Genomic DNA, 92,666 nt, shown 5'->3' with positions numbered 1-92,666 from the left:
GACAATTAGTGCTTTCGTTTTTTCTCTCTTCTCTCAACCAGACAAGTTAGTTGTCGCGACTGGTCAAGTTAATTGTCGTCTAATACTTGGCGATTTGTCCCAAAATAGCCTGCCGTGTTGACCGAATTACTGCTCTCGTTGACCAGTTATAGTGATTCAGAAATCGGCTTAATGCACTGGCTGATTTTACCTCTGTATGTTCTAGATTGGGATGTCCTTGTGCTTCAAGAAATAGTCCTAGTATTGCATTCAGACTTGCTTTCTGATACACACTTGGCATTAAACACAGTAGGCTATACACTAGTCCTTGGGCGTACTTAACGATGCTTTCCATAATCGTTATTTGAATTTATTACTACGCCCTTTTTTTCACACTTTTGCTCTCTTTTCAACCCCTTTCCAGAATGGTGCAAGATCTGAGAAAAAGTAAAGCCAAGGACAACAAAGTATATTCTGAAGTTCTTATAGTAACTGACTTTATAGCTCTTGAAGATGTCTGATGTTAGCTTAATGATTTCTTCATGACTTATTGCCCAAAATATTGACCAATTTTTAAGTATGCTAGATACTACTATTCCTTAAAACTTTAAAAAGAACGCAAAGATATTCATGGGTAACTCAAAACGGGCGCTGATCACAGGCATCACAGGACAGGATGGCTCCTATCTATCAGAGCTATTACTAGCTAAAGGCTATGAGGTGCATGGGATTATTCGCCGTTCTTCTACTATCAATACAGGCCGCATCGATCATCTATATCAAGATCCTCATTTGCCTGAAACAAAGTTGTTTCTGCATTATGGAGATCTCACTGATGGTACGACTTTGGGACGTATCTTAGAGGATGTTCAACCCCATGAAGTGTATAACCTTGGTGCACAGTCCCATGTGCGGGTTAGCTTTGATTCACCTGAATATACCGTTGATGCAGTTGGTATGGGTACTTTGAGGCTACTAGAAGCAATCCGTGACTATCAGCAGCGCAATGGTCATGAGATTCGTTTTTATCAAGCTGGTTCTTCGGAGATGTATGGTTTAGTTCAGGCTGTGCCCCAAAATGAGTCAACGCCTTTTTATCCCCGTAGTCCCTATGCTTGTGCGAAGGTCTATGCCCATTGGCAAACTATCAATTATCGCGAGTCCTATGGGTTGTTTGCTTGCAATGGTATTTTGTTTAACCATGAGTCCCCACGGCGCGGAGAAACGTTTGTTACAAGAAAAATCACTAGAGCGATCGCTAACATAGTGGCTGGCAAGCAAAAAAAACTTTATCTTGGCAATCTTGATTCCAAACGTGACTGGGGCTATGCTAAGGACTATGTAGAAGCAATGTGGTTGATGTTGCAGCAGGAGCAGCCCGATGACTATGTGATTTCTACTGGCGAAACTCATTCAGTAAGAGAATTTCTGGAAGAATCCTTTGCTTATGTCAATCTCAAATGGGACGACTATGTTGAGATTGATCAACGCTATTTTCGTCCTGCCGAAGTTGATTTATTGTTAGGAGACTGCTCGAAGGCAAAGCAAAAATTAGGATGGCAGCCTCAAGTCTCTTTTCGCGGATTAGTAAAGCTAATGGTAGACACAGATCTAGAAATGTTAGGTTTAAGAAGACCCAACACATAATGCCTATTGCCGCGCAGTGATTCAATGAAGCTGATTGCAATCCTATTATTTCATAAAATTGGTCTAGAAAAATGACGTTAGTTTCCTATTCCCAAAACCACGAAGATATATTACTGTGGAGAGCTCTTAAGAACATTGAGAATGGATTCTATATAGATGTAGGAGCTAGTGATCCTCAAGAAGATTCGGTTACTTATTTATTTTATAAGCAAGGCTGGAATGGTATTAATATTGAACCATCTCTCCAATCCTATGAAAGATTGTGTAAAGAACGTGATCGAGACATCAATTTGTGTTGTGCTGCAGGTAGCTACGAAGGACAAATAACCTTCTATGAAGTTCCTACTCGCGGTTGGTCTACATCCAATCCAGAAACAGGCCAATACTATTTCAACAATAAAAATGCTGTTTTGAGAGAAGTAGAAGTTCTTCGTCTTGACACTATAATTAAAAACTGCAATGCCAACACAATACACTTTCTAAAAATTGATGTTGAAGGCGCTGAATTAGATGTCTTGAGAGGTTTAGACTTAAAACAGTTCCGACCTTGGATACTAATGGTTGAGTCCCTGTCTCCAATAAGTCATAAGCCATCTTATGAACTTTGGGAAGCTAACATTACGGAGAAACAATATAAGTTCACCTATTCTGATGGTCTTAATCGCTTTTACTTAGCTAACGAGTACTATGAGAAGCTAAAAGATTGTTTTGCTTATCCACCCAATGTTTTAGATGGTTTTTTACCTAGCTCCACCGTCCATTGGCTTGTCGAAGCCCAGAATTTACAAGCCCAAAGCCAGAATTTACAGGTCCAGATAAAAGATTTAGAATCTCGTCTTCATCATTTTGAAGCTCAAGCCAATCATTTTGAAGCTCAAGCCAATCATTTTGAAGTTCAAGCCAATCATTTTGAAGCTCAAGCCAAAATTTTAAGTCAGAGCCGTTCATGGAAAATGACTACTCCTCTAAGAAAGATTGGCAAAATTGCAAGAGCGTTAAAAAAGCAATTGCGTATGTTGCGGGATCGGTGCAAGAATCCACGCAATATGGCAAGATCGGTCTATCGAAAGCTTATAAAGCCCAGTCTTAATTTTTATAGTGAATATTTCACGAAAAGCCGCAAACGCAAGTTAGTATATGCCCCCCAAAGTCATGACAGCTCATATACTAACTCGCATAAGTCCAGTCTCATACACCTACCTTTACCCACTGGCAAAAGGATCATATATTTATTTGTTGATCATACTATTCAATGCTCAACAAATACTGGGGTACAGAGAGTCACTAGGGCATTAGCAACTTCTTTGTCTCTTTGTGGTGAGCGTGTACGCTATATCAAATGGGATAGTCAAAATAATCAAGCCCTGCTAATCAACTTGAGCGAGCGTAAGCATCTTGCTAATTGGAATGGACCTGCTCTAACAGAAGAAGACTTACAAATTTATTTGTCTTCTAATCAGACCCCAGTACATATTGATCAAAAATTAGATGGTGAAAATCATTGGTTAATCGTCCCAGAAGTTACGCACATTACATTTCAAGAATATCCAGTTACTCTTGACTTACTGATGTGGGCAAGACGAACGCATCTTAAAATCGGTTTCATATTTTATGATGCTATCCCACTGCAAAGACCAGAGTTTGTAAATATGGCTGTTAAGCATATGAATTATATGCAACAGCTTCTCCTAGCAGATGTAGTTTGGCCAATCTCTCAATCAGCAGGACGAGACTTACTTGCATATTGGAAACATCAAGAGTCTGCTGATATCATAACCATGCCAGAGGTGATACCAGTACTTCTTTCTGGCGAGTCTATACTCTGCGATCGCGTCAAAATACTTACAGCAAATCAGTCTTTAATTCTCTCTGTTGGAACAATAGAACCTAGGAAAAAGCAAGTCTCTCTTATTCAGTGCTTTGATTTATATTGTAAAAATCATCCAGATACCGAGTGGCGTTTAATTTTAGTTGGGAATTTGCATCCCGAAGTCGCAAGTATTGTTAATTCTTATTTGCAGTCAAATGTAAAGATATCCCATCTTGGTCATGTTTCAGACGAAAAGCTTGATGAACTTTATAGGAATTGTGCTTTCACAGTCTTCCCGTCAGTTAGCGAAGGGTTTGGTCTGCCAATTTTAGAGAGCCTTTGGTATGGTAAGCCATGCCTTTGTGCGAATTTTGGCTCTATGGCTGAAGTTGCAGAAGATGGAGGCTGCTTCACGGTAGACACTCACAATCAAACTTCTTTGCGACAAGCTTTGACAAGACTGATAGAAGATACAAGCCTTAGACAAGAATTAGCAAATCAAGCTATTAGTCGCCCTATTCGCTCTTGGAATGAGTATACATCTAAAATAATTGACAAAATCAATAAGTCTGTTGATCCATGCCAATCTCTTGGAGCAATATACTACTGGATTGACAGCACAATAAAATTCTCAAAAAATACTGGTATCCAGAGGGTCTCTCGCCAACTTAGTCGTGGATTGATGGAAGTAGGGTTTAAATTGATTCCAGTTCAATGGGACTCATCAAATAATCAACTATCAAGTGTTAGTTCAGAAGATTTACTTTTCTTCAGTCAATGGAATGGGCCATCAGTGGATATGTGGACTGACTGGCATGACCCCAGCGATCTAGAGATATCTGGAAATTGGTTTTTTATGGCAGAATTGCCACTGAATCGTTCAACCTTTGAAAGGCAAATATTACTCAGTTATGCACATTCAGTTAATCTAACCTGTGCAGCGGTGTTTTATGATGCAATCCCATGGGTTATGAGAGATATTTACCCTGCCCATTTTGCTCAAGCACATTATGAATATATGCTTGAATTGAATGAATACGATCTGGTTTTCCCAATCTCTTATTATAGTCAAGACGATCTACTTAATTTCTTGGGTGAGTACTTAGTAAAGCCTCAAAGCTTAGGCGATAAGATTACAGCAATTTCTTTGCCTGGTGAATTTACAGAAAGTGAGCGATATTACCACACAGCTTCTAAACAAAAGAATGATAAAGTAACAATTCTTTGCGTTGGGACAGTGGAACCTCGTAAGAACCACGAGAAGTTACTACAGGCTTTCGTCTTAGCATCTAGTCGAGCGAAGATTCAACTGGAGCTTATGATTGTAGGGGGCAGTCATAGTATAGAACCTCAGTTGGCAGATAGAGTTCGCAAATTCATTGCTAACCACAGCAACATTAAATGGGAAGAAAATGCTGATGATTCTCTCTTGCGAGACTTGCATTTGTCTTGCGAATTCACTGTATATCCTTCAATCAGAGAGGGCTTCGGGCTGCCTATTTTAGAGAGCCTTTGGTATGCTAAACCTTGTATTTGTGCTAACTTTGGTTCTATGGCTGAAGTGGCAGATGGCGGAGGATGCTTGACGGTAGATGTGAGAAGTGTTGAAGACTTAGCTATGGCTATTCAAAGTCTAGCTGAGAACAAGCAACTCTATGATTCACTTGTCGAAGAATCCATAAATAGACCCTTTAAATCGTGGAAGGATTATGCCCATGAAGTTGCTATTCGACTTGCACAGAAAAGTTCTAAAGCAAAGCCTGTAGAAAATTTGTTGTCTCAAGAATCACCTGAATCTTTTTGTGAACGTATTCAGTTAATGAATTTGCCAGAACGTCCATTGCTGTCTGTCTGCATCAGCACATATAATCGTGCAGAATGGTTAGCAACGAGCTTAAAAAATTGGCAAAGACTCTATCCTAATGCTATGCCAGAGATAGAATTACTTGTTTGTGATAATGCATCAACGGATCACACTTCAAAGGTCGTTCAGCCATACCTCGATCGCTCCGATTTCTCATATTATCGAAACAAGCATAACGTCGGAATGCTGGGCAATCTTCGTCAGACCACTCATTATGCAAAGGGTAAATATATATGGATATTGGGTGATGATGATTTATTGATGCCAAATGCGATCGAAACTATTTTGGATAAACTTCATGCCCATCCAAAAGTTCCATTAGTGTATCTAAACTACTCTTTTACAAGGATTGAGGATGCAAGGACTATCAGCGATTTTGACAAATTTTTCCAAGAAGCTACCCCTATTGTTAATGCTGAGCCTGATTTGTTTGGAGCCATTAAAACGATCTGTGCTCGTAATGAAAACTTTTTTACGGCAATCTATACACTTGTGTTACGTCGTGACCATGCAATTAAAGCATATTCTCAAGACACCAGTGGTAGACCATTTTCAACTATGCTTACTTGTATCCCCACTACATACTATGTACTAAACAATATGATGGATGAGTTAGGGGTGTGGATTGGTACTCCGCAAGTTGTGGTAAACATGAATGTATCTTGGATGAAATATGCTTCAATCTGGATTTTAGAGAGAATTCCAGAGGTTTATGAAGAGGCAGAACGGCGAGGTGTAAACCCTGAAGAAATAGATCGTTGGAGGTGTCATACCTTACCTGGTGTAATCCATTATTTTGCGGAGATTTTTAAAGAAGAACAACTTGATAATTCTGAATGTTTTGATCCTAAACGCTTAATACGAAGATTTAAGCATCTTCCAGCTTTTCAAGATAAATTACCAAAATTAAGCAAGATATATTCTCTTGCTTATGAAAATAGACATCCAAGGGCAGCCTATCCTTTATGCCAAGTTTTCCCAATGTCTATTGTGAATTAGTAAATGTGTTCATTTTTAATAGTGAACTAGATTGTCCCACTCTCATTTATAATTATTTTGTAAGTTTGAAAAATTAACTGATATTGCATTTTTATCAACTAGGTACTATGAGTTCTTATAACAAAATTTCTAAATGCAGAATAAGTGGCAGTGAAAACTTAGTTTCTGTCCTTAACTTAGGATATCAATCGCTAACTGGAGTATTCCCAAAAAATGCTGATGAAGCAGTTACAAAAGGACCATTGGAACTAGTTTGGTGTTCGGATAGTGGATTATTGCAACTTCGACATTCCTACGAACCTTCTGAAATGTATGGAGATAACTATGGTTATCGTTCGGGGCTTAACCAATCGATGATAAATCATCTTACAGACAAGGTAGCCTATCTTGAACGTCTTATCACACTTAACAAGGGTGATGTTATTGTCGATATTGGTAGCAATGACGCAACTACTCTCAAAGCATATAAGACGGAAGGAGTTACTAAAATAGGAATTGATCCCACAGGAAATAAATTCTTAGAATACTATCCATCTGATATATGTCTAGTTCCAGATTTCTTTTCTAGTCAAAACTACCATGCCGTAGAGTCAAAGAAGGCAAGGATTATAACCTCTATAGCTATGTTTTATGACTTGGAGGCTCCGATTGAATTTGCAAAACAAATTGAGTCTATCCTTGCTGATGATGGCATTTGGCATTTTGAGCAAAGTTATATGCCGTCTATGCTGCGTACTAATTCTTATGACACAATTTGCCATGAGCATCTGGAATATTACTCACTTCAAGTAGTGAAGACTGTTTTGGAGAAGTCGGGTCTTAGATTGGTTGATGTATTTATGAACTCCATAAATGGAGGAAGCTTTGCAGTTACTGCAACAAAAGCAGATAATCTTTCTATTAAGTCCAACCAACCCGTGATTGATTGGCTGTTGGGACAAGAGAATCGGATGGGGTTGAATACTCCAAGACCCTATCGAGATTTTGAAGAGAGAGTTTTTCGTCATCGTGAAGATTTGACACGCTTAATCCGTGATCTTAATGCTGATGGTAAAAAAATATTAGGTTACGGCGCTTCGACTAAAGGAAATGTTGTCCTTCAGTTTTGTGGTATCACTCCTGACGATATTCCAGCTATTGCGGAAGTTAATCCAGAAAAATTTGGTAGAGTTACCCCTGGTACTCATATTCCAATTATTTCTGAAGCAGAAGCACGCGCTATGCAGCCAGATTACTTTCTGGTTTTACCTTGGCATTTCAAAGATGGTATATTACGTCGCGAAAAAGATTATCTAGCAAGTGGTGGGAAGTTTATATTTCCTTTCCCAGAAATCGAGATTGTCTAAAAATAGTTTGTTTTTACTTGATCGATGTTTAGCTGGAATTTCGTCTCAATCCACTAACATTTTCTTGTAGATCCTCTAACAGTAACGCTATGTTTCCATGCTTAGGAAGTAAATCAAATGCAAGACATCAAAAATTTTAAGTATGATCCCACACAAAGGATGGAAATTATACGTTCAATATACTTGGGATTGCTAGAGCGGGAGCCTGATGATTCAGGCTTGTTTCACTGGTTAAAATCTTGGATAGATGGGGATAGTCTAAGTCATATTGCTAAGTGCATAGTAAATAGTAATGAATATAAATCTCTTAAGAGTATATCAGGCAAGTCTAAAGAGGGTGATATAGTCCAAAAATCAGAAATCATTAGGGGCTTATATCTAGGGATACTGAAGCGAGAGCCTGATGCTGATGGGTTATCTCAGTGGATGGACACTTGGACAAGTTGGGATGACTTGGAATACATAAGTGTATGTATACTAAGCAGCGATGAGTATAAGTGTCTTAGTAAATCCTTCTACAGTAGAGCTAATACGAAGACAGAAGATAACAGCGTTTATCAAAAGTTTCCACTGATATATAAACCTGAAAATATGCCTTTTCTATCTCAAAGAGGGCAGGCACGACCACTTATGCTGATGATAGAAACTATAAACATATGTAATAATGATTGCATAATCTGTCCTTATTCAGCACAGAGCCGACAGAAAAGTACAATGCCCATGCATTTATTTGAAAAAGTCGTTGATGACTACATAGAAATGGGGGGAGGAGCTATATCGTTGACTCCATTGGTTGGAGAAGTCTTACTAGATAAATTACTATTGCAGAGAATAGATTTTGTAAAATCAAAAAAGGCAATAACATCTTTATCAGTGACAACAAATGCTTTGATGGCAAAAAACTATACAGATTACGATTTAGAAATATTGATTCGATCATTTGATCAAATCAATATTTCAATATATGGTCTTGATAGAGAAGAATATAAACTAATGACTAGGAGAGATATGTATGATCAAGTTATCGATAGTATAGAGAGGATTTTGAAGTTTTCTCAAAACAATATCTCTTTTGGATTTCGACACCTTAAGAACAGGTCTAAGGAAGATGTTCAACAATGGATTGACAATCTAGTTTCAAATACAGGAAAGAATGTAACAATACATTCAAGCACTAGCACATACTCTAACTGGAGTTATTTCGATACGTCCATATCTCTACCTTTTGATGCTTCTTGGTCTAAAGTCAATGTAAATAAGTCTCAATGTTTAATACCTATCCTATCTTGTCAAGTTATGTCTAACGGTGATGTTTCATTCTGCGCCTGTGCAAATTTTAACGCAACTGGTGAATTGATGATCGGTAATATTATGGAAAATAGTCTAACAGAAATGTACAATAGTGAAAAAGTGCGAAAACTCTGGGATTGGGAAACTTATGGAATACCAAGTTTCTGTCAAATGTGTTCTTTTCATACTTCAGTTGATTCTGTGGGAACAGTTCCTTGGATTTTTAGAGATCCAGTAAGATATATTGGAGGTTGAACAGTCTTGCAATATAGATAGAGTTTGAAATTGAATATTGCAATGTGATTGTTTCGATGATATTAACTTTTAGCGCTGGTGATTCAGGTTTGAAACACTCAGATAGCAATCAACTAGTAGTTAGCTCAAATTTAATTTCTGATGTTTGAGTAACCATTGGTTTATACCTAAATCACCAACACTGAAAATTATAATCTCGATAGGGTATTTTCAATATAATCATTTAAATAATCGTGTCAAAAAAAGCGCTTATAACTGGAATTACTGGACAAGATGGTTCATATCTTGCGGAACTGTTAATTAAAAAAAACTATCATGTTTACGGTTTAGTTCGGCGCTCTAGTACCAGCAATCTTGTTCGTTTAAATCATGTCGCTGACGATATTCATATTATTTCTGGCGATTTGTTGGATCAGTCATCGCTCATGGATGCGATCGCCCAATCAGAGCCAGATGAAATTTATAACCTTGCCTCTCAGAGCTATGTCCCACTTTCTTGGACACAGCCATCATTGACCGCAGAATATACTGCGATCGGGGTATCGCGTATCCTTGAGTCAATTCGCCGCATCAAGCCTGATGCAAAGTTTTATCAAGCATCTAGCAGCGAGGTTTTTGGTCAACCATCCGAATCTCCTCAAACCGAAGAAACTGCATTTCGTCCACGTAACCCCTATGGGACTGCCAAAGCTTATGCTCATTGGTTAACCAGCAATTATCGTCAATACTATAATCTTTATGCTTGTTGCGGTATCACCTATACCCATGAGTCTCCCCGTCGTGGCGCTGAGTTTGTTTTTCGGAAGATTACTCGTGGGGCAGCCATGATTAAGCTTGGATTGGTTAAAGAGTTAAAATTAGGTAATTTAGATGCTCGCCGCGACTGGTGCTACGCCAAAGATGCCGTCGAAGCAATGTGGTTGATCATGCAGCAAGAAAAGGCAGATGATTATATTATTGGGAGTGGGGAAACACATTCGGTTAGGGAATTAGTGGATCATGCCTTTAAATATGTAGGACTTAACTACCAAGACTATGTATCGGTGGATAGTGCTTTCTATAGACCTGATGAGAATGTACAGCTAGTAGGTAGTATTGACAAGATTAAAAATAAGGCTGGTTGGACTCCAAAATACACTTTTGAAAATTTAGTTGAAGTCATGGTTGAGCATGATCTTAAAGATTTGACTGAGAATGAGTTGTAATTTTACTAATGCTTAAAATTACGGTTGATGTTACCCCCATTGATGCTAAGCCTAGTGGTGTTGGCTTGTACGTTTTTAATCTTATTGATGCCTTATCTCGATTAGAAAGTTCAGAATCATTTGAATTAGGTCTAGCTTATCAGCCAAGATTAAAGAACTGGCTAAAAGGAAATCTTGATTTTCCAGATAATCTTATGCATTATAAGAAGCTCTATCAAATACCAGTATCCGTTCGAGCTGCGAACCTCTTTATAGATTATTTACCTAGATTGTTTTCTAGCTATATTGAATCTATTTTAGGCGATACTAATATATTTCATGGTACTAATTACACAGTATATCCCTATCAAAATATTAAAAAGATTATTAGTATCTATGACTTGAGCTTTATTAAGTATCCAGAATATGTTGATTCTGTAGTACAACAATATGCAAAAAGACTGACTAAATGTTTAAAATGGACAGATGCTGTAATTACGATTTCAGAAAGTTCAAAGCAGGACATAATTAATTATTTAAACTTGCCTGCTGAGAAGATTTTTGTTACTCCATTGGCTAGTCGCTACAATACTGAATTTCTAAATAGGCTAAATTTAGATCAGGAAAATCAAAATTGCAATTTTGATTTCTCTAAGCCTTATCTATTGTTTGTAAGTACGATCGAGCCAAGAAAGAATATACAATCGATTATTAAAGCTTTTAATTGGCTAAAACAAAATCACAAAATTGATCATCAATTAGTATTAATTGGTAGAAAGGGCTGGAAGTATGAACCAGTTTTTGAAGCAATACAAAGCTCACCTTGGAAGAAGGAGATCCACCACCTTGACTATTTGTCAGATGAATTAGTTGCGCTATTTTACTCAAGGGCTGATGTCTTTGTTTATCCATCTCATTATGAAGGATTCGGTTTGCCTGTGCTTGAGGCAATGACTTTGGGTGCGCCTGTGGTTGCTGCTAACACCTCATCAATACCAGAAGTTGCTGGAGGTGCAGCAATATTGATTGATCCTAATGAGTTTATGCAAATTGCTGAAGCAATACTAACAGTTATCAGCGATCGCTATTTACGGCAAGATCTGATTAGCAAAGGTAAAGCAAGAGCAAATTTATTTTCATGGGAAAAAACAGCAAAAGAAACGTTAAAAGCTTATAGAAGCATTATCTAATGAGTGATCTACAGAGTCTCCACAAACACAAGTTAATAGTTAACTTGTCGAATCTTTTATTTAAATCAACAGGTATAAGTAACTATACTAAAAGTCTTTTTCCTTGCTTAAAAGATCTTAACCCTACGCTACTATGTTCTGAGAGTTGTCCCGAATTTCATAGTTATTTAATTCCTAATAACTTAACTTCTGCACAAGGGACAAAAGGACATTTTAGGCGCTTGATTTGGACGCAATTTCAATTACCGAGAATTTATAACCTGCTACAATCGCAGCTTTTATTTTCACCAATTACGGAAGCTCCATTGTATTCTCAATGTCGTAGTGTGGTAATGGTCCATGATTTTATTCCACTGAGGTTCCCGAAACGGTTTTCTCCCCTTACTCCTTACCATCGATACTATGTTCCTCAAGTTCTAAATCAAGCAGAGCATATTATTTGTAACTCTCAGTCTACTGCTCGAGATATCGTTAAGTTTTGCAATATTCCATCTAATAAGATTACACCGATTCTTTTAGCTTATGATTCTAAGCATTTTCGACCAGTAATGGAAGAGACATCACATTCTGAATCGCTAAATCCATACTTCCTATATATAGGTAGACATGACCCTTATAAAAATATTAGTCGTCTAATTTCCTCCTTCGCAAATTTATCATCAAATCAGGAGTACCAACTTTGGTTAGTGGGGCCATCAGATCAGCGCTACACACCAGCTTTAAAAAAACAAGTACAAGAGTTAGGTATTGTCGATCGCGTTAAATTTCTGGATTATGTTCCTTATGATGATTTGCCCAAAATTATTAGGGGTGCGATCGCCTTAGTATTTCCATCGCTATGGGAAGGATTTGGTTTGCCCGTACTCGAAGCAATGGCTTGTGGGACACCAGTGATTACCTCTAACCTGTCGTCTTTGCCTGAAGTTGCAGGAGATGCAGCGATTTTAATCGATCCTTATAAGGTGGAAGAAATTACGGATGCGATGCAGGCGATCGCTAATGATTCGGGATTGAGATCTCATCTCTCACAGCTTGGACTAGCCAGAGCTAAGCTATTTAGCTGGGAGAAAACTGGACAAGCGACTGTAGAAGTTTTAAAGAGATTTATGTAATATCTTCAGAAGAGTATTTCTAAACTGTTACCTCGGGGATATCGAAGATATTGCTAGGTATAACACTAGTCAACATATCGCCCCGATCGCAGCGATCGCGAAACTCACAATATTTACAATCAGGGCTATCAATCACTAATTTTGGATAGTCTTGAGCTTGAGAGATCGCCTGCAAGATTTGCTGTAATTTTTTTTCAGTTTGATCGTGTTCTACTTGTGAGTAATCAATAATCACTGATTCGGCGGTATTCGCAAACCAATAGGTCATTGATAATTGCTCAGGTACATAGCTAGTAGTTTTGGCTAATAAATATAAATAGAGGCGGGTTTGCCAATTGGTTTTTAATTTTTCAGATGCGATCGCAACTTGATGGGTTTTCCAATCAAGTATTTGCGCTTGATGATCGCCCAAAATCAAAAAGTCGTAAATTGCAGTTAAGACAAAACACGCTTGACCATGATCGCTATTCTCACTATGATGCAGCGATATTTCGATTGGCATTTCTAATGTACGTCGATGTTCACAGAGGCGATCACCATCAATCATTGCTGGTGGCTGATGCTCAAAGGCAGCTAGCCACGATTGCAACTTCGGATCACTACTTGCTAGTGACGATACATCCAGCCCTAGCTCCTTTTGTTGCATCAGCAAGTGAAAATTTGATCCTAACAGCAAATTTTTTTTGCGCTGCAAATCAGCTTCGGGCAAACTCAACTCCTCTAAAAAACTATATTGATATCTACGCCGACAAATTTCCCAAATATTGAGATGTCCTTGCGAAATTGAAGTAATTGCCGAAATAGCTGTCATTGCAGATTTGCGTTCTTGTAGTACCATATCGTCAAACGATCGCCATCATCCATGAATACACCCAGATGACCGCACCTGTCATTCCTAACTCTAATTCTTCGATGCGCCGATTTCTAAAAATCGTCAACCTGCGTCCAGACGAAGCTGAACGCACGTTTTTGATGTTTTTATTTTACGGTGCAACATCGATTGGAGCGGTATGGCTTGAGTATTCTAGCTCTACCCTATTTCTCGAAGCCTATACAGCCGAAAAACTGACTTGGGTATATATTGCTACTGCCTTTGTCGTAACTGCTTTTGGGGTTTTTTACTCTTGGTTGCAAAAGCTATTTCCTTTGCGTTGGGTGATGTTGGGAATTTCTTGCTTGCTTGCATTACCATTGCCCTTTGCCTGGATGGGGTTGATGCAAAAAGGCTCGTTTACATATATGGCGGCTGTATTTGGGATTCGCCTATGGGTTGAGGGCATTTATGTACTCAGCAATATTAACAATGATATTGCGGCAAACCAGTTATTTAATATTCGGGAAATTAAGCGCGCTTTTCCCTTGATTAGTACAGGAATTATTGTTGCCGAAATAGTAGGTGGTTTTTCCTATCCATTTTTGGTGGCTTGGGGTGGCGGGGCAGCGAATATGACCCTAGCCACTTGTTTGATGCTAGCGATCGGTTCTTGTGTACTGTTTTTTCTGAGTACCCGTTATAAACAAGCTTTTCCTAATTCTGTCTATAACAGTGAAGAAGATCGCGAAGTTTCTACCCGTACTCTCAAAGGCAATATTCGCAAGTATGTCTGGCTTTTGTTTGGCTTCTTTATTGCTGCCCAAGTTTTATTTTTCATGATTGAGTTTCAGTATCAGTCCCAACTGGAAATTCATCTTAAAACTGAAGAGGCGATCGGCAGCTTTCTGGGGATTTTTGGTGGGATTATGGGAGTCTTTAAGCTCGCTCTCCAGCTTTTTGGCTCTAGTCGCATTATTGAACGAATTGGTGTGTTTTTTGCGGTACTAATGCCCCCGATAGGCATCATCATTACAGGCACGATCGCTGGGTTTGCGCCTTTTGGGGTGTTAACAGGTTTCGTTGTTCTGAAATTCTTTGATGAACTATTTCGGTTTACAATTGTAGCGGCGACCGCGCCTACACTCTTTCAGGCTGTACCTGATTCGCTTCGTAGCCAGATTCAATCCTTTGTCAGAGGCATCGCCGATCCATTGGCAACAGGTGGTGCGGGGGTTTTAATTTGGGTTGTCAGTGAAATTTTTAGGCGCAATAATATCAGTACGGATATTTCCGCTCATTGGTTTGCAGGAGTCATTGTCCTTGTTGCTATTGTCTGGGTAGTAGTTATTTGGTTGTTGCGAAGGGGCTATTTAGAACTTTTGATCCAGAGTGTTGAGCGTGGGCAGCTGAGCCTGTCAACTGTTGATACTCGCGAAGTGCGTCGGGCGGTATCAGAGTCAATGACCAGAGCTGAAACTCAGACGGAACAAGCGGTTTGTATTGACCTATTGACGCAAATTGTGCCGCTATCTGTGGGTGAAACCCTTGCGCCTATGTTGTCGCAGATGACACCAGATTTGCAAGCGCAAAGCATTCAGGCAATGCTAGAAAATCCTGAACCTAGATATTTGACTTATATTCGCGAGGTGATGCAATCACCTAATGCATCACCTCAGGTACAAGCTTTATGCTTACGCTACGTGTTGCTGGCTGATGAAAAAAATCGTGATATTGACGGATTACGGAAATATCTGGGGCCAGAACAAAATCCAATTATTCGTGGTACTGCCGTCGCTCTGATGATGAGGCTAGGGGCTTCGTCACAGGTTGCTGAAGCAACCAATACTTTGCGGCATATGATCACCAGTTCATCACAGCCTGAGCGAGTGCTTGGCTGTCGGGCTTTGGCAGAAGCGGCTTTTATGCAGTCTTTGCGTTTTTATGTACCACAATTATTGCAAGATCCATCGATTGAAGTGCGATGTGCATTACTAAGAGCGATCGCAGCTACTCGTGCTAGTGAATATTTCCCATCGATTATTCGCGGTCTGCATTATAAAGCAACGCGCAAAGCCTCCTATGAAGCTCTGGTAGCTCTTGGAGATGATGCAATTCCATCTTTGTTAGAGCTATCCTGTAGCGATCGCAGTCCTGATAATGTGCGGATGCAGGCTTGGGATATTTTGGGGGAAATAGGCTCTCAGGCATCTATTTCGGTACTTGCCAATAATTTAGCTAAATCTTGGGGTAAGCATCGACGACAAATCTTACGCACCCTAATTAGGATTCCTCAAGAGCATGGTATTGAAGCGGTTCTGGAACTGATAGGGCGTAGTGGTATTGAAAAAATGGTGATTCAAGAGCTAGGAGTGATGACGGAGGTTTGGGCGGGAGTAGTAGATATGTCTATTGATGAAAGCTCAAGCACAGAAGCTGGCTTATTGCTTGATTCTTTACGGAATGAAGCTATCAATAGCTTAGAGCGAATTTTTCTAATGATGAAATTGCTTTATTCAGCATCAGCCATTCAGGCGGCGGCTTTTAATATTCTGTCTGACTCCAAGAGCAGCCTTGCTCGTGGCATGGAAATTTTGGACAATACTGTTGACTTGAGTGTTAAACAAATTATTTTGTCTGTGGTTGATAATCGCTCGATCGCTGACAAATTAAGTATCCTCTCTAACCTTCATACTTATGAGCCTCTGTCACCATCTAGCCGCTTACAACAACTTGTAGATATACGCTATTGCTTATCAGATTGGACTTTAGCTTGCTGTTTTCATGTGGGACGCACAGAACATTGGAGACTGCCTGCGGATGCGATGTTGAAATGTCTAGAACATCCCACAGGTTTTGTCAGGGAGGCAGTGATTGCTTATTTGCAAGTCGCTTCACCGCGATCGCTGATCAAGGTTTTGCCACATTTGCTAAACGATCGAGATTCTTTGGTGCTTGCTCAAGCGAGGGCAATTTCCCATTACTTTCAAAATAATGGGAAAAACACCCTAAATCTAAGTGATAATTTGCATGACAGTCAAGATTTAGATACTGAAATAAGAGCCAGAATGAGCGGCAAACCAAATAGGGATGGGGAATCTTAGGCGATGTTAACCAGTATTGATCGATTACTATTGGTGCGCGGAGTTCCGATTTTCAAGGAATTGCGTGATGACTTTTTGGTTCGCCTTGCTTCGATCATGAACGAGGTTTCCTATCCACCTGGCAAAATAATTTTTTTAGAAGGTCAGGAAGGGCGATCCCTATATATTGTTGTTGCAGGTCAGGTGCGGGTGCATTCAAAGGGTCAGGAACTAGCCCTGTTAGAGAAAGGTAGTTGCTTTGGAGAAATGTCACTTTTTGACGCGGAACCGCGATCGGCTTCGGTGACAGCGATTTCTGGTTGTGATTGTCTGGTGCTAACGCAGCAACAACTATATGAAGCGATCGATGAGACTCCCGATATTGCTGTCAATATTATTCGTCTGCTATCTCGCCGCATCCGTAGCCAAAACATAAAACTCAATGAGTTAAAAGCTGCTACTACGACATTACCAGCTAAAAATTAGTGGTGTCGGGGATTTGTCCCACACCACTAATTTTTGATGTAGCTATAGCCCGTCAAGTCAAGACATATGCCCATGTAAGCTTTGATTAGGACATAAAACCCAAATTAATAAAGGTGGAGCTTCGCTCCGCCTTTATTAATTTGAGTTTTGAGTGGCGCAGCCATTTTGTGTTTTTAAAACCCTTACAGGGTTTGGTTTTTAATTCACAAAAGTGTTGTCACACTTTTGTGAATTGGTATTACATTGCGATAAAAAACAAGAGAGAACTCATCTCTCTTGTTTTTTATCGGGGGGCTCTTAGCTATCCATAGGGGCGTGGATATGCTTTTAACATTGGTGAAGCGCGATATACTGGGAAAATTTGGACTGCTTGACCTCCGCGTTTAATGGGAATATCCGCAATTTTTTCTAAGGATTGAAAGTAACCTTTGTACTTTTCGAGAGGTTTGGGAAATCTCTCATCCTTCATAAATTGTTCTGAAGTGATGTACAAAGAACTCTTGCCAACGAAATCTTCAGCTTTACTCCAATAGGCAAATCCACGCAGATCTTCATCAAAACAAGTAATTTTTTTACCCAATGGCTGGATCGCCATCGCTACTTGTCCCGCTACAAAGAAATTATTGCTAAATACAAAATCCGATTTTTGTAATTCTGCATTCAACATTGGCGAATCAATAAAGGCTTGACGCAACTGCTCAATATCAATCATTTGTGTGGAAGGATCATCCTTTGCTTCCCAAAAGCCACCCGCGATCGCAGCATCTCCACCTTTTTGAGCGATCCCTAGATGTACATGGAGCAAGCCAACGAGCATAAGTGGTAAAATCACCATGCCCGATCCCCAGAGCCAATTGCGAATAAATTTTGGGCGTTTTAACTGCACCTGCGCTGCCCTTTCGCCTAATAAAAGTGTTGCACCAAAAAATCCTGGCATATGCCAAGAGGGCAGAATTTGAATGAATCCACCCATAAAGGTGAACCCAAAGAAAATGGGCATCGATACGCAAAGAATTAGTAATTGCTTGTTGCGAAGACGATCTTCGACGATCGCTAATTCATAATTCTGCTCAGGGTTATTTTCATCCCTCTTACCTTGCCTTGCGGCAGCTTTAACTAATCCCCCCACAGTGCGAAAACTTGTCCACCATAAAGGAATCCCAAACGTGGGAAACAAATAGCCGAGCGCTAGAAGAATCGTTACCAACAAACGCTCTAGGTTATAGCCTTGTGACGGCACAGCTCGCGCACTCTGAAAGCGAAATGAGGCAAATTCATGCTGAGCATTCCACAGCAGCACAGGAGAAATGGAGATCGCAAATAGTGCGATCGCTGCCAATGTCCAGACTGAAAATAGGGCGCTTCGATGACGACTACTTAGCAAGCAAAATAGTACCAGTCCTCCACCTAAGAGCAAGCCATGATACTTGCCTAAAAATGCTAAACCAACGCATAAACCGATTATGGCAAGGCGATAGGTCGGTTGATATTTGTCAGTCTGATCGGATGGAAAAAATTCTTCAGCAGCAACCCATAAACAAGCCGCCCAGAAAAACATCAAGGCATTATCAGGCAGAGTGAGAATCCCAAAGGCAATCTGAAAAATAGGAATTGTCGTCAGAATCGCCAGAGTTAAAGTCGCTGTGCGATCGCCAAAAAGCTTTTTACTAGCTAGATAAGAGAATATTAATGTCCCTGTATAAAGTAAAACGCCACCAAGCCTGATTGTAAAAGGTGTAACTGCACCAGTCAGCCAGATCCCAATCCCTGCTGTAAAGGCAACCAGTGGGGGGTGATCGAAATAACTTAAGTTGAGATTTTGGGTGTAGAGGTAGTAGTAAGCTTCGTCAAAGCCGATGTTGAGATAAATAGCGCATACAGCCCTAAACAGGAAACCCCACAATAATATGGCGATCGCCCACTTATGAATTTTCACTCTAAATTCCTTTGTTTAATGTACAAATAGTTTTTGAAAGCCTTACTTTGCAGTGCTTTTAAAATCTATTTGGTTTAGACCATCAATATTATCGCAGCGCCAATCCCTTCTATTCAAAACCCAAAAAGCAAAAGAGGTATTAACGTCACCTGTGCTTTTTGGGTTTTATGTATTAAGCATCTTTACCGTTGCTATAATTCAGCTTGATTACGTGAAACTTAGACGGAGTAGATCAAGATGCCGAGAGAACCTAAAAAGCCAAACGAATATGTCGTGCATTTAAAACTAGAAGGTGGGCAGGAAGTCACAACGAAATTTACAACTATCGAAGAAGTCAAAACTTGGTACGCATCGCAATTTAAGGCAAAAGCAGGTGAGGATGATCTGATGCCTATTCCTGTAAGAGCCGAACTAAATGAAATTTTGCTAGTCCGTCCTAAGCGCGTTATAGCTATTCATGTTGAGCCAATTTACTCCTCTAGTGTCGATATGTTTGCATAAAATTAAGAAGGGGCGCATCCGCCTCTCTTAATTTTATGAGACCAAACTGCAATGCCCTCTTCGATACGTTTACATCAAGTTTCTGGGCGATCGCGTTTAGGTCTGGCGCTATCGCTAATAACAGTTTTGCTATGGGGATTTTTGGCGATCGCTCTCAAGATCGTCCTCCAACAGCTAGATCCCTTTACAGTTACTTGGTTTCGCTTTACTGTTTCAGGGGTTTTCTTAGGAGGATACCTAGCGCTACGTCAACAACTACCGACATTGCAACAATTGCAGAAAATTTCCTTGCCATTGTTTTTAGTTGCCGTTGGAGGACTGTCGCTCAACTATATTTTATTTTTAATCGGTGTTGGCAAAACCTCAGCCAATAATGCTCAAGTAATTACCCAAATCGCCCCTGTGATGATGGGACTGGCTTCATTGGTCATATTTAAAGAAAAATACACCTATCGGCAATGGGGTGGCGTAGCAATTCTCGTTTGTGGACTGTTGCTGTTTTCCCATGACCAAGTGCGATCGCTAGTTACCAGTTTTGACACATATATGTGGGGCAATACGCTGCTAGTCCTAGGGGCGATTGTTTGGGCATTTTATGGACTCGCCCAAAAGCAACTATTACTCAATCTACCTTCGACTTCCGTATTGTTATGCTTATATCTCAGCGCGGCAACTCTATTTGCACCAATGGCTCATCCGACTAGACTCTTCACTCTATCTGGATTACCCTTGGTTGCCCTCATCTTTTGCGCTTTTAATACTTTGATTGCTTATGGAGCATTTGCGGCGGCTCTTGAACATTGGGAAGCCTCACGGGTTAGTGCAGTGATTACTCTTGCGCCTCTCGTTACTTTAGCTGCCTCGGCGATCTTGCCAAGTTTTGCGCCTCAGTTTTTAACGCCATCGCCTCTAAGTTTGTTGGGCTATAGTGGCGCGATCGCGGTAGTGATTGGCTCCATGATCATTTCTTTGGGTGCAAATGCTAAAAATTAAAGAGACGCTTTGCGTCTCTTTAATTTACTCCTTGATTTTGAAAGAGTTGATGAAGCGATCAACATCAGTATTTGAGTATTTGGTTGCAGGGGCTAATACGAACATTTGATAGAAACGACGATTGTCATTCAGGCAAATGCGACCCTTGAATAATGCATCAATAGCCTGTATTTTTCCTGTAGCTTCAAAATCTCGGCATGAAGCTTTCCCAAGCTTGGACTCCTTCGATGATGTGACCTTACCCTTCAAACCACCTACAATACCTTTCATGGCTTCATTCAATCGTGGCTCAATCTCGGCATCGGGAAATTTTTCTGGGAAGTCAGCATAACTAGCAAAATAGGCAGAGTCATTAAACTCAGAAATCGCCACATTCATCTTGACTGTAGCAACATCGGTTTTCTTCTCCTCAGATTTCTCTTCTGGCTTGTTGGGCATTGATACCGTAAATTTCCCAGCCTCAGAACTATATTCATACCAAGAGCTTGCATTTGTTGCTATTGGTTTGGCGGGACTTGCGGGTTCACTACTTGGTGTAGATGGTGTGCAAGCGCTTACAGTCAGCAAAACTAAGCCAACAGCAAAAGAGGCTGATCTTTTCATACTTAAACCAATGTTTAACTTTGTAATACTGATGAAAGCATATGCTGACTGATTGCACAACACTGCGATTGTAAGCAATGTAAGCTTTGCTTAGGACATAAAACCCAAATTAATCAAGGCGGAGCAAAGCTCCGCCTTGATTAATTTGGGTTTTGATTTGTCCTAGCTATCTCTTACATTGCTATAGCTATAGAAATTTCAAAAGCTATAGCTACTCACTTCCCAGCCAATAATTGTTATTGCGGGGCTTTGCCCCGCAATAACAATTATTGGCTTTTTAACGTCTATTTTTTTGCTAGGAAGGGAGTATAAAAAAACTTTTTAAAAAGCTTGCGCGATCGCGGCACTTATACGCTATAGTTATTAACGCTGAAGTAATTGACACAGCGAAATAGCTACATTCCTCAGTAGCTCAGTGGTAGAGCAATCGGCTGTTAACCGATCGGTCGCAGGTTCGAATCCCGCCTGGGGAGTTATTCAAAAAAAGAAGGTATGCATTGCATACCTTCTTTTTTTATGAAATCGCGCTAAAATTGTGCAACAAGCATTGTATATTTATGCCGCAGTCACAAGAAATCTTCAAAGAGCGCTATCAATTGCAAAGTCAGTTAGGGCTTAACTCTGGACGGCAAACTTGGCTTGCTAAGGATTTAGAAACAAATGGGGAATTTGTTGTCGTCAAATTACTCACTTTTGGCGGTGACGTGCAGTGGGAAGACTTAAAGCTATTCGAGCGTGAAGCACAAGTCCTGAAGCAGTTGAATCATCCCCGTATTCCTAAATATCGCGATTATTTTACGATTGATGACCGATCTCTTTGGTTTGGACTAGTCCAAGAACATATCCAAGGAGCTTCACTCAAGGAATTATTGGTGCGAGGGCAAAAATTTACCGAACTACAGGTAGAAAATATTGTCATTGATACTTTAGAGATTTTGATTTATTTACATGGATTGAATCCTCCTGTACTGCATCGCGATATCAAGCCAAGTAATTTGATCTGGAGCGATCGCCAAGAAATTTATCTGGTTGATTTTGGCGCAGTCCAAGATAAAGCATCTGCCGAGGGCAAGACTTTTACGGTGGTCGGGACATATGGCTATGCGCCGATGGAGCAATATGGAGGTAGATCAGTACCTGCTTCTGACCTATATGGTTTGGGGGCAACTGCCATCCATTTACTTACAGGTATTTCGCCTGCGGAGTTACCCCAAGATGATGATTTGAATATTCAATTTCGCGATCGCTCTGGCGCTAGTGATCAACTTTTAGATTGGGTGCAAAAAATGACAGCTCCATCCGTCAAGCGGCGGTTTGCCTCAGCAAGAGAAGCGCTCGATGCTTTGTATCAAGATCAAGATCCAGCTACTAAACCAAAAGCTAGTAGCCGTCAAATTAAAATTCCTCAACCATTTAATAGCAGAGTTGAAATTTGGCGATTTCCCACAAAATTAGTAGTCACCATTCCCAGTTCTCAATTTGGTGGGAAATTTGTTTCGGTGTTACTGGGGTTATCGGCATTATTTGGAATGCTTCCATTGGCATTTTTTACAGCACAAGCAAATATTGTGACAGCGATCATGATATTTGCAATTGTGATTTATATTGCTGGTTTTCAAGTTCTTAAAAGCTTCACAACAATATTTTTCTCAGTCGATCTCTCCGAGCGTACTTGCAGACTTAGTAAAAAAGCTTTTGGATGGGAACATTATGTTAAAAAGTTTGGCATATATCAGCTTGAGTACATTTATACAAGCATGTCAAATAGAACTAAAGGTTCAGTAGCTATTCAAATCCAAAATAACAGGTTTATGCTTGGCGATAATAAACTAACTGAGTTAGAAACTGCTTGGCTCGCACAAGAAATTCAAGACTGGTTGCAAAATCATCAGTCAACTGATACCTAAAAAAGCAAGTGGCGGCGCTTTGCGCCGCCACTTGCTTTGCCATGAAAAAAAAGCCCAAAGAATGTGAGGCGGCGCTTTGCGCCGCCTCACATTCTTTGGGCTTTAAGAATAGCGACAGCTATATCTAAGTTGTTGATTGAATCCATTGAGTTGCCTTTTCACTATCTAAAGGATGCGAAATAAAGTAGCCTTGTACTTCAATACTACTGCCGCCTAACATTTCAAAATAATCTAACTCTTGAGATGTTTCCACGCCCTCAATGACAATTCCTATGCCAAGATTGTTAGCTAATCGCAAAATTGACTGCACAATTCTTTGACTTTTAATGTCAGTAGCGACTCTATTAGTGAAACTGCGATCAATTTTTAAAACATCAATTGGTAAAGTTTGCAGATAACTAAAAGAAGAATAACCAGTACCAAAATCATCGATATAAACTTGTATGCCAATTTCTCGAAGTTGCTCCAGCTTTTGCGAAGAAATTTCGATATTATCCATCAACATCGTTTCCGTGATTTCCAGCTTAATTAAACTAGGTGAAACTTGATATTCTGAAATTATTGTTTGAATTCTCTCAACAAATTCTGGCTGGATAACTTGGATTGTAGAAACATTAATTGCTAGGGTGATGTGGGGAATGTTAGGGAATTCCTGTTGCCATTGATGTAGCTGTCTACAAGCTGTTTCTAAAACCCAATAACCGATCTGGACAATCTCTCCAGTTTCTTCCGCGATCGCTAAAAACTCTATGGGAGAAATCAGACCCTGTAATGGATGCATCCAACGCAGTAGAACTTCAAATCCTGATAAATCATGTTGATGTAATGAAACTATAGGCTGATAGACCAAATAAAATTCCTGCCGTGCGATCGCTTGACGTAGGTCAGCTTCTAGTTGCCAGCGAACTTTTGCACCTTGATTCATGCTGGTTGTAAATAATGCTTGTTTACCTCTGCCAAGACTACGAGAATAATGCATCGCTATATGGGCATCTCGCAAAATTTCGTTTGCATAAACATATTCAAGATCGCTAATAGCTATGCCTATACTGACAGAGGTAAGAATTTGGCGATCATTAATCAGAAATGGCTCCCCAATACTTTCTAAAATATGACCAGCTAATTGTGTGAGATAAGTCTCTCTCTCATTATTTTCTGTACCAATATTTTCAACTAAGAGCACAAATTCATCACTATCAATTCTTGCCATAGTTATATTAGTATTGCGGAATATAGCTAAGCGCTTACTAATTTCCTGCAATAGCTGATTACCAATTGTAGTTCCATAATTATCATTAATTGATTTAAAACGATCACAATCGATAAATAAGACCGCAAAGTTACCTTCAGAATTAGCTTGTAATTTTGTAAATGCTAGATCTAGAGACTCCATAAATGATTCTCGATTGGGCAGGTCTGTCAATGAGTCATGGATCTGGTTATACTGCAATCTGGCAATAACTTGGTCTCGTTCGATTCTTATGTCGTCAGACTTAACTAGTAATTGCATTTGATGAATTGCAATTGCCAATTGAATTCCCATCTTTTCCAGAAGTTCAATTTCCCAATTTCGCCATTCGTATGGAATATTATATTGATGTAATATTAATAGCCCCCATAATTTTTTGCCGTTAGGAATTGCAACAGCGATCGCTGAATGTATTCCTAATGAAATCAGTGAGTCTAAAAGTAGAGGCTCAACTTCATTATCGGTAACATCATTAATGACTTGACTGATTGATGTTTGAAATTTTTCTAACCATTGTAGATCAGTATAAATCAATGGTACTGCGTGACCTAGAAGCGAGTATTTTGAATCATTAACAACCTCGTATTGAATTGTTTGTATATTTTGCTCTGTCAATTGACAAACAATTACTTGGTCACTTTGCAATAGCTGATGTACTTCTAAAGCGACATTACCTAGTAACTCATCAATATTAATTGATTGTCTAAGACGAGCAAAAATTAATGCTATTAAAGTATAGGCTTCATCCTCATTGTCAAACTCTATACTTGGATGAGATAGATTAAGTCTTTTAATTCTTTGTTTGAGAATATTGACTTCTCTTTCTAAATTATCAAAGCAACTATCTAATGTTTCCCCAAAAGATTTAATGCTTTTCAAATCATCTTGTTGTTGTTTAGTTAATGATTCTGCTTCGCTAATGCGATTTGCACATTCCAGCAAAGCTGATAATGTTTCAACAAAAAGCTTTCTCATAATTATTTTATAGTTTTTTGTCGGATAATCTATAAAATTAAACCATATCTATCTTAATAATTTACTAAAGAATAAAAGCGCATACCATATATAAACATCTATAACAATGCAAATTTTGCTTAGAACATAAAAGACCAACAGGGATGGCTACATTTTGAACTGCCATGCCTATTGGTCTTTTAATTTGTGTCAACTAATTCGAGCATTGCTATAGACTAAAAGGATCGAGGTTTGATCCTCCAGCCTTTGATATTCTGTTTAGAAAGATGACTGGCACATAAAATTCCCATGCTAAATTTTAGAGTGTAGAGCGAGCGAAGCATGGCAACCACGAGGGGGTTGGCCCTACCCCAAAATTTATACCAAAGCACAAAGTGGCGCAGCCACTTTGTGTTTTTAAAACCCTTACAGGGTTTGCTTTTTAATTCACAGAAGTGTTGTCACACTTTTGTGAATTGGTATTAAAGGTTCTCGAAGGGGCAGTGGGATGGTGCGTGCCAGCCCTAAACCTATGCCATTTCAGGAATTCCTTCCACATAACATCAGTTAAAAATCAAATCTTTAACACAAAACTAAAATCATAGTTCAGTGCCGCACAATTTTTGCCAATGCTTCCAAATAATCACCATTGCCATGGTATCAAGGCGGCAATATTGATAGAGCAATTCTTTCCATTGCGATCGCATTGCTTGATTGTTAAGCCCCAAATCGCGATTTTCGCCAAACATCAAGTCTTGATAGGCAAGCATCGCGCCAGCACCCTCATTCACAACTTGAATGCGATCGCCTATTTGCAATTGTGGGAGTACATTATAGGGATTGAGAATTTCGCCATCAACTTCTCGATAGTATTCCTGAAAATAAGGGATTTCATGCAGATAGGGATTCGTTTTCCAGATCGCAGGCAACACACATTTTAGAGAAGTGCGCCCCTTCATTAAGGGATGGAAGTAATGCTTAAGGGTGAGAGCATTCATATCGATTAAATTGGATTTGCCCTTAGTTCCTAGTTTGGCTGTATTTGCTAGCCATGTTTGCAACTGAGGATTATGATATCCATAGGTTTGCATTTGATAGTAGATATCCCGCAACACACTATTCTCATGGGTTGCCCATGTCAAGATAGTACTGCGATCGCCAAGAACTTCCATCAAAGACTCAGCAAACTGGAAATTTGGAAAAGTATTTTCTAAATCAAGCCATTCAGTTTGAACTGGGGGCGCATCTGGCTCTGCGATCGTATGACAACTCCATTGAAAAGCTACCTGTTCATAGGGTTGCATCCCTGCACGATAGGGAATTACCATACGTGAGGTTTCAAAATCAATAAAATGAATTGGATATTCAACCTGTTTGATAATTGTTGGGAGTTGCTCTGAAATCCATTCTTTATTCTTTTGGGTATATTCAATCTGAATCAATTGACGATAGCTATAAGTATAATCATCGAGTGCTTCTAAGGGAACGTCAAACATACTTACATTCCCTTGCAAAATCAACTCGTTGACTAGAGGAGCTTCATGGCTGCCAATTCTTCCCATTTGATAGAGTTCTAAGACGTGATGTTCTACATCGGCAAGATCTCCCCAACATTGCTTAAACCCATCGCGCTCATCGCGATCGCTAGCACGATATTCACAGCTTTTGCAGCCCTTACTAATCGGCGCAAAGATGTCAGGAGATTGCTCTATCAAGTAGCCTAGATATTTTTGGGCGGAAGTGAGTGTTGGCTCGATTAATTCAGCAACTTCAGTTTCGATACTGACCTTGGTGAGAAACTGATCTTTCTCTATTTCCTGAACATCTCCAGTAAAATCAACATTAATTCCGTTAAATTTAGAAAAGGAATTGCGATGGGTAGATAGTCGCTGAATCTGAAAATAGGATGCAAGATTGTCAATTGATGTAGTTTTTGCGCGATCGGGGACGAGCAAGTAAGGGGCAATCTCAACTCTGCGATCTGGTAGATGATTGGCTAGCATTTCTTGTAAAATCCCAACTTGATAGGCGACATCTTCAATGATGTATTTCCATTCACCGCCAACTTTACCAGTACGTTTATTGCGAAAGAGGGAGAGATTACGATATTTGACTAGGTCTTCATGGGCATTACTGTCAAATCCCTTAGACCTAATTTCAATAATCTCAATGAGATCGCCCTGTTTTACAAGAATATCCGCACGAGCAAGCTTATGATTGTGGTAGAGAACAGGCTCAAAGAGAATTACATTCTCTTGTTGTAAATAGGCGAACGTTTCTTGGGCAGCATTGACTATGCTTTCCTCAGATTTAAGATTTGCAGAAATATAAATCCCTTCAGGATAAAGTAAGTGGGCAATCTTACTAACAATAAAATTCCCATCAGCTAATATTCTGGTATACCCATCAACGCGATCGACAGTTGGATAGCCCAACTTCTTGTAATAAAGTTTGGTTGTGCAACTGCGGGCAGTCTTAAGATCGGATTTCGTTAGATAAATAGGATGGGACATACTGCCAAAAAAACTTCGCAGTATAAATTTAGCACGAACGACTGTCCATAAAACCCAAAAGAGGGTTGCACCGCAACCCTCTTTTGGGTTTTATGCGTCACGAAATCGTGATTTTAGGACTGTTGTACCAATTGTAAGTTGGACTATCAGGATCGTCATCCACACCCAACTTACTCTCAGCACCATCAATTCGCATCCGCACCAAATACTCACCCGCCTTGATATTTGCAATTGGAATCTCGATTGTGGAACTAGTATAAGGTAGAGGCGGACGATCAAACAGATAGATGGAAGGACTATCAGCCGTCCATTCATTCAAAGCTAAAACTACTTTCTGCTTCTCCCGCACTAACACATCTAACTGCACCACCACTACAGCGGAGCGAAAGTCTTCCTCGATCGCTTCTAGTTGAGTTACAGTCACATTAATAATCGTCGGACATAGGACAAATGGCATCACATTCGAGGCGATCTCATTGGTGATCAACGGCGAAGTACTATTAATGCGATGGATGACTTGTAAACTCTGTACACCAGCTTGGATTTGTGGTAAACCCATATCCGCAAGAGAAAAAGTAATTTCGCGATCTTGCACCGACGTTGGCGTAATGACTAAATCCCCAACATGGACTTCTACGGTCTTGCTCAGGAGAGATCGCCCACGAATGCTCATCACACTACCGATCACAATCGGCTCAAATCGACTGCCCTGCGCCACAACTTGCTCAATATAGGGCGAAGATGGAAACGGAACCAGTCCTGCGGGTGAAGCATCGCGAATCGGCAAGGCTCTTTGGAAGTTTTCTCGACCTTCGACAATTACTAGACAAGCTCGATAAGCGATCGATAACACATAGGGAGCTTGATAAAATACTGACCAAGCTTTAGATAAATCTTCAAGCGAAATATCTATTGGCACAATATTGATCTGTTGAATCTGATCAGCTAGATCGGAATCTAACAGAAATGGAAATGTCGAATCATTGCAAGTCGAACGAATCATTTCAGGAGTAAGAATTCGTTTGTCTGCAAGAGTGCTTACTACGCTTCCCAATATCCTTTGTGGCTGTAGTTCTGCATCATTGCCATAACAACTCATCATGTAACAAAGATCGACAGCCACTTGACGATTGAGTGGATTTCCCTTTGTGCGATTGGGCGTAGAGTCGTAGTTGGCTAGCGCAGGATTGCTGGTTACTTGATATAAGAAAATATTTACCCCCACCTCAGGCGCACCAGTGGAAATTCCCCCTGGAGGCAACGTGGTAGCTCGCGCACCCTCAATATCCTGTTGAATGACTGACTGCAAGACCCGTTGTAATGTAGCCGTTACCGTCGCGATCGCTAAATAATTACTCATCTCCACTCACCAAACCTAATTTCAATGCTCTGACGATCGCCTGTGTGCGACTAGCGACACCTAACTTCTCAAATACACTAGTGAGATGCGCTTTGACGGTAGCGGTCGTCACATGTAGATAGCGGGAAATATCTTCGTTTGATGCCCCCTTAATTAGCCAGTTCAATACCTCCTGTTCGCGATCGGTGAGATGAATTGTGGAGTGCCCTTGTAGCGATCGCCCTGCATAAAAATGAAAAATCCGAAAGAAGCTCGTGGCAATATCGGGTGGCAAGAAGATTTCATCGTTCATAACCGTTGAAATTGCCTCATAAAGTTGACTGCCAATGCGATCTTTCGCCACATATCCTCTTGCTCCCAATTGCATTGATCTAAATACTAATTCATCTTCACGATGGGCAGACAAAATTAAAACTTTGCCATGATAATCTAACTTTTTGAGAACCATCAGCACTTTTAGCCCACTATCTTCGGGTGATTTTAAGTCCAGCTTTATATCTAAAAGAATTAATGCAGGCTTCTGCTCGACTACCAGTTTGATTGCTTGATCGCAAGAGGTAGCTTCCCCGACAATTTTAAACTGGAGATAGCAATCATCACTATAAAAACTTAGCAGTGTGTGTAAACCGCGCCGAAAATTGGAGTCATCTTCTACCAATAGAACCGATACTATCTGAGCCGTAGTTGTCATAGATCATTTGCTATAGATCTTTATCTAGAAGTAAGTAGCTAAGTAAAATCCCAAAATCTGCATCGCCTGCGTAGCGGGCGGTGCGGATTTTGACTTTGTTCTTTACTATGCTCAGTTACTTATTTAGAAGTATAGACTAAAGTCTAATAACCCAAAATTTCGATCATCCTTACTGTATATACCCATAGACATAGTTATTACGGGTGGCATATGGCACTAGACTACTTCGCCCCGGGCGTATACGTCGAAGAGGTTGATAAAGGCAGTCGTCCTATTGAAGGCATCAGCCTCAGTGTGGCAGGTTTTATCGGATTTACCGAAGACGTACGCGGTGATGCTGATCTTTTCAAACCAATGATGGTTACATCATGGGATCAATACCGCGAATACTTCGCAGCCCCTGGCTCTGATGGATACACCGACTTTGATGCTTACTTGCCCTTCGCAGTAAATGGTTGGTTTGTTAACGGTGGGGGACGCTGCTGGGTAACGAGCATTGGCACAAGACTTCCAGGTTCTGAGCCTCCAGCCCCTGAAGCAACCGCACTTCGCATTGGCACATCGAACAATAAGCCCACCTTGATGTTTAACATCAAGCCAGCCGCAGCTTCAGAGAGCCAGTTAGCGCTACCTTCAACGAGCGATCGCATCAAGGTCATCATTCAAGAAAGCACTCCAAAACCTCTTCCTGAAACTGCTCCTGCTGATGCCGAGCCACCCCTAAATACTGGTGAATTTTTCAACGTAGTCGTTGTCCAAGGTGGACAAGAACTGGAAAAATACGAGCATGTCTCGATGAATCCACAGGTAGCTACAGATGTTGCTGACTATGTTGTAACTGCGATCGCTGACTCAGAATATGTCACCATCGCCGACATCTCCACCAGCGGACAGCCGCTCTCCCGTCGCCCCGCTAACGGAGCCTACGAGATCGCGCCACCTCCTTACATTTCCACAATTGATCGCTTTGCTCGCGACCTGCTCGGACAAAGAGACGATCGCACTGGCATTCAAGGCATGTTTGAAATCGATGAAACTGCGATGATTGCTTGCCCAGACCTAATGCGAGTCTATGAAGCAGGTTTGATCGACATCGATCAAGTACATGGTGTCATGGAAATGATGCTCAGCATGTGCGAAAACTCCTTCCCTGGCCCCGCCTTCCGCATGGCAGTAATTGATCCACCTCCGATCAAGCCATCGAAAGGCATGGAAGCAGTACCACCTGATCGCCAAAAGCCTCAAGATGTAGCCCAATGGTTGAGCATGTTCAACCGTCGTTCCATGTTTGGTGCACTCTATTATCCTTGGATCAAAGTCGCCAATCCTCGCAAGGGCGGTAAACCATCCTACGTTCCACCCTGTGGACATGTTATGGGGCTATGGTGTCGCACCGACCAATCACGCGGTATCTTCAAAGCTCCTGCTAACGACACCCCTAGAGGCGTACTTGGCTTGGCTTACGAAACTAACATGCGTGAGCAAGAAATGCTCAACCCCATCGGTATCAATTGTATCCGCAACTTTGCCAGCTACAATCGTGGTTTCAAAGTATGGGGCGCACGCACCTTGGTCGAGCCAGACAATATTCAATGGCGCTACATCAGTGTCCGCCGCTTGATTAGCTATATTGAGAAATCGATTGAAATTGGTACTCAATGGGTTGTATTTGAACCCAACGATACTGACCTATGGGCAAGAGTAACTCGTACCGTTAGTAACTTCCTAGAAGGACTTTGGCGGAATGGAGCATTATTTGGTGGTGCTTCCTCAGAAGCGTTTTACGTCAAATGCGATGCCACACTCAACACCCACGAAACTATGATGATGGGTCGCCTATATATCGAAGTTGGTATTTGCCCTGTCCGTCCTGCTGAATTTGTGATCTTCCGCGTCAGCCAGTGGTCACCTAATAGTTAACGATTCATGAAGAAGAACGCCCAATGGGCGTTCTTCTTCATGATCTCCAAGAGTTTTTTTAAGATTTATGCTGTGATTCTTACAGATTGATAGCTTAAGATTTTAAAATAGTTATTTAGTAGCACAAACCTGTAAATCAGATTTCAAGGAGGAAGAATGGCAGAACTTAAACCAATTCCTACTAGTCGATACTATGTAGAATTTGCTGGGTTGGAAGACAAACTAATTAAAAGTGTGTCTGAAGTTAGTTTTACGGGGCAAACCGCAGGACATGAAAAACCACTAGCATCCACCAAAGGCGGCAAAACTATTTGGCAAAGTACATCGGCAGGTTTTGAAGAAAACCCTAATGTCACCATTGAAGTTTATGTCACTGAAGGGGACATGTCTTTTTACAATTGGTTCCTAGCTGTCATGCCTAAAAGCGAAGGAGGTAAAGGGGAATGGGCTGCAAATCGTAAGAATGGTTCAATCACTGCTTACGATAGTGGCGATAATGAGGTAATTCGCTGGGATCTAATCAACTGCTGGCCGAAATCTTACAAAGTAAGTGATTTCAGTTCTGAAAGTAAAGATTTGGCGGTTGAAACCTATGAAATTATCGCTGAGCAAATCAACCGAGTGAAGTAGATTCGCTTACATGTCTATCGCATTATCAAAATTTTGAGAGCACAAAAATATGGCAAAAGATGAATTTTTAGCCTCTTCTAAATATTACTTTAGCTTAACGGGGCTAGAGGACTTGGTTGTAAAAAAAGTCAGTGGTATTGGCTCAACCCTCCAAACAGCAGGAGATAGTAAGTCCTATGGAGTATCAAAAAGTGGTAAATCAGTAATTCAAGCTACTGTTACAGGTGCAACTAACAGTAAGGTTACTGTTGAGTTTGTCTGTACTGTTGGGGATGATCGCCTGATCAAATGGTATAGTGACTCGCATTCTGAGCCATTCGCAGGTGGTGGTACTAAAACCAAAGGCGAGCGCAAAACTGGTACGATCACTCTTTACAATCAGGGCGGCGAAGCTGCTGCTACTTGGGAAATGACTGGAGTAATGCCCGCTAGCTATAAATCAATTAAGCTAGAAGCTGGTTCTGAAGGACTAGCCACCGAGACGATTGAATTTGTGTATCAGACTTTGCACCGCAAAACTTAAAAACATAGTTATGAGTGGTGCTGAGCGCCACTCATATTAAAATTTGGAGGAAGGTGATTTCATGACAGCAGAAACGCAAATAGAATTTTTAGCTAAGTCTAAATTTTATGTAGAAATTACTTTACAGGGTAGCTTAGAAAAAATTGACGGCTACTTTATGGAATGTAGTGGGTTGTCGCGAAGTCAAGAAGCAATTGAAATTGTTGAAGTTACTCCGCAAGTATGGGGAAAGAGTGGTTCGACAAAAGGACGGGTCGTCCGCACAAAGCTGCCAGGAAATGTTAAAAGTGAGAATATTACGCTCAAACAAGGGCTGAATATTTCCATGACCATGTGGAATTGGCTGAAAGCTGTGGAAGATGGTAACTGGGCGCAACAACTCCGAGATGGAGATATCACTGTTTATGACCAAGCTTCTATAGAAAAAGCTCGATTTCGATTTAATGGCGCTTGGCCGATGCGTTACAAAGTTTCCGAATTTAAAGCTGATGCTAGCGAATTTGCGATTACTGAGATAGAGTTATCCGTTAGAGACTTTTTACGGATTAATTAATAGATTAATTAAACGCTTATGATTAAAATATGGTTCAAATATGATTCAAACAGAGTTTGAATTTACGCTACCCAAGGGCTATGTTGATGGTGATGGCAATCTACACCGTAAAGGTGTAATGCGATTGTCTAGAGCGATCGATGAGATTATCCCAATGCGTGATCCGCGTGTAAGAAGTAATCCTGCTTACGCAACTGTAATTATTTTAGCGAGAGTAATTATTAAATTAGGGGGGTTGGAAGAAATTAGTTCGATGGTAATCGAAAATTTATTCGCTAGCGATCTCAGCTATTTACAAAAGTTTTATCGTCAGATTAATGAGCTAGAAGATATAGAATGGAGTGGGTTAACCGAAGAGACAGAACATCCTTCTAGCTGAGATATCTACAAAAGAGATAAGAGATGACGAAAAGCGCTATCTCTTATCTTGTAACAATTTCTGATGAAATGAAACACAATAAATTTTAAAAGTGCGGCAAAACAATAATTTTAAAATTTTTATTGGCTTTGGTGGGTGTGTACAGAGCTTTCGGAAGCTTTGGCAATTTTTTGTAATATCTGATCAAACACTTTCCTCAAGATGAGCTTCTCTGTGGAAAATACGTGGGGAACTTCATCGACATCATCCAAAGAATTACTATCTAGAACTAGGCAGCTTTCGCCATCAGCCATCAGCCATTCTAGTTGAAGTAAAGCCTCGCGATCGCCTAATTCGCTGCTATAGCCCTCTCGAAATTCAAGCTCTATGTCTGATTCATAGCCATCAACGGGAATAAAAGCGGTTAATTTAGCATGATAACGAAGATTAAAATCTACGGCATATCCCAGATTGATTAGGATCTGCTCTAGCAATGAATAAGTAAGCATATTAAGGTTTATCCTAAACTGGGGGACTCCATCGATCGCATCTTCAGGTTTACTATTATATCGTGACGATCACCTTTCCTAATAGTTAAGGGAATCTATCTCAGTAATTCTCATTGTAAAAATCGGTTTTTTGAAAGCCCGCCTAAGGCGGGCTTTCAAAAAACCGATTTTGGTGTTTCAAGCGCCAAAGGCGCTTGAAACACCAAAATCGGTTTCATAATGAGAATTGCTGGAATCTATCTCAGTAATTCTGATTACAGCGATTTGCGTGTTGATTTGCAAGATATTTGTGGGTTTTGAAGATGGTTTGTTAATGATGATTAGCTTACTGCGTTCTTTGATCAAACCCAAACCAAAGAAATTTTTGAAATTTTCTTTGGTTTGGGTTTGAGAACAAAGAGCTGTCATCAATGATGAGGATGTATTGGCAACAGGAGTGTGAAACTGGTACTGCCTGAAATTGCTTGATCAAGTTGCAAGTTGCCATTATGAGCGCGAGAGATTTCTCTTGAGAGACTTAACCCTAAACCAAAGCCCTCAACCTCGCGATTACGAGAGTGATCGGCACGATGGAAACGCTCAAAGATACGATCGCGATCGCCAGCAGGTATATCCTTTGAACTATTGCTCACAGTAATAAATAGCGAATTTCCCTTTTGCTTAGCAAGAATTTGAATCCAGCCATTGGGTAAGTTATATTTGATTGCATTGTTGATTAGATTTTGGAGAACTTGGGTGAGCAATTCGCGATCGCCCAGAACTTTTAAGTTAGGTGAGATATCTAATTTTAGCTTCAGTTCAGGCGCTAGGATTTCGATATCTTCGGCTAATTCATCAAGAACTTGCGAGAAATTAAATGCTGTTGATTGGACATTCATTCGACCTGCATCGGCAAGGGAAAGCAGTAGCAATTTGCGGGTAATTGAACTCAAGCGACAGACTTCATCAATTAAATTGCTTATAGTTTGCTGCATTGCTGAACCTGTCTCTGTGCGTTGTAACGCTAGCTCTAACTCTCCTTGTAAAATTGCCAAAGGGGTCTTGAGTTCGTGAGCCGCATCAGCACTAAATCTTGAAGCTTGTAGAAAACTACGTTCTAGTCGTTCCATCATTTGATTAAACACTTGGACTAGTTCCACAAATTCCACATCCATATTTACAATTGATGTACGCTGATTAAGCCCTTTGGCATTGACTCGGCGGATAGTTGCCGTAATGTTTCTAATTGGTTTCAATGCATCACCCGACAACCACCATGCGCCGAGCATCACTAATAAAAGAGTTAAAGGCACGGCGATCAGAAAAACATTTTGAACTGCACTCATCTCGTGATCAATTACTTGTAAATTTACTGCGATCGCAATTCTAATAAATGGTGCAGAGACAGTGCCCATACGCCACTTTCCCGTTGAAATATTGCGCGTGACTAGATCGGATAAATTTCTGGGAACTTCAAAAGATCCATCTTGGGGGCGTTCTAAACTTGGATTTGCTGGCTGCTCTAATTTTGGAGGGATCGCAAAAGATGCATTTCCTTCTAATCGGTTGCGGTTGGGATTAGGTCTTGATGGTCTTCGGGCTTCAAGATTTGGAGGCTTTGTTGAGAGCTGTGATTCTATTTGAGGCGGTCTAGGATTAGCGATCGCTGAATTGGGAAAATTAGGAAATAGTGATTCAGGATATAGTTCTATTTGCCAGTTCTGGGATTGATGAATAGTTTTGCCATTGGCATCAATAACCAACAGAGCAATTGCATTTTGAGTCTGATTCCCCAAAAATGAAGCTCGATTTTTCTCGTAAGCTTGCCAATGAAAAGTTGGTCTTGGGACTAGGGATTCACGTAGGAGATGCTCTTTGATATCATTGTCGATCGCATTTAATTTGGATTGATAGAATAGAAAGTAAGTGACTCCACTAAAACCCGTGATCGCAGTTCCCGCTAATAAAGCAGATAATAAGGCTATACGAACACGGAATGATTTGAGCTTCAATGGTTTCTAGATTGGCTTGCGAAAACGATAACCGACACCGCGCACACTTTCCAGACATTCTTCACCATCGACTTTTTCGATTTTTTTACGAATGCGTTGAATGCAAACATCAATTATGTTGGTGTTTGGATTGAAGTCATACCCCCAAACATGTTCAAGAATTTGGGTGCGCGTAAAAACGCGACCTGGGGATCGCATCAAATATTCAAGTAGATTGAATTCGCGCGAGGTAAGTTCAATTACTTGCTGCTTGCAGGTGAATTCGCGGGTAAGACGGTCTAATTTTAGTGAAGCAACGCTGAGAATATTTTGGCGATCGCCTGAAACTCGTCGAACAACAGCATGAATACGAGCAATTAATTCTTCGACAAAAAATGGTTTGGCAATGTAATCATCGGCTCCGAGATTTAACCCTGCAAGGCGATCATCTAACTCGTTTCGTGCGGTTAATAAAATTACGGGAGTAGTACTTCCCTCTTTGCGTAAGCCTTTCAGGATCGCCAAGCCATCTTTCCCAGGAATCATAATGTCCAGCACGATCGCATCATACTCAAAAGTTGAAGCACGCGCATAGCCATCATTACCGTTATTGCAATAATCAACTACAAAGCCATGTTCTTTTAACCCAATGCACACGAAATTGGCAATTTTCTCTTCATCTTCAATATATAGAACGTTCATAAACATTCCTCATATTTGATCTAGCGATTCGGGTGGCTCAAAGCATCACCTGAACTGCTAGCATCTAGCACTACCATATATTTTACTTGCCTACTGCCTTTAGAAAAATTACAAAACTGTAATGCACTTGCTAAGTAATCAGTAATTTTTTTAGGTTTTGATGGAATGTATCGAGAGTAATTTCAAAGGTTAGCGATGATTAAATTTACCAAGTCAATCCAAGTTGTAGCGATCGCTCTTATCTTAGAGGGGGCTGTAACGATCTTACCAAGTGCACTGAACTTGAATTTATCTGCTCAGGCACAGTCAGAAACCAGTCAAGAGCGACCTCGCAATAAACCACCACGCCCAGACTTAGATGCGGCAGCTAAGAAGTTGGGTATCACCAAAGAAAAATTAGTTGAAGCTTTGGGTTTGCCTCCTAAACCTCCCGAAGAGTCTAATGGAGATCGTCCTCGTACTAAGCCACCACGTCCTGACTTAGATGCGGCAGCCAAGAAGTTGGGTATCACCAAAGAAAAATTGGTTGAAGCTTTGGGTTTACCTCCTAAACCTCCCGCAAATGCTAATCAAGAACGCCCTTAGAGCTAAAGAATGAGGAGATGAAAAGCATCTCCTGAAAGACTTTGACAGTAGTGTACTAGGATATAAAACCCAATAATTGATTGGCGGCGCTTCGCGCCGCCAATCAATTATTGGGTTTTGATTTGTCCTAAGACAAGTGACGGTGCGAAGCACCGTCACTTGTCTTTTGGGTTTTATGAACTAAGCAAAACTTACATTGCTATAGAGGAAAATAGTTGCTTTTTTAGAGTGCAGCTAGTAATGCTTCTCCCATAGCGATGCAGCCTAATCTTTCACAACCATCAGCCATGATGTCGCCTGTGCGCTTGCCCGAATCGAGAACCTTATTTACGGCAAGCTCGATCGCATCGGCTGCATCTCCTTCATTAAAGGCATAGCGCAACATCATCGCCGCACTTAAAACTTGAGCTAAAGGATTTGCCAAATCTTTACCAGCAATATCAGGAGCAGAACCATGCACAGGCTCAAACACACCAGGCGTTCCTGCTTCCCCGAGGCTAGCCGATGGCAACATTCCGATGCTACCCGTTAGCATCGCCGCTGCATCAGAGAGAATATCACCAAATAGATTGCTAGTTAGGATTACATCAAACTGTTTGGGATTGCGAATGATCTGCATAGCAGCATTATCCACATACATGTGGGACAACTTCACATCAGGATATTCGCTAGAAATACTAGTCACGCGATCGCGCCATAGTTGCGATACTTCCAAAACATTGGATTTATCAACTGAACAGACAGAACCACGACGTTTTTGAGCAGCCTCAAAGGCAACTCTGGCAATGCGATCGATTTCTGGCTCGGTATAAACCATCGTATTAAAACCACGACGCACACCATTTTCATCGGTGACAATCCCTTTGGGTTTGCCAAAATAAATGCCGCCTGTAAGTTCGCGTACTACCAGAATATCTACGCCTTCAACTACTTCACGTTTCAAAGTCGAGGCATCAATTAACTGCGGCAAAATCTGAGCAGGTCGTAAATTGGCAAATAAGCCCATGCCACCACGCAAGCCTAGTAAAGCTTGTTCAGGGCGCAAATTTGATGGCATCGTGTCCCACTTTTCGCCACCAACTGCGGCTAGCAAAACTGCATCACTATTTTTGCAAAGCTGTAAAGTTTCTTCGGGCAAAGGATGACCTGTCGCATCGATCGCAGCACCGCCAACTAGAGCTGTCTCGAAAGCAAAGGTAATACCAAATTTGGGTGCGATCGCTTGTAGCACCGCCACCGCTACCTTCATAATTTCGGGACCAATCCCGTCCCCAGGTAAAAGCGTGATTTTATAGTTTTTAGACATTACAACAAAGATAAAAACAGATTTTCTAACATAACATTGTAGCGATCGTCTTAAAGCAATTCTCAGGTTGAAAGTATGTCTGCTGCTTACTTTCAACCTGAGAATTACTGGATTGCTAATTTGTGGGGTTTTCTAATTTACGACTTTTTTAGAAAGGCGATCGCCTCGACATGAGAAGTTTGTGGGAAAAAGTCAATCGGTTGAATGCGGGTGATTTGGTAGCGATCGCCTTCGCATAGCAGCTTCAGATCTCTTGCCTGTGTGGCGGGATTGCAACTGACATAGACAAGGCTATCGGGAGCAAATTCGCGTAGATAGGAAATTACTTCAGGTTCACAACCTTTGCGTGGTGGATCGAGGATCACGATGTCAGGTTGCAGATTGAGTGTACTGATTAATTCTTCGACTTTGCCAGTATGAAAAACTACATTGTCAATCCCATTGAGTTCAGCATTAAGCTTACCTTGAGCTGTTGCTTGCGGCTGGATTTCGATCGCGATCGCCTGTTTGACTTGCTCCGCTAACGGTAATGCGATCGTGCCAATTCCTGCATAGGCATCTAAGAGGATTTCTGTTCCTTTCAAATCAAGTTCTGATTCAATGATTTTCAGCATCTTCTCGGCTTGCTCAGTATAGACCTGAAAGAAGGTGTCGCCGCGCAAACGGAAAGTTAAACCTGCAAATTTCTCTAGAAGATAATCCTTGCCTGCGATGCAACGACTGTCGCGTCCCATGATTGCATTGGTTTTGTCAGGATTACAATTGAGAATTACACCCATAACTTTAGGATAGCGATCTAACCAAGTTTGGGCAAATACACTCAAGTTCGGGACATCCCAATCTCTGGTTACTAGTGTAATCAAGACTTCACCTGTATTCCGACCAATGCGCAGCCCTAGATGGCGCAATAGCCCTGTGTGCGTCTTCTCATCATAGATTTCCCAACATTGATTATGAATATCGCGCTTAATTTCTTCCAACATCGGATCGAGTCGGATATCTTGGGCTGGACATTGATTGAGATTGACAATTTTATGGGTTCCCTTTTGATAATATCCTGCCTTAAGATTGCCATCGCGTCCCGTTGCTAGGGGATAAGTGACTTTGTTGCGATAGTGTAAACTTTCCTTCGCGCCCACAATCGGTGAAATGAGTGCTTCTAACATCTCAGCATCAAAACCACCGATGCGTTGTAAAGCTTGTAAGACAATATTTTGCTTAGTTCGCAACTGTGCGGGATAGCCCACTGTTTGCCATTGACAACCGCCACATTTATCGGCAACGATGCATTTAGGGTAGACGCGATCGCTTGATGGTGAAAGAATTTTCTCAATACTGGCGTGAGCAAAGTTCTTTTTTACAAATTCTAATTTCGCGGTAATGCGATCGCCAGGAACACTATTGGGAACAAAGATGGCGATATTTTCATAACGCCCCACCCCATCGCCGCTATCAGCTAGATCGTCGATGGTCAGCGTGATTTTTTGTCCCTGTAGTAGCATGGTTTCCTAAATTAATCTATGGCTGGAGATATTTGATTATAGCTTGTCGCAAAGCCCGAAAATTAAAGGTGTTGCGGAGCGCCACCTTTAATTTTTGGGCTTTGTTTTTTGGAATCTGCAATTTGGTATTATTTAATTCGTTATGTTAAGACAGAAAATCAGTCAGAAGATTAACTTTTATCTTGATGATCTTGCTACACCCGTTGGCAAACTGATCAATATCTCGATCGCAATTCTTGTAATTGCCTCCGCCGTCAGTTTTGTCGCCCAAACCTACGAAATATCCGAGATTACACGCCACCGTCTCAATTTGCTAGATGACATCATCCTTGGTGTGTTTGTTTTTGAATATTTTTTGAGGTTGATTTGTGCCGAAGAGAAACTCAAACATTTATTTAGTCTCTATGCAATTATCGATCTAGTCGCAATTTTGCCATTCTTTTTAGGGGCGATCGATGTGACGTTTATTCGGCTATTGCGCTGGTTTCGGATTTTGCGATTGATTCGTTTGGTGGAGTCAAAGGCTCTATTTGTTAACAAGACCGAAGATATCGCCATTTTATTGAGGATACTCTTCACCTTATTTGCGATCGTGTTTGTCTTCTCAGGTTTGGTCTACCAAATCGAACATCCTAGCAATCCCAAGTTTCATACCTTTCTTGATGCTTTCTATTTTTCTATTTTCACGATGACTACTGTGGGCTATAGCGATGTCATGCCTAGGTCTGACGCGGGTAAACTGACGACAGTGATCATGGTTCTCACTGGTATTGCCTTGATCCCTGTGCAGTTAGGCGAGTTATTTAAGCGATTGGTGCAAACTGCAAACCAAAGCGATCGCGATAATGACATAATGAAGAATAGTGTCTGTTCAGGCTGTGGATTGTCTTTACATGATGCTGATGCAGAATTCTGTAAGGTATGCGGCACTAAACTATGAGCCTTTATTTTTTAAATAGAACTTCAGTTACATGACCTTTAAATAAATCAATTCCTAAAGCAGACTTAAGAAGATAGAGAATTAAAATAGTAACTGCGCTAATAAGTAAACTCATGGCAATAATCAATAAAATTGCGGCAATTATGTTGGCAAATTTAGCAAAGCCTTTAACTTCATATTGTCTATCTTGTTTACGCCTATCTTTGCCGATCATTAGCACAACAAAGTAGCGGGTGAAAATAAGATCAATCACAAATCTGAGATCGATTAACTTTGGAGAAGATTTAGGAATTGCTGTATGAATAACTGATTTTATTTGTTCTATCTCTGCCTCGTCTAATTTCTCCAAAACCTGTAGAGGAATTTGGTGCATATAGTAATCTACATTTCTCGCATTGTAACTTCTAAAAGATTGGCTCACTTCTTTTCCTTGTATTTCTTTTATTTATTGTATTTATTATCTAGTTGTCCATTGATACAGATGCCAACCAATTGTCATGGCTCCCCATGTAAGTATGATTAATCCATAGGTGGATTTACGATTGTCTAGTCCTAACTTATGCATTTTTGATTTGGCAAATGCTAGTAAAAAAATCATGCCAGTAGCTAGTATCCAACATGATAGTAACAATAAAGCGACAGTTTGAGCACTTATTTCTAATAAGATGAATGGCTTTGCCCACACAAATACAGCACCCCAGATCCACAGGGAAATCCAAGCGATCGCTAAACTAATTGAAGATGCTCCTGTTTGGGCTAATCTCAATGTAACTAAGTAATTTCCGATCAAAATAAACATATTTACATTGTAAGCCGCAAGGAGATACCCCACAGCGATATACCCAAATATCAAAACTATAAGATAAGCAATTGCACCAAAAGAAATTGAGATTAGCTTCATTATTTCAATCAAATAGTCATTTATCAGGTAGAAAAAATAAATTTCCGAATATTGAACCAGCTTTCTCGTAATCAGGGTTTAGGTTCGCAGAATCTACTGTTTTTGATGTGTAGGTTGAATCTAATGAAAGGCAAATTTTCCATGCCTTTTTTCCCCGACGAGCTAACAGAACATAGAGGAAATTCAGATTCAAATTGTCACTTAATTGAGCCAGCCCTTGATAAGCATGAAATTCATCAACATCAAATCCCTTTGCAAGGGAGAGATCTTTTTGATATATCCATGTTATCAAATCAGCTTCTTGATAAACTGTTTTGATCCCTAGTATAGGGAATCCAGTCAAAGCCAAGATTGAATCCAGCCAGTCACGTATATCTGCTTGCAGGTCTACGTTATTCATGAAATTAATTGTTAAACACTCACTCATATTTGAGCCACGAAATATATGCTCAATTTCTAAGGGTGTTTCAGTCATCTCTGGCATAACATCCCAGTGTTTTGGTAAAGATAATCGACAGTGCAATACATTGTTATTCATGCACCGAACAGGAAAAGCCTCAATTTCTTCTGGCATTTTTAGCCAAATCGGCTTGGACTGAATAAACATAATTAGTATTTAGTTACCCGTGACATATGCAAATTTTCTTTTGTCTAACAAATCTTCTAGTGGAGTTTGAAGTAATTTATCTGGAGTTCTGGGGTCTCTTAAAGTCACCTTAATTGCATTTGGTAATGCCTCAGGATTATCCTCAGGGCGTATTTGAGCATTGTCATTAATACCAAGAATGGAATAGCAATGGGCTATTCCAATACCACCATGCTCGCTCTTCTGGGGCATCTTATATCCGTCTGATTTAAAGGGATTCATACTTGTTGTTTTGTCAGTCCATGTTTTTGTCCCAGCCACAAGTGGTCTACTGTTTTCCAGAGACTCGACAATAAGGATGTATAGTTTCCATGCTTCGTTGACTTCAGGACTTCCTTTCTCTGAGGATATGAGTTCTATCTTTGATTTTTCGCCACTTATCATGCCTATAATCTCAAATGGTTTACCCATAGGTAAGTTTGCATATTTCCCTTTGGAAATAGCCCAAGCTTTTTGAATAAATGCAGGCCATAAATAACTATCTTTTCTTCCACCGTATAAAGGTGATCCATCTGGCGCAATAAATAGTTTTTTCTGGACTGTGACTTTTAAGACAGGGTGCTGATGACCGCTATCATTAAATCCTGGGAAAGTAATATCTAAGTCTGCATCCCCGACTCTGGTAAATAGCCCAGTAATGGCTGCTGGGTTGACTTCTGCTATAGAAATTAGAGCAGCATGAAGATAACAATCTGAGATGGCACTTTGAAAAACATCAGTTTGAGATATAGGAGGATCGTTTTGAGCTTGTGGTAGTATCTTTCCTTGCTTTGGATTAGTATTACTAGTGCCAATTGTTGAAATATCTTTGTATTCACCTAGAGCTTTTATTGTATCTGGTTTTGTATAACCATATACCCAATTCAAATTGAGAGTATCTGCCTTCTGTTGATTAACATCAACTTCCATGAATTTAACCAAACAATATTCTCCTTCAGGAAGACCATCAGGATCTATCTCTCTTCTGACTATTTGAAGTTTATTTTCCTTTTTAAGTTTCTTTGTTTGTGGCGTATTACCATTGAGTTTTAAGCTGCCGTCTTCATCAGTTAGAAATATACTAGTTGAGCCAATTCGTTTGTACTTTCGCTTGTAAATCGCATCATCAGCAAACTGATCCTTTCCCTCCACAAGATCTTCTCGTTGTATCTGCGATCGCTGCACCGCCCCTCCATTTTGCTGCACTACATGAGTTAACTCATGGGCAATCAACTCCTGCCCACTTCGACTACTCGGCTCATACGCACCCTGCCGAAAGAACAGATCCTGCCCTGTCGTAAAAGCTTTTGCTTGAATTGATTTGTTTAATTGGTCAGACTGCGAATCTGTATGTACTTTTACACCACTAAAATCTGCTCCCATCGCTTGCCCCATCGACTGTTGCAGATTTGCCTCTAGCGATTGTCCACTACCCCGTGCACTTTGAATTGCCGACTCTAAATCAGTTGATGCTTCACCACCTCCAAGGTTTTCACTCCTTTGTACTAGAGGCTTCATTTGCAATTTATCATCATCTTCCAAATCTTGTCGCTGAATTGGCTGACTTTGGGAATTAGTTGATGAATGAATTTGTTGGACAACCCTAGCCGCAGTAGCATCAGCTTCCTGTTCATACTTATCATTGGGCTGACCAATGGTAAGCTTTGCTTGGAGCGCCATTCTCTCAGCAGCGATCGCCTTTAATCTATTCCCAGACTTTCTTTGCACTGTCACGACAGATTCGGCATCCGTAGACTGCTTTGCCTGAATTGCCATTTGCCGTTCTGCTGCGATCGCCTTCAATCGATTTCCAGACTTTCTTTGTACTGGCGGAGGTTCAGGATTCATTGTGAACTCTTTTGCATCTTCCAGTTCCCCTTCACTTTTTTCTTCTTCTACAGATTCTTGCCTTTGAACTGGTTGATTTTGTAAGGCTGCATTAGTTGAAGGTTTTGATTGGATTGCCATTCTCTCAGCAGCGATCGCTTTCAGGCGATTTCCTGATTTCCTTTGCACAGGTGTTGCTGATTCTGAACTTGGTGTATTAATTATTTTTTCTAAAAAATTTTCTGTATATCCAGACTTGCGTGAAATCGCCTCATCTTTTTCTTCTGAATCTAATAGAGCGAATGGTCTAGGTTGCAGATTTAGAGATGTGGGGTTTACTAAAGATGAAGTTTTTGTTGATCTGTCGTTAGTATGTTCCATACCTAGTTAGCTCCTAGTATTTTCTATAGTTCCTTGCAAAGTTATACCAATTCACAAAAGTGCGGCAACACTTTCGTGAATTAAAAACCAAATCCAGTAAGGGTTTTAAAAACACAAAAAGGCGTAGCCATTTTGTGTTTTGGTATTACGTAGAAGATAACTTGATTTTTATTCTCGCATAACCAGACTTTATAAAATGCTAAAAAATATTGAGTTTGTTCTTTGTTAATGAATTTACTAGCTAAATTTGCGATCTCCTTCTCCAAATTTTGGACTTCTTGCCATAATGTTATTGCGATCGCGCCAACTAAAAAGTAATGACTTAACATCGGCTATCCTAGATGAATTGTTAGTAATAAGACTGCCTATTCAATATTCATTTTAACCTATACAAGTCAAGTCGCTCGCTTTGGTATTACACACAAGTATTGTTGATGTTGGGTTTAACTCTTCAACCCAACCTATCTGTCGCTATCTTCACAAATATTAGCGTGATCCCATATGCGTATAGTTGTTCCATTACTCTTCCCAGTCGGCTGTCGTTTAGATGTTTTGTCGCTTTTCCTAAAAAAAGTCACTGAATAAATATAATGGAGCCGTCAAGAATCTCATCCAGTTTAAAATCATCGCTTTTACCACTTGCCCTGCACTCACTTTCTCTTGCGGATGGCTTCCTAGCTCCCGATCTATGATTTCTAATATCCCGATATTATCTACTATCCCAGCAATAATACCCAGATGGTCTATGTTTTGTAAGTCTATCTGGGGCATTTGGCTGTTTTGAATGCGTTTAAATAAAAATACCTTATTTCAATTTTAACCTGCTGAATGTAGGTTATGAGTCCCTTATGCAAAGATCTCTAGGTGTTGCACTTCAGATTTGAATTGGCGAAATCCTAACGAGCGATCTCATTAATTGAGATATTGCACGACAAACCCAAGCTCTCTCTCAAAAAATTCTTGCAATTCTTCGATTTTTGGGTTTTCCATTTGTAGTAACCAACTAATTGAGGGACGATTGAAGTCTTCAACGTTGCTCTGAATGTTCTGTGCCATTCCAAGTAGATACTGCCACATATAACGGTTTCCACTCGCAAACAAGCGATCGGCATCGGTAATACAGATTCCAAATTTCTTGGCATCGAGCCAGTCTAAGTTAGAAAGTTCTTGGCTGAGGATATTTAAACTCAACTCTTCGCCAGGGAACTGAACGGCAAGGGCAAGCTGTTCCAAAAAATCTTTTGGAGTAGAGCATTTTTTCCCATCAATCCAAAAAATCTTTAAGCCTTTTTCCTGAAATAGAGTTGCTGCAAAGTCTCGATCTTTCGAGAAAAATGCGAATACTTCAGGCGCAAATTGATAAAGCTTTGTCATAGTCTGAACCTTTTAAACGTCTTGTAGTGGTCGCTTGTATAGTAGTGATTTGCTCCCCCTACAACAATTCGATTTTTGCCCCGATTAGGATCGCTGCTATAAGGTTTAATATCATATTCCGTATACCCAACATTGTTAGGTAGCACCATACCAGGCTCGGTTCCGTTACCATGATTGCCAAAGTGACCACCTGAATAGAACTGCCCAACAGTTTTGTGAGTAAGGGCATGTATCCTGACTGAATTAACATCATCTTTTACCCCTAATCCTAATCCTGCACGACTAGTTACTGGGACAGTGCTTTCAGCACAGGTTTCTCCAGCCCAAAATTGTTGATCTTTGTCGGCTTGTAATTTGTTGTAGATATTGCCAAAACTGTGATTGTAATCGAGCCATTTTTTAACATCAACAGGAGTTTTCGGTTTCTTTGCCTTCGCTAAAAGATCTAATACCTCAATGGTTCGAGTAACATTATTACCTGATTCTGTATAAATATGGGCAACTTGTTCGCCATGACCGACGATCCAATCTTTAGCAAGCATTTTCTCAGAATCAACCTTTGGAATGCTTTTTGCAATCAAAAAGGAAGCGTCTGCGGCTTTACCCTTATGCTTGAGGTAATCTTTTCCTTCCTGAAGGGGATCCACTATTGTAGGAGGAGGAACAGTTAGTTCGTCTAATAACTTATTGACATCCTTCGAGCTATCCTTTTTACTAAAAATAGTTAATGCTTGGTCAATATCGTTGTTTGCTTTTTTAAAGAACTTCAGCAATTCTGTAAAGTCTTTAGTCTCATCGAGATCGATTAGGGTTTTAAACCTTCCAGCTTCTCCAGTTTTCGCTTCGTTCAGTAATAGCATCAGTGCTTTAGCTTTAGCATCAGCACCTCCTACTGGAATATGTACATTCTCTAATTTTTCCAAAGAGAAGACAGTAAAGATTTTCTGAATATCAGTAAGTGAGATCGTCGCATTCAGTCCATTCACGAGCCATGCAACCAGTTTAGTTGCTTTTTTGTCATCTACCCCTGCCGAATTCAGCACCCATTCAGAAGCCGCCTCACTATCAGGAAAAGCAAATAGCGGAGTAATGGCTAGCTTTAGAGCGTCTTTATATTTTGTCTTATTCCCTTCCAACCCAGAATCGAGTTTTCCTTTTTTAGTTTCAAACTCCCCTAGTTTTTTAGATGTTTCTTGTTTGTATTTTGTTTTATTCCCTTCCAAACTATTATCTAGGGATAATTTCTTCTGTTCTAATTCTTCTAATTTGTCTTTTATTAGATTTTTGACAACGAGGGAACTGGACTTAGGTACATCTAGACTTGGGAAAATAGATTTCAAACCTTCATGAATCTTCTTGTTTAGAAGCGGTTTTTCCAGTTCTTTTTTCGTAAAGGTATGATCATATTTACATCCTGTTTTCTGTTCGAATGTAGTTTTAAAAGTTTCTATATCTATTTCTGCAACAGCTTTATCGTATTGATCAATTGCTTGTTTATTGCCGATTTCTCCAGCAATTGATTCATCTGGCTGAGAGGAATCGATTGTTTTGTCATATGAGGAGATATACTTTTCCCGTTCTTGTTTGTTTTCTTCAATGGCTTCATTGTATTCGTTAGTTGCTTTCTGATTACCAAGATTTTCTACTTTGTCTTTAACTGACTCATGATAATTATATTCCTCTGTTTCGGTCATTACTCGATCTGCAACAACTGGATCGTTACCCTTTGTCTTCAATTTTTCCCTTGCTGCAGCAAGAGCCTTAACTCCTTTAGTTTGGTACTTCAATAGGTAATCTTTAATCGCCGGAGCAACATCTGTATCATTGTTTGTGAGTGTTAATGCCTCTCTCATGAGAGCTGATTCGTTTACATTACCAACTAGAGGAGCTAATAGTTGGTAAATAGCCGAAGCAAGTGCTGGGTTATATTGCGTTTTAATCAAAGTATCTTTCATTAGATCCAATAGATTTGGAGTACCAACCAATGGGATGAGTAAGTCGCATTGTTCTTTTGGTTTAAGAATGGGAAGGGTTTGCGACTTGAAGAAATCAACTAGAGGTTCTATCTGCTCGTTAGCATATTTTCGAAATTCTTGAAAAGCAACATCCCCAATTTTTTCTCGGAATTTTAGCCTGTTAGGAGTATCAGGATAGCCAAATCTGCCTTTGAGCCATTCTGACGTAGCTCTTTGGATTACGTTAGAGGAAAGTTGAGCGTTAACTGTTCGTTGAATATTGTTCCGATCGCTTGTGTCTGATGATGCTTTTTGAGTATCGAACTTGTTTGGCACAGAGTCGGAAATCATTGAGGATGCTTTTGCACCCATTACATCTGCTTCGTTTTCCAGTCCTGTATCGTCATTGATCCCAACTCCTTTCGTTTGCAGTGTAGGTTGTACCCGTCCCTGTTTTTGCTGTACCACATGCCAAGCTTCATGGGGTAGATGCTCTTCCTGTCCAGATGCAAGGTGAATGTCATTCCCTTGAGCGTAGGCTAGGGCATCGATTTGAGATGGTTTTGGGGAATTTGTATGAACCCGCACATCCGATATGTCTATGCCTGATAGCGATTCGATCCCATCTTTTAACCGATCTGGCATTCCTGTTTGGTTTGGTTGTATCTCTGCTTTCGCCTGTACAGTTACATCTGCCTCAAACTTCCCCTGAATCGCTTCCTCTTCTTCCTCATTTACGACTGCTTCACGTTGCAGTGCTTTAGCAGAGCTGTTTGTGTTTAACGGTTGTATGACTTTTGTTGCTTCATCGACTTTCTGCTCGTCGTTATCGTTTGACTCTGCGATCGCAAGTTTTGTTTGAATCGACATCTTTTGCGCATTCTTTGCTCTCAAGCGATTCTCAAACTTGCGCTGAACTGGCTGACTTTGCGAAGTAATTGGCGAATTAATTTGTTGAACGACCCTAGCCGCAGTAGCGCCAGCTTCCTGTTCATACTTGTCATTGGGCTGACCAATGGTAAGCTTTGCTTGGATCGCCTTTCTCTCAGCAGCGATCGCCTTTAATTTGTTTCCAGACTTTCTTTGCACAGTCACGACAGATTCGGCATCCGTGGACTGCTTTGCCTGAATTGCCATTTGCCGTTCTGCTGCGATTGCCTTCAATCGATTTCCAGACTTTCTTTGGACTGGTGGAGGTTCAGGATTCATTGTGAACTCTTTTGCATCTTCCAGTTTCCCTTCACCTTTTTCTTCTTCTACAGATTCTTGCCTTTGAACTGGTTGATTTTGTAAGGCTGCATTAGTTGAAGGTTTTGCTTGGATCGCCATTCTCTCAGCAGCGATTGCTTTCAGTCGATTTCCTGATTTTCTTTGCACAGGTGTTGCTGATTCTGAACTTGGTGTATTGATTATTTTTTCCAAGAAATTTTCAGAATATCCTGACTTCCTTGGAATTGCCTCATCTTTCTCTTCTGACTCCAATGGAGCAAATGGTCTAGGTTGTAAATTTAGAGATGTAGGGGCTACTAAGGATGAAGTTTTTGTTAATTTGTCGTTAGTTTGTCCCATAATCTAGTTATCTCCAAGTATTTTCTATGCTTTCTCGAAAAGTTGATTTTAAGTAGGAGTTGACTTGATTGTATTTTCGCATAAATATTTTTAAATAGTAATAAATATATATAAGTTATGAAGATTCAAAGCCCGAAAGAGAGGTGCGGCAGTTTGCGCCGCACCTCTCTTTTGGGCTTTATGAGACGATTTGAGAGACCACAGCTATATTAGCGATCGCTACCTAAATTAAATCCAAAATAAGAGAGGCGGTGCTTTGCACCGCCTCTCTTATTCTCTTAATTATAAAAACCACCACATCAGCAAGATGCCTAAGATTGATCCAGCAACAACTTGGGCGGGGGTATGACCTAATAACTCTTTAAGAGGATCATGTTCTTCTTCAAACACTTCCACCATGATTTGATTGAGAACCTTTGCCTGCTTGCCTGCGGCGCGGCGGATACCTGCGGCATCGTACATGACGATAAAAGCGAAAACTGTAGCGATCGCAAATTGAGGTGTGTCCCATCCTTGAGTCCGACCGATACCTGTAGCCAATGCCGAGACTAAGGCTGAATGAGAGCTAGGCATTCCTCCTGTTTCAAACATTATTTTAAATCTGAGTTGTCGAAATTGGGCTAACTCGATAAATAGTTTGAGTATTTGTGCTGTTAGGCTAGAACATAGAGCAATTAGCAGAACTTGGTTATCGAGGATTTCGCCAACAGGATGGAGGTTCATATCAATTGCAAAAATTAGGGACAAAAAAGAGGTCAAAGAATATTGTGAGATTAAGGTTTAATTTTTCCGAGCAGTAATGTAATCGGCAAGAGCCATTAGAGGTAAGGCTGCATCACCATAACTGATAAGTTGAGCCTTGGCTTGTGCTACAAGTTCCTGTGCTTTTTGCTGCGAGGCTTCGATACCCCACAAGCTAGGATAAGTAACTTTTTGGGCGGCGATATCTTTGCCTGCCGTTTTGCCAAGCTGCTCAGAAGTTGCTGTGATATCTAGGATGTCATCAATGATTTGAAAAGCTAAACCTATGTTATTAGCATAAGTGGATAGATGCTTAATGTCGGTATCATTTGCACCAGCTAGCAAGGCTCCACAGATGACACAGGATTCCAGCAAGGCGGCTGTTTTATGGATATGAATGAAGGTGAGCGTTTCTGCCGTTACATCTCGCTTGCCTTCGCATTCTAGATCAACAACTTGTCCGCCGACCAAACCAGTCGCAGCGACAGCATGACCGAGATGGGCGATCGCTTTCAAAATACGCTCCGCAGGTACACCCTTTGTCTGGTCAGCAATAAATTCAAAGGCATAGGCAAGCAAGGCATCCCCCGCCAAAATCGCAATGTCATCGCCATAAACCTTGTGATTAGTCAGTTTTCCGCGCCGAAAATCATCATTGTCCATTGATGGTAGATCATCATGGATCAATGACATGGTATGAACCATTTCCATCGCACAGGCGGTAGGCATTGCCGAAGCGCGATCGCCGCCTAATAATTCACAAGCAGCAAGGCATAATATCGGACGTAATCGTTTGCCACCAGCCATTAGCGAGTAGCGCATGGATTCATAAATTTTTTCGGGATAGGTAACCGCGATCGAAGCATCAAGGGCTGCCTCAACCTCTTGTTTAAGATCGCGTAAATACTTATCTAAATTGAATGCGACTGTTTCGGTCAATGTTTGGGGCATGGCTGACTTCAATGGTTTCAACAATAACTAATTGCTAGAGTGGGGCAAAAACTCCAGACTGTATTAAGGACGATATCCAGAATGTATATTATGCAACGACTTGCGATCGCAACCCCAAATTTTGCCTTTTTACTTTTTACTTTTTACTTTTTCCTTGTAGCTCCAAACAGTATTGTGCAAAAGCATCGTCACTGTCATTGGACCAACACCGCCAGGAACAGGGGTAATGTGTGAAGCAACTTCGCTAACGTTGGCATAGTCCACATCGCCAACTAGGCGAGATTTGCCTTCGTAGTCGGTGATGCGGTTAATCCCGACATCGATGACCACGGCATTAGGCTTGACCATTGCGGCTGTCACAAATTCAGGTCTACCGATCGCGGCAATTAAGATATCGGCTTTGTTGGTAATTTCGGCGAGATTTTTAGTGCGCGAATGGGCGATCGTCACTGTGGCATTTTCTTCGAGTAGCATTAGTGCCACTGGCTTGCCGACAAGAATACTGCGCCCGATTACAACGGCATTTTTGCCAGCAATATCAATTTTTGCTTCAGCTAGTAATTCCATCACTCCAGCAGGTGTGCAGCTCCGCAAGCCAACTTCACCTCTTGCTAATTTGCCGAGGTTATTTGGGTGCAGCCCATCGGCATCTTTATCAGGATGAAGACGATTTAAAAGGGCGATCGCATCTAAATTTTCTGGCAGAGGCAACTGGATCAAGATGCCATCTACGCGATCGTCAGCATTTAGCTCGTCAATAACTTGCTCTAATTCTGCTTGAGTGACGCTAGCAGGAAAATGTTTTCCAAAGGAGGTGATCCCCGCCTTATTGCAGGCGGTCTCTTTATTTCTTACATAGGCGGCACTGGCAGGATTGTCTCCCACCATCAGCACGGCTAACCCTGGAGGACGACCATATTGAGTTTGTAGTTGTGCGACCTCTTCAGCGATCGCCTTTTGCATTTTCTTAGCAAGAGCCTTGCCATCAATGATTACTGCCATAAGCTGATATAAATTTTACTTTGCGTTGTCGTTACCTAATAAGTAGCTAGGCACAATTAAATATAACCCCTCCCAAATCTGGTTAGTCCTAAATAAGGAAAGGGTTTATATGGTAAGGATAGGCAGTACTTCGTGCCGCCAATCCTTACCTCTTTAGCACTATCAAAATCTGCACTGCTTGCATAGTGGGCGGTACAGATTTTGGCTCTATTTTTTAATTATGCTGAGTTACTTATCTAAATGATTGTATCGCTTGATGGGAAGTATAGTTAAGTAACACTTTGGAAGATTGACATTAGTACTTACCCCAAAAAACTATAGTTGTAGGCAAGGTATGCGATCGCATAAAATGGCTGTAGCGATCGTGTATGTACTAATCTCTAAACAAGCATCAGACGGAGCTTCAAAACAAAAATTCTCTTCTGGAAAAACTGCTTTTTCAATGCATTCATCTAACCCAATCTGTAATCGAATAATTTGAATCTGTTTAGTTTGATTCATATAGTAATATGGCTTTTTATTGAATTTATCTAAATCAGGATTTAGCATGACTTTCAAATATGTAAAAAAAGAATATTTCTTTTGTAAAAACTTAAAAGCTGCTATGCCAGTGTATTAATTTGTTGACTGGACTATTCGATTTAATTCTACAATCATATATACTCATAATCGCTTTTGATAGGGAGAAGGTAAACAAGAGATCTTGTTCTTCTTCTCGATATACAACTGATAGATTAGTATTATTCGCTTCGGTGAATTGGCGACATAATAACAATTCAATCCTTGCAATTATCTCATCGATTTTGTTGGGATTAGATATGTTCTCATGCTCTTGAAAAAGTTCATAAAAGTCATTTTTGTTGGTAATTCCGCCAGAGATAGAAATAGATGTTCTGACTTTATCCTGAACAGTATCAGAAGAAATTTTTATCTTCTCCCCATTGGAACCAAATTTTATGATATTAACAATGAGATTCCTAACCATGCAGCAGATCATATCTCGACGTGCATACACAATAGAATCATGATTCATTTCAAATAAAATCTGAATCCCTCTTGGGGCTTTAATTCTAGATAACCTCAAGATGCTATCAGATATTACCTCGTCAATCATAAATGTAGTGTTTGCTTCCTTGACCTTAATTGATTCAGTTACAAAATAATTTAGAGATTCTTCTTGATCTTTTGTAGAAGTATTCAGGTTTGAAATTGTATTAATATATTCTGAGAAAACTATCGATTCTTTATTTTGCTTATCCATTGTTTTTCTCCAAATTCTTTTTTACATTTAGATATAAACTTGATTTCGGATCTTTAATTTACGATGGTTTTGAATTTACTAAATGCAAATTCAAAACCATCGTAATAAATTAATAAACTGCAATCACTTTAAGTCCGATATTCTTGAGGATATACTGTGCTTGACTAGCATCGCGATCGTTGACTAGTCCTATTACTAAAAAATTGCTATTGTTAACAGCTTCTAAAAATTGTAAGGTGTCCCGCACATTAATTCCTAGCCCTGTCAGAACTGATGGCAAACCATTATCTGTAGCAACATATTCCCAGTGCATCGAGTTTTGATGCTCTTGATATTGGTCGGAAATAATGACGATTTGAGGTGAACTCAAACCTTGTTTCTGCATTTCTAATACCGCATTGTTAGCTTCTTGTCTTGAAGGAAATATAGCTATAACTGTGCATATGCTTTCTGCCTCAGATTGAAAATTGTCACTGCCTTCATAAACTTCTGGCGCGATCGCATAAAGATTTCGCAATTCCATACCATCGAAATTAGAAGTGTATTTGATGGGATCTTGATTAAGAGTATTTCTCTCATTTGCTATAGTCATCATTACTCTCCAAAAAGAAATAAATGAGCATAAAATTAACTATCTTGTGTCAATCTCACTCCTTGTATACAGCTTTTTAGTTGGTAAAAAAGTGTGAAGCAATATCCTAAAAAGTTTATTGGGTAAAGGTTCTTAGGGCTTTGTTTAGTTTTTGATTTTTTGTATTATCTTCTAGTAATTATTCAATCATTTCAATGATTGATTTAATTTGTTAGGACGATTGAATTGATTGATTTAGCAATAAAACGTATTATTTGTAACCTGCCGCTTGCAGAGAAAAAAGATGGGCATAGCGTCCATCTGCTGCCAATAACTGCTCGTGACTGCCTTGCTCGATGATTTTGCCATCTGCCATCACGATGATTTTGTCCGCCATGCGTACAGTTGAAAACCGATGGGAAATTAAAACTACCATCTGGTCTTTGGTGAGAGAACGGAAATGATTGAAAATATTCATCTCCGCTTCAGCATCCATTGCCGCTGTAGGTTCATCAAGTACGAGGATGTCGGCTTGCGATCTCATAAATGCTCTAGATAGCGCAATCTTTTGCCATTGACCACCTGACAACTCTTGACCACCCTTAAACCATTTGCCCAACTGCGTCCCAAACTTTTGAGGCATATTGTTAATAAAAGGTTTCGCCATGCCTTTTTCAGTCGCAATTTCCCATTCTTGATCGTCATTGATGCGTTCTACATCACCGACTCCAACATTTTCTCCTACGGTAAATTGATATTGCACGAAGTTCTGAAAAATCACACCAATTCTTCTGCGTAAAGTATCAATATCCCAATCATTCAAATCAACACCATCTAATAAAATCTTGCCACTACTAGGTGTATATAGCCGCGTCAGAAGTTTGATAAGTGTCGTTTTGCCAGAGCCATTTTCGCCCACGATCGCTAATTTTTCGCCGTGATTAAGATGCAGGGAAATATCCTTTAAAACTGGCTCTTGACTCTCAGGATAGCAAAAGGAAACATTCTCAAATCGGATTCCTTCTGACACAATTCCTTTAGTAATCATGCCTTGAGATTGGGGAACTGGCTGTTCTAGAAATTCGTAGAGATTAGCGAGATAGAGATTGTCTTCATACATGCCACCGATGGAGGTTAGAGCTGATGCGAAAGTAGACTGACCTTGGCGGAACACGACTAAATACATGGTCATTTCCCCAAGGCTAATTCTACCAGCGATCGCCTCCATTACAATCCATGCATAGGCAGCATAAAACGCGCCTGTGCTAAGCAATCCTAGTAGATAGCCCCAAAATCCTTTTTGAATTGTGAGATTGCGATCTTCTTTGTAAAGGAGATCAAAAACATCCCGATAACGTTGCAACAGCATTCCGCCTAATTGATAAAGCTGTACTTCCTTTGCATAGTCTTCTCTCGCCAATAAAGTCTCTAGATAATGTTGCTGCCGGGTTTCAGGCGATCGCCATCGAAATAGTCTAAAAGCATGTTCTGAGAATCTGGTTTCCGCAATAAAAGAAGGAATCGCCGCTAAGACCAAGACAATCACTGCCCAAACGGAAAAATTTAATAACAATCCACTAAAGGTCAATAGAGTTAATGCTGACTGACCTAAACCAAAGATGCGACTGATCAGTGATAGCGGACGACTAGAAGCCTGTGCTCGCGCCTGAGACATCTTGTCGTAAAATTCTGAATCCTCAAAATGAGCCAGATCGAGGGTAAGCGCCTTTTCTAAAATCAATACGTTTACTCCTTGACCAAGCAGCACTCGTAGCAATGATTGAGATACGGTTAGTCCTTTCTGAACTGCTGCCAAAATCACGATCAAGATTGCCTCAAATCCTACGTAACTGAGTGCTAAATTGCGATCGCTTAACAATCCACTACTCGCCGCCAACACAACGCTATCGACAATCAATTTGCCAACATAGGCGATCGCCGCAGGTAACAGTCCACTTATAAGGGTAAAAATAGCGATCGCCAAAGTTAATCCTCGGCTAGTCGTCCATACTAGTCCTAGAGCCTTGATGCCATAACGAAATATTGTCAAAGACTTACGCAAAGTCTTTTTAAGAGATCTCTGTCCCTTTTGTTCACTTTTTTTCTTTTTTGCCATATAGCCATTTTATAGCTACATTCATCTCTAAAACCAAAGAAGCTAGTGGCGGCGCTTTGCGCCGCCACTAGCTTCTTTGGTTTTGATGTTCAAACGATCGCTTAATTGATCGCCAATAAGCCCTGATGGGAAACTCTGTATAGTCACGGGTGATTGATAACAACACAATCAAATGACCAAAAAATGTGGATATCGCCCAGAATTTAGGAAACCATGCTAGTGGGACATCTGGTTCTGTTGGAAAAAGATAGACAGCAAGGGATGCGATCGCGGTCGGTACTAATACTAATAAAATCCCCAAAATACTTAACCAACGGCTGTTATAAACCTGCACCGCATTTGCATTTTCCCAGCGCTTGCCAGTCCATGCCCATCGCAGCAAAGAGATAGTATCTGCCATCTTCAAAAATTGCTGGCGTTGATCGGCACTTTGCTCAAGGATAAAAATATGACTACAAAAATCGCAAGCCAAAGATTCCATCATCGGCATGGGTGCGATCGTGCCATGCATACAGACAGGACAGGGGGATGATGGCGATCGCGAATTGGAGTAACTCATTATTTACACTTTGACAATGTTTAGCAGTGGCGCAAAGCGTCTCACTAACATTGTAGAACAAATGAATTACCCCCTTTAATTCCCCCTTGCAAAGGGGGAAGACCAGAAATCTTGTTCCCTCCCCTTGAAAAGGGGAGGGTTAGGGTGGGGTAATTTCTTTGTTTCACGCACAAACTGAGATGTGTGTACAAGGTAGGTGCAAGGGGAGGGCTAGGGTGAGGTAAATTATCCCTTATTCAACAGCAAAAGTAATCGCTACCACCGCTCGAATGTCTTTATCAATCGAGGTGGTGTTGTAAGAGCCACTGTTGCTGACCTCAGTGGAATATCGCGCCGTAATCTGAAAGACATCTGTTTCCGCCTTGCGAATTGTGCCGAGGCGACTGCCTGAAACATTGACGATTGCATCGCCTCTAGCCTTCGCATCTTTCGTCGCTTCAGAAATCATTTCCACTCGTAACTGACTAAGCTGCGTATAGAGATATTCCGCAGGCTCCGAGGTGAAGGGAATACCCTCATTAATCAAGTCTGTACTTGATCGCGCGATCGCACTGATGCCATCGACATCTTTAGAGCGAATCTCAAAGCGTTGGATCAATCTATAAGCTATGGTTTTACCAGTTTGAACTCCATTACTATTGGTTTCTGGAATCGGTTGAGTTTCGATCGCACTGACGACGATCGCATCATCAGGAATATTTTTGCTCTTGAGATAGGCTCGCACTCGTTCGTTATAGCGTTTGAGTTCTTGGTAAGCAAGCGGCAATGTCGTCTGTTGGCTAGATACAGAGCTGCGCCAAATCACAAAATCTGCACGAATGGGACGGGTCGATGAACCAATCACGGTCAAAATGTCATTTGACCTTAGCGATCGCAGGGCATTGCCAGCGAGAAAGGCACTACCGACAAGTGCGATCGAAAGGGCAAGCATTCCACTGAATAGTTGTGGAAATGGAGATGCTGGTCTTGGTGTTGAGGCGTTAGGGTCTGACAGCATAACTTTGTTGGGAATTGTTACATTGCTTGACGTTAAGGGGGTTATGTAGTTACGGCTCGTAATAAAACGTAATTCAAGGAAAAGGGAAAAGGTAATCTCTATAGATTAGGACTTACGCAAATCAACCAAGAACTAAAGTTCTTGGCTCAAAGCTCAAGTCAGTTTTAACTGACTAAAGAAAGCCTCAAACCAACCTGTTTCAACAGGTTTAAGCTTTTAGCCCGCAATTTATTGCAGGGCAGATGCGTAAGTCCTATAGATGTTTCGTGGAGGTCAAATCATGATAAAAGGCTCAATGCTTTGAAACACCGATTGAGCCACAATTATTTGTCTTTGTCGCTGGACATATCCTGAAAGGAAATGACTAGAGAATTTCTAGGCTTGAGCGCACTAAGCGGGAATAAACTTCTATCGGTAGTTTGGGGGACGTTTATATTTACGAGAGATATCCATCTGTTTGTGTTTTGGAGGAAACCACGATCGCCAAACCCAAACGAGGATACTTTCGAGTAGCTCGGCTAGTTCGATCGCAGCTTTGCTTACTTTCTGTATAGGCGATAACTGCCGAGGAGGACGGTGAGAGCGACTCGTTGAAGATGCTCTTGGAGATGCTTTTGAAGCGATTGAGCGGGTTTGGGTAGATCGGCGATCGCGGTTTGGAATAGTTGTATTGGAGTTTGATGGCGATCTGGAAACATTTCTGGATTGGGTTGGCTGGCTGTATGCTTGTTGAGCTAGATGAGTTTCGAGTTCGGCATGGGTAGGAAGACTGAAAAAATCGGCATCTGTTTCGTAAATTTCGACGCGACGCTTGGGTAAATTGGGCAAATCGACTTGAGGTTTGGGAATATCAGTGATGGATAGTTCGATCTGTTCGATTAATGGCTCAAGCTCTGGTTCAATTGCAGGAATTTCTTCTTCTAATCCCTGTAATGTCCAATTTCGTTCTGCCTTCGCTCCACCTAAGCGCAAGCAATTACCCGCATGATCGAGAATCAATGCTTTGCGACCACCTTTAGGACGTAGTCCGCGACCGAGCATTTGTAAATGCAAGGCGACGGATTTGGTGGGACGACATAGCTGGATTACTTCGATTTCGGGAAAGTCAAAGCCTTCGGTGAACAAATTGACATTGCAGAGTACTAGGGTCTGACCAGCACGAAAACGTTCAAGGATGGCTTGACGTTCTTTAGTTGCAGTTTCGCCATCGATATGTTCGGCGGCAATGCCTGCGGTGCGATAACGCTCTGCGATCGCTTTGGAATGGTCTAGGTTAATTGCAAATACAACACAACGTTTTTGAGGAGCATGGCGCAAATATGCATCCACGGCACAACCCGCCACATAGCGGCGATCGATGCGCTCAGCTAGGTCAGCAGAATTAAAATCTCCTCCTGCAATACGAATCCCTTCTTCTGTCGGTAAAAAGCTTTCGGGTGCAAGCACATCATAATCCGCGAGAAATCCTCTCCAAATTAATTCGGATACAGAAGGCCCCACCACCAATGCTTCATAAAGGCGATCAAATCCTCTTCCATCCAGCCGAGAAGGTGTGGCTGTCACTCCCAAAATTAATGCTTCGGGAAAATGGCGCAAAATTGTTAGATAACTTGGTGCAAGTGAAAGGTGAGCTTCATCAATAATCACGAGGGCGATCGCACCCAAATCTACTTCTTGTTTTTCGAGTCGTTTTACCAAAGTCTGGACTGAAGCACATTGCACAGGATGCTCTATGTGCATGGGCTGATCGGCTTTAATAATACCAATGGGCGATCGCAGTGTTTGTTCTAGGGTTTTTCGCGCTTGCCAGAGCAATTCTTCGCGATGAACCAATAAGAGAACGCGCTGATTGCGATCGTCGAAATGTTTAGCGAGTTCGCTAAAGGTGCGTGTCTTTCCTGAACCTGTTGGCATAGCTAGCAAAATAGCTCGCTTGCCTAATCGCCAAGTTGCATAAATCTCGGAGATCACCCGCTGTTGATAGTCTCGTAGCTCGGACATCGCACGCCTCAAAAAAATCCCTTGTATTATGCCAGAAGTTTCTCAAATCGCAGCATTGACTTTGCACTCAAGCATTAGCCCTGCACTCAAGTGCGGTCTAAAAGCTCAAACCCGTTGAAACGGGTTAACTAACAGTTTTCTGTAGTCCACTTCAGTGGACTTGAGCTTTTAGCCAAGAACTTGAGTTCTTGGTTTATTTGCGTAGTAATTCTTATATGGCATCCTAAGAATTGTCCATCAAAGTGTATATATTCATGAACAAGCGCGTAACGTTAATCATTTCAGGTGGACAAACTGGTGCCGATTGGGGCGGATTGCTGGCGGCGGCGGACTTGGGCATTGCTACGGGTGGGCTTGCACCTAAGGGCTACCGTACTGAGTTGGGAGAAAATTTGGAGCTTGCCAAGTTTGGCTTACAGGAAGCCGATCGCACTGAATATGAGGTTCGCACTGTCCACAATGTCCAAGCTGCTGATGCAACGGTTATTTTTGCCGATCGCCTTCATAGTGATGGCACAAAGCTAACCATTGAATCTTGTAACAAATATGCAAAGCCATATCTCATTAATCCCGATGCGCTAACCTTGCATGATTGGCTAATTGCTCAGCAAGTCAAGGTTCTAAATGTGGCGGGTAATCGGGAGTCAGTTGCTGAGGGGATAGGCGATCGCACAAGGCGAGTTGTGAGGGAGGCTCTGAGTTTATGTGCTGTAGATGGCAAACTGATTCAAGGGCATCGCGTTGCTTCGGGGCTTTCAGAGAATAGTCCTTATGCTGAAGGTTCAATCTCGATGCAAATTCCCTTCTTCCAAAATCTAGGGTTAGACCTATCGCCCTATTTTCGAGGCACTTTAAATATTGATATCTCTCCTTACACTTACACGATCCAAAAGCCCCAGTACACTTTTCGGCAAGTGCATTGGACAACTGCGCATCCACCTGAAGATTTTTCCTTTGTTTCCTGTCAAGTTCTTTATAAGGGCGATCGCTATGATGGTTGGGTGTACTATCCTCATCCTGAAACGAAGCTGCGCCATTTCCAAAATCCATCGGTGCTAGAGGTGATCGCTATGCCTATTGACGATCTTGTCTATGGAGAGTCTTTGCAGTTACTCCTTAATTCACAGGAAATCAGTCTGCATCATTAGCATTAGGAGATTTTGGTATTTACAAGATTGTCAAGTCATACTAAACTTAGTCTATAAACTTAGTCTAGTATGTTTATATGGAAACCGTTAATATTCATCAGGCTAAAACCAATCTTTCCCGTCTTTTGTCAAGGGTGGAACTTGGAGAAGAGATTGTTATTTCTAACCGAGGTATTCCCGTTGCCAAGCTGGTTCCATTTTGTACTTCTGCTAATCGAAAAGCTAGTTTAGGAATTGATCGGGGACGTTTTATCGTGCCTGAAGACTTTAACGATCCTTTGCCAGAAGAGATTTTGTCAGCATTTGAGGGGGGTGAAGCGTGAAACTGTTAATAGATACTCATTGCTGGTTGTGGTGGTTTGCCCAGCCAGAACGTTTGAGTGAAGAGGCGATCGCTTGCCTTGTCGATGAAGCTAATGAAGTGTGGTTCTCTGTGGCAAGTGTTTGGGAAATGGGTATCAAAGTTGCGATCGGCAAGTTGCCATTACCAGAACCAGTAGATAGCTATATATCAAGTCGTATGGTGCAATTGGGGGCGCGATCGCTTGATATTTCAGTGAATCATGCTTTACAAGCTGCGGCTTTACCTTTACATCATCGTGATCCATTTGACAGAATGTTAATTGCACAGGCTCAACTGGAAAATATGACGATTGTGACGGCTGATCACATGTTTAGCCAATATAAAGACGTTTCTATCCTTTGGGCGACAAATTTATAGGAATGAGATCGCCATACTCAGACTCCAAACATGCCGCTACTACATTTAACTCTGCGATCGCTCGAATTAAGCGATCGCGCAAAGCATCGTCAAGTTTGGGATTTTGCAAAGCTACCTCTTGGATTGAGGTTAACCATTTTGAGATCGCCTAAAAATCAAGACTCTCAGTAATAGCGATCGTCTTTAGGAGATAGATTGTTAATGCGATCACGCTTGAATTAAACCAAAGTGGAATCTAGGATGATTTTACCGATGAAAAATCATTAAACTACAATTGCATTACAAATAAAAGTTATGCCTCAAATCTTAGAACTCAAAACTGAAGTAACCAAGTTCAAACAGTGGCAACCGCCTCACGAGCAAAGGAATGGTGAATGGGAATGTGACTACAAGCAATGGGATGATCTTTGGGCAGCAGCGAAATCTGCTATTTTTCGATTCAAGGACGGTGACATCCCAGACGATGTTGCGAACGACTTGCTCTTCGCAATTGCGCGGGACAATGAGACAGAACTTATTCGGGAATATCTCATCGAATTTCCGCTCCTGTTGTCAAAGTTAGCCAAACATGTTATCCCGAGCCGAGATCAAGATGCGAAGTGGCAAATTGCCGTGTCAGTCAGCGAAGCCAAACTCTACAATGCGGCAGATCTCATTCGTCCATTTCTTTTCGACGAATACGAGTATGTACGTCGGCGTTCATTGATGGCTATTACCCCATTCTCGCCATCTGAAGCCGAGGAAATCGCCATTACCAATCTGCGCGAGAAAAATGAGTACACAAGAATCGCTGCCTTGCATGTTCTGCAAATGGTTGATTCGCCTAAACTCAAGGAATGTCTCGAATGCCATGCGTCCGATCCGAGCGAGTACGTCCGAAAGAATGTTCAGAGTCTAAGTTTATTGATCGCCTAAAAATCAAGACTCTCAGTAATAGCGATCGCCCTCAGGAGATGGAGTGTTGATGAGATCGCCAACAAAAAAACTAGAAAAACTTTACTTCTGCTGGTTTTATGCCATTAAATGAGGTATTCCAAGAAACCGAATAACAATTGATATTTTTAAAAACAACGATATCGCCTTCTTGATAGGGACTGTCCTTAAAATTGGGAAGAGGAACTAGAAACTCACCTAAGCGATCGCCTTCATTACAGGTAGCACCATAAATGCTCACTGGGACTTGGGTAGCCGAGGTAGAATTTGGGACAATCAGTTGAGGCTGTGACCACCGCAGATGACAACTTTTGGACAGATCGAGAGTCATCATCCAACCACGGCGATCGCATTGTAAAGACTTCACCTTGCCATAGGCAAAACCGATATCCTCAAATAAAAGTTTCCCAGCCTCAAATATCAAAACAGTATGAGATCGCAACAAACGACGAAGTTCTATAAGTAGAGATTCCAATTGTGAAAACCCAATCTCCGCTAATCCTCCGCCTAGATCGATGCTCGGAAGTGGAAGTTGAAACTGATCGGCTAGTGTGATCGCTTGACGGGCAAAAGTCAAGATCGTATCTGAGGAATTCTCATGGAGCCCATGATGAATATGAAAGCCGACAAAACGATCTGGTGCGGACTGGGCTAACTTGGCTAATTCCGTCAGATTGGATATGCCGAAACGACTATAACTATCAAATGGGCGATCGCCATCTTCTCTGGTCAAGAGAGAAGAAGAATTGAGCCTAATCCCAAAATCCACCTGTTGAGATGGCAGCTTTTTAGCTTGAGAAAGCGTCTCAATATAAATTCTAAAGTTGTTTTGTTTGGTGAGGAATAATTGCAGGTCGTAACCGTCAAAGGCAGGATCGGTTAGGCTCACCAGTTTATTGGTTAAAGGTGTTGGCAAACCAGCATATTCATTGTAGTTAGAGATGTCAAATCCCCAGAGTACTTCGCCAGTGATCTGATAAATAAGTGGATGACTGAAAGCTTTGACGGGCATTAAAAACTGGCAATTATAGCGATCGCCTAATTCTCGCAATCGCTGAAGACGTTCTTTAAAAATTGTCAGATCGAATAGGAGTGCTGGGCCATCATAGACATAATCAAGGTGGTAAATGAACTGAGACAACCGATCTGACATAAAAAATATGAATTTCTGAATTAGTAGCGCGATCGCCTATATTATTCTTAGGAGTTTAGCAAAGCCACAGAGTTTCATTCTATGCCCAGTGTGTTTACTCAAGCCCAACTACAGCAACTATGCGCAGGCGATCGCGTTACCTATGGAGGCGTACAGTGGGAAGTTGCGGACTACAGTTCCTACGATGACGACAACGGCTATGCTACCGAAGAATGGCTGCTGAAAACCAAAAGTGCAAGATCGTACTACCTGTTGCGAGAAGTCGATCCAGAGAATCCTGCAACCTTAGTTAACTGGTATTTATCTGAAGAAATTAGTGGTTCTAGCGTTTCTGGTGATAGCTTCAGCGATAATATTCAATTTACAATGTGGCGAGTGATGCGTGAGGGAGAACGACCCTATCCACATTTACGGGCTTTGGGCAGAGAATTCTATTTTGAGTCGCAAACTGCTGGTACATATAGGAGCGACGCAGGAAAAGATTCGCGTACTACTTGGGATTATTGGGATCAAGAACATCTATGGAATTTAGCGATCGAGGCGTGGGAAGGTGGCGAGATACATTTCTATTCCACAAAGAAAGTCAATCCTGAGGATTTTTCGGAAGTAAAGACCGATACAAAGAAGGCAAGTTTCACAAGTTCTAGTAAGGGCTTTAGTAAGTCAGAGCTGAAAGAAGTACAGATTATAATGGCTTGGATTTTAACTATCGGCGGTATTCTTCTGATGATTTTTGGGGGTTGGTAGGGTATGCCCGCTTCATTATTTATTGAACATTGTCCGAACGGATTGGCTTTCTATATCAATGGCGAATTGCAGTTCCATACAGAAGATGAACAGATTTACCATGAATATTTAGTTGTTCCTGCGATCGCACTGGCTGCAAAACGGTTTTCAGATTTATCTGTATCCCAAGACAACTCACTAAACAAGGGGATTCGAGTTTTAATTTGCGGCGGTGGTGATGGACTTGCGGTTAGGGATGTATTGCGATTTCCAGAAGTGAGTTCTATTGATTTGGTAGATTTTAATCCTGAAGTATTGAATCTAGCCAAAACGGTTTTTGCACCTTTTAACGAGAATAGTTTGAGCGATCGCAAGGTTAATATTCACTGCCAAGAGGCCTTTTTGTTTTTGAGCGATCGCATTCAAAATATTGCCAACCCTGACGATCTCTATCATGTGGTGATCTGTGACTTTACCTATCCCACATCTCCCGAAGAAACCCGTGTACATAGTCAAGAATGGTTTCAGCTTATCCGCCAAGTTCTCCATCCCCAAGGTATTCTCAGTGATAATGCCGTATCTCCCGATTGTAATACGTTAGGATTCTGGTGCATGTATCAGACTCTTTGGAGTGCTGGAATGATCGCTAAACCAATGCAGGTGTGCATTCCCTCATTCCATCAGCTTGGTTATGGCGATTGGGGGTTTTTTCTAGCTGCTAACGAGCAGGCGATTACTAAAGCCGAACTCGCTAATATCCATTTTCCTAATGGGTTGCGATTGCTCAATCTTGATTCACTCTTAGCCACTTTTTGCTTTAATGAAGCGATCGCTGAGCAGCGTTTTACCGTGAATATTCACAGCCAGAAATCACCACAATTGCTTTACTATCTGCTCAATCACCATCCAAACATTATTGAATCAACGGACGCTAATATAGACTTTCTTGCTCTTGATGACGCGCAGGAAATCAACCGCCTCAGTCAATCTTGGATGCGATCGCTAGCGATCGATCCCCTACGGTTAGAGTCTGTAGCCAAGCTGTGGTTAGAGCAAATGCAAAAGTCTCATCCCGACTTTCAGAAACTGTTGCCAGTTCAAAATCCTTACCATACCCCTAAAATGACTGCCTCTTGGCTAGGTTCCGTGCCGCAACTCTTAGAGCAGATTAATTTGCCTCGTTTGCTAGATCGCGTCATTACAAGGGGAAAAGATCTGCCGCCACAGGCGATCGCCGATCTCAAGCAGCTATTAACGAAGCTTCAGTCTGGTAATCAAGGGGAACGTGAAGAGAGGACTGATGTAGCTCTTAACCGCATTGGTTCGGAAACATTTCAATTTTCTACTTCAACTAAGTTGTTGATCTCCCTTACAGTCACAATGTTAGTAGCAAATCTGATTGCTCCCGATTCTGTATTTGCAAAAGGCTCTACTGGCTTTGCAAGCAGTGGTAATGATACTGGGTTTAGTTGGGGATTCACAGGGGTAATCATAACGACAATTGGGCTTACATGGTTATCTAATTTGTATACGGATTCAGATCCCAAATAATTTATGAATCTCCACTTAGAATTATTGTCCGATCGCGATCGCTATACTTGGGATAGCATGGTCAAAACCAATCCACATAGCTGTTTCATGCAGTCATGGACTTGGGCAGATTTCAAAGAATTACAAGGCTACAAGACTTGGCGGTATGGATTGTTTTGCGGTCAGGACTCAACACCAGAATGCACTTCGGAAAACTTGGCTGGGGGGTGTATCTTCTATCTTTATCCGCAGTTGGGAGGAGCTAACATTTTATTAGCAGCAGGGGGAGCAATTCTCTCGCCAGAATGGGCTGCTATGGGAATGCCGTTATTGTTAGAAGCTGCCGAACAGTTAGCTTGCGAGTATAGTGCTTCCTTTAATACCAGCATTATCGCTTTACGCATTGAGCCTTTGTGGGAAAGCAAGCCGCAATGGTTACCAGCCGATTTTGTGCGATCGCCTGCCGATCTCATGCCTACGGAAACCCTGTTAATCGACCTGCAACTTACGCCCGATCAACTCCTTGCCCAAATGCAATCCAAGGGGCGCTACAATCTGCGTCTCAGTTGGCGCTATGGCGTAACTACCGAATTTCGCCAAGACGATGCTGCGATCGCTTTGTTTTACGATCTGTTCTGGGAAACTTCGCAACGTCAAAATTTTTTTGGTGAACCCTTTGGCTTTTTTATCAACCTTTGCCAAACCTTATTTCCTGCAAACATGGCAGAAATTGCGATCGCGAGCTGGCAAGGGGAGACATTAGCGGCAATTCTCGTCATTTATTGGGGCGATCGCTGTACCTATCTGTATGGCGGACGCAATGTTAAGCATCCCCATGTGATGGCAAGTTATGCGATGCACTGGTCAGCTATGCAACGAGCCAAAGCTAGAGGTTGCAAAATCTATGATTTCTACGGATTCACTACTGAGCCTAATCATCCCTATTTTCGATTTTCACGGTTTAAGCAACAGTTTGGCGGTGCGATCGCGAAAACAATCGGCGCATATGACTATGTCTTCTACGATCGCTTAGCAGATACAATCATAGGACTACTAGAAAAACTTTAATCTGCTGACAATTACGTAGGGTGAGTTAGCGATAGCGTAACGCACCCAATAACCTCTATGGTGCGTTACGCTTCGCTAACTCACCCTACATATGATGGCTACCTTAGGTAGGGACAATAGATAAACTGGAGAAGATTGAGTATGGAAAGAATTTGGCAAGAGATAAATCGCATTCCTCTAGTAGTAATGGAACTGCTTTTAGGATTTGCTCTATTTTGGCTTGGGCAGCTTGCTTACCAAAAGCTATTTCGACGCATGAATCTCAATCTCCAGCTTTTTGTCCGAGATAATCCTGCGGTCGCGATCGCCTTAGTTGGTTATTACATGGGCATTGCGATCGCTGTGAGTGGAGCACTTACCCGAACTAGTTCTTCTTGGCAAGATGTATTGATTAACTTGGCTAGTTATGGAGCGTTCTCCATTTTATTAATGCTTGTTGGAGCTTGGATCTGTGATTGGGCGATCTTGCGGCGGTGTGACTGTGCTAGAGAAGTGCAGGAAGAGCATAATGTTGGTGCTGGAAGCTTGGAAGCAGGTTGTCATATTGGCAATGGACTGATCCTGAGTAGTGCTCTCGGTGGTGATGGAGGCAATTTATTTGTGGGTTTGGTCTGCTGGCTTTTAGGGTTAGGGGTTTTGATCTTTGTGAGTATCGTCTATCCACGGATCGCTGCTTACGATGTCTATGGCGAAATCGCTAAACGCAACAATCCTGCGGCTGGGGTTGCCTTTGCAGGTGCGATCGTTGGCGTGGCAAATGTCATTCGCAATGCCTTTATTCCAGAATTCGAGAACTGGACAGAGAGCTTTTCTATCTATGGAATTGCTTTAGGCTGTGGATTAATTTTATTAGCCGTGATTCGGTGGCTTGCCGATTTGATTCTCGTGCCTGGGGTCAAAATCTCTGATGAAATTGCCAAGCAAGAAACGCCAAACTTAGGTGTAGGCTTTATCGAAGCATTTACTTATATCGTCAGCTCTTTCTTGGTGGCATGGGCAATATAGGTTTGTTTTTACCTTCTGTTTGGGGTGCTTTAACCAATCTTCCGATTGTCCTAATGTGCTCTCTAAACCTTATTTTTACTCGATTGTGCGTCAGTAATCCCAATTCACAAAAGTGTGACAACACTTCTGTGAATTAAAAAACAAACCCTGTAAGGGTTTTAAAAACACAAAATAGCTGCGCCACTTTGTATTTTGGTATCACTTAGCTATCTCATGGTTAATCGCACCAAACCTAAACCAGTCATGATTTGTACCTATGACCATTAAGGTGGGGTGGATGAGCTAGCCTTACTCTGGTGACAGAGCACAAAGTGGGGTAGTCTGAATAGGATTTACTTTGCAAATCATTACTCTCTCAGGCGGAATTATATGGCAAATACAAGTCGCAATCTTCTGATTAAGCGCATTGTTATCATGCTGCTTTGTCTAGCGCTTTTTATTGGCGCATTCTCGGGGGCACTCTATTTTTATCAGAGCGATGGCACGCAGCGATCAGCTAATCTAATCTTTGGAGATGACAAAGAACCAAATCGGATCAATGTTGCTGTTACTATGCTAGGAGTTGATCCGATTAAATCCGAGATAAATCTCAGATTTGCACCGAGTCCTGAAGGAACATACGTTAAAGATGCACGCCTCACTAAAGACCTAAAATTCTTTACAGGTATCGAAAGTGGTAAAGCTGAAGTTACACTTGAAAAAAATCGCATTCCTGATACTGTGACAGGCTCCTTATCTATAGCTAGTGGTAGGGTTAGCGACTATCCTTTTGATGTTCACAAATCAGACTTCTACCTCTTTTTCACTAATCCTAAAGATGAGAAAGAAGAAATTCCCATGTCAGTTGATTTTTATGGAGCAATTTCAGGCTATAACATTGACGTTGATTACATTCCCAAAGCCGAGTTTGAGTCTACTGATAGCTATATAGGTTTGCGCGTAACTGTATCGCGATCGGTAATCACCAAGTCTTTTGCTATCTTCTTAATGATTTCAATGTGGATGATAGGTTTAGTGATATTTACGATGATCATGGTCGTAGTTTTGCAACCACGTCCAACTGAATTTGGGATGTTTACGCTGATTGCGGGTATGTTATTTGCGCTGCCTGCGGTACGAAACCTTCAACCAGGCGTTCCTCCCCTTGGCGGTTTGTCAGACTTTCTCTCGTTTTTCTGGGCAGAGTCACTTGTGGCAATTTCGTTGCCAATTCTTTTCTTCGTATGGCTAACACGCTATAAAAAGCCTAGTTAGTAACTATTCTCTATCGGCAATTCCTGAAAACTGGTTGATAATTACGAATTACGAATTACGAATTATCAATCACCAATTACCAATCACCAATCCTTATGTCATTACCGCCAATCATTGAGCAAATGCTCTTGCCTGAGTTTTACGAACATCCTGTTACTGAGCCAATTCAGCTTTTGCAAACCCATATTTCTTTTGTGCTGCTAACAGGCTCCTATGCATACAAAGTTAAGAAACCAATGAACTTTGGATTCTTAGATTTCTCTACACTGGAAAAGCGCAAATATTTTTGTGAAGAAGAACTGCGGCTTAACCGCCGTTTAGCTCCTGATCTATATCTTTCAGTCTTGCCCATTATCGAAACAGATGGAAAATATCACTTCGATAAGACTGGCACAGGTACACCTGTGGAATATGCGATCGCGATGCCAGAATTCTCACAGGAGGACTTGTTAATTGAGATGTTTGCTTCGGGCAGACTGACGGCTGATCATGTAAAACAAATTGGTGAACAGTTGGCGGTATTCCATCAGAAGGCACTAACCAATGACCATATCAATAGTTTCGGCACAATGGAAGCAGTTCGCGCTGTGGCAAATGATAACTATGCCTCCACTGAAAAGTATGTTGGTATTGCTCAAACTGAGGAACAGCTTGCTCAAACTCGCGCCTATACAGATAAATTCTTTGCGGAGAATGCAGATTTATTTAGCGATCGCATTGCTAAGGGCAAAGTCCGTGAATGTCATGGTGATGTGCATTTAAAAAATATTTGTCTCTATCAAGATCAAATCCAGATTTTTGATTGTATCGAATTTAATGAGCCATTCCGCAATAGCGACGTGCTTTACGATGCAGCATTTCTATTAATGGATTTGCAATTTCGCGGCAGAAGGGATCTCGCGAATATTTTCCTGAATACCTATCTAGAACGTACTGGCGATTATGAAGGAGCCGTTCTATTGCCCCTTCATTGCAGCATGAGAGCCTATATTCGCGCTAAAGTAACTTCTTTCTTGCTCGACGATCCGAATATTCCTGCGGATGTGAAAGCCAATGCTCAAACGGAAGCCTCGGCATATTACAAATTGGCTTGGGAATATACCCAACCCAAGCAAGGCAAATTGATCATCATGTCGGGTGTATCTGGCTCTGGCAAAAGCACAACCGCCAAAGCGATCGCCTCAGAGCAAGATGCTATCTATCTGCGATCGGATGCGATTCGCAAGCAAATTGCAGGAATTGGCTTAATGGAGCGTGGCAGTGATGATATTTACACGCCAGAAATGACTGCGAAAACCTATACCAGATTGGCTGAGTTAGGCGTTTTGTTGGCTAGCAAAGGCTTCACGGTGATTCTCGATGCGAAGTACGATCGCATTAGTCTGAGAAGTCAAGCGATCGCCGCCGCCCAAGCTCAAAATATTCCTGTCGAGATCATTTACTGCACTGCGCCCGTGGAAGTTTTGGAGCAACGTTTACGCGATCGCTCTGCTGCAAATAATGATATTGCTGATGCGACAGTTGAGTTATTAACCAGTCAGCAGGCCACCTTTGAGGATTTCACGACTGAGGAATTAGTTTTAGTGAAGAAACACGATTAAGATATAGGGGCAGTAGGGGCTTAGCATTCCCGCCACAATTTATAAATTTTGCGATCGCCTTGATTTGGGAATGCTAAGCCCAAAACTTCGCAACGCAGGGACAATTTTTCTGTGAAGGCATAAATCTCACAACGCAGGGACAGTTTTTCTGTGAAAGTAAAGAGGGCTTAGCATTTGCGGATCGAGGTTTCTGTAGTGAGTTTAAAAATTGTGGCTCAAATGCTAAGCCCCTACGGTTGCTATGAATCCTGCATGATTTCAGTTCGTCAGTTAATCCGTTAATATATAAACACTAACCTTTCATTAAAAATGTTATGTCCGATCGCCTGAAATTTTTCCGCAGGCTGATGTCAGCTTTTGAAGCTACTTCTAATCCCCAACGCGCTGTTGAAAGAGGATTTTATGTCAACTTGCCAAATAATCCTATTGAAGAAATCACTGGCAGAGTTGCACTTCGTCCTTCTTCAGTGCATTTATTATTTGGTGGCATTGGTTCGGGAAAAACAACACAATTATTACTTGCTCAACAAGCTTTAAATGAGTTAGAAGATATTAAAGCCATATATGTTGACGTTAGTCTGGTTGCCGATATTTCCGATCTTCAGTCTGGAGCTTTAATTGCGATAGCAGGACTTGAATTAATAAAAATATTGGGTGACACAAACAATCCTGATCTAGATGCCTCAAAACAGGTAATTCAAAAGGTAGCATATGGTTATAATGAAACTATAGAAAAATATGTTCCTCATCCTTTAGAGACAATCAAGAAGTTGGACTTATCTAAAGTAACTGGTGAAAGAAAAAGGATAGTAGTTAATCATAAAGGACTGATTTATCCTCAAAAAAATGATGATGCGAAGCCAATTTTACAAGCCTTTCTAACCTTAAGTAAAGCAGCGAGATTACTTGTCCAAAAAGAAATAATTTTTTTGTTTGATGGTCTAGATCGACTAAGCCAATCAAAAACTTTTATTGATGCAGCTTTGAATGACGTAATCGAAATCAGAAAAGCCGAAATAGGTTCGGTTCTTGTAGGTTCTATTGTAACGCCATACACTCAGAGAGAAAGTATTTCAAGTATAGTAGGATACTCTTACTTTCTTCCGTATTTTGATGTTTTTGAAAATGTTGAGGCACAGCAATTTTTTACAGAGATTTTTAAGGTTCGAGATCCTGAATATTTTATTACTCCAGATGCACGGATACTTCTAATGTATAAATCTGGAGGAGTCCTACGAGATTTAATGTCTCTTTGTCAAGCAGCAATTGAAGAGGCTTATATGGATGGTTTAGATCAGATTAAAGAGAAACACGTAAACCAAGCAGTTTTAGCTGTAGCTCGTTCAAAAATAATTGGTTTAACTGATTTAAGTGTAGATATTCTCCGTAAAGTTGTGACTGAAAAATCATTTTCTCCACGAGCATCTGAGGACTTTGAACTATTACTAACAGGACATATTTTGGAGTATAGATATCCAAGACCACGTTATGTTGTTCACCCAATATTAGCTCCGCTTGTTGAAAGTATAGCTGTGAGTGAAGTTAATGGATAAACTATTTTCTTTAGATGAATTATTGCAAAGAATTGGCTCTCGTCCAGATGGGAATATCTGGATGGCTCTTGTTGTAGATATTGATGATATAGAATCGATAGTTACAGACTTACAAGATACTATTGAAATTTTTAGTGAATGTAATACGGCTACTATATCTGGCAAATCTGACGCAAGAGCTTTAATCAACCAGATTAGTGAAGCATCAGAAGAATATTTTTTACTGTGGAAATTAGATGATTGGGATAATAATGAATGGAAAATTTTTGATGCTTTGAGAAGTCGATTAGATAAAGGTAATAAAGGAGGATTACTTGTACTTTCTGAGCAAGCTAATGATTTAATGATACATAACGCACCTAACTTTGTAAGTTGGTTAGGAGCAAGAATATATTATTTACAAAAAGATGCAGAAATACTAAGTGATGAAGAATGCGATCGCCGTCTAGCTGCACTACAAGAATGGACTGGCAAAACTAATGGTGAAGTGATTGTTTTGGCTGAAAATCGTCAACTTCCAACCGATCCAGAATATGGAGAGTGGCTAATTTTACTTAATCGAGGTGACTTGCTTGAGCGACAAAAATAATTGGCAAAATATGTGTGGAGAGATTCAAGAACGCTCTCTAGGCAATACATACCTTGAAGTAAAAAATGCAACTTCTCTATGGGCAGAAATTTTAAAATGCTTAACAACTGCCAGTGATGAAAAGGTTTTGAAGGCAAAGCAAGATGAAATTCGTAAATTGCTTAAAAAAGGGGCATCGTCTCAAATTAGTAAAAAAGGCTATTCGGAAATTATGGGTGGAGGCAAAAATTTTAATCGCATTCAAGATATTCCGCATTTTAAACTTCACAATGGTTGCTGGTTCGATTTTGCAATTACTATCGATGAAACTGTTAGCCCTGCTCAAATTATAGGCTTTGATTTTGAGCTCAGATTCCCGCAAAGAGAAAGAGAAATTGCAGTTCCTTTTCTAAGAATTGATCTCAATCTTCCAGATCATAACAACGATGAGCGAAATATACGGTTTCATCTTCATCCCAGCAATGATGACATCATGATTCATAGTCCGCCTATGTCGCCTCTGGAAATTCTCCATATGTTTTTGTATGGCATGAACATTCGTGATAAGCCTCGTTCTTCTTAAACCTATCTAATCTTCTGGATTCCCAGAACTCTGACGATATTGAAATGCTCTAGCGATCGCAGGGACGAGCAGAATTATAAGGGCGATCGCACTCCCAAGCGCGATATATGGATTGAGCGTGATTAGGCGGGATGCAGGCATTGCTGCATCTACGCTCAAAACATCATCAAAAACCATAGGGATTTCTAAGAGCTTACTTGCTGATGGCGGTGAAATCAAATTTAGAGAAGCCGCGATCGCAGGAAACATCACCGAGCTAAAAAGACAGATACTCAGAAATCTTGCCCAAGACTTCAAATACCATAGCCCGATCGCTAATAAAATTGGCACGATACTAAAACTGAGGAAAGCTATATTTGAAACTAATTGTAAGTTAATAGAATTGCTGTCAACCAAAGGAACATTGTTTTCCAATAATTGATAGATATAAAAATTGAGAATGCGATCGCAAATCAATACTAGACTCATCCCCAGCATCGTCGTTGCAAGAATGGTAATAGCGATCGGGCGTTTCATAGTTCTAGATTTCATCATGTTTGTAGTATGGATTTCCAATTTTAGATTTATGATAGATAGCGCGAAGCGCTGTCTATCATAATTGATTAGGGCTGACTGAGATAGCGTGGCAAATGACGAAACAACTTGCTCGATTGCATCATTCGTAATACGTAATAACTAGCAGTTGGCAAAAAGATCACCATCGACCAACCAAACTGATCGGGAACTTCAACTTGAAAAAATGCAGGGAACAGCAACATGAATATGGCAGAAATCCCAACTGATAGAATGCCGAGAATCGCAGCCGTAGAATTTTTGAAAAGAGTCCGTAATTTCCATATAGAAATATCAGTGATGCTCCAAAACACAAATAGACAGAAAAGCATACCGATAAAAGTGCTAACACATTGTGCTTGACCTTTAGCAATATCTTGAAAAGCATCTGAATTGATCACGGTTGAACTATAGGGAACCTTGAGTAGCGCCCAACCACTGATGTAATAGGAAAAGATATAGCCGATAGTCATCGCGATCGCTCCAAAAATCCCTGCAATACAGCTATAGCCCAAGACATCGCGTAGGAAGTTCTCTAGTCTCACTGGTTTTAGCCAACCAAAGGCAATCCAAATCGTCGGTAAACCAACTACTGCCATTGTTAAAACCGTCATGTGACGAGGTTCGACAGGAAAGGGAAGCTGTACAAATCCTGCAAAGGAAATCGTGAGAATCACCATGATATTTTTGGTGAGATAAAGCAAAGCCGAAGAGAGGATTTTTTGCTTAATGTCATCCCCTGCGGCGAAGGCTTGGGGCAAAGCCGACAGATTGTTGTCGAGCAACACGATATCTGCAACATCTTTACTGATCTGTGCACCGTCATTCATCGCGATCGCAAGTTGCGCTTCCTTAAATGCAGGTACATCATTCACCCCATCGCCCACCATGCCCACATAACCACCGCGCTTCACCATCGCCGAAATAAGACGACGTTTCATGTCGGGGGTGATTCTGCCAAATACTGCGCCAGAGGCTGCTGAACGGCTAAAGGTGGGCGAATCCATAGCTTCTAAATCTTTTTGCGTAAACACCGCATCATCGGGAACGGCAATTCCTGCTTGACGAGCGATCGAGGCGACAGTTTCGACACTATCGCCCGAAATCACTTTGAGGCGAATATTTTTATTTTGTAATTCAGAGATCGTCTCGATCACATCGGGACGCAGACTATCTTCGAGAAGGACTAAGCCGCGATCGCGGCGGTTGTTTGGTAGGGCAGGGTTTTTATCAGATGCGTCAAAAGTATCTTCACTGGTGACTACGGCGATCGCCCGCAAACCCTGTCTTCCATATTGCTTAGCTTTTTCCTGCATTTCAGGATTGGCAAATAAAATTTCGGGCGCACCGACCATAATCGTTGTGCCGATATCGATCGCGATCGCACCCCATTTACGGCTAGAACTAAAGGGAACTTCACTGACTAATTGTGCAGGCGATCGGGGCTTATCTGTAAAAGTCGCCATTGCCTTGGCACTACTATTCTGAGTTCCCATCAGATTTGTATAGAGAGCAATTAGCTCGCGCAGTGAATCTTGATCGGTATCACCTAAAGGCACGATCTCTTTCACCACAAGTTTATTTTGGGTCAGCGTTCCCGTTTTATCAGTACAGAGAATGCGCACACTATTCATTGAATCAACGGCATTGATTTTTTGAATCAAAGTGCGTCGCTTACTGATTTCTACCGCACCGATCGCAAAGGCAACACTAATCGAGAGAATTAAACCTGCTGGCACAAAACTATTGATAATTACCGAAGCATAGCGAATCGTATCTACCATCGACCGCCCCGAATTGAGGCTAGATGCGACATGCAAGAACGCCGCCACAATCAGCACTAGTACAAAAATTTCGACGAGAACATCAATCTTCTTTTGTAAAGGTGTAAAGACTCGCTTATAAACACGCGAAGACTGCGATAGCTTTACGGCATAGCTCTCATTGCCAATTTTGTCGGCACGAAATACACAACTTCCTGCTAAACAGAAAGAACCCGATAACACAATGTCGTCAATTTGTTTTGCTACAGGATCGGACTCTCCTGTTAGCAATGATTCATCCATTTCCACATTTTGAGAAAATAGCACTGCACCATCTACTGGAGCGCGATCACCGGGATTCAGTTCAATCAGATCATCACGCACCAACTCACCGACAGGAATTTCCCGCGCTTCACCATCACGACGTACTTTTACTTTCTGTACTGACAGCAAGGCGAGTTTATCCAGCGTCAGCTTTGCCTGAATTTCTTGCGCCACACCGACCAGAATATTCATAAATACCGAAAATCCTGAAAAGATGGCATCGGTAATTTGTCCAAGTGCCATCATCAAGATTAAAATCACCCCAAAGGTAACGTTAAATAATGTAAAAACGTTTTCTTTGAAAATGTCATTGTAGGTGCGACTCGATCGCATCACTACGACATTGATATCACCGCGTTGCTTGCGATCATTAACCTCAGCTTCGCTAAGTCCTATATCGACGTTTGGCGATGCGATCGCGGGCGAGTCAGGAGTATTTTCTGATGTAGGTTGTGACATAAACGCACAGGTATCATTTTTAGTAAGAAGTATAAGATCTCTAAGCCAACATTTAAAATCAGAGTTTAAACTTAATGTCTATGATTACGTTGCAAGTGAATGGTGACGATCGCAAATGTGAACCAAATCTCACGATGATCGAATTGCTGGAATATTTAGGACTAAATCCTCGCTTAGTTGCTGTGGAGTACAACGGCGAGATTTTACATCGTCAACTCTGGGAAAATACGATTATCCAAAATAGCGATCGCCTAGAAATCGTCACCATTGTTGGTGGCGGTTAGAAGTCTCTACAAATCAAGAGCGCTATAATTTTGTCAGTACATCTTTAATCAATTAGTATCACAGGCAATTGGCATCGGCTATGAGCATCGCAACATCACAAATCCCCGCTACTGTCCTTACAGGCTTTCTTGGCGCAGGCAAAACTACATTACTTAATCACATCCTCACAGCTGAGCATGGCAAGAAAGTCGCTGTGATCGTCAATGAATTCGGTGAAATTGGTATCGATCAACAACTAGTGATCGGTGCGGACGAAGAAATTTTTGAAATGAACAATGGCTGTATCTGCTGCACTGTGCGCGGCGATCTGATTCGGATTATCGGCAATCTGATGCGCCGCCGCAACAAGTTCGATCATCTCTTAATTGAAACTACTGGTTTAGCCGATCCTGGCCCAGTGATTCAAACCTTCTTTATGGATGAGGATATTCATAGACAAGTTGAGCTTGATGCTGTGGTGACCGTCGTTGATGCTAAGCATGTCCAACAACATTGGGGCGATCGCGAAGTTCTTGAACAAATTGGTTTTGCCGATGTGATTTTGCTGAATAAAACTGATTTAGTTACTGAAGCTGAATTAGTGGAACTGGAAGCAAAAATCAAGCATCTGAATGTTTTGGCAAGAGTCGATCGCGTTCAGTTGAATCAAACCGATACCGAGAATATTGAGGACAGCATCAACAAAGTTCTTAATGTCGGCGGTTTTGATCTCAATCGCATTCTTGAAAAGAATCCCGAATTTCTCGCTGCTCAAGTCAAGGAAGAACATGATCACGACCACGATCATCACGACCACGACCATGAGCATGAGCATGAACACCACGAACATGAACACCACGAACATGAACACCACGAACATCATCACCATATCCATGATGAGGAAGTTGGCTCAGTCAGTATTCTAGAAGCAGGTGCAGTTAATCCTTACAAGTTCCAAGCTTGGATTAGTGAGCTATTGAAAACTCAAGGTCAAGATATTTTCCGCTCTAAGGGCATTATCAATCTCTCTGGTTCTGAAGAGCGCTTGGTATTTCAAGGTGTGCATATGCAGTTCGACGCAACTCGCGATCGCCCTTGGAAAGACAATGAACTTCGCAAGAATCAATTGGTCTTCATTGGCAGACATTTAGAGAGTGAGAAGCTCCGCGAAGGTTTTATGGGTTGCTTGGTTTAAAAAAATTTCCACGAACTCAAGCTGATAGCGAAGTAGTGCAACCACGGGGGGATTGCCTCTACCCCAAGATTTCAAGGGGTTGAGCATTTGCGCCACCATTTTTATACTCCCTACCACAATCTCAATTTGCAAATGCTCAACCCTCTTCGCTTTCATCGACAAATTATCCCTGCGTTGCGAGGTTTGGGCATAGCATTCCCCTTTGATAATTTTGGTTAAAAGCATAAAGTCCTGTGGGAATGCTATGCCCCTACAGCGATACAGGTTGTTTGCCGACTTATTGATCTTGCGATCGCCTACTTCTCAATTCTACAATTTTTGCCAAGCTAAGCCCAGTCGCCCGACTAATAGCCTCATCATCCAGCATATCCAGCAATTTTGTAGCCATTTCTATCGTTGCCTCTGTCTTGCCTTGCTTCAGAGCCTTAACGATCGCATTATGTTGATCTTGAATAAAGAACTCCTGATGTTGTAACTCATCTAATTCTTCAGCCGAAAGATTTCCTTCTCTGGCAAACTCAAAGGCTTGCCTAATTTCTGGTACTGAATTCATACTCTCTGGCACAACATCTAAATCTAAGGCATGTTTGAGAAAATATAGCCACTTGTCTGCCAAGGTTTCTAGATCCGCGATCGCTTTATCAAACTTTGGTAACTCGACAAACACTAACTCAAGATCATAAATGGGATAATCAATCAAAAAGTCTTTCTCTTTTAAAATAAACCGAGAAGTCAATTGATTTATTTCGGAAAACATCACAAAATCAGTAATAGTCAGCGCAATCACAGGATTGAGTAGTGAATAGGATTGCCCAATACCAAGTTGAATGGAATAAGCTTTGGCCGCATTGTAGAGAATCCGCTTCTCAAATCCTTCGATATTCAATACTTGCATCTCGATAATTACGCTTGTACCGTTATCGAGCTTAGCTTTGACATCAAGATAGGTATCCTTAACACCTCGAATACGTGGAGATAAGTAAGGATTGAGAATTTCTAATTGCGAGATCCTGCGATCGCCGTTGTAAAGCATCGCATTCAAAAAACTGATCAAGACATCATGACTTTGTTCAGAGCCGAAGATTTTCTTGAACGCAAAATCAGTTTTTGGACTAATAAATCTCATATGCTTATGTGAGTATGTCTCAGCTTCAGTCTAGCAAAAATTTGTTAAAATCTTTGCCGCACGCTGAGCTGACTGTAAAGATCTTGATTCTGTTTTTTTTATAGCGATTACAGGGTAAATTATATTTTAAGATAAAGTAAATTTTAGTGGGGTTGTTGGAGATTATGCTGAAGTCAACTTGGGGAAAGTATTGGGCAACAACTGCGATCGCGATCGCCTTATCTCCAGCATTATTACTGACAACACCAGTCAATGCCCAATCAATACCGATCACTGCCGCGCAAGATGGGACTGGCACAATCATATTGCCAAATGGACAAAGATTTGACATTACAGGCGGAACCCAAGCAGGCTCAAATTTATTTCATAGCTTTCAGCAATTTGGCTTAAGTCAAGGACAAATCGCCAACTTTCTCAGTCAACCCAACATTCAAAATATTCTTGGTCGCGTTGTTGGAGGAGATCCTTCTGTAATCAATGGACTTATTCAACTGACAGGCGGCAATTCCAATCTCTACATCATGAACCCCGCAGGTGTGATTTTTGGGTCAAATGCGAGTTTAAATGTGCCAGCTTCTTTTACAGCTACGACTGCTAATGGAATTCAGGTTGGTAATGGTTGGTTTGGCATGAATACCAGTGCAAGTGATCTCCAAAAGCTTAATGGAACTCCCAATGCTTTAGCTTTTACTAGTCCGACATCGCCACTGACTCAAGGACAAACTTCTGGAGTAATTCTCAATCAAGGCAGTCTCAATGTTCCTCAAGGGAAAAGTATTTCGCTTGTTGGTGGCATTGTCATTAATACGGGGGCGATCGCTACACCTAATGGCACGATCAATATCGTGGCAGTACCCGATGGTAAATATGTGCGGATTACTCCTGAAGGTGGTGTTCTCAGCTTTGATCTACCGATCGCTACTCAGCAAGAATTGGGCAGTACCAAACCGATCGCAGGGATTGATTTGCCAAAATTACTGACTGGGTCAGGGATTACTGCACCGACCAAAGCAGGAGAGGCGATCGCTACGGGTAATCTCACGGCCGCCAATATCAATATCCTTGCCAATCGTTACAACACCACTCAAGCTTCTTTGAATGCGACTAATATCCAACAGGGTTGGAATTTTGTATTCATCGACAGCACGGTTAAGGATTATCAAACTTTGCTGGATGGTACTAATGGCGGAAGTAGTGTGACGGTGATTAATCCTGATCAGTATGGCATTCAGAAAGTGACTGAAACCTTGGCGAGTGTGACGGGTGCAAATAATTTGCATATTGTTTCTGAAGGAGATGTTGGTAATTTCTGGCTAGGCAAAGATTTTGTTAGTACTGAGAATATTGCTAGATATGCTAACGATCTTCAGGCTTGGAAGACGGCTCTATCTCCTGCGGCAAATATTCTGCTCTATGCCTGTAATTTGGCAAGTGGCGAGAATGGGGCGGCGCTAGTTCAAGCGGTGAAGAACTATACGGGGCATGATGTGGCGGCTTCGACGAATCGCACGGGGGCGGTGGCGCTGGGTGGTGATTGGAATCTGGAATACCAAACTGGGAAGAACCCCGCGACTGTGATTTTCAATAATGCGGCGACGAATGCTTATCAGAATGTTCTAGCGATTTTTACGGTGACGAGTGGCGGTGATGTTGCGTTAGATGTAAATTCTTTGAGAGGAAGAATTGCGGCGGCTAATGCTGCCGTAGGTGCTGATGAGATTCGATTTGACCCAAGTCTCAATGGTATAGCGATCGTACTTACGAATGGAGAGATTGCAATTACCCAAGCTCTTACGATTAGTGGCAATGGCAGCACCAATACAATTATTGATGGCAATGCCAATAGTCGGATTTTTAATGTTACGGCTGCTGTGCCTGTCACCTTTGATGGTGTCACGATTAGAAATGGCAGGGCAAGTAATGGTGGTGGGATTTTTAGCAGTGGAGCCGTGACTCTCACCAATAGCACTGTGTCGGGTAATACGGCTAGTGATGCTGGTGGTGGGATTTGGGGCAGTGGAGACGTGACTCTCACCAATAGCACTGTGTCGGGTAATACGGCGACAAATTCTGGTGGTGGGATTTTTGGCAATGGAGACGTGACGCTCACCAATAGCACTGTGTCGGGTAATACGGCTACTGCTAGTGGTATTGGTGGTGGGATTTATGGCAATGGATCAGTGGTCTTGAATAATAGTGTTATATCAGGTAATACGGCGAATAATGCTGGTGGGATTTTTGGCAATGGAACCATTACCCTCATCAATAGCACTGTGTCGGGTAATACGGCTAATGATAGTGGCGGTGGGATTTTTGGCAATGGAAACGTGGAGCTCACCAATAGCACTGTGTCGGGTAATACGGCTATTTTTGGTATTGGTGGTGGTGGGATTTATGGCTATGGAGCCGTGACCCTCACCAATAGCACTGTCTCTGGTAATACGGCGAATAATGGTGGTGGGATTTTGGGCAATGGAGCCGTGACCCTCACCAATAGCACTGTGTCGGGTAATACGGCTACTAATAATGGTGGGGGGATTAATAGCTATGCCGTGACTCTCACCAATAGCACTGTGTCGGGTAATACGGCGAATTTTAATGGTGGGGGGATTTTTGGCAATAACGGAGGCACGATCACCAATAGCACCATTACCAACAACACTGCCGATGCCAATAACAATGGCACAGGTGATGGTGGGGGGATTTTTCGTAATAGCGGCACATTCACGATCACAAACTCGATTGTTGCAGGTAACTTTGACCGAGGATTGGAAGCTCCTGACTTGGGTAGTAATGTCGCAGGAGTAGGTTTTACTAATGGCGGCAATAATTTAATCGGTGCAAATGATGGCTTCGCCGCAACATTTGCCAATAGCTCCCTCATCGGCACGATCGCAAATCCCATCAATCCGCAACTTGCACCCCTTGGCAACTATGGCGGCACAACTCTAACTCATGCTCTCTTACCCAATAGCCTTGCCATAGATGCAGGGAATAACGCAGGTGTCGCTGCCACCGACCAACGGGGCGCAACCCGCATTTTTGGTGGCACTGTCGATATCGGTGCATTTGAATCTCAAGGCTTTAGCCTTACACCTCTAGCCAACACCACACCACAGAGTACAGATGTCAACACCAGTTTTGCTCAGCTTCTAGGCGTACAAGTAACTGAAAACTTCGTAAACAGCCCTATTTTTGCCCCCAATATTCTCATCACCTTTACTCCACCATCTAGCGGAGCCAGTGGTGCTTTTGCGGGTAGTGCGGACGTACTAACCAGTAATCTCGGTACTGCCCAAGCTCCTGCATTTACCGCCAATGGAGTTGCAGGCAGTTACACAGTGGCAGCGACAGCAACTGGATTTGCTCCCGCATCATTTTCACTGACCAATACGCCCACACCTACACCCACACCTACACCTACACCCACACCTACACCAACACCAACACCTACACCTACACCTACACCTACACCCACGCCTATACCCACACCCACACCCACACCTACACCCATATCTAATCAAGTTACCAATGGATTTGGTGGTGTATTTCCAAGCCGTGAGGATTTAGAAGGACGTTCTCCCAGATTAGACGAGCAAGATCCAGAACTAAGTTTCACACAGGTTCTCTGCCTTGATCCTTCCCTCGCCAATGCTCAGACTACTTCCATCCCTACTTGCAAGGGTAAATAGCATCCAATCAATAAAAAAACAAAATCCCTGTAGGGGCAGGTTTAGAGACAAGTCAATGGTTTACCAATAGATTTATTGCAAAACCTGCCCCTACGCATGATGGATATATCCCATTTGATGATTTGCGATCGCAATGGACTTATTGATCTTGCGATCGCGTATTTCTCAATTCTGCAATTTCTGCCAAGCTAAGCCCAGTTGCCCGTGCGATCGCCTCATCATCCAGCATATCCAACAATTTTGTAGCCGTTGCTAGCGTTGCATTCCTTTCTCCCTGCTCCAAACCTCGATTCAAGCCTTGCCGCTCCGCCTTAATGATCGCATTATGTTGATCTTGAATAAAGAACTCCTGATGCTCTAACTCATCTAACTCTTCAGCCGAAAGATTACCTTGTCTCGCAAATTCAAAGGCTTGCTTGATTTCTGGGACTGAATTCATACTCTCTGGCACAACATCTAAATCTAGGGCATGTTTGAGAAAATATAGCCACTTGTCCGCTAGGGTTTCTAGCACCATCAGTGCTTTGTCAAACTTGGGCAACTCAACAAATACCAGTTCCAGATCATAAATGGGATAGTCAATCAAAAAATCTTTTTCTTTTAAAATAAACCGAGAAGTCAATTGATTTATTTCGGGAAACATTACAAAATCAGTAATCGTCAGCGCAATCACAGGATTAAGTTGCGAATAGGATTGCCCAATACCGAGTTGAATGGAGTAAGCCTTAGCAGCATTGTAGAGAATGCGCTTCTCAAATCCTTCGATATTTAATACTTGCATCTCGATAATCACGCTTGTGCCATTATCGAGCTTGGCTTTGACATCGAGATAAGTATCCTTAACACCTCGGATGCGTGGAGCTAAATAAGGATTGAGAATTTCTAATTGCGAGATTCTGCTCTGACCATCGTAAAGCATCGCATTCAAAAAACTGATCAAGACATCATGGCTTTGTTCGGAGCCAAAGATTTTCTTGAACGCAAAATCAGTTTTTGGACTAATAAATCTCATATGCTCATGCCAACAGTTCCTAATCTCATTCTAGCAACAATGTATTTCTCTCTTATAGCGCTTTGCGCTCAAACCCAAACCAAGAAAAAATCTTGAAAGCGCTGCGAAGCAACGCTTTCAAGATTTTTTCTTGTAGCTCATTAGATCGGCAATTGCTGTCATATGATAGGCCTGGGGCGCAGCCCCTACAGAACGTAGGTTTTTCAGGTAGGGGCAAAGTCCCCTTGATTGCCCTGCTTTGCTAACAGCAAAAGATTCATCACCTGCGTTCCACGTAACATCAATTATTGAGTCAAATCGCTTTTAAGGATCAACCCAGCGATCGTCGGATTTGATTAGGGCAATTAACTGTTCTACACCCTCGGCTTCAGGTACACGCTTGATTTCTTCCTTGCCACGATAGAGCGAGATTGTGCCAGGGGTTTTGCCGACATAGCCATAGTCAGCATCTGCCATTTCCCCAGGCCCATTGACGATGCAACCCATAACCGCAATGTCCAAGCCAACTAAGTGGCTAGTTGCTTCGCGGACTTTATGTAGGACTTCTTCGAGGTTGAATAGAGTGCGACCGCAGGATGGACAGGCGACATATTCCACCATCGTTTTGCGGAGTCCGAGAGACTGCAAAATGCTATAGCAAACTGGAATTTCTTTCTCAGGAGCTTCGGTGAGGGAGACGCGGATGGTGTCACCGATACCTTGGGCGAGTAATGTGGCAATGCCTGCGGTGGACTTAATCCGACCATATTCGCCGTCGCCTGCCTCGGTTACACCTAAATGCAATGGATAGTCCATACCCAGTTGATCCATACGCTTAGCCATCAGTTGATAGGCGGCGATCATCACAGGCACACGGGAAGCCTTCATGGAAATAACAATATTTCTAAAGTCAAGATCTTCACAAATGCGAATGAACTCGATCGCAGATTCGACCATACCCTGAGGCGTGTCCCCATAGGTAAACAGCATCCGCTCAGCGAGGGAGCCATGGTTTACGCCAATTCGCATGGCTTTGCCCTGTTCCTTGAGAGACAAAACTAGGGGCTTGAGGGTGTCGCGGACTTTTTCGGCGATTTCGTCAAATTCTGATTGGGTGTATTCGGTGCGATTTGCTTTGGGTTTCTCGAATACATATAGCCCTGGGTTAATACGGACTTTGTGGATATGCTTGGCGACTTCGAGGGCAATTTTCATGCCGTTGTGGTGGACATCGGCAACCAGTGGCACGTCCATATAGGTACGTTTGAGCTTTTGACGTATTTCCGAGAGGGCGGCGGCATGAGCCATGCTGGGCACAGTGACGCGCATGATTTCGCAACCAATTTCATGCAAGCGGCGAATTCCTGCTACAGAGCCATCAATATCGAGGGTGTCTTCATTAATCATCGACTGCACCACAACAGGTGCGCCGCCGCCGATGGTGATATTGCCCACTTGCACAGGTCGAGTTTTGCGTCTGACAATTACACCAAGATTTTCGCTACCATCGATAATGGGTTCAGCTTTGGCGGCTTGTGTGCCATTTTGGATAATTTTCAGATTCTCAGAAACAGTCGTCATAAAACTTTTAGTGACATTCAGTTATTAGTTTATCTGAAAGTAGGTAAAATATAGCTTTATTCTTGTCTTTGATATCAGGATATAAAAGGTGATCATGCTAATGCCGATCTTGCTATTCACCGCTAAACTAAAAGTATTGGAAAAATCTAACAAAATTAGGCTACGGTCAATACACGAGCCAATTACAGTTCCATTTTAATATTTCAGAAATAAAAGCTAGTAAAGCTATGTCATTTTTACCATCACAACCTGCAACTGATTTGCGTACTGCCTATCGCGTATGTGACGTAAAGCCTTTGGAAGGGGATGATCTCGAGCGCTATTACGCCCAATTACGCCCAATTAGGTGAAGCGCGTAAAAGTGAGGCTATGATCAATATCAGCACGATGCTAGATTTGCAAGAGGAGCAGGAATTTAGCACGATTTTATTTACAGGTCATCGTGGGTGTGGCAAAAGTACCGAATTACGACTATTAGAGAGAAATTGGCGATCGCAATATCATGTTATTTATCTAGAAACCGATGAAGTGACTGATATTAACGATGTGGAATATACGGATCTGTATTTGTTGGTTGCTCAGTATGTGGAGTATGAGTTACGCAAATTAGGAATTCAACTAGATCGCGGTATTCTCAAAGATTTTGAAGACTGGTTTGCGGATATTACGGAGGAAACGGAACAGACTGTCGAAAGTTCAATTTCGTTAGAAGGAGAAGTAACATTGGGTGGCGAAAGTCCATTCCCCATTCCTTTTTTAGCAAAGCTACTTGCTAAGCTGACTTCACAGATTAAAGGTGGTGCAAAGGATAAAAAAGTTATTCGTAATATCTTAGAGAAAGATTTCTCGCGGTTGAAGGCGACAATTAATCTATTGCTAGATGATGCAACCAAAAAGCTTAAGAAAAAGCGTCCAGATTGTAAAGGACTTTTACTGATTTTTGACAATCTCGATCGCTGTCCGCCCCATGTAGCAAATCGGCTATTTTTTGACTATGCGGCTCAGTTACAAGAATTAAGAGCGACGGTTGTTTATACAGTTCCAATTTCAGCTCTATATTCGCCACGCGGGATCGGCAATAATTTTAATAAGCCGTCAATTGTGCCGATGGTGAATATTTATGAGTTTGAGCGCGATCGCGATGAATTGGCACTCAATGACAAAGGCTTACAAGCTCTGGTTCAGTTATTGCAAAGACGTATGCAGACTGACAAAATCTTTGCTTCAGAAACAGTGGTACTAGATGTAGTCCGTGCTAGTGGTGGTCATGTCAGACATTTGATGCAGATGATGCGCGAAGCTTGTATTACGGCAATCGGACGTGGACATAAAACGATTGAGTCCGATGATGCTGCCTATGCCATCAAGCAATTGCAGTTTAGTTTTGAGCGCGAAATTCCCGATCTTCACTATGCGGCGATCGCTAATACCTATCGCTCTAAGCGTGCTGCTAATGATGAGACTGGTCAACAGACTCTTTTCAATACATCGGTATTGGAATACAACGGTAAACAACGCTGGAACTATCCCCATCCTACGGTAATGCAAATAGATGCTTTCCAAAGAGCCGTTAACGCCATCGGGCAACCCTGAAGAAGATTTTCTTCTCCGCAATGCCGAAGCTTTGCAGAAAATCGCGATTTTTGCCGATCTTTCTGAAGGCTTTACGGTGGGTTTTGTGGAAGTTAATTTAGAACGTGATCGCAATTTTACGATTCGAGCCTTAGAGTCAAGCAAGAAAAATCCCGAACTTCAATGGATTTCGCTGCATTTTGACGATCCAGATTTGCACTATTTAATCGCTGCAATTACTGATTCTTTGCAAAACGTGGAATTAATTCCAGACAGAAAAACAGTCTTATTAATCAGTGGTTTGGAAAAAACAATCGGTGGTTATGGCGACTATCCACCACTTTTGAGCAATCTCAATATTGCCCGTGATACCTATGGTCACAAGTTGCCCTATCCGATCTTATTCTTGTTACCAAGTTACGCGATGACGCGCTTTGCAAGGTTTGCTCCAGACTTTTGGGCATGGAAATCGATTGAGGTTCGCTTACAAAGTGATATTCCAACGCCTGAGCGATCGGTTGCTCAGATGTCTATCATTCCTAACGATCAAATAATAATCCCTGTTTCTCTAGATCGCTTCGATCTACTCCATCGATTGATTGAAGAATATTCACAACCAACTCTTACTCGCGCCGATCTCCTAAATCAGCTTGGACAGGCTTATGAATCTCATATCAAATATGTCAAAGCGGAGCAAGCTTATCAAGAATCTCTCAAGCTATACTCTGCTCTAAATAATGACTCTCAAAAAGCAGAAATTCTCACTAACCTCGCAGGGCTATATGATTCTCAAGGAAGATATAAAGAAGCAGAATTTCTCTTTAAGCAAGCACTTTCTATTAGGAGAGAACTATTCGGAGATCACCATCCCGATGTCGCTACTAGTCTGAATAATCTCGCATTAATAGACTATTCGCAAGGAAGATATGAAGAAGCAGAATCACTTTTTAAACAATCTCTGAAGTTGAGACAAGAACTATTAGGTGATCACCATCCCGATGTCGCTACTAGTCTGAATAACCTTGCAGAGTTGTATCGTTCACAAGGGAAAGATAAAGAGGCAGAACCTCTCTTAAAACAATCTCTGGAGTTGAGACAAGAATTATTCGATGATCATCATCCTAATATCGCAACTATTTTAAGTAACCTTGCAGAGTTGTATCATTCGCAAGGTAGGTATGAAGAATCCGAACCGCTTAGTAAAAAAGCCTTGGCACTATATCAAGAACTATTAGGTGATAGCCATCCCGATGTTGCTACTAGTCTCAACAATCTAGCTAGTCTTTACCATTCACAAGGTAGATATGAGGAAGCGGAGACTCTTTATCAAAAAGCTCTTACTTTGATGTCAGAACTATTAAGAGATGAACATCCCGATGTTGCAAAGATTCTAAACAACTTTGCGGCTTTACGTTACAACCAGAATCTTTATGATGAGGCAGAAGCGCTATTTCTGCAAGCACTAAAAATTCAGGAGGCTGTTCTCAGTAGCGATCATCCACATACTCGCACGACGCGGGGGAATTACGAAATATGCTTAAAAGCCAAGAAGAGTAAGTCAAGATCTTCAAAAAACAAAGGATTTGGGCGATCGCCTACGATGAAGTAACATATATTGCAAGATAAATATATTTTTCCATGAATTACTTTCCTGCTAATCGCAGTTTTGCTTACCTTACGTCACCAGCGATCGCATCCATACCAAACAAGCAAAATGTGGTGATTATTCAGCCGATGGGGGCGATCGAGCAGCATGGCGCACATTTACCATTGATCGTTGATGCGGCGATTAGTATAGGGGTGTTAGCAAGAGCTTTAGAGAAATTAGATCCAGAGATTCCTGCTTATGCTTTGCCACCTTTGTATTATGGTAAATCCAATGAGCATAGTACTTTTGCAGGCACGATTACGATGCGATCGCAGACGATGCTAGCGATGTTGACAGACATTGCTGAGAGTGTTTATCGAGCAGGATTTCGGAAATTAGCTTTGATGAATTCCCACGGTGGACAGCCGCAAATTTTGGAAATAGTTGCTCGCGATCTCCATGAGAAATATTCTGACTTTGCCATATTCCCTCTCTTTACTTGGCGCGTTCCCAATGTTGCCAAAGAGCTTTTGACGGAAAAAGAATTAGAATTTGGAATTCATGGTGGCGATGCCGAAACTAGCCTGATGTTGGCGCTTTTGCCTGAACAGGTACAGATGGATAAGGCAGTTACCGAATATCCCTATGGCTTGCCTGAAAATAGTTTGCTCAGTATGGAATCGGCAAATCCCTTTGCATGGGTGATGCGCGATTTGACACGCAGCGGTGTGTTGGGTGATGCTAAGGCTGCAACTAGAGAAAAGGGTGAAAAGATACTTGATTCTCTAATTGATGGTTGGGTGCAATTGATCGAAGATATTTACAAATTTGAGCAACCTAAAGCATATGGCAATCATCTCCTCTAAACCAAATCAAAATCCGAATCCAGAAGGCGATCGCCTGAATGATCAAACTGCTCAAAATCCTATTCCAGTTACTGAACAAGCTGCCAGCAAAAAATCCACCTCCCGATCGCCTAAAAAAGCACCCAAAAAAGAGGTGGCATCGCCAGAAATGCAACAGGCGTTAGATTTATTGCAAGCGGAAGCCACACCAGAGGAGAAACTAGAAGATCAACTTGCCAAAGATGCTCCTGCTCAAGTTTCAGTTGATATTAATATTCGCCCCAAAAATCTCGCAGACTATATTGGACAAAAAGATTTAAAAGAACTGCTAAATATTGCGATCGCGGCGGCAAAATCGCGATCTTCAGCCCTCGATCATTTGTTGTTATATGGCCCCCCAGGGTTAGGTAAAACTTCTCTGGCTCTAATCATTGCTCAGGAAATGGGCGTGCAATGTAAAATCACTTCGGCTCCTGCCCTTGAAAGACCTCGCGATGTGGCAGGATTACTAGTTTCTCTGCAACAGGGAGATATTCTCTTTATCGATGAAATCCATCGCTTACCGAGTGTAACGGAAGAGATTCTCTATCCTGCAATGGAAGATTATCGACTTGATATCACGATTGGCAAAGGACAAGGGGCAAGGATTCGCAGCGTGCAGTTAAATAAATTTACGCTGATCGGGGCGACTACGAGAATTGGATCTTTATCTTCACCATTGCGCGATCGCTTTGGCTTTGTGCAACATTTCCGTTTCTATGAGCAGGATGAACTAACGCAAATTGTGTCCCGCAGTGCCAAGATTCTAGAGACTCCAATCCATGATGATGGTGCGATAGCGATCGCGGCAAGATCACGCGGTACGCCTCGGATTGCTAATCGTCTCTTAAAGCGAGTGCGCGACTATGCCGAAGTTAAGGCAAAGGGCGAACAGATTACAGGTGCGATCGCAGAATCAGCACTGGAATTATTTAATGTCGATCCGAAAGGTTTGGACTGGATCGATCGCAAATTATTAACGGTGTTAATTGAGAACTTTAATGGTGGCCCCGCAGGTTTGGATACCTTGGCGGCAGCAACGGGTGAGGATGCTCACACGATTGAGGAAGTCTATGAGCCATATTTATTACAGATTGGCTATATCAATCGTACACCTCGCGGTCGGGTGGCTACAGCCGCAGCATGGAAGCATTTGGGCTATTCTGTGCAAACTGCGATCGCGGGTTTGTTGTAGTATGCGATCAGCTTTCTCAAAAATCAACCAAACAGCGATTGCCATTCAGCGTCTAATAGCGATTATCTCCAGTCCCAAAACATCGTAAATCCCTGCTAATAATAGCTAAAATGTTGTAGTGCTACAATTGATTGGCGATCGCTCAAATTACCCAGCGCAAACAATTATGTTACAGACAATCCAAGGAATATATCGGAACGGTAAGATCGAATTAGCAGAAACCCCTCAAGATATTACGGAGAGCCAAGTTTTTGTAACTTTCTTTAAGCCTCAGTCAGTTAGTCTTGCTAGTCAGTTTATGTCGTTTGGGATGTTTTCAGGTTCTCAACAATCGACCGAAGCTGATTTTAGAGATGCTGAGTTTAATGGCGATGTTGATGATGCTCTTGGCTGGGTGTGATTCTAGTAATATGAAGTATATTCTTGATACGCACGCTTTAATTTGGTTTTTGGAAGGTAATGCTCGTTTAGGTTTGACCGCTAAAAAAATTCTTTCGGATTCAAGTAGTGAATTGATTTTACCTGCGATCGCTTTAGCTGAGTCGGTATGGATTGTGAGTCGTGGCAAGACTTCAATTCCTTCTGTTGATGCTTTGCTAAAGGTTGTGAAAGATGACAAACGAATTTCTGTCTATCCGTTGGATTCTGATGTGATTGAAAAAAGTGTAAAGCTCGCTTCTATTAATGAGATGCACGATCGCCAGATTGTATCAACTGCTTTAGTGATAGAGGGGCAAGGCAATCAGGTAGCTCTCTTGAGTTGCGATCAGAATATTTGTGCAGCGAATTTGGTTGCGATTGTTTGGTAATCACCTGACTAATCGCCACCTCCTGTTCCTTAACCGCAGTCTCGCGCAGAGTTGCCAGAAAGTCACGGAACTTTTGGATACCAACATCGAAGCCTTTAGCTAAGGCACTTTAGTATAGGCTTTTGAATATTCTCAATTATGGTAATATCCAAAAGTTTCACTACGGTAGTAGATAGTAGAAGAGATTGAGATATACTTAAGCATTATATTTATGTTTTCCATCTAGAAATAAAAACTGTAGCAAAATGTCTCAGATCAAATCGTTTAAACTACCTTCTTCTTTTGACATTTACAATACAGAGCCTCACTTAACATTAGATCCAGTATCAAAAATCAATATTTTTGTTGGATCAAACAATTCTGGTAAAAGTCGTTTTCTTAGGATGCTGTCAACTCAAGATAAGCACGATATCTCATTGGCAGATGTATCTCTAAGTTTGATTAATGAACAGATTAGACAGATCCTAAGTGAACTTAGAAAACTTATGTCAGAGAATGAATTGGATAAAATCCGCGAATTTAGTGAAAAATCCATAGATAATCTGATGGAATTACCAGATTTTATAAGTTTAAATTCAGATAGCTATCAAAGTTGGAGAGATGATTTTAAGTCTTGGGAAGCTTTCCCAGAAATAACTAGCATAGACATGGCGTTGTTGCATGAATAAAAAGAAGCCAAAAGATGGAGGATCTTAGGATAGACAATTAACGAACAACAGAACAGGAGACAGGTTTA

The 92,666-nt window shown here is 41.5% G+C and carries 79 protein-coding genes, 1 tRNA gene and 1 pseudogene; 43 read left to right on the top strand and 38 right to left on the bottom strand.

What is annotated here, in order from left to right; all coding sequences use genetic code 11:
• Positions 1-79 precede the first annotated feature (79 nt).
• On the bottom strand, positions 80-334 hold the full coding sequence (locus tag CQ839_RS19190) for a hypothetical protein (RefSeq protein WP_103669907.1): 255 nt from the start codon (positions 332-334) through the stop codon (positions 80-82).
• Between the two features lie 275 nt (positions 335-609).
• On the opposite strand from CQ839_RS19190, the gene gmd reads away from it, so the two are divergent.
• From gmd to CQ839_RS19155, 7 genes are all read left to right on the top strand, one after another.
• Entirely contained in the window at positions 610-1,626 is a 1,017-nt protein-coding gene (gene gmd / locus CQ839_RS19185; RefSeq protein ID WP_103669906.1) for a GDP-mannose 4,6-dehydratase, read from the top strand.
• A 71-nt stretch (positions 1,627-1,697) separates the two neighbouring features.
• On the top strand, positions 1,698-6,299 hold the full coding sequence (locus CQ839_RS19180) for an FkbM family methyltransferase (protein ID WP_103669905.1): 4,602 nt from the start codon (positions 1,698-1,700) through the stop codon (positions 6,297-6,299).
• 107 nt (positions 6,300-6,406) lie between these two features.
• Positions 6,407-7,645 carry a class I SAM-dependent methyltransferase gene (locus CQ839_RS19175; protein WP_103669904.1) on the top strand — a complete coding sequence of 413 codons (1,239 nt, stop codon included), beginning with the start codon at positions 6,407-6,409 and terminating at the stop codon, positions 7,643-7,645.
• Between the two features lie 117 nt (positions 7,646-7,762).
• A complete protein-coding gene (locus tag CQ839_RS19170) occupies positions 7,763-9,190 on the top strand; it encodes a radical SAM protein (RefSeq protein WP_103669903.1) in 1,428 nt (475 codons plus the stop codon).
• Between the two features lie 233 nt (positions 9,191-9,423).
• Positions 9,424-10,395: a GDP-mannose 4,6-dehydratase gene (locus CQ839_RS19165; protein WP_103669902.1), complete on the top strand. Its 972-nt coding sequence runs from the start codon at positions 9,424-9,426 to the stop codon at positions 10,393-10,395.
• Between the two features lie 8 nt (positions 10,396-10,403).
• Positions 10,404-11,564 carry a glycosyltransferase family 1 protein gene (locus CQ839_RS19160; RefSeq protein WP_103669901.1) on the top strand — a complete coding sequence of 387 codons (1,161 nt, stop codon included), beginning with the start codon at positions 10,404-10,406 and terminating at the stop codon, positions 11,562-11,564.
• A complete protein-coding gene (locus CQ839_RS19155; protein WP_103669900.1) occupies positions 11,564-12,676 on the top strand; it encodes a glycosyltransferase family 1 protein in 1,113 nt (370 codons plus the stop codon). The genes CQ839_RS19160 and CQ839_RS19155 overlap by 1 nt, the downstream gene beginning before the upstream one ends.
• Before the next feature lie 19 nt (positions 12,677-12,695).
• Here CQ839_RS19155 and CQ839_RS19150 read toward each other — a convergent pair whose 3' ends face one another.
• The gene (locus CQ839_RS19150) at positions 12,696-13,514 is read right to left on the bottom strand and encodes a PD-(D/E)XK nuclease family protein (RefSeq protein ID WP_103669899.1); all 819 of its coding nucleotides are present in this window, start codon (positions 13,512-13,514) and stop codon (positions 12,696-12,698) included.
• On the opposite strand from CQ839_RS19150, the gene CQ839_RS19145 reads away from it, so the two are divergent.
• Complete coding sequence (locus CQ839_RS19145; protein ID WP_258040796.1) at positions 13,487-16,591, top strand: MFS transporter; 3,105 nt, start codon at positions 13,487-13,489, stop codon at positions 16,589-16,591. The two genes, CQ839_RS19150 and CQ839_RS19145, sit on opposite strands and share 28 nt — an antisense overlap.
• A gap of 3 nt (positions 16,592-16,594) precedes the next feature.
• Positions 16,595-17,056: a Crp/Fnr family transcriptional regulator gene (locus tag CQ839_RS19140; RefSeq protein WP_103669898.1), complete on the top strand. Its 462-nt coding sequence runs from the start codon at positions 16,595-16,597 to the stop codon at positions 17,054-17,056.
• Positions 17,057-17,357: 301 nt separating this feature from the next.
• Here the strand turns inward: CQ839_RS19140 and CQ839_RS19135 are convergent, their stop codons facing one another.
• A complete protein-coding gene (locus CQ839_RS19135) occupies positions 17,358-18,992 on the bottom strand; it encodes a glycosyltransferase family 39 protein (protein ID WP_103669897.1) in 1,635 nt (544 codons plus the stop codon).
• 237 nt (positions 18,993-19,229) lie between these two features.
• Between CQ839_RS19135 and CQ839_RS19130 the strand changes: the two genes are divergently transcribed.
• Both CQ839_RS19130 and CQ839_RS19125 read left to right on the top strand, forming a co-directional pair.
• A complete protein-coding gene (locus CQ839_RS19130) occupies positions 19,230-19,493 on the top strand; it encodes a hypothetical protein (protein WP_103669896.1) in 264 nt (87 codons plus the stop codon).
• A 51-nt stretch (positions 19,494-19,544) separates the two neighbouring features.
• Entirely contained in the window at positions 19,545-20,486 is a 942-nt protein-coding gene (locus CQ839_RS19125) for a DMT family transporter (RefSeq protein ID WP_258040795.1), read from the top strand.
• A gap of 24 nt (positions 20,487-20,510) precedes the next feature.
• On the opposite strand, the gene CQ839_RS19120 is transcribed toward CQ839_RS19125, so the two are convergent.
• Positions 20,511-21,089, bottom strand: coding sequence for a hypothetical protein (locus CQ839_RS19120; RefSeq protein WP_146048772.1), 579 nt, complete (start codon positions 21,087-21,089; stop codon positions 20,511-20,513).
• Positions 21,090-21,490: 401 nt separating this feature from the next.
• Between CQ839_RS19120 and CQ839_RS19115 the strand changes: the two genes are divergently transcribed.
• Together CQ839_RS19115 and CQ839_RS19110 are read left to right on the top strand one after the other, a co-directional pair.
• A tRNA-Asn gene (locus CQ839_RS19115) sits at positions 21,491-21,562 on the top strand.
• An 84-nt stretch (positions 21,563-21,646) separates the two neighbouring features.
• Positions 21,647-22,996 carry a serine/threonine-protein kinase gene (locus CQ839_RS19110; RefSeq protein ID WP_103669894.1) on the top strand — a complete coding sequence of 450 codons (1,350 nt, stop codon included), beginning with the start codon at positions 21,647-21,649 and terminating at the stop codon, positions 22,994-22,996.
• Between the two features lie 124 nt (positions 22,997-23,120).
• Here the strand turns inward: CQ839_RS19110 and CQ839_RS19105 are convergent, their stop codons facing one another.
• From CQ839_RS19105 to CQ839_RS19090, 4 genes are all read right to left on the bottom strand, one after another.
• Entirely contained in the window at positions 23,121-25,220 is a 2,100-nt protein-coding gene (locus CQ839_RS19105) for a bifunctional diguanylate cyclase/phosphodiesterase (RefSeq protein WP_103669893.1), read from the bottom strand.
• Positions 25,221-25,798: 578 nt separating this feature from the next.
• Positions 25,799-27,712 carry a DUF2779 domain-containing protein gene (locus CQ839_RS19100; RefSeq protein WP_103669892.1) on the bottom strand — a complete coding sequence of 638 codons (1,914 nt, stop codon included), beginning with the start codon at positions 27,710-27,712 and terminating at the stop codon, positions 25,799-25,801.
• A gap of 97 nt (positions 27,713-27,809) precedes the next feature.
• Positions 27,810-29,072, bottom strand: coding sequence for a DUF4255 domain-containing protein (locus CQ839_RS19095; protein ID WP_103669891.1), 1,263 nt, complete (start codon positions 29,070-29,072; stop codon positions 27,810-27,812).
• Complete coding sequence (locus tag CQ839_RS19090; protein WP_103669890.1) at positions 29,065-29,763, bottom strand: response regulator transcription factor; 699 nt, start codon at positions 29,761-29,763, stop codon at positions 29,065-29,067. The genes CQ839_RS19095 and CQ839_RS19090 overlap by 8 nt, the downstream gene beginning before the upstream one ends.
• A 210-nt stretch (positions 29,764-29,973) precedes the next feature.
• On the opposite strand from CQ839_RS19090, the gene CQ839_RS19085 reads away from it, so the two are divergent.
• The 5 genes from CQ839_RS19085 to CQ839_RS19065 all read left to right on the top strand — a co-directional run bounded on the left by CQ839_RS19085 (position 29,974) and on the right by CQ839_RS19065 (position 33,768).
• Positions 29,974-31,683 (top strand): phage tail sheath C-terminal domain-containing protein, encoded by a 1,710-nt coding sequence (locus CQ839_RS19085; protein ID WP_103669889.1) that lies wholly within the window; start codon positions 29,974-29,976, stop codon positions 31,681-31,683.
• Between the two features lie 156 nt (positions 31,684-31,839).
• Positions 31,840-32,313, top strand: coding sequence for a phage tail protein (locus CQ839_RS19080; protein WP_103669888.1), 474 nt, complete (start codon positions 31,840-31,842; stop codon positions 32,311-32,313).
• A gap of 49 nt (positions 32,314-32,362) precedes the next feature.
• Entirely contained in the window at positions 32,363-32,836 is a 474-nt protein-coding gene (locus CQ839_RS19075) for a phage tail protein (RefSeq protein ID WP_103669887.1), read from the top strand.
• 61 nt (positions 32,837-32,897) lie between these two features.
• On the top strand, positions 32,898-33,389 hold the full coding sequence (locus CQ839_RS19070) for a phage tail protein (RefSeq protein WP_103669886.1): 492 nt from the start codon (positions 32,898-32,900) through the stop codon (positions 33,387-33,389).
• Between the two features lie 40 nt (positions 33,390-33,429).
• Positions 33,430-33,768, top strand: a complete 339-nt coding sequence (locus CQ839_RS19065) for a hypothetical protein (protein WP_103669885.1) — start codon at positions 33,430-33,432, stop codon at positions 33,766-33,768.
• Between the two features lie 119 nt (positions 33,769-33,887).
• Here CQ839_RS19065 and CQ839_RS19060 read toward each other — a convergent pair whose 3' ends face one another.
• The 3 genes from CQ839_RS19060 to CQ839_RS19045 all read right to left on the bottom strand — a co-directional run bounded on the left by CQ839_RS19060 (position 33,888) and on the right by CQ839_RS19045 (position 36,928).
• Positions 33,888-34,256 carry a hypothetical protein gene (locus CQ839_RS19060; RefSeq protein ID WP_103669884.1) on the bottom strand — a complete coding sequence of 123 codons (369 nt, stop codon included), beginning with the start codon at positions 34,254-34,256 and terminating at the stop codon, positions 33,888-33,890.
• A 407-nt stretch (positions 34,257-34,663) separates the two neighbouring features.
• A complete protein-coding gene (locus CQ839_RS19050; RefSeq protein ID WP_103669882.1) occupies positions 34,664-36,247 on the bottom strand; it encodes a cell wall metabolism sensor histidine kinase WalK in 1,584 nt (527 codons plus the stop codon).
• A gap of 6 nt (positions 36,248-36,253) precedes the next feature.
• Positions 36,254-36,928: a response regulator transcription factor gene (locus CQ839_RS19045; protein ID WP_103669881.1), complete on the bottom strand. Its 675-nt coding sequence runs from the start codon at positions 36,926-36,928 to the stop codon at positions 36,254-36,256.
• Positions 36,929-37,123: 195 nt separating this feature from the next.
• On the opposite strand from CQ839_RS19045, the gene CQ839_RS19040 reads away from it, so the two are divergent.
• Positions 37,124-37,513, top strand: a complete 390-nt coding sequence (locus CQ839_RS19040) for a hypothetical protein (protein WP_103669880.1) — start codon at positions 37,124-37,126, stop codon at positions 37,511-37,513.
• 223 nt (positions 37,514-37,736) lie between these two features.
• Here CQ839_RS19040 and leuB read toward each other — a convergent pair whose 3' ends face one another.
• Together leuB and rlmD are read right to left on the bottom strand one after the other, a co-directional pair.
• A complete protein-coding gene (gene leuB, locus CQ839_RS19035; protein WP_103669879.1) occupies positions 37,737-38,819 on the bottom strand; it encodes a 3-isopropylmalate dehydrogenase in 1,083 nt (360 codons plus the stop codon).
• Between the two features lie 137 nt (positions 38,820-38,956).
• On the bottom strand, positions 38,957-40,321 hold the full coding sequence (gene rlmD / locus CQ839_RS19030) for a 23S rRNA (uracil(1939)-C(5))-methyltransferase RlmD (RefSeq protein ID WP_103669878.1): 1,365 nt from the start codon (positions 40,319-40,321) through the stop codon (positions 38,957-38,959).
• Between the two features lie 142 nt (positions 40,322-40,463).
• Between rlmD and CQ839_RS19025 the strand changes: the two genes are divergently transcribed.
• Complete coding sequence (locus CQ839_RS19025; RefSeq protein ID WP_103669877.1) at positions 40,464-41,261, top strand: ion transporter; 798 nt, start codon at positions 40,464-40,466, stop codon at positions 41,259-41,261.
• Between the two features lie 4 nt (positions 41,262-41,265).
• Here the strand turns inward: CQ839_RS19025 and CQ839_RS19020 are convergent, their stop codons facing one another.
• From CQ839_RS19020 to CQ839_RS18930, 18 genes and pseudogenes are all read right to left on the bottom strand, one after another.
• The gene (locus CQ839_RS19020) at positions 41,266-41,634 is read right to left on the bottom strand and encodes a hypothetical protein (protein WP_258040794.1); all 369 of its coding nucleotides are present in this window, start codon (positions 41,632-41,634) and stop codon (positions 41,266-41,268) included.
• 84 nt (positions 41,635-41,718) lie between these two features.
• Positions 41,719-42,060 (bottom strand): hypothetical protein, encoded by a 342-nt coding sequence (locus CQ839_RS19015; protein ID WP_146048771.1) that lies wholly within the window; start codon positions 42,058-42,060, stop codon positions 41,719-41,721.
• Positions 42,061-42,178: 118 nt separating this feature from the next.
• A complete protein-coding gene (locus tag CQ839_RS19010; RefSeq protein ID WP_103669874.1) occupies positions 42,179-42,769 on the bottom strand; it encodes a hypothetical protein in 591 nt (196 codons plus the stop codon).
• Between the two features lie 9 nt (positions 42,770-42,778).
• Positions 42,779-44,995: a DUF4157 domain-containing protein gene (locus CQ839_RS19005; protein ID WP_146048770.1), complete on the bottom strand. Its 2,217-nt coding sequence runs from the start codon at positions 44,993-44,995 to the stop codon at positions 42,779-42,781.
• Positions 44,996-45,446: 451 nt separating this feature from the next.
• A pseudogene (locus CQ839_RS26085) lies at positions 45,447-45,542 on the bottom strand (DUF4277 domain-containing protein); the annotation flags it as partial.
• 17 nt (positions 45,543-45,559) lie between these two features.
• Entirely contained in the window at positions 45,560-45,766 is a 207-nt protein-coding gene (locus CQ839_RS26080) for a DUF4277 domain-containing protein (RefSeq protein WP_103669872.1), read from the bottom strand.
• 141 nt (positions 45,767-45,907) lie between these two features.
• Positions 45,908-46,369 carry a hypothetical protein gene (locus CQ839_RS18985; RefSeq protein WP_103669871.1) on the bottom strand — a complete coding sequence of 154 codons (462 nt, stop codon included), beginning with the start codon at positions 46,367-46,369 and terminating at the stop codon, positions 45,908-45,910.
• On the bottom strand, positions 46,366-49,893 hold the full coding sequence (locus tag CQ839_RS25235; RefSeq protein ID WP_181016255.1) for a DUF4157 domain-containing protein: 3,528 nt from the start codon (positions 49,891-49,893) through the stop codon (positions 46,366-46,368). The genes CQ839_RS18985 and CQ839_RS25235 overlap by 4 nt, the downstream gene beginning before the upstream one ends.
• A 282-nt stretch (positions 49,894-50,175) precedes the next feature.
• Entirely contained in the window at positions 50,176-50,616 is a 441-nt protein-coding gene (locus CQ839_RS18975) for a divergent PAP2 family protein (RefSeq protein ID WP_103669870.1), read from the bottom strand.
• Between the two features lie 57 nt (positions 50,617-50,673).
• A complete protein-coding gene (gene crtE / locus CQ839_RS18970; protein WP_103669869.1) occupies positions 50,674-51,585 on the bottom strand; it encodes a geranylgeranyl diphosphate synthase CrtE in 912 nt (303 codons plus the stop codon).
• 129 nt (positions 51,586-51,714) lie between these two features.
• Positions 51,715-52,587, bottom strand: a complete 873-nt coding sequence (folD, locus tag CQ839_RS18965; protein ID WP_103669868.1) for a bifunctional methylenetetrahydrofolate dehydrogenase/methenyltetrahydrofolate cyclohydrolase FolD — start codon at positions 52,585-52,587, stop codon at positions 51,715-51,717.
• Between the two features lie 315 nt (positions 52,588-52,902).
• Positions 52,903-53,088, bottom strand: coding sequence for a DUF1830 domain-containing protein (locus tag CQ839_RS18960; protein ID WP_181016254.1), 186 nt, complete (start codon positions 53,086-53,088; stop codon positions 52,903-52,905).
• A 91-nt stretch (positions 53,089-53,179) separates the two neighbouring features.
• Positions 53,180-53,848: a HAMP domain-containing histidine kinase gene (locus tag CQ839_RS18955; protein ID WP_103669866.1), complete on the bottom strand. Its 669-nt coding sequence runs from the start codon at positions 53,846-53,848 to the stop codon at positions 53,180-53,182.
• Between the two features lie 109 nt (positions 53,849-53,957).
• Positions 53,958-54,443, bottom strand: coding sequence for a hypothetical protein (locus CQ839_RS18950; protein WP_146048769.1), 486 nt, complete (start codon positions 54,441-54,443; stop codon positions 53,958-53,960).
• Between the two features lie 247 nt (positions 54,444-54,690).
• Positions 54,691-56,535 carry an ABC transporter ATP-binding protein gene (locus CQ839_RS18945; RefSeq protein ID WP_103669864.1) on the bottom strand — a complete coding sequence of 615 codons (1,845 nt, stop codon included), beginning with the start codon at positions 56,533-56,535 and terminating at the stop codon, positions 54,691-54,693.
• Positions 56,536-56,602: 67 nt separating this feature from the next.
• Entirely contained in the window at positions 56,603-57,094 is a 492-nt protein-coding gene (locus CQ839_RS18940; RefSeq protein ID WP_146048768.1) for a hypothetical protein, read from the bottom strand.
• A 232-nt stretch (positions 57,095-57,326) separates the two neighbouring features.
• Entirely contained in the window at positions 57,327-58,091 is a 765-nt protein-coding gene (locus CQ839_RS18935; protein ID WP_103669862.1) for an SIMPL domain-containing protein, read from the bottom strand.
• Positions 58,092-58,499: 408 nt separating this feature from the next.
• The gene (locus tag CQ839_RS18930; RefSeq protein ID WP_103669861.1) at positions 58,500-60,092 is read right to left on the bottom strand and encodes a DEAD/DEAH box helicase; all 1,593 of its coding nucleotides are present in this window, start codon (positions 60,090-60,092) and stop codon (positions 58,500-58,502) included.
• Positions 60,093-60,346: 254 nt separating this feature from the next.
• Here CQ839_RS18930 and CQ839_RS18925 point away from each other — a divergent pair, with 254 nt between their 5' ends.
• From CQ839_RS18925 to CQ839_RS18915, 3 genes are all read left to right on the top strand, one after another.
• On the top strand, positions 60,347-61,240 hold the full coding sequence (locus CQ839_RS18925) for a YpsA SLOG family protein (RefSeq protein WP_103669860.1): 894 nt from the start codon (positions 60,347-60,349) through the stop codon (positions 61,238-61,240).
• Between the two features lie 77 nt (positions 61,241-61,317).
• Positions 61,318-61,563, top strand: coding sequence for a type II toxin-antitoxin system Phd/YefM family antitoxin (locus tag CQ839_RS18920; RefSeq protein ID WP_103669859.1), 246 nt, complete (start codon positions 61,318-61,320; stop codon positions 61,561-61,563).
• Entirely contained in the window at positions 61,560-61,961 is a 402-nt protein-coding gene (locus tag CQ839_RS18915; RefSeq protein ID WP_103669858.1) for a type II toxin-antitoxin system VapC family toxin, read from the top strand. The genes CQ839_RS18920 and CQ839_RS18915 overlap by 4 nt, the downstream gene beginning before the upstream one ends.
• Here the strand turns inward: CQ839_RS18915 and CQ839_RS25785 are convergent.
• Complete coding sequence (locus CQ839_RS25785) at positions 61,936-62,070, bottom strand: hypothetical protein (RefSeq protein WP_258040793.1); 135 nt, start codon at positions 62,068-62,070, stop codon at positions 61,936-61,938. The two genes, CQ839_RS18915 and CQ839_RS25785, sit on opposite strands and share 26 nt — an antisense overlap.
• Positions 62,071-62,255: 185 nt before the next feature.
• Between CQ839_RS25785 and CQ839_RS18910 the strand changes: the two genes are divergently transcribed.
• Entirely contained in the window at positions 62,256-62,876 is a 621-nt protein-coding gene (locus tag CQ839_RS18910) for a HEAT repeat domain-containing protein (protein WP_103669857.1), read from the top strand.
• A 70-nt stretch (positions 62,877-62,946) separates the two neighbouring features.
• Here CQ839_RS18910 and CQ839_RS18905 read toward each other — a convergent pair whose 3' ends face one another.
• A complete protein-coding gene (locus tag CQ839_RS18905; RefSeq protein ID WP_103669856.1) occupies positions 62,947-64,047 on the bottom strand; it encodes a hypothetical protein in 1,101 nt (366 codons plus the stop codon).
• Positions 64,048-64,128: 81 nt separating this feature from the next.
• Between CQ839_RS18905 and CQ839_RS18900 the strand changes: the two genes are divergently transcribed.
• The 9 genes from CQ839_RS18900 (at position 64,129) to CQ839_RS18860 (ending at position 73,935) form a co-directional block, all read left to right on the top strand.
• Positions 64,129-64,794 carry a DUF4178 domain-containing protein gene (locus CQ839_RS18900; RefSeq protein ID WP_103669855.1) on the top strand — a complete coding sequence of 222 codons (666 nt, stop codon included), beginning with the start codon at positions 64,129-64,131 and terminating at the stop codon, positions 64,792-64,794.
• Between the two features lie 3 nt (positions 64,795-64,797).
• Positions 64,798-66,324: a spermine synthase gene (locus CQ839_RS18895; protein ID WP_103669854.1), complete on the top strand. Its 1,527-nt coding sequence runs from the start codon at positions 64,798-64,800 to the stop codon at positions 66,322-66,324.
• 3 nt (positions 66,325-66,327) lie between these two features.
• A complete protein-coding gene (locus tag CQ839_RS18890; protein WP_103669853.1) occupies positions 66,328-67,371 on the top strand; it encodes a peptidoglycan bridge formation glycyltransferase FemA/FemB family protein in 1,044 nt (347 codons plus the stop codon).
• A 141-nt stretch (positions 67,372-67,512) separates the two neighbouring features.
• Entirely contained in the window at positions 67,513-68,376 is an 864-nt protein-coding gene (locus CQ839_RS18885) for a DUF350 domain-containing protein (RefSeq protein WP_103669852.1), read from the top strand.
• 369 nt (positions 68,377-68,745) lie between these two features.
• Positions 68,746-69,630 carry a DUF4436 family protein gene (locus CQ839_RS18880; RefSeq protein WP_103669851.1) on the top strand — a complete coding sequence of 295 codons (885 nt, stop codon included), beginning with the start codon at positions 68,746-68,748 and terminating at the stop codon, positions 69,628-69,630.
• A gap of 95 nt (positions 69,631-69,725) precedes the next feature.
• Positions 69,726-71,231 carry a bifunctional aminoglycoside phosphotransferase/ATP-binding protein gene (locus CQ839_RS18875; RefSeq protein ID WP_181016253.1) on the top strand — a complete coding sequence of 502 codons (1,506 nt, stop codon included), beginning with the start codon at positions 69,726-69,728 and terminating at the stop codon, positions 71,229-71,231.
• Between the two features lie 314 nt (positions 71,232-71,545).
• A complete protein-coding gene (locus CQ839_RS18870) occupies positions 71,546-72,784 on the top strand; it encodes a hypothetical protein (protein ID WP_146048767.1) in 1,239 nt (412 codons plus the stop codon).
• On the top strand, positions 72,777-73,373 hold the full coding sequence (locus CQ839_RS18865) for an ABC transporter permease (protein WP_103669848.1): 597 nt from the start codon (positions 72,777-72,779) through the stop codon (positions 73,371-73,373). Before CQ839_RS18870 ends, CQ839_RS18865 begins: the two co-directional genes overlap by 8 nt.
• Positions 73,357-73,935 (top strand): hypothetical protein, encoded by a 579-nt coding sequence (locus CQ839_RS18860; protein ID WP_258040792.1) that lies wholly within the window; start codon positions 73,357-73,359, stop codon positions 73,933-73,935. Before CQ839_RS18865 ends, CQ839_RS18860 begins: the two co-directional genes overlap by 17 nt.
• Positions 73,936-73,941: 6 nt before the next feature.
• Here the strand turns inward: CQ839_RS18860 and CQ839_RS18855 are convergent, their stop codons facing one another.
• Positions 73,942-74,451 carry a hypothetical protein gene (locus CQ839_RS18855; RefSeq protein WP_103669846.1) on the bottom strand — a complete coding sequence of 170 codons (510 nt, stop codon included), beginning with the start codon at positions 74,449-74,451 and terminating at the stop codon, positions 73,942-73,944.
• An 86-nt stretch (positions 74,452-74,537) separates the two neighbouring features.
• Positions 74,538-77,033 (bottom strand): HAD-IC family P-type ATPase, encoded by a 2,496-nt coding sequence (locus tag CQ839_RS18850; protein WP_103669845.1) that lies wholly within the window; start codon positions 77,031-77,033, stop codon positions 74,538-74,540.
• 74 nt (positions 77,034-77,107) lie between these two features.
• Here CQ839_RS18850 and thiS point away from each other — a divergent pair, with 74 nt between their 5' ends.
• Positions 77,108-77,317, top strand: a complete 210-nt coding sequence (gene thiS / locus CQ839_RS18845) for a sulfur carrier protein ThiS (RefSeq protein ID WP_103669844.1) — start codon at positions 77,108-77,110, stop codon at positions 77,315-77,317.
• A gap of 80 nt (positions 77,318-77,397) precedes the next feature.
• Complete coding sequence (locus CQ839_RS18840; protein WP_103669843.1) at positions 77,398-78,492, top strand: GTP-binding protein; 1,095 nt, start codon at positions 77,398-77,400, stop codon at positions 78,490-78,492.
• Between the two features lie 277 nt (positions 78,493-78,769).
• Here the strand turns inward: CQ839_RS18840 and CQ839_RS18830 are convergent, their stop codons facing one another.
• Entirely contained in the window at positions 78,770-79,618 is an 849-nt protein-coding gene (locus tag CQ839_RS18830; protein WP_103669841.1) for an Rpn family recombination-promoting nuclease/putative transposase, read from the bottom strand.
• A 164-nt stretch (positions 79,619-79,782) separates the two neighbouring features.
• Here CQ839_RS18830 and CQ839_RS18825 point away from each other — a divergent pair, with 164 nt between their 5' ends.
• Positions 79,783-83,310: a DUF4347 domain-containing protein gene (locus CQ839_RS18825; protein WP_103669840.1), complete on the top strand. Its 3,528-nt coding sequence runs from the start codon at positions 79,783-79,785 to the stop codon at positions 83,308-83,310.
• Between the two features lie 139 nt (positions 83,311-83,449).
• Here the strand turns inward: CQ839_RS18825 and CQ839_RS18820 are convergent, their stop codons facing one another.
• A complete protein-coding gene (locus tag CQ839_RS18820) occupies positions 83,450-84,322 on the bottom strand; it encodes an Rpn family recombination-promoting nuclease/putative transposase (RefSeq protein ID WP_103669839.1) in 873 nt (290 codons plus the stop codon).
• 303 nt (positions 84,323-84,625) lie between these two features.
• Positions 84,626-85,882 carry a (E)-4-hydroxy-3-methylbut-2-enyl-diphosphate synthase gene (ispG, locus tag CQ839_RS18815; protein ID WP_103669838.1) on the bottom strand — a complete coding sequence of 419 codons (1,257 nt, stop codon included), beginning with the start codon at positions 85,880-85,882 and terminating at the stop codon, positions 84,626-84,628.
• A gap of 306 nt (positions 85,883-86,188) precedes the next feature.
• Between ispG and CQ839_RS18810 the strand changes: the two genes are divergently transcribed.
• The 7 genes from CQ839_RS18810 to CQ839_RS18780 all read left to right on the top strand — a co-directional run bounded on the left by CQ839_RS18810 (position 86,189) and on the right by CQ839_RS18780 (position 92,598).
• On the top strand, positions 86,189-87,475 hold the full coding sequence (locus CQ839_RS18810; RefSeq protein ID WP_219817816.1) for a P-loop NTPase fold protein: 1,287 nt from the start codon (positions 86,189-86,191) through the stop codon (positions 87,473-87,475).
• On the top strand, positions 87,435-89,063 hold the full coding sequence (locus CQ839_RS18805) for a tetratricopeptide repeat protein (protein WP_103669837.1): 1,629 nt from the start codon (positions 87,435-87,437) through the stop codon (positions 89,061-89,063). The genes CQ839_RS18810 and CQ839_RS18805 overlap by 41 nt, the downstream gene beginning before the upstream one ends.
• Positions 89,064-89,092: 29 nt before the next feature.
• Entirely contained in the window at positions 89,093-89,908 is an 816-nt protein-coding gene (locus CQ839_RS18800; protein WP_103669836.1) for a creatininase family protein, read from the top strand.
• Positions 89,889-91,121: a Holliday junction branch migration DNA helicase RuvB gene (gene ruvB / locus CQ839_RS18795; RefSeq protein WP_103669835.1), complete on the top strand. Its 1,233-nt coding sequence runs from the start codon at positions 89,889-89,891 to the stop codon at positions 91,119-91,121. The genes CQ839_RS18800 and ruvB overlap by 20 nt, the downstream gene beginning before the upstream one ends.
• A 166-nt stretch (positions 91,122-91,287) precedes the next feature.
• A complete protein-coding gene (locus tag CQ839_RS18790; RefSeq protein WP_103669908.1) occupies positions 91,288-91,521 on the top strand; it encodes a hypothetical protein in 234 nt (77 codons plus the stop codon).
• Positions 91,522-91,531: 10 nt separating this feature from the next.
• Positions 91,532-91,930, top strand: a complete 399-nt coding sequence (locus tag CQ839_RS18785; RefSeq protein WP_103669834.1) for a type II toxin-antitoxin system VapC family toxin — start codon at positions 91,532-91,534, stop codon at positions 91,928-91,930.
• 245 nt (positions 91,931-92,175) lie between these two features.
• Entirely contained in the window at positions 92,176-92,598 is a 423-nt protein-coding gene (locus tag CQ839_RS18780; protein ID WP_103669833.1) for a hypothetical protein, read from the top strand.
• Positions 92,599-92,666 lie beyond the last annotated feature (68 nt).

Source organism: Pseudanabaena sp. BC1403 (assembly GCF_002914585.1).
Taxonomy (GTDB): Bacteria; Cyanobacteriota; Cyanobacteriia; order Pseudanabaenales; family Pseudanabaenaceae; genus Pseudanabaena.
Note: the sequence above shows the minus strand (reverse complement) of the source record. Positions and strands in the feature narration are given on the sequence as shown.

What these genes read in the sequence shown, in the direction of transcription:
- CQ839_RS19190 (WP_103669907.1), bottom strand. Translation starts at nt 334, where the DNA reads ATGGAAAGCATCGTTAAGTACGCCCAAGGACTAGTGTATAGCCTACTG.
- CQ839_RS18895 (WP_103669854.1), top strand. Translation starts at nt 64,798, where the DNA reads ATGCCCGCTTCATTATTTATTGAACATTGTCCGAACGGATTGGCTTTC.
- thiS (WP_103669844.1), top strand. Translation starts at nt 77,108, where the DNA reads ATGTCTATGATTACGTTGCAAGTGAATGGTGACGATCGCAAATGTGAA.
- CQ839_RS18790 (WP_103669908.1), top strand. Translation starts at nt 91,288, where the DNA reads ATGTTACAGACAATCCAAGGAATATATCGGAACGGTAAGATCGAATTA.
- CQ839_RS19065 (WP_103669885.1), top strand. Translation starts at nt 33,430, where the DNA reads ATGATTCAAACAGAGTTTGAATTTACGCTACCCAAGGGCTATGTTGAT.
- CQ839_RS18885 (WP_103669852.1), top strand. Translation starts at nt 67,513, where the DNA reads ATGGAAAGAATTTGGCAAGAGATAAATCGCATTCCTCTAGTAGTAATG.
- leuB (WP_103669879.1), bottom strand. Translation starts at nt 38,819, where the DNA reads ATGTCTAAAAACTATAAAATCACGCTTTTACCTGGGGACGGGATTGGT.
- CQ839_RS18825 (WP_103669840.1), top strand. Translation starts at nt 79,783, where the DNA reads ATGCTGAAGTCAACTTGGGGAAAGTATTGGGCAACAACTGCGATCGCG.
- CQ839_RS19060 (WP_103669884.1), bottom strand. Translation starts at nt 34,256, where the DNA reads ATGCTTACTTATTCATTGCTAGAGCAGATCCTAATCAATCTGGGATAT.
- CQ839_RS18985 (WP_103669871.1), bottom strand. Translation starts at nt 46,369, where the DNA reads ATGACAAAGCTTTATCAATTTGCGCCTGAAGTATTCGCATTTTTCTCG.
- CQ839_RS19130 (WP_103669896.1), top strand. Translation starts at nt 19,230, where the DNA reads ATGCCGAGAGAACCTAAAAAGCCAAACGAATATGTCGTGCATTTAAAA.
- CQ839_RS19095 (WP_103669891.1), bottom strand. Translation starts at nt 29,072, where the DNA reads ATGAGTAATTATTTAGCGATCGCGACGGTAACGGCTACATTACAACGG.
- CQ839_RS19125 (WP_258040795.1), top strand. Translation starts at nt 19,545, where the DNA reads ATGCCCTCTTCGATACGTTTACATCAAGTTTCTGGGCGATCGCGTTTA.
- CQ839_RS19155 (WP_103669900.1), top strand. Translation starts at nt 11,564, where the DNA reads ATGAGTGATCTACAGAGTCTCCACAAACACAAGTTAATAGTTAACTTG.
- CQ839_RS19080 (WP_103669888.1), top strand. Translation starts at nt 31,840, where the DNA reads ATGGCAGAACTTAAACCAATTCCTACTAGTCGATACTATGTAGAATTT.
- CQ839_RS19120 (WP_146048772.1), bottom strand. Translation starts at nt 21,089, where the DNA reads ATGAAAAGATCAGCCTCTTTTGCTGTTGGCTTAGTTTTGCTGACTGTA.
- CQ839_RS18840 (WP_103669843.1), top strand. Translation starts at nt 77,398, where the DNA reads ATGAGCATCGCAACATCACAAATCCCCGCTACTGTCCTTACAGGCTTT.
- CQ839_RS25235 (WP_181016255.1), bottom strand. Translation starts at nt 49,893, where the DNA reads ATGGGACAAACTAACGACAAATTAACAAAAACTTCATCCTTAGTAGCC.
- CQ839_RS19110 (WP_103669894.1), top strand. Translation starts at nt 21,647, where the DNA reads ATGCCGCAGTCACAAGAAATCTTCAAAGAGCGCTATCAATTGCAAAGT.
- CQ839_RS19075 (WP_103669887.1), top strand. Translation starts at nt 32,363, where the DNA reads ATGGCAAAAGATGAATTTTTAGCCTCTTCTAAATATTACTTTAGCTTA.
- ispG (WP_103669838.1), bottom strand. Translation starts at nt 85,882, where the DNA reads ATGACGACTGTTTCTGAGAATCTGAAAATTATCCAAAATGGCACACAA.
- CQ839_RS19085 (WP_103669889.1), top strand. Translation starts at nt 29,974, where the DNA reads ATGGCACTAGACTACTTCGCCCCGGGCGTATACGTCGAAGAGGTTGAT.
- crtE (WP_103669869.1), bottom strand. Translation starts at nt 51,585, where the DNA reads ATGCCCCAAACATTGACCGAAACAGTCGCATTCAATTTAGATAAGTAT.
- CQ839_RS19100 (WP_103669892.1), bottom strand. Translation starts at nt 27,712, where the DNA reads ATGTCCCATCCTATTTATCTAACGAAATCCGATCTTAAGACTGCCCGC.
- CQ839_RS19090 (WP_103669890.1), bottom strand. Translation starts at nt 29,763, where the DNA reads ATGACAACTACGGCTCAGATAGTATCGGTTCTATTGGTAGAAGATGAC.
- CQ839_RS18950 (WP_146048769.1), bottom strand. Translation starts at nt 54,443, where the DNA reads ATGATGACTATAGCAAATGAGAGAAATACTCTTAATCAAGATCCCATC.
- CQ839_RS18805 (WP_103669837.1), top strand. Translation starts at nt 87,435, where the DNA reads ATGCTTTCCAAAGAGCCGTTAACGCCATCGGGCAACCCTGAAGAAGAT.
- CQ839_RS19160 (WP_103669901.1), top strand. Translation starts at nt 10,404, where the DNA reads ATGCTTAAAATTACGGTTGATGTTACCCCCATTGATGCTAAGCCTAGT.
- folD (WP_103669868.1), bottom strand. Translation starts at nt 52,587, where the DNA reads ATGGCAGTAATCATTGATGGCAAGGCTCTTGCTAAGAAAATGCAAAAG.
- CQ839_RS18850 (WP_103669845.1), bottom strand. Translation starts at nt 77,033, where the DNA reads ATGTCACAACCTACATCAGAAAATACTCCTGACTCGCCCGCGATCGCA.
- CQ839_RS18910 (WP_103669857.1), top strand. Translation starts at nt 62,256, where the DNA reads ATGCCTCAAATCTTAGAACTCAAAACTGAAGTAACCAAGTTCAAACAG.
- CQ839_RS19150 (WP_103669899.1), bottom strand. Translation starts at nt 13,514, where the DNA reads ATGGTACTACAAGAACGCAAATCTGCAATGACAGCTATTTCGGCAATT.
- CQ839_RS19070 (WP_103669886.1), top strand. Translation starts at nt 32,898, where the DNA reads ATGACAGCAGAAACGCAAATAGAATTTTTAGCTAAGTCTAAATTTTAT.
- CQ839_RS18880 (WP_103669851.1), top strand. Translation starts at nt 68,746, where the DNA reads ATGGCAAATACAAGTCGCAATCTTCTGATTAAGCGCATTGTTATCATG.
- CQ839_RS19175 (WP_103669904.1), top strand. Translation starts at nt 6,407, where the DNA reads ATGAGTTCTTATAACAAAATTTCTAAATGCAGAATAAGTGGCAGTGAA.
- CQ839_RS19180 (WP_103669905.1), top strand. Translation starts at nt 1,698, where the DNA reads ATGACGTTAGTTTCCTATTCCCAAAACCACGAAGATATATTACTGTGG.
- CQ839_RS18785 (WP_103669834.1), top strand. Translation starts at nt 91,532, where the DNA reads ATGAAGTATATTCTTGATACGCACGCTTTAATTTGGTTTTTGGAAGGT.
- CQ839_RS19005 (WP_146048770.1), bottom strand. Translation starts at nt 44,995, where the DNA reads ATGGAACATACTAACGACAGATCAACAAAAACTTCATCTTTAGTAAAC.
- CQ839_RS18800 (WP_103669836.1), top strand. Translation starts at nt 89,093, where the DNA reads ATGAATTACTTTCCTGCTAATCGCAGTTTTGCTTACCTTACGTCACCA.
- CQ839_RS18810 (WP_219817816.1), top strand. Translation starts at nt 86,189, where the DNA reads ATGATCTCGAGCGCTATTACGCCCAATTACGCCCAATTAGGTGAAGCG.
- CQ839_RS18925 (WP_103669860.1), top strand. Translation starts at nt 60,347, where the DNA reads ATGAACAAGCGCGTAACGTTAATCATTTCAGGTGGACAAACTGGTGCC.
- CQ839_RS18870 (WP_146048767.1), top strand. Translation starts at nt 71,546, where the DNA reads ATGTCCGATCGCCTGAAATTTTTCCGCAGGCTGATGTCAGCTTTTGAA.
- CQ839_RS19170 (WP_103669903.1), top strand. Translation starts at nt 7,763, where the DNA reads ATGCAAGACATCAAAAATTTTAAGTATGATCCCACACAAAGGATGGAA.
- CQ839_RS19140 (WP_103669898.1), top strand. Translation starts at nt 16,595, where the DNA reads ATGTTAACCAGTATTGATCGATTACTATTGGTGCGCGGAGTTCCGATT.
- CQ839_RS18865 (WP_103669848.1), top strand. Translation starts at nt 72,777, where the DNA reads ATGGATAAACTATTTTCTTTAGATGAATTATTGCAAAGAATTGGCTCT.
- CQ839_RS18890 (WP_103669853.1), top strand. Translation starts at nt 66,328, where the DNA reads ATGAATCTCCACTTAGAATTATTGTCCGATCGCGATCGCTATACTTGG.
- CQ839_RS18960 (WP_181016254.1), bottom strand. Translation starts at nt 53,088, where the DNA reads ATGAATCAAACTAAACAGATTCAAATTATTCGATTACAGATTGGGTTA.
- CQ839_RS18975 (WP_103669870.1), bottom strand. Translation starts at nt 50,616, where the DNA reads ATGAACCTCCATCCTGTTGGCGAAATCCTCGATAACCAAGTTCTGCTA.
- CQ839_RS19010 (WP_103669874.1), bottom strand. Translation starts at nt 42,769, where the DNA reads ATGTTTATTCAGTCCAAGCCGATTTGGCTAAAAATGCCAGAAGAAATT.
- CQ839_RS18930 (WP_103669861.1), bottom strand. Translation starts at nt 60,092, where the DNA reads ATGTCCGAGCTACGAGACTATCAACAGCGGGTGATCTCCGAGATTTAT.
- CQ839_RS18780 (WP_103669833.1), top strand. Translation starts at nt 92,176, where the DNA reads ATGTCTCAGATCAAATCGTTTAAACTACCTTCTTCTTTTGACATTTAC.
- ruvB (WP_103669835.1), top strand. Translation starts at nt 89,889, where the DNA reads ATGGCAATCATCTCCTCTAAACCAAATCAAAATCCGAATCCAGAAGGC.
- CQ839_RS18945 (WP_103669864.1), bottom strand. Translation starts at nt 56,535, where the DNA reads ATGGCAAAAAAGAAAAAAAGTGAACAAAAGGGACAGAGATCTCTTAAA.
- CQ839_RS18820 (WP_103669839.1), bottom strand. Translation starts at nt 84,322, where the DNA reads ATGAGATTTATTAGTCCAAAAACTGATTTTGCGTTCAAGAAAATCTTT.
- CQ839_RS18830 (WP_103669841.1), bottom strand. Translation starts at nt 79,618, where the DNA reads ATGAGATTTATTAGTCCAAAAACTGATTTTGCGTTCAAGAAAATCTTC.
- CQ839_RS19015 (WP_146048771.1), bottom strand. Translation starts at nt 42,060, where the DNA reads ATGTTTATTTTGATCGGAAATTACTTAGTTACATTGAGATTAGCCCAA.
- CQ839_RS18935 (WP_103669862.1), bottom strand. Translation starts at nt 58,091, where the DNA reads ATGCTGTCAGACCCTAACGCCTCAACACCAAGACCAGCATCTCCATTT.
- CQ839_RS18905 (WP_103669856.1), bottom strand. Translation starts at nt 64,047, where the DNA reads ATGTCAGATCGGTTGTCTCAGTTCATTTACCACCTTGATTATGTCTAT.
- gmd (WP_103669906.1), top strand. Translation starts at nt 610, where the DNA reads ATGGGTAACTCAAAACGGGCGCTGATCACAGGCATCACAGGACAGGAT.
- CQ839_RS18920 (WP_103669859.1), top strand. Translation starts at nt 61,318, where the DNA reads ATGGAAACCGTTAATATTCATCAGGCTAAAACCAATCTTTCCCGTCTT.
- CQ839_RS18955 (WP_103669866.1), bottom strand. Translation starts at nt 53,848, where the DNA reads ATGGATAAGCAAAATAAAGAATCGATAGTTTTCTCAGAATATATTAAT.
- rlmD (WP_103669878.1), bottom strand. Translation starts at nt 40,321, where the DNA reads ATGCTACTACAGGGACAAAAAATCACGCTGACCATCGACGATCTAGCT.
- CQ839_RS18875 (WP_181016253.1), top strand. Translation starts at nt 69,726, where the DNA reads ATGTCATTACCGCCAATCATTGAGCAAATGCTCTTGCCTGAGTTTTAC.
- CQ839_RS19040 (WP_103669880.1), top strand. Translation starts at nt 37,124, where the DNA reads ATGATTAAATTTACCAAGTCAATCCAAGTTGTAGCGATCGCTCTTATC.
- CQ839_RS18900 (WP_103669855.1), top strand. Translation starts at nt 64,129, where the DNA reads ATGCCCAGTGTGTTTACTCAAGCCCAACTACAGCAACTATGCGCAGGC.
- CQ839_RS19020 (WP_258040794.1), bottom strand. Translation starts at nt 41,634, where the DNA reads ATGCACCAAATTCCTCTACAGGTTTTGGAGAAATTAGACGAGGCAGAG.
- CQ839_RS19105 (WP_103669893.1), bottom strand. Translation starts at nt 25,220, where the DNA reads ATGAGAAAGCTTTTTGTTGAAACATTATCAGCTTTGCTGGAATGTGCA.
- CQ839_RS18855 (WP_103669846.1), bottom strand. Translation starts at nt 74,451, where the DNA reads ATGAAACGCCCGATCGCTATTACCATTCTTGCAACGACGATGCTGGGG.
- CQ839_RS19025 (WP_103669877.1), top strand. Translation starts at nt 40,464, where the DNA reads ATGTTAAGACAGAAAATCAGTCAGAAGATTAACTTTTATCTTGATGAT.
- CQ839_RS19045 (WP_103669881.1), bottom strand. Translation starts at nt 36,928, where the DNA reads ATGAACGTTCTATATATTGAAGATGAAGAGAAAATTGCCAATTTCGTG.
- CQ839_RS18940 (WP_146048768.1), bottom strand. Translation starts at nt 57,094, where the DNA reads ATGAGTTACTCCAATTCGCGATCGCCATCATCCCCCTGTCCTGTCTGT.
- CQ839_RS26080 (WP_103669872.1), bottom strand. Translation starts at nt 45,766, where the DNA reads ATGCCCCAGATAGACTTACAAAACATAGACCATCTGGGTATTATTGCT.